This is a genomic window from Sulfitobacter indolifex, assembly GCF_022788655.1.
In the GTDB taxonomy this organism is placed as follows: Bacteria; Pseudomonadota; Alphaproteobacteria; order Rhodobacterales; family Rhodobacteraceae; genus Sulfitobacter; species Sulfitobacter indolifex.
Genome location: NZ_CP084951.1, coordinates 2,581,830 through 2,697,172, shown reverse-complemented (window position 1 = coordinate 2,697,172; position 115,343 = coordinate 2,581,830). Strand labels below are relative to the sequence as shown.

General features: G+C 60.9%; 96 protein-coding genes and 2 tRNA genes (2 of these 98 cut by a window edge). 70 read left to right on the top strand and 28 right to left on the bottom strand.

Annotated elements, in window-relative coordinates; translation table 11 throughout:
* The 5 genes from DSM14862_RS13215 to DSM14862_RS13190 all read left to right on the top strand — a co-directional run.
* Window positions 1-51 carry the 3' portion of a TetR/AcrR family transcriptional regulator gene (locus DSM14862_RS13215; RefSeq protein ID WP_007117761.1) on the top strand. Its footprint begins 633 nt before the window's first position, so only the last 51 of its 684 coding nucleotides appear in the window; its start codon lies off the left edge, out of view; it ends in the stop codon at window positions 49-51.
* Complete coding sequence (locus tag DSM14862_RS13210; RefSeq protein WP_007117760.1) at window positions 48-1,235, top strand: pyridoxal phosphate-dependent aminotransferase; 1,188 nt, start codon at window positions 48-50, stop codon at window positions 1,233-1,235. The genes DSM14862_RS13215 and DSM14862_RS13210 overlap by 4 nt, the downstream gene beginning before the upstream one ends.
* Entirely contained in the window at window positions 1,232-2,824 is a 1,593-nt protein-coding gene (locus DSM14862_RS13205) for a 5-guanidino-2-oxopentanoate decarboxylase (RefSeq protein ID WP_007117759.1), read from the top strand. The genes DSM14862_RS13210 and DSM14862_RS13205 overlap by 4 nt, the downstream gene beginning before the upstream one ends.
* Before the next feature lie 15 nt (window positions 2,825-2,839).
* Entirely contained in the window at window positions 2,840-3,622 is a 783-nt protein-coding gene (locus DSM14862_RS13200; protein WP_007117758.1) for a dimethylarginine dimethylaminohydrolase family protein, read from the top strand.
* 572 nt (window positions 3,623-4,194) lie between these two features.
* Entirely contained in the window at window positions 4,195-5,811 is a 1,617-nt protein-coding gene (locus DSM14862_RS13190) for an MFS transporter (protein WP_007117756.1), read from the top strand.
* Between the two features lie 185 nt (window positions 5,812-5,996).
* Here the strand turns inward: DSM14862_RS13190 and DSM14862_RS13185 are convergent, their stop codons facing one another.
* Entirely contained in the window at window positions 5,997-6,932 is a 936-nt protein-coding gene (locus tag DSM14862_RS13185; protein WP_007117755.1) for a DMT family transporter, read from the bottom strand.
* A 311-nt stretch (window positions 6,933-7,243) separates the two neighbouring features.
* Here DSM14862_RS13185 and DSM14862_RS13180 point away from each other — a divergent pair, with 311 nt between their 5' ends.
* From DSM14862_RS13180 to DSM14862_RS13130, 11 genes are all read left to right on the top strand, one after another.
* Window positions 7,244-8,371: an ROK family transcriptional regulator gene (locus DSM14862_RS13180; RefSeq protein ID WP_007117754.1), complete on the top strand. Its 1,128-nt coding sequence runs from the start codon at window positions 7,244-7,246 to the stop codon at window positions 8,369-8,371.
* Window positions 8,372-8,374: 3 nt separating this feature from the next.
* Entirely contained in the window at window positions 8,375-9,301 is a 927-nt protein-coding gene (locus tag DSM14862_RS13175) for a carbohydrate kinase family protein (protein ID WP_007117753.1), read from the top strand.
* Window positions 9,302-9,449: 148 nt separating this feature from the next.
* Window positions 9,450-10,913 (top strand): glucose-6-phosphate dehydrogenase, encoded by a 1,464-nt coding sequence (zwf, locus tag DSM14862_RS13170; RefSeq protein ID WP_007117752.1) that lies wholly within the window; start codon window positions 9,450-9,452, stop codon window positions 10,911-10,913.
* On the top strand, window positions 10,910-12,718 hold the full coding sequence (edd, locus tag DSM14862_RS13165) for a phosphogluconate dehydratase (protein ID WP_007117751.1): 1,809 nt from the start codon (window positions 10,910-10,912) through the stop codon (window positions 12,716-12,718). The genes zwf and edd overlap by 4 nt, the downstream gene beginning before the upstream one ends.
* A 3-nt stretch (window positions 12,719-12,721) precedes the next feature.
* On the top strand, window positions 12,722-13,375 hold the full coding sequence (eda, locus tag DSM14862_RS13160; RefSeq protein ID WP_007117750.1) for a bifunctional 4-hydroxy-2-oxoglutarate aldolase/2-dehydro-3-deoxy-phosphogluconate aldolase: 654 nt from the start codon (window positions 12,722-12,724) through the stop codon (window positions 13,373-13,375).
* 153 nt (window positions 13,376-13,528) lie between these two features.
* The gene (locus DSM14862_RS13155) at window positions 13,529-14,560 is read left to right on the top strand and encodes a LacI family DNA-binding transcriptional regulator (protein WP_007117749.1); all 1,032 of its coding nucleotides are present in this window, start codon (window positions 13,529-13,531) and stop codon (window positions 14,558-14,560) included.
* Window positions 14,561-14,675: 115 nt separating this feature from the next.
* Window positions 14,676-15,980 carry an ABC transporter substrate-binding protein gene (locus tag DSM14862_RS13150; protein ID WP_007117748.1) on the top strand — a complete coding sequence of 435 codons (1,305 nt, stop codon included), beginning with the start codon at window positions 14,676-14,678 and terminating at the stop codon, window positions 15,978-15,980.
* Between the two features lie 118 nt (window positions 15,981-16,098).
* Window positions 16,099-16,965, top strand: coding sequence for a carbohydrate ABC transporter permease (locus DSM14862_RS13145; protein ID WP_007117747.1), 867 nt, complete (start codon window positions 16,099-16,101; stop codon window positions 16,963-16,965).
* 12 nt (window positions 16,966-16,977) lie between these two features.
* Window positions 16,978-17,808, top strand: a complete 831-nt coding sequence (locus DSM14862_RS13140) for a carbohydrate ABC transporter permease (RefSeq protein ID WP_007117746.1) — start codon at window positions 16,978-16,980, stop codon at window positions 17,806-17,808.
* Between the two features lie 15 nt (window positions 17,809-17,823).
* On the top strand, window positions 17,824-18,828 hold the full coding sequence (locus DSM14862_RS13135; protein ID WP_007117745.1) for an ABC transporter ATP-binding protein: 1,005 nt from the start codon (window positions 17,824-17,826) through the stop codon (window positions 18,826-18,828).
* A 72-nt stretch (window positions 18,829-18,900) separates the two neighbouring features.
* Window positions 18,901-20,406, top strand: coding sequence for a mannitol dehydrogenase family protein (locus DSM14862_RS13130; RefSeq protein ID WP_007117744.1), 1,506 nt, complete (start codon window positions 18,901-18,903; stop codon window positions 20,404-20,406).
* 7 nt (window positions 20,407-20,413) lie between these two features.
* Here DSM14862_RS13130 and arsJ read toward each other — a convergent pair whose 3' ends face one another.
* The 3 genes from arsJ to DSM14862_RS13115 are packed head-to-tail and all read right to left on the bottom strand — an operon-like array spanning window position 20,414 to window position 23,510.
* Entirely contained in the window at window positions 20,414-21,676 is a 1,263-nt protein-coding gene (gene arsJ / locus DSM14862_RS13125) for an organoarsenical effux MFS transporter ArsJ (protein WP_007117743.1), read from the bottom strand.
* A complete protein-coding gene (locus DSM14862_RS13120) occupies window positions 21,673-22,671 on the bottom strand; it encodes an ArsJ-associated glyceraldehyde-3-phosphate dehydrogenase (protein WP_007117742.1) in 999 nt (332 codons plus the stop codon). Before DSM14862_RS13120 ends, arsJ begins: the two co-directional genes overlap by 4 nt.
* Window positions 22,668-23,510, bottom strand: coding sequence for an arsenate reductase/protein-tyrosine-phosphatase family protein (locus DSM14862_RS13115; RefSeq protein ID WP_007117741.1), 843 nt, complete (start codon window positions 23,508-23,510; stop codon window positions 22,668-22,670). The genes DSM14862_RS13120 and DSM14862_RS13115 overlap by 4 nt, the downstream gene beginning before the upstream one ends.
* A gap of 239 nt (window positions 23,511-23,749) precedes the next feature.
* Between DSM14862_RS13115 and DSM14862_RS21805 the strand changes: the two genes are divergently transcribed.
* The 3 genes from DSM14862_RS21805 (at window position 23,750) to DSM14862_RS13105 (ending at window position 25,606) form a co-directional block, all read left to right on the top strand.
* A complete protein-coding gene (locus DSM14862_RS21805; RefSeq protein WP_007117740.1) occupies window positions 23,750-23,872 on the top strand; it encodes a hypothetical protein in 123 nt (40 codons plus the stop codon).
* A gap of 246 nt (window positions 23,873-24,118) precedes the next feature.
* Complete coding sequence (locus DSM14862_RS13110) at window positions 24,119-24,838, top strand: autoinducer binding domain-containing protein (RefSeq protein ID WP_007117739.1); 720 nt, start codon at window positions 24,119-24,121, stop codon at window positions 24,836-24,838.
* A gap of 60 nt (window positions 24,839-24,898) precedes the next feature.
* On the top strand, window positions 24,899-25,606 hold the full coding sequence (locus DSM14862_RS13105) for an SDR family oxidoreductase (protein WP_007117738.1): 708 nt from the start codon (window positions 24,899-24,901) through the stop codon (window positions 25,604-25,606).
* 6 nt (window positions 25,607-25,612) lie between these two features.
* On the opposite strand, the gene DSM14862_RS13100 is transcribed toward DSM14862_RS13105, so the two are convergent.
* Window positions 25,613-27,415, bottom strand: coding sequence for a sensor histidine kinase (locus tag DSM14862_RS13100; RefSeq protein ID WP_243254268.1), 1,803 nt, complete (start codon window positions 27,413-27,415; stop codon window positions 25,613-25,615).
* 406 nt (window positions 27,416-27,821) lie between these two features.
* Here DSM14862_RS13100 and DSM14862_RS13095 point away from each other — a divergent pair, with 406 nt between their 5' ends.
* On the top strand, window positions 27,822-29,363 hold the full coding sequence (locus tag DSM14862_RS13095) for a sensor histidine kinase (RefSeq protein ID WP_040700221.1): 1,542 nt from the start codon (window positions 27,822-27,824) through the stop codon (window positions 29,361-29,363).
* A gap of 127 nt (window positions 29,364-29,490) precedes the next feature.
* On the opposite strand, the gene DSM14862_RS13090 is transcribed toward DSM14862_RS13095, so the two are convergent.
* Window positions 29,491-29,567 (bottom strand) — tRNA-Arg (locus DSM14862_RS13090).
* A 105-nt stretch (window positions 29,568-29,672) separates the two neighbouring features.
* Between DSM14862_RS13090 and DSM14862_RS13085 the strand changes: the two genes are divergently transcribed.
* Window positions 29,673-30,194 carry a superoxide dismutase family protein gene (locus tag DSM14862_RS13085; protein WP_007117735.1) on the top strand — a complete coding sequence of 174 codons (522 nt, stop codon included), beginning with the start codon at window positions 29,673-29,675 and terminating at the stop codon, window positions 30,192-30,194.
* Between the two features lie 220 nt (window positions 30,195-30,414).
* Window positions 30,415-33,234, top strand: a complete 2,820-nt coding sequence (locus DSM14862_RS13080; RefSeq protein WP_131541653.1) for a Hint domain-containing protein — start codon at window positions 30,415-30,417, stop codon at window positions 33,232-33,234.
* A gap of 545 nt (window positions 33,235-33,779) precedes the next feature.
* Here DSM14862_RS13080 and DSM14862_RS13075 read toward each other — a convergent pair.
* Window positions 33,780-33,854 (bottom strand) — tRNA-Thr (locus DSM14862_RS13075).
* Window positions 33,855-33,939: 85 nt separating this feature from the next.
* On the opposite strand from DSM14862_RS13075, the gene DSM14862_RS13070 reads away from it, so the two are divergent.
* The 7 genes from DSM14862_RS13070 (at window position 33,940) to DSM14862_RS13040 (ending at window position 38,614) form a co-directional block, all read left to right on the top strand.
* Window positions 33,940-34,116, top strand: coding sequence for a hypothetical protein (locus DSM14862_RS13070; protein ID WP_007117733.1), 177 nt, complete (start codon window positions 33,940-33,942; stop codon window positions 34,114-34,116).
* Between the two features lie 3 nt (window positions 34,117-34,119).
* Window positions 34,120-35,391, top strand: coding sequence for a UDP-N-acetylglucosamine 1-carboxyvinyltransferase (murA, locus tag DSM14862_RS13065; protein WP_007117732.1), 1,272 nt, complete (start codon window positions 34,120-34,122; stop codon window positions 35,389-35,391).
* On the top strand, window positions 35,388-35,858 hold the full coding sequence (locus tag DSM14862_RS13060; RefSeq protein ID WP_007117731.1) for a DUF2948 family protein: 471 nt from the start codon (window positions 35,388-35,390) through the stop codon (window positions 35,856-35,858). The genes murA and DSM14862_RS13060 overlap by 4 nt, the downstream gene beginning before the upstream one ends.
* A 29-nt stretch (window positions 35,859-35,887) precedes the next feature.
* Window positions 35,888-36,217 (top strand): hypothetical protein, encoded by a 330-nt coding sequence (locus tag DSM14862_RS13055; RefSeq protein WP_007117730.1) that lies wholly within the window; start codon window positions 35,888-35,890, stop codon window positions 36,215-36,217.
* Window positions 36,218-36,268: 51 nt separating this feature from the next.
* Window positions 36,269-37,570 (top strand): histidinol dehydrogenase, encoded by a 1,302-nt coding sequence (gene hisD, locus DSM14862_RS13050; RefSeq protein WP_007117729.1) that lies wholly within the window; start codon window positions 36,269-36,271, stop codon window positions 37,568-37,570.
* A 102-nt stretch (window positions 37,571-37,672) separates the two neighbouring features.
* Window positions 37,673-38,152: a UPF0262 family protein gene (locus tag DSM14862_RS13045; RefSeq protein ID WP_007117728.1), complete on the top strand. Its 480-nt coding sequence runs from the start codon at window positions 37,673-37,675 to the stop codon at window positions 38,150-38,152.
* A complete protein-coding gene (locus tag DSM14862_RS13040) occupies window positions 38,153-38,614 on the top strand; it encodes an arsenate-mycothiol transferase ArsC (protein ID WP_007117727.1) in 462 nt (153 codons plus the stop codon).
* Between the two features lie 4 nt (window positions 38,615-38,618).
* Here the strand turns inward: DSM14862_RS13040 and DSM14862_RS13035 are convergent, their stop codons facing one another.
* The gene (locus DSM14862_RS13035) at window positions 38,619-38,981 is read right to left on the bottom strand and encodes a hypothetical protein (RefSeq protein WP_243254267.1); all 363 of its coding nucleotides are present in this window, start codon (window positions 38,979-38,981) and stop codon (window positions 38,619-38,621) included.
* Between the two features lie 214 nt (window positions 38,982-39,195).
* Here DSM14862_RS13035 and lepA point away from each other — a divergent pair, with 214 nt between their 5' ends.
* Window positions 39,196-40,995, top strand: a complete 1,800-nt coding sequence (gene lepA / locus DSM14862_RS13030) for a translation elongation factor 4 (RefSeq protein WP_007117725.1) — start codon at window positions 39,196-39,198, stop codon at window positions 40,993-40,995.
* Window positions 40,996-41,105: 110 nt separating this feature from the next.
* Here the strand turns inward: lepA and DSM14862_RS13025 are convergent, their stop codons facing one another.
* Window positions 41,106-42,104 carry a P63C domain-containing protein gene (locus DSM14862_RS13025; protein WP_007117724.1) on the bottom strand — a complete coding sequence of 333 codons (999 nt, stop codon included), beginning with the start codon at window positions 42,102-42,104 and terminating at the stop codon, window positions 41,106-41,108.
* Between the two features lie 444 nt (window positions 42,105-42,548).
* On the opposite strand from DSM14862_RS13025, the gene DSM14862_RS13020 reads away from it, so the two are divergent.
* Both DSM14862_RS13020 and DSM14862_RS13015 read left to right on the top strand, forming a co-directional pair.
* A complete protein-coding gene (locus DSM14862_RS13020) occupies window positions 42,549-43,061 on the top strand; it encodes an alkylphosphonate utilization protein (RefSeq protein ID WP_007117723.1) in 513 nt (170 codons plus the stop codon).
* A 213-nt stretch (window positions 43,062-43,274) separates the two neighbouring features.
* Window positions 43,275-44,051, top strand: coding sequence for an MBL fold metallo-hydrolase (locus DSM14862_RS13015; protein WP_007117722.1), 777 nt, complete (start codon window positions 43,275-43,277; stop codon window positions 44,049-44,051).
* Between the two features lie 17 nt (window positions 44,052-44,068).
* Here DSM14862_RS13015 and DSM14862_RS13010 read toward each other — a convergent pair whose 3' ends face one another.
* Entirely contained in the window at window positions 44,069-44,713 is a 645-nt protein-coding gene (locus DSM14862_RS13010; protein WP_040700218.1) for a 5-formyltetrahydrofolate cyclo-ligase, read from the bottom strand.
* 211 nt (window positions 44,714-44,924) lie between these two features.
* On the opposite strand from DSM14862_RS13010, the gene DSM14862_RS13005 reads away from it, so the two are divergent.
* From DSM14862_RS13005 to DSM14862_RS12955, 11 genes are read left to right on the top strand one after another with little or no spacing between them, the layout of a single operon-like run.
* On the top strand, window positions 44,925-45,980 hold the full coding sequence (locus tag DSM14862_RS13005) for a C4-dicarboxylate TRAP transporter substrate-binding protein (protein ID WP_007117720.1): 1,056 nt from the start codon (window positions 44,925-44,927) through the stop codon (window positions 45,978-45,980).
* 25 nt (window positions 45,981-46,005) lie between these two features.
* Entirely contained in the window at window positions 46,006-46,539 is a 534-nt protein-coding gene (locus DSM14862_RS13000) for a TRAP transporter small permease (protein ID WP_007117719.1), read from the top strand.
* On the top strand, window positions 46,539-47,879 hold the full coding sequence (locus DSM14862_RS12995) for a TRAP transporter large permease (protein WP_007117718.1): 1,341 nt from the start codon (window positions 46,539-46,541) through the stop codon (window positions 47,877-47,879). Before DSM14862_RS13000 ends, DSM14862_RS12995 begins: the two co-directional genes overlap by 1 nt.
* Entirely contained in the window at window positions 47,876-48,664 is a 789-nt protein-coding gene (locus tag DSM14862_RS12990; RefSeq protein WP_007117717.1) for an IclR family transcriptional regulator, read from the top strand. The genes DSM14862_RS12995 and DSM14862_RS12990 overlap by 4 nt, the downstream gene beginning before the upstream one ends.
* 17 nt (window positions 48,665-48,681) lie before the next feature.
* On the top strand, window positions 48,682-50,778 hold the full coding sequence (locus DSM14862_RS12985; protein WP_007117716.1) for a 3-hydroxyacyl-CoA dehydrogenase NAD-binding domain-containing protein: 2,097 nt from the start codon (window positions 48,682-48,684) through the stop codon (window positions 50,776-50,778).
* Window positions 50,775-51,950 (top strand): acetyl-CoA C-acyltransferase, encoded by a 1,176-nt coding sequence (locus DSM14862_RS12980; protein WP_007117715.1) that lies wholly within the window; start codon window positions 50,775-50,777, stop codon window positions 51,948-51,950. The genes DSM14862_RS12985 and DSM14862_RS12980 overlap by 4 nt, the downstream gene beginning before the upstream one ends.
* 13 nt (window positions 51,951-51,963) lie before the next feature.
* On the top strand, window positions 51,964-53,163 hold the full coding sequence (locus tag DSM14862_RS12975) for an acyl-CoA dehydrogenase family protein (RefSeq protein WP_007117714.1): 1,200 nt from the start codon (window positions 51,964-51,966) through the stop codon (window positions 53,161-53,163).
* Complete coding sequence (locus DSM14862_RS12970; protein ID WP_007117713.1) at window positions 53,160-54,293, top strand: acyl-CoA dehydrogenase family protein; 1,134 nt, start codon at window positions 53,160-53,162, stop codon at window positions 54,291-54,293. Before DSM14862_RS12975 ends, DSM14862_RS12970 begins: the two co-directional genes overlap by 4 nt.
* Window positions 54,274-54,681 (top strand): PaaI family thioesterase, encoded by a 408-nt coding sequence (locus DSM14862_RS12965; protein ID WP_007117712.1) that lies wholly within the window; start codon window positions 54,274-54,276, stop codon window positions 54,679-54,681. Before DSM14862_RS12970 ends, DSM14862_RS12965 begins: the two co-directional genes overlap by 20 nt.
* Complete coding sequence (locus DSM14862_RS12960; RefSeq protein WP_007117711.1) at window positions 54,678-55,445, top strand: oxepin-CoA hydrolase, alternative type; 768 nt, start codon at window positions 54,678-54,680, stop codon at window positions 55,443-55,445. Before DSM14862_RS12965 ends, DSM14862_RS12960 begins: the two co-directional genes overlap by 4 nt.
* A gap of 54 nt (window positions 55,446-55,499) precedes the next feature.
* Complete coding sequence (locus DSM14862_RS12955; RefSeq protein WP_007117710.1) at window positions 55,500-56,999, top strand: class I adenylate-forming enzyme family protein; 1,500 nt, start codon at window positions 55,500-55,502, stop codon at window positions 56,997-56,999.
* A gap of 46 nt (window positions 57,000-57,045) precedes the next feature.
* On the opposite strand, the gene rpe is transcribed toward DSM14862_RS12955, so the two are convergent.
* Window positions 57,046-57,735, bottom strand: a complete 690-nt coding sequence (gene rpe / locus DSM14862_RS12950) for a ribulose-phosphate 3-epimerase (RefSeq protein ID WP_007117709.1) — start codon at window positions 57,733-57,735, stop codon at window positions 57,046-57,048.
* Between the two features lie 66 nt (window positions 57,736-57,801).
* On the bottom strand, window positions 57,802-61,008 hold the full coding sequence (locus DSM14862_RS12945; protein ID WP_007117708.1) for a 2Fe-2S iron-sulfur cluster-binding protein: 3,207 nt from the start codon (window positions 61,006-61,008) through the stop codon (window positions 57,802-57,804).
* 123 nt (window positions 61,009-61,131) lie between these two features.
* On the opposite strand from DSM14862_RS12945, the gene DSM14862_RS12940 reads away from it, so the two are divergent.
* The 4 genes from DSM14862_RS12940 (at window position 61,132) to DSM14862_RS12925 (ending at window position 65,234) form a co-directional block, all read left to right on the top strand.
* Window positions 61,132-62,151, top strand: a complete 1,020-nt coding sequence (locus tag DSM14862_RS12940; RefSeq protein WP_007117707.1) for an ABC transporter substrate-binding protein — start codon at window positions 61,132-61,134, stop codon at window positions 62,149-62,151.
* 175 nt (window positions 62,152-62,326) lie between these two features.
* Window positions 62,327-63,586, top strand: coding sequence for a cation:proton antiporter (locus DSM14862_RS12935; protein ID WP_007117706.1), 1,260 nt, complete (start codon window positions 62,327-62,329; stop codon window positions 63,584-63,586).
* A gap of 81 nt (window positions 63,587-63,667) precedes the next feature.
* Entirely contained in the window at window positions 63,668-64,435 is a 768-nt protein-coding gene (locus tag DSM14862_RS12930) for an ABC transporter ATP-binding protein (RefSeq protein ID WP_007117705.1), read from the top strand.
* A complete protein-coding gene (locus tag DSM14862_RS12925) occupies window positions 64,428-65,234 on the top strand; it encodes an ABC transporter permease (protein WP_007117704.1) in 807 nt (268 codons plus the stop codon). Before DSM14862_RS12930 ends, DSM14862_RS12925 begins: the two co-directional genes overlap by 8 nt.
* A gap of 217 nt (window positions 65,235-65,451) precedes the next feature.
* Here the strand turns inward: DSM14862_RS12925 and DSM14862_RS12920 are convergent, their stop codons facing one another.
* From DSM14862_RS12920 to DSM14862_RS12910, 3 genes are all read right to left on the bottom strand, one after another.
* Window positions 65,452-65,943 carry a copper chaperone PCu(A)C gene (locus tag DSM14862_RS12920; RefSeq protein WP_007117703.1) on the bottom strand — a complete coding sequence of 164 codons (492 nt, stop codon included), beginning with the start codon at window positions 65,941-65,943 and terminating at the stop codon, window positions 65,452-65,454.
* A gap of 43 nt (window positions 65,944-65,986) precedes the next feature.
* The gene (locus DSM14862_RS12915) at window positions 65,987-66,319 is read right to left on the bottom strand and encodes a hypothetical protein (RefSeq protein ID WP_131541652.1); all 333 of its coding nucleotides are present in this window, start codon (window positions 66,317-66,319) and stop codon (window positions 65,987-65,989) included.
* Window positions 66,320-66,505: 186 nt separating this feature from the next.
* A complete protein-coding gene (locus DSM14862_RS12910; protein WP_007117701.1) occupies window positions 66,506-68,323 on the bottom strand; it encodes a cation:proton antiporter in 1,818 nt (605 codons plus the stop codon).
* A gap of 786 nt (window positions 68,324-69,109) precedes the next feature.
* Here DSM14862_RS12910 and DSM14862_RS12905 point away from each other — a divergent pair.
* Window positions 69,110-69,256, top strand: coding sequence for a hypothetical protein (locus DSM14862_RS12905; protein WP_007117700.1), 147 nt, complete (start codon window positions 69,110-69,112; stop codon window positions 69,254-69,256).
* A 73-nt stretch (window positions 69,257-69,329) separates the two neighbouring features.
* Here DSM14862_RS12905 and DSM14862_RS12900 read toward each other — a convergent pair whose 3' ends face one another.
* From DSM14862_RS12900 to DSM14862_RS12875, 6 genes are all read right to left on the bottom strand, one after another.
* A complete protein-coding gene (locus tag DSM14862_RS12900; RefSeq protein WP_007117699.1) occupies window positions 69,330-70,211 on the bottom strand; it encodes a lytic transglycosylase domain-containing protein in 882 nt (293 codons plus the stop codon).
* Between the two features lie 195 nt (window positions 70,212-70,406).
* Window positions 70,407-71,738, bottom strand: coding sequence for an aspartate aminotransferase family protein (locus DSM14862_RS12895; protein ID WP_007117698.1), 1,332 nt, complete (start codon window positions 71,736-71,738; stop codon window positions 70,407-70,409).
* Between the two features lie 4 nt (window positions 71,739-71,742).
* Window positions 71,743-72,855 carry a phosphotransferase gene (locus DSM14862_RS12890; RefSeq protein WP_007117697.1) on the bottom strand — a complete coding sequence of 371 codons (1,113 nt, stop codon included), beginning with the start codon at window positions 72,853-72,855 and terminating at the stop codon, window positions 71,743-71,745.
* On the bottom strand, window positions 72,852-74,141 hold the full coding sequence (locus tag DSM14862_RS12885) for an ArgE/DapE family deacylase (protein ID WP_007117696.1): 1,290 nt from the start codon (window positions 74,139-74,141) through the stop codon (window positions 72,852-72,854). Before DSM14862_RS12885 ends, DSM14862_RS12890 begins: the two co-directional genes overlap by 4 nt.
* 18 nt (window positions 74,142-74,159) lie before the next feature.
* Window positions 74,160-75,722: an acetolactate synthase large subunit gene (locus DSM14862_RS12880; RefSeq protein WP_007117695.1), complete on the bottom strand. Its 1,563-nt coding sequence runs from the start codon at window positions 75,720-75,722 to the stop codon at window positions 74,160-74,162.
* A complete protein-coding gene (locus DSM14862_RS12875; RefSeq protein ID WP_007117694.1) occupies window positions 75,719-76,747 on the bottom strand; it encodes a histone deacetylase family protein in 1,029 nt (342 codons plus the stop codon). The genes DSM14862_RS12880 and DSM14862_RS12875 overlap by 4 nt, the downstream gene beginning before the upstream one ends.
* A 122-nt stretch (window positions 76,748-76,869) precedes the next feature.
* Between DSM14862_RS12875 and DSM14862_RS12870 the strand changes: the two genes are divergently transcribed.
* From DSM14862_RS12870 to DSM14862_RS12835, 8 genes are all read left to right on the top strand, one after another.
* The gene (locus tag DSM14862_RS12870; protein ID WP_243254265.1) at window positions 76,870-77,529 is read left to right on the top strand and encodes a GntR family transcriptional regulator; all 660 of its coding nucleotides are present in this window, start codon (window positions 76,870-76,872) and stop codon (window positions 77,527-77,529) included.
* 112 nt (window positions 77,530-77,641) lie between these two features.
* Window positions 77,642-79,204 (top strand): ABC transporter substrate-binding protein, encoded by a 1,563-nt coding sequence (locus DSM14862_RS12865; RefSeq protein ID WP_007117692.1) that lies wholly within the window; start codon window positions 77,642-77,644, stop codon window positions 79,202-79,204.
* Between the two features lie 75 nt (window positions 79,205-79,279).
* Window positions 79,280-80,251 (top strand): ABC transporter permease, encoded by a 972-nt coding sequence (locus DSM14862_RS12860; RefSeq protein WP_040700213.1) that lies wholly within the window; start codon window positions 79,280-79,282, stop codon window positions 80,249-80,251.
* The gene (locus tag DSM14862_RS12855; RefSeq protein ID WP_007117690.1) at window positions 80,248-81,087 is read left to right on the top strand and encodes an ABC transporter permease; all 840 of its coding nucleotides are present in this window, start codon (window positions 80,248-80,250) and stop codon (window positions 81,085-81,087) included. The genes DSM14862_RS12860 and DSM14862_RS12855 overlap by 4 nt, the downstream gene beginning before the upstream one ends.
* Window positions 81,084-82,706: an ABC transporter ATP-binding protein gene (locus tag DSM14862_RS12850; protein ID WP_007117689.1), complete on the top strand. Its 1,623-nt coding sequence runs from the start codon at window positions 81,084-81,086 to the stop codon at window positions 82,704-82,706. The genes DSM14862_RS12855 and DSM14862_RS12850 overlap by 4 nt, the downstream gene beginning before the upstream one ends.
* A gap of 27 nt (window positions 82,707-82,733) precedes the next feature.
* Window positions 82,734-83,492, top strand: a complete 759-nt coding sequence (locus DSM14862_RS12845; protein ID WP_007117688.1) for an SDR family NAD(P)-dependent oxidoreductase — start codon at window positions 82,734-82,736, stop codon at window positions 83,490-83,492.
* Between the two features lie 183 nt (window positions 83,493-83,675).
* Window positions 83,676-84,146, top strand: coding sequence for a (2Fe-2S)-binding protein (locus tag DSM14862_RS12840; RefSeq protein ID WP_007117687.1), 471 nt, complete (start codon window positions 83,676-83,678; stop codon window positions 84,144-84,146).
* Window positions 84,139-86,451, top strand: coding sequence for a xanthine dehydrogenase family protein molybdopterin-binding subunit (locus tag DSM14862_RS12835; RefSeq protein ID WP_113075649.1), 2,313 nt, complete (start codon window positions 84,139-84,141; stop codon window positions 86,449-86,451). Before DSM14862_RS12840 ends, DSM14862_RS12835 begins: the two co-directional genes overlap by 8 nt.
* A 122-nt stretch (window positions 86,452-86,573) precedes the next feature.
* Here DSM14862_RS12835 and DSM14862_RS12830 read toward each other — a convergent pair whose 3' ends face one another.
* The 5 genes from DSM14862_RS12830 to DSM14862_RS12810 all read right to left on the bottom strand — a co-directional run bounded on the left by DSM14862_RS12830 (window position 86,574) and on the right by DSM14862_RS12810 (window position 92,149).
* Entirely contained in the window at window positions 86,574-88,250 is a 1,677-nt protein-coding gene (locus DSM14862_RS12830; RefSeq protein WP_007117685.1) for an amidohydrolase, read from the bottom strand.
* A 74-nt stretch (window positions 88,251-88,324) separates the two neighbouring features.
* Window positions 88,325-89,344, bottom strand: a complete 1,020-nt coding sequence (locus tag DSM14862_RS12825) for an ABC transporter substrate-binding protein (RefSeq protein WP_007117684.1) — start codon at window positions 89,342-89,344, stop codon at window positions 88,325-88,327.
* A 20-nt stretch (window positions 89,345-89,364) separates the two neighbouring features.
* Window positions 89,365-90,168 (bottom strand): ABC transporter permease, encoded by an 804-nt coding sequence (locus DSM14862_RS12820; RefSeq protein ID WP_007117683.1) that lies wholly within the window; start codon window positions 90,166-90,168, stop codon window positions 89,365-89,367.
* A complete protein-coding gene (locus DSM14862_RS12815; protein ID WP_007117682.1) occupies window positions 90,161-91,072 on the bottom strand; it encodes an ABC transporter permease in 912 nt (303 codons plus the stop codon). The genes DSM14862_RS12820 and DSM14862_RS12815 overlap by 8 nt, the downstream gene beginning before the upstream one ends.
* A 3-nt stretch (window positions 91,073-91,075) precedes the next feature.
* Window positions 91,076-92,149, bottom strand: coding sequence for an ABC transporter ATP-binding protein (locus DSM14862_RS12810; protein ID WP_007117681.1), 1,074 nt, complete (start codon window positions 92,147-92,149; stop codon window positions 91,076-91,078).
* Window positions 92,150-92,285: 136 nt separating this feature from the next.
* Between DSM14862_RS12810 and DSM14862_RS12805 the strand changes: the two genes are divergently transcribed.
* The 14 genes from DSM14862_RS12805 to DSM14862_RS12740 all read left to right on the top strand — a co-directional run bounded on the left by DSM14862_RS12805 (window position 92,286) and on the right by DSM14862_RS12740 (window position 113,391).
* Complete coding sequence (locus DSM14862_RS12805; RefSeq protein ID WP_007117680.1) at window positions 92,286-93,083, top strand: helix-turn-helix transcriptional regulator; 798 nt, start codon at window positions 92,286-92,288, stop codon at window positions 93,081-93,083.
* A 269-nt stretch (window positions 93,084-93,352) separates the two neighbouring features.
* The gene (locus DSM14862_RS12800) at window positions 93,353-95,341 is read left to right on the top strand and encodes a sensor histidine kinase (protein WP_243254264.1); all 1,989 of its coding nucleotides are present in this window, start codon (window positions 93,353-93,355) and stop codon (window positions 95,339-95,341) included.
* A gap of 325 nt (window positions 95,342-95,666) precedes the next feature.
* Window positions 95,667-96,848: an efflux RND transporter periplasmic adaptor subunit gene (locus DSM14862_RS12795; RefSeq protein WP_165481265.1), complete on the top strand. Its 1,182-nt coding sequence runs from the start codon at window positions 95,667-95,669 to the stop codon at window positions 96,846-96,848.
* The gene (locus DSM14862_RS12790; RefSeq protein WP_007117676.1) at window positions 96,841-99,924 is read left to right on the top strand and encodes an efflux RND transporter permease subunit; all 3,084 of its coding nucleotides are present in this window, start codon (window positions 96,841-96,843) and stop codon (window positions 99,922-99,924) included. The genes DSM14862_RS12795 and DSM14862_RS12790 overlap by 8 nt, the downstream gene beginning before the upstream one ends.
* A 316-nt stretch (window positions 99,925-100,240) precedes the next feature.
* On the top strand, window positions 100,241-101,221 hold the full coding sequence (locus DSM14862_RS12785) for a TAXI family TRAP transporter solute-binding subunit (RefSeq protein WP_007117675.1): 981 nt from the start codon (window positions 100,241-100,243) through the stop codon (window positions 101,219-101,221).
* 111 nt (window positions 101,222-101,332) lie between these two features.
* Window positions 101,333-103,573 carry a TRAP transporter permease gene (locus DSM14862_RS12780; RefSeq protein WP_007117674.1) on the top strand — a complete coding sequence of 747 codons (2,241 nt, stop codon included), beginning with the start codon at window positions 101,333-101,335 and terminating at the stop codon, window positions 103,571-103,573.
* 110 nt (window positions 103,574-103,683) lie between these two features.
* Complete coding sequence (locus DSM14862_RS12775; protein WP_007117673.1) at window positions 103,684-104,595, top strand: AEC family transporter; 912 nt, start codon at window positions 103,684-103,686, stop codon at window positions 104,593-104,595.
* Between the two features lie 120 nt (window positions 104,596-104,715).
* Window positions 104,716-105,306, top strand: a complete 591-nt coding sequence (locus tag DSM14862_RS12770) for a TetR/AcrR family transcriptional regulator (protein WP_007117672.1) — start codon at window positions 104,716-104,718, stop codon at window positions 105,304-105,306.
* A gap of 2 nt (window positions 105,307-105,308) precedes the next feature.
* A complete protein-coding gene (locus tag DSM14862_RS12765) occupies window positions 105,309-106,385 on the top strand; it encodes an efflux RND transporter periplasmic adaptor subunit (RefSeq protein WP_007117671.1) in 1,077 nt (358 codons plus the stop codon).
* Window positions 106,386-106,389: 4 nt separating this feature from the next.
* Window positions 106,390-109,440 carry an efflux RND transporter permease subunit gene (locus DSM14862_RS12760; protein ID WP_007117670.1) on the top strand — a complete coding sequence of 1,017 codons (3,051 nt, stop codon included), beginning with the start codon at window positions 106,390-106,392 and terminating at the stop codon, window positions 109,438-109,440.
* 189 nt (window positions 109,441-109,629) lie between these two features.
* A complete protein-coding gene (gene osmF, locus DSM14862_RS12755; protein ID WP_243254263.1) occupies window positions 109,630-110,544 on the top strand; it encodes a glycine betaine ABC transporter substrate-binding protein OsmF in 915 nt (304 codons plus the stop codon).
* 17 nt (window positions 110,545-110,561) lie between these two features.
* Window positions 110,562-111,728: an ABC transporter permease gene (locus tag DSM14862_RS12750; RefSeq protein WP_243254262.1), complete on the top strand. Its 1,167-nt coding sequence runs from the start codon at window positions 110,562-110,564 to the stop codon at window positions 111,726-111,728.
* A complete protein-coding gene (locus tag DSM14862_RS12745; protein ID WP_007117667.1) occupies window positions 111,725-112,660 on the top strand; it encodes an ABC transporter ATP-binding protein in 936 nt (311 codons plus the stop codon). Before DSM14862_RS12750 ends, DSM14862_RS12745 begins: the two co-directional genes overlap by 4 nt.
* Window positions 112,657-113,391, top strand: coding sequence for an ABC transporter permease (locus DSM14862_RS12740; RefSeq protein WP_007117666.1), 735 nt, complete (start codon window positions 112,657-112,659; stop codon window positions 113,389-113,391). Before DSM14862_RS12745 ends, DSM14862_RS12740 begins: the two co-directional genes overlap by 4 nt.
* 3 nt (window positions 113,392-113,394) lie before the next feature.
* On the opposite strand, the gene DSM14862_RS12735 is transcribed toward DSM14862_RS12740, so the two are convergent.
* A complete protein-coding gene (locus DSM14862_RS12735) occupies window positions 113,395-114,102 on the bottom strand; it encodes a haloacid dehalogenase type II (RefSeq protein ID WP_007117665.1) in 708 nt (235 codons plus the stop codon).
* 74 nt (window positions 114,103-114,176) lie between these two features.
* Window positions 114,177-115,343: the 3' portion of an NAD(P)/FAD-dependent oxidoreductase gene (locus tag DSM14862_RS12730; RefSeq protein ID WP_007117664.1), read on the bottom strand. The gene runs 144 nt beyond the window's last position; only the last 1,167 of its 1,311 coding nucleotides appear in the window; the start codon falls outside the window, past its right edge; its stop codon occupies window positions 114,177-114,179.

Sequence of the window (115,343 nt, the reverse complement as noted above, 5' to 3'; positions counted from 1 at the left end):
GTCGGCGCAATCCTCGGAATAGACCTTACAAAGGCAGGGCAGCAGATATGAAACAGACAGATATAACCAAACGCCTTGCAGGGCTTGGCGGCGCGAAATGGGAAGTTCATCTAAAGGCCCGCGCGCTTGCCGCACAGGGCCGCGACATCATCGAGCTGACCATTGGCGAACCGGACGTGCCGACACCCGATGCGCTTGTGGACGTTGCCGCAGATGCGATGCGCCGCGGTCGTACTGGCTATTCCGACGGCCGGGGGGAGATGGGGCTACGCGCCGCACTGGCCGAGCGCTATTCGCGCACCGCGGGCCGCCGCATCACGCCGGATCAGGCTATGTGCTTTCCCGGCACGCAGACGGCCCTTTATGCGGTGCTGCTGGGTGTGGCCGAAGCCGGTCAGCAGGTTCTGGTCGGTGACCCGATGTACGCCACTTACGAAGGGGTGATCCGCTCCAGCGGTGCTGAGATGGTTCCGGTCCCGCTGCGCCCGGAAAACGGCTTTCGCATTCATGCTGATGACATCGCGGCGCGGATCACCCCGCAGACTGCGGCAATCCTGTTGACCACGCCGCATAACCCCACGGGATCGGTGCTGACCCGCGCGGATATAGACGCGCTTGGTGAACTGGCAATCGCCCATGACCTCTGGATCATTTCTGACGAGGTCTACGAAGACCTGATCTTTGACACCTCCGACTTCTGCTCTCCCTTGTGGCGCCCGCAGTTGGCTGACCGCGTTATCGTTGTGTCCTCAATCTCAAAATCCCACGCAGCGCCGGGTTTTCGCAGCGGTTGGTGCATCGGGCCGGAAGCCTTCACCGAGGCACTTTTGCCGCTGTCGGAAACCATGCTCTTTGGCAACCAGCCCTTTATCGCGGATATGACCGAAAAGGCAGTGCGCGAAGGGTCACCTGTGGCCGATGGGATGAAGCACCGTTTCGCCGCGCGGGCTGCGCGGCTGCACAGCCGCCTATCTGACGAGAGCCAGTTGAAGGTGCACCGCCCAGAAGCTGGCATGTTTGCAATGATCGACGTTTCAGCCACGGGCATGAGCGGCACAGACTATGCCCTTCACCTGCTTGAGCATGGTGGCGTCGCGGTCATGCCCGGTGCCTCCTTTGGCGAGACGCTTGATGCTTGGGTGCGGGTGGCGCTGACCACCGGCGATGCGGCATTCGACACGGCCTGTGACCGGATCATCCACCATGCCGCACAGCTGCAACTGGAATCCGCATGACCAGCGTCGGAGAGGCACTGGTCGCCCAACTTTCAGCGCGCGGTGTCGACTGTGTTTTCGGCATTCCGGGCGTCCATACGATTGAGCTTTACCGGGGTTTGGCTGCCTCAGGCATTCGCCATGTGACACCCCGCCACGAACAGGGCGCGGGGTTCATGGCGGATGGCTACGCACGGGTATCTGGCAAACCCGGTGTTGCCTTTGTCATAACCGGGCCGGGCCTGACCAATACGCTGACGGCAATGGGGCAGGCGCGGGCCGATTCAGTGCCGATGCTGGTGATTTCCGGCGTCAACACGCTGCCCAGCCTCGGGCAGGGCAGGGGCCACCTGCACGAATTACCGGATCAACGGGCTATGGCGCGGACCGTTGCGCTGATGTCGGAGCGTGTCGAAAGCGGTGATGAGCTGACGCCGATGCTCGCGCGGGTGTTCGAGCCGTTTAACAGTGGTCGACCCGGCCCCACCCATCTTGAAATCCCGCTCGACGTTGCCGGTACGCCCTATACCACAGAGGCGCAGGCCCGTTCTGAGACGGCTCCGCCTTCTCCGTCTGCCGAACAGATCGCAAAAGCCGCCGCGCTATTGGCGCAGAGCAAGGCACCAGTGATCCTCGCCGGGGGAGGGGCCCGTCGCGCGGGGGCGGCCCTGCGCGCACTTGCCGAAAAGCTAGGCGCGCCAGTCGTGCAGACGGTGAATGCGCGCGGCTTAATGTTTGAGCATCCTTTAGGTGTTCCGGCCAGCCCCAGCCTGCAGGCCGTGCGTAGGCTCATTGCCCAGGCCGACGTCGTACTGGCTTTGGGTACTGAATTGGGCCCGACCGATTATGATATGTATGCCACCGGCACGATGCCGGAGATGCAAAGGCTCATCCGTATTGATGTATGCGCTGAACAGCTTGCCCGCCATGCCGCCGAGATGTCGATTCTCGGAGACGCGACTACCGCAATTGATGCGCTGAATGCGGCTATAGACCGAGAGGCTGCTTCAGATGGCGCGGAACGGACCGCGAAGGCTCGCCGCGAGGCTTTCGAGGAAATCGGTCCGGAAATGCGCGCGCTTTGCAATGTCCTTGCCAAACTGCGCGCGACAGTTCCGGGGGCGATCATGGTCGGCGATTCCGCGCAGCCGATATACGCGGGCAACCTCTATTACGATCACGACCGGCCCGGTGGCTGGTTTAACGCCGCCACCGGATTCGGCGCGCTTGGCTATGGCATCCCCGCCGCGATTGGTGCCGCAGTGGCAGCGCCAGACACGCCGGTGATCTGCATCGCAGGTGATGGCGGCGCGCAGTTCAGCCTGCCGGAGCTGATGTGCGCCGTTCAGGAAAACCTGTCGATCTGCTTCATGATCTGGAACAACCACGGCTATCAGGAAATCGCCACCTCCATGCAGAACGCAGGGGTGAACGTTGTTGGCTGTGACCCGACCCCACCAGATTTCGCCGCAGTTGCCCAATCCTGTGGCTTGCCGTTCTGGCGCTGCGGGCCAAAGCCAGAGGCCGTCGCAGACGCGCTCCGCGCGGCCACGGGCAAAGGCGGGCCAACCCTAATTGAAATTCAGGCCCAGCCATTCCTGCGCCCGTGAACGAGAGAGCATGACATGACAGACCCCACCTATGAATTCACCCGCGCCGTCACCCGCCGCCCCGCTGCCAGCATCGTCAACGGTCTGCGCGCCGAAGACATCGGCACGCCCGATCTTGCCCGAATGGAAGAAGCTCACACGCATTACGTTGCGACGCTGAAAGAGACGGGCGCTGAGGTGATCGAACTGCCCGCACTAGAAGCGTTTCCGGATTCCGTCTTTGTCGAGGATACCGCGCTTTGTTTGCCTAAGGGTGCGGTTTTGATGCGCCCCGGCGCACCAAGCCGCATGGGGGAGGTCGCTGAAATGGCGCCGACACTGCGCGCCCTCTACGACGAACTGCGCCAGATCGAAGGCCCCGGCCACGTCGAAGGAGGTGACATTCTGGTCACTGGGCGCGAGATCTTGGTGGGCCGGTCAGATCGTACCGATGCCGAGGGCGTGGCCGAGCTGACGCGGATCGTTTCGGACTGGAGCTATAGCCTGCGCGAGGTCTTTACCCCGCCCGGTGTGCTGCATTTCAAGACCGATTGCTCGCTGCTCGACGGTGACACCATCCTCAGCACCAAACGGCTCGACGCTTCGGGCTGCTTCGAAGGTTACCGCGTGCTGCACACCGCAGAGGGCGAAGAGGCCGCGGCCAATAGCATTCGGTTCAACCAGTTTGTGCTGTGCCCCGCGGGCTTTCCCCGCACCGCCGAAATGCTGACAAATGAGGGCTATAAAGTCGTTGAAATCAGCAATTCCGAGTGCGCCAAACTGGACGGCGGCATGTCGTGTTTGTCTTTAAGGTTTTGATCTGAAGGTCGCTTGGTTCAGGGATGGGTCCGCTCTCGCGTGATGGCTGTTTCTCGCAGCGTCAACGGATCAATCTCTGCTTTGCTCGGTGGCAACTGGCCAACGCCATAGGTCAATAACTGCAGCGCCATCCCCGGCAGGAACGAGGCTGAAGGTCACCTATTTGTAGGCATAGAACGCGGCAAACTGACCATCGAAGACCACGGTCACGCCGAGGCTGACCAATACCAACGGCAGAATGCAGCTAAGATGTCTTTGCCAAGGCGCCAAACACGCTGGCACCGGTGGCGGGCCAGCCGGAGCGATCCTCATGCTCGATCGGGGTCGCTGTAGTGGGATTTGTCATTGCGGTGCGCACGGTTGCTTTCTTCATGATCGGCACTGCAGGGTCTGTAAACGCTCCGCCGGGTCACGGGCTAACTGTTGTCGCCGGGTCGACTGGCAAACGCCTGCTGACACAAACCTAGTTGCCCGTACTCTCTATTGCGCTGCCGCGACGCGGGTCGCTTCTGGGTGGAAATTAATAATCAAACCACATATCGATTAAGGACAGTTACACGAGGCCTTCAGCTTTGCCCGACCGTATTTCGCCCCTGATCCTTTTCCGCAACCAGACCTTCCGCTCTTTGTGGATCGCCGCGCTGGCGTCGAACTTTGGTGGGCTGGTGCAGGCGGTGGGTGCCGCGTGGCTTATGACCTCGCTGTCGGACTCGCAAAATATGGTGGCGCTGGTGCAAGGCTCTGTCGCGCTTCCGATCATGATCTTCTCGTTGCTGGCGGGTGTCTTTGCCGATAATTTCGATCGCCGCCGGGTCATGTTGATCGCGCAGAGCTTTATGTTCGGCGTCTCGATCCTACTGACTTTCATGGCATTTGAGGGCTGGCTTACGCCTTGGCTACTTTTGGCGTTTACATTCTCTATCGGCTGCGGGACGGCGCTGCATAATCCGTCTTGGCAAGCGACCATGGGCGATATCGTCAGCCGAGAAGAGCTGCCCTCGGCGGTGTCGCTTAATTCCATGGGGTTCAACCTGATGCGCAGCGTCGGGCCGGCGGCAGGCGGGGCGATTGTTGCGATTGCGGGCGCAGCGGCGGCCTTTGCCGTCAATGCGCTGAGCTATGTGGCGATCATCCTTGCTCTGCTGCGCTGGAAAGCACCGCTGCGCGATACGCATTTGCCGCGTGAGCCGATGGGCAGCGCCTTTTCCGCCGGGCTGCGCTATGTCGCGATGTCGCCCAATCTGATGCGGGTTATCCTGCGCGGATTTTGGTTCGGACTGTCGGCCATTGCCCTGCTGGCGCTGCTGCCGGTTGTGGTGCGTGAGACGCTTCAGGCGACAGCTTTTGTCTATGGCATCATGCTGGGGTGTTTCGGCATGGGGGCGGTGTTTGGCGCTTTGGCAAACGCGGGGCTGCGGGCGCGGTTCCGGAATGAGATGATCGCGCGTGGCGGTTTCGTTGGGTTCGCCCTCAGCTGCGCCGTGCTGGCGGTCAGCGCGCAGCCTGTTTTGTCGGGTGCCGCGCTGATGCTCGCTGGGGCGTGTTGGGTGCTGTCGCTGTCGATGTTCAACGTGACGATCCAGCTTTCAACGCCGCGATGGGTCGTGGGCCGGGTGATCGCGCTTTACCAGACCGGCACTTTCGGGGGCATGGCGGCAGGCAGTTTGATCTGGGGGATCGTCGCCGACCGGGGTGGGCCGGAAACCGCGCTCGCCGAGGCCAGTGTGATGCTGCTGATCGGTGCGCTGATCGGCCTGCGGCTGCCACTGCCAGAGTTCAGCGGGCTCGATCTTGACCCGCTCAACCGTTTCAAAGAACCCGACACGCGGTTTGATCTTAGCTATCGCAGCGGGCCGGTGATGGTCATGGTCGATTATGAGATTGCGCAGTCGGATGTGCCGGAATTTCTTGCGGCGATGAGCCTGCGACGTCGGGTCCGCATCCGCGATGGGGCGCAGCAATGGGCGCTGCTGCGCGATCTGCACCGACCGGAACATTGGAGCGAGAGCTATCATGTGCCCACGTGGGGTGAATACGTCCGTCACAACGAGCGGCGGACCAATGCAGATGCAGAGCTATCGGATCAGATCAGGCGGCTCCACCGCGGCGAGGCACCGCCCGAAGTGCATCGGATGATTGAGCGCCAAACCGTGCCACTGCGTGACGATATGTTGCAAAAAGGGACTTAAACGGCGCGCCTTCATAAGGCAGTCAGCGTTCATGGCCCGCCCAGTCGCAGATCCGAAAAATTCCAAACGGGTGTGAGATCGCAGGCGTGTGGTTGTTTGCCCTAAGGTCCCAGAGCCAAATGAAACTGGCAATGACCATCGAAACCGCTATCGGCACAAATAAACCAAAGACGCGTTCTTAGCCCTCAAACCACGCCCGGCGGCTGAGCACGCGCACCGCGACGAAGCCTTGCAGGCAGGGGGAGGGTGATGATTGCGAGGCAGCCGATGACCAGTGCCACCCCGACCCAGCCAAGCGGGGGCAGGCGCTCTGCGACAATTAGCACGGCCAGTACCGCTGCCACCACAGGCTCAAAAAGGGTTATGACGGTTGCCGTGCTTGCCTCTACCCGGGCAAGGCCGTAGCCAAAACTGATGTAGCCCAGAAACATCGGAACAGCGGCCATGTAGAGACCCACGGCAGCGTTGCTCCAGGAGGCAAGAAACGCGTTACCTGAAACAAGCAGAACCGGCATGAGCATCAGCCCACCCAGCCCAAAAGTGGCCCCCATGGCCACCGAGGATCTTGTTCCTTGCAGCATCATCTTCCGCGCGCTCCACGAATACAGCGCGTAGGTAAACCCCCCGATCAGACCCAAAAGAACGCCCAGTGGGACGGATGTGGCGTCCGCCCCTCTATCATGCGCGACCCCTTCAGCGAGGCAGATCAGCCCCATGCCAATCAACCCCACGACCGCACCGAGGGACCACCGTAGGGTCAGGCGACGACCATCAAGCACGTATTCGATCAGAGCCGACAGCAGCGGTGCGGAACCGATGGTGATAACCGTGCCCACCGTCACCCCCGCCAACCGCATCGCGCCGTAGAAGGCCAGAGGATAGACCGCAACAGCAAGTGCGCCGATCACCAGCAAGCGGCGTTGATCCCAAAGCCGCGCGCGTTGCTGCAAAATGCCCCGCCCGGCCCAAAGCGCCTGTGCAATCCCGCCCAGCCCCATGGCCGCCGCCCCGATGGCGGCAGCGCTGACATCGGGTGCGAAGGTAGCAGCGGTGCCGGTTGTGCCCCAGACCACAGCGGCGAAAAGAATGGCGATCACGCCCCAGCGGTTGCCTTGCATCATTCTTACGCCCTGTTTCTCTTTAGAGGTGCCAAACGGGTACCCTTAGTCAGTAGGCCGTTCAAGGCTTCGCTATGCCCCCCCCCAGTGTACACCGAGAAGCGGTCAGGTCTGCTATCGCCGTTAAGCGCCCATATGTAGCGCCCGCGGCGTTAATCTTCCGATAACTAAATAAGAATGATTTAATTATTGACTCAGCTAAGCGCATTTGGGATTTGTGCGGGTGAAGCAGCGCAGAAACCGGAGGGGAGGCCAGTTTGCAGCACATCCAAACATTCGCCGACCGAGCCGCACGCGGCTCAAACCAAAGCGGGATGCGGGCGCATAACGAACGGCTTGTTCTGTCGTTTGTCCGCCGTAGTGGCCCGACCTCCAAGGCTGAGATCGCCCGTCTGACGGGCCTATCTGCGCAAACCGTTTCCGTCATCATGCGGGCGCTTGAGGCGGATGGACTTCTGAAAAAAGGCGCGCGGGTGCGGGGCCGGGTGGGGCAGCCTTCGGTGCCGATTAGCCTCAATCCAGGGGGGGCTTTCTTTCTGGGGTTAAAGATCGGGCGGCGCAGTGTGGAGCTGATCCTGACCGACTTCGAAGGGCAAGTGACGCACCACAGCCGCGAGGTTTATCAGCATCCAACCCCTGCCGCCGTCATGGGGTTCGCAACCCTTGCCCTGCAAAACTCGCTTGCCTCGTTGACCGCCGATCAACAGGCGCGCGTCGCGGGTCTGGGCATCGCGCTGCCCTTTGGTATGTGGGAATGGGAGGTGGCCAGCGGCGATCTGAGCGCATGGCGTGATTTTGATATCGCGGCGGCCTTAGCCGAGGTTGTCGATCTGCCGATCTACATCTGCAATGACGCTTCCGCCGCCTGCGGGGCAGAGCTGGTCTTTGGCACGCAGGATAAACCACGCGATTTTCTATATTTCTACATCGGCTATTTCGTCGGCGGCGGCCTGGTGCTGGATAGCAAGCTCTACACTGGCAAAACCGGCAATGCGGGGGCGCTGGGCTCCATGCCGCTGGCCGGAGACGCACCGCGTCAATTGGTCGATGTCGCCTCATTGGCGACATTAGAGGCGGCGTTGCAACAGGCCGGAGAGACCCGCCGCGCCAGTTGGAGCGACCCGGCAGCTTGGGTCATGTCGGAACACATACTGGAACGGTGGCTCGACAGTGCAGCCGATGCGCTGGCACAGGCGATCCGCATGACCGCCTGCCTGATCGATTTCGACACAGTGATGATCGACGGCTCCCTCCCCGTGAAGGTGCGCGCGGACATTGTCGCGCGCTGCCGTCGCCACCTTGCAGCACAGCCCCTCCCGGGCGTGACCCTTCCTGAGCTGCGCGAAGGCACCGTTGGCAGCGACGCCCGCGCGCTTGGTGCGGCGAGCCTGCCGCTTTCTGATCGTTTCCTCGTCGACCGCGACGCATTTTTGAAAGGCTAATAGATGATCCTTTGCAGCGGAGAAGCCCTGATCGATATGATCCCAACCCCCACCACCACAGGGCCAGAGGGGTTTGTGCCCCATGCGGGCGGGGCGGTTTTCAACACGGCGATCGCTTTGGGGCGGTTGGGGTCACAGGTCGGGATGCTCTCGGGTCTGTCGTCGGACATGTTTGGGCGGCAGTTGGTTGATGGACTGAAGGCAAGCCATGTCGACGTGTCGCATCTTGTCCTATCCGACCGCCCGACGACCCTCGCTTTTGTTCGGCTGGTGGGTGGCCATGCAACCTATGATTTCTATGACGAAAACTCCGCAGGCCGCATGATCACGCCGGGGGATATGCCCACGCTCTCGGGCGAGGTTTCGGCGCTTTATTTCGGCGGGATCAGCTTGGCCTGCGAGCCGGGGGCGGATGCCTATGCCGATCTGCTGGCGCGCAACGCCGAAGGGCGCGCGGTGATGATCGACCCCAACATTCGCCCCGGTTTCATCAAAGATATCGAACGCTACCGCCAAAGGCTCGACCGAATGCTGGCCTTGTCGGACATCGTGAAGGTGTCGGATGAGGATCTGAATTGGATCAACCCCGCGCCCCTGTCGCTGCGCGACAAGGTGGCAGAGTTGTTGGCCAAGGGGCCATCGGTGGTCATCCTGACCCGCGGGGGCGAGGGGGCAACGGGCTATCTGGCAAATGGCGAAGAGGTGCAAGTCCCTGCCGTAAAAACGGAAATCGTCGATACGGTGGGGGCAGGCGATACGTTCAACGCAGGCGTGTTGGCGAAGATGTCAGAGCTTGGGCAGTTGCATAAATCCGCTCTGGCCAATCTCTCACCTGAGGTGCTGGCAGAGGCATTGGCCTATGGTGCACGGGTCGCTGCTGTGACCGTTTCGCGCGCCGGTGCGAACCCGCCTTGGGTTGAGGAAATATGATATGTTGATGAAGCACCTATCTTTTTCGCTCAAATATGTTAGCGCTACCAGTGCCCGCTCGGAGGAGGGGTTTGGGAGAATGGCGATGGCTTTCGATAATCCAAAAAACGGTGCCTCAGCGCATCTTTTCAGACCGGAAGGCTGACCAATGGTTTCACGCGTTATCCCCGTCGATCCTTTCGACCTCGTTATCTTTGGCGCCACGGGTGACCTTGCCCGGCGCAAGATTCTGCCCGGTCTTTTCCATCGTTTTACCGTGGGTCAGATGCCCGATGCCGCTCGGATCGTTGGCGCGGCCCGCTCTGAGTTTGATGCCGAAGCTTTTCGCAGCATGATCCGTGATAGCCTGCTGGAGTTTGCCCCCGCACTGGCCAAAGAAACCACGCTGCTGGAGCAGTTCCTCGGTATGGTGCAATACGTTCGCGTTGATGCTGCGGGCGATGCGGGCTGGGCGGACCTGAAAGACCTGATGCGTGATGATGTCGTGCGGGCCTTTTACCTCTCGGTCTCGCCATCTCTTTTTGGCACGATCGGCGGCAAGCTGCACGATCATGGGATCGCTACCCGCGCAAGCCGTATCGTTGTCGAAAAGCCCTTTGGTCATGATCTGGAGACCGCGCAGGCGCTGAACGCCGATCTGCGGGCGAATTTTGACGAAAGCCAGATTTACCGGATCGACCACTATCTTGGCAAAGAGACGGTGCAGAACCTCATGGCGTTGCGCTTTGCCAATGCGCTGTGGGAACCGCTGTGGAATTCCACCCATATCGACCATGTGCAGATCACGGTGTCCGAGAGCCTCGGTGTTGAGGGGCGGGGCGAGTATTACGACCGCTCGGGCGCGATGCGCGATATGGTACAAAACCACCTGATGCAGCTCTTGTGCCTCACCGCGATGGAGCCGCCTTCGCGTTTTGACCCGAATGCGGTGCGCGATGAGAAGGTGAAGGTGATCGAGGCGTTGGAGCCGGTGGCGCAAAAAGACCTCGCCCGCGGCCAGTACCGTGCGGCGAATGGCGAGGGCGGCTACCGCGACCATGCCGGCGACCCCGACAGCCGCACTGAAAGCTTCATCGCGATGAAGGTGAAAATCGCCAACTGGCGGTGGGCGGGCACGCCATTCTACCTGCGCACGGGCAAGAAGTTGCGCGGGCGTAGCTCTGAGATTGCGGTCATCTTCCGCGACCCGCCGCATATGATCTTCCCCGCGATGGAGGGGCATAAGGGCAATGCCCTGATCATCCGCCTGCAACCGGACGAAGGCATCACCCTGCGCAACACGATCAAAGATCCCGGCCCCGGCGGCATGCGTCTGGCCGAAGTGTCGCTGGATATGACCTTTGCCGATGCCTTGGGCGAAGAGGCCACGCCACAAGACGCCTATGAGCGGCTGATCATGGATGTGATCCGTGGCGATCAGACGCTGTTCATGCGTGGTGACGAGGTCGAGGCCGCTTGGGCTTGGGCCGATCCGATCATTCACGGCTGGGAAGAGACCCGGCAACCTCCGTACCCCTATGACCCTGCCAGTTCCGGCCCCGAAGAAGCGCTGATGCTGATGCACCGCGACGGCCGTCGCTGGCGCGAGATCACAAGAAAGGACGACCAATGACCCTGCATTCAACGATTGACCGTGTAACCGACCGTATCATCGCCCGCAGTGAGGCGACCCGCCGCCCCTACCTCGACCGGATGGAAGCCGCCCGCGCCAAAGGTCCGGCCCGTGCGCATTTGTCCTGTAGCGGGCAGGCCCATGCCTATGCCGCCTCTGGCGAAGACAAGGACCGTCTGGCGACCACCAGTGCGGGCAATTTGGGGATCGTGACCACCTACAACGACATGCTCTCGGCGCATCAGCCATTCGAGCGTTACCCTGATCTGATCCGTGAGGCCGTGCGGGCCGCGGGCGGAACGGCGCAGGTGGCGGGCGGGGTGCCGGCCATGTGCGACGGGGTAACCCAAGGCGAGGCGGGGATGGAGCTGTCGCTTTTCTCACGCGATGTGATTGCCTTGGCGGCGTCGGTGGCACTCAGCCACAACACCTTTGACGCTGCCGTCTACCTTGGGGTCTGCGACAAGATCGTGCCGGGGCTGGTGATCGCGGCTCAGGCCTTTGGGCATCTGCCTGCCGTCTTCCTCCCCGCCGGGCCGATGGAGAGCGGGCTGTCGAATGACGAAAAAGCCAAGGTGCGCCAGCAGTTTGCCGCAGGCGAGGTGGGACGGGACGCGCTGATGGCCGCCGAAATGGCCGCTTATCACGGGCCGGGCACCTGCACGTTCTACGGCACGGCCAACACCAATCAAATGCTAATGGAGTTCATGGGGCTGCACCTGCCGGGGGCGAGTTTCGTGCCGCCGAACGGAATGCTGCGTGATGCGCTGACCCAAGAGGGGGCGAAACGGGCACTGGCGCTCAGCGCTTTGGGCAATGACTACACGCCCGTGGCTTCGATCCTTGATGAAAAAGCGTTCGTGAATGGGATCGTCGGGCTCAATGCGACGGGCGGGTCGACCAATCTGCTGATCCACCTCATCGCCATGGCGCGGGCCGGGGGGATCATCCTTGATTGGGAGGATTTCTCGGACATCTCCGACATCACGCCGCTGCTGGCACGGGTGTATCCCAACGGTCTGGCAGACGTGAACCACTTTCACGCGGCAGGCGGCTTGGGCTATATGATCGGCGAATTGCTGAAGTCCGGTCACCTGCACCCCGACACCCATACCGTCGCCGGGCAGGGGTTGGAGCACTACACCTCCGAGCCGAAGCTGAAGGCCGATGGTCTGGTCTGGGAGCCGGGCGCAGGCGAAAGCCTGAACGAGAAGATCCTGCGTCCTGCGAGTGATCCCTTCCAGTCGACGGGCGGGCTGCGGCGCATGGCTGGGTCATTGGGCACGGCCTGTATGAAAGTCTCTGCCGTCGCACCCGAGCATCATATCATCGAAGCCCCGGCGCGGGTCTTTGCCGATCAGAACGAGGTGAAGGCCGCTTTTAAGGCAGGCGAGCTTACCGACGACGTGATCGTCGTGGTGCGCTTTCAGGGGCCAAAGGCCAATGGCATGCCTGAGTTGCACAGCCTGACGCCGCTTCTGTCGATCCTTCAAGGGCGCGGGCAGAAAGTGGCGCTGGTCACTGATGGGCGCATGTCGGGCGCGTCGGGCAAGGTGCCTGCGGCGATCCATGTCTGCCCCGAGGCGGTCGACGGCGGCCCCATCGCGCGGGTGCGGGACGGTGATCTGCTGCGCGTTGACGCGGTGGCGGGCACGCTCGACGTGCTGGCCGATGGGTTCGAGGACCGTCCCAACGTCACGGCGGACCTTTCGGCCTATCACGCAGGGACGGGGCGCGAGTTGTTCGAAATGTTCCGCAACACTGTCGGTTCCGCCACCACCGGCGCAACCATTTTTGGAGGTTGATCGATGACCCTTACTGCAAAAGACGCCAGCCGTCGCACCCGTGAAATCTGCGCGCTCGCCCCGATCGTGCCCGTTTTGGTGATCGAAGACGCGGTCCACGCCCGCGCATTGGCCGAGGCGCTGGTTGCCGGGGGGCTGCCTGCGTTGGAAGTCACCCTGCGCACGCCTGCCGCCCTCGACGCGATTGCGGCCATGGCTGAGGTCGCGGGCGGGCATGTGGGGGCGGGGACGCTGATCACTCCTGAAGATGTGCGCGCGGCGAAACGGGCAGGGGCGACCTTTGGCGTTTCACCCGGTGCCACCGACGCGCTGATCGCGGCCTGTGAGGAAGAAGACCTGCCACTGCTGCCCGGAGCCGCCACGGCGAGCGAGGCGATGCGGCTACTGGAGCGCGGCTATGACATGCTGAAGTTCTTTCCCGCCGAAGCCTCTGGCGGGGCACCAGCAGTCAAGGCCATTGGCGCGCCGCTTCCGCAGATCACTTTCTGCCCGACCGGCGGGGTCAGTCCCGAGAACGTAGAAAGCTACCTGAGCTTGCCAAATGTGCTCTGCGCCGGGGGCAGTTGGGTGGCCCCGAAAAACCTGATCGACGCCCAGGATTGGGCCGGGATCGAAGCGCTTGCGCGGGCAGCGGCACAGTCTGGCAAGTCTGGCTAAATCCGTCGGGGGCAGGGGCAAGCGGCGGTTTTTCACAGGTGATGCCTGAGCTGTGAAAGGCCTGCCGCAATCAACGCTCTTGCTGGCTAAGCAAACTTATCCCTATATTGACTTTAGTTTACGCGCGCAGCGTTTCGTCAAGGGAGGGTTAAGATGGGCCAGCAGAAGATCCGCAATATGGAGGAATTTGCCGCAGTAAGTGGCATTTCCCGGCCCACGCTGTCGAAATACTTTAACGATCCCGACAGCGTGCGCCGTTCTACCCGAGAGCGGATCGAGACGGCGCTGAGCCAGCATGACTATCGCCCCAACGTCTATGCCGTGAACCAGAACCGCCGCAAAACCCGCAACATCGGCGTTGTCGTGCCCAACCTCGCGGACCCGTTCTTTTCCGAGATTGGCCGCGAGGTGGAGCTGGCCTGTCTGGCTGCAGGGTATAGCCCGATCTTGCTCAGTTCGCACGGCAACCCGGCGCAGGAACGGGCCAATCTGGACTCGCTTCGGGCGCTGAAACCTGCGGGCGTGCTGTTGGCGCCGTTCGGCAAGGCCTCAGACCGAGGGGCGATTGAGCGCTTCTGTAAGGACGTGCCCGTGGTCACATTTGACGCGACTGTCGAAGGGGCTTGCGAGGCTTTCGTCGGGACTGATAACTTTCAAAGTGTCGAATTGATCGTCGAATATCTGTGCCGCAGCGGAGAGCCGCCCTGCTTTTTCGAGATGAGAACCCCCAGCAACCCCAATGCCAATAAGCGCCGTCAGGCTTATCTTGAGGCGATGGAGCGGCACGGTTTTGCACCGCATATCCATCAAGTGCCGGGCGAGGGATGGAATTTCGAAGAGATTGGCGCGACCGAGGGCGGGAAGCTGATTTCAGCAGGGGCGTTTGAGACGGATACAGTGCTGTGCTCGAACGACCGGTTGGCCATCGGGATGCTATCGGCGGCGTATGAGCTGGGTCTGCGGGTTGGCCACGGCAAGGATTGCACCATGCGGATCGCGGGGCAGGATGACCACCCGTTCTCGCGCTACACCTGCCCGCCGCTGACCACCATCGCACAGGATTATGGCGCCATCGCGAATCGTGCGGCCAGCACCTTGTTCCGGATTATCGAAAGCGAAACGCGACTGTCTGAACGAGAAGAGACGTTATTTGAGGGCAAGCTGGTGATGCGGGCCTCTGCGTAACCCCTTGAGTTCGCAAGTTGCCTCAAAATTAATTAACGCGCGTAAAATTTAAGTTGACTGCGCGTTATGTGGATCGCTAGTCTTGCTTCATCATCTATAGAGGGAGGAACTATCGATGTTCTCGAATAAATCATTGCAAGCCGCGACGGCCATGTCCTTGATCATGGGCGGCGGCGCTTTTGCCGAAACGATCACCATCGCCACCGTGAACAACGGCGATATGATCCGCATGCAAGGCTACACCGACAAATTCACCGAAGAGACCGGCCACGAAGTGGAGTGGGTCACGTTGGAAGAAAACGTGCTGCGCCAGCGCGTCACCACCGACATCTCGACCAAGGGCGGCTCTTTCGACATCATGACCATCGGCATGTATGAAACGCCGATCTGGGGGGCGAACGGCTGGCTGGTGCCGCTGGACGACCTCAGCGAGGACTATGACGCAGACGATATCCTGCCCGCCATGGCCGGTGGTCTGAGCCACGAAGGCACGCTTTACGCCGCACCTTTCTATGGCGAAAGCTCCATGATCATGTACCGCACGGACCTGATGGAGAAAGCCGGCATGGAAATGCCGAAAGACCCGACATGGGAATTCATCCGCGAAGCCGCGGCTGCCATGACCGACCGTGAAAACGACATCAACGGCATCTGCCTGCGCGGCAAGGCCGGTTGGGGCGAGGGCGGCGCGTTGATCACGGCGATGTCCAACTCCTTCGGTGCGCGCTGGTTCGACGAAGACTGGAACGCCCAGTTCGACACCGAGGCTTGGGCCAACACGATTAACTTTTACAAAGACTTGATGGATGAAAGCGGCCCGGCGGGCTACGCCTCCAACGGCTTCAACGAGAACCTCTCGATGTTCCAGCAGGGCAAATGCGGCATGTGGATCGACGCCACAGTGGCAGCGTCCTTCGTGACCAACGGTGAAGATTCCACCGTGGCCGACAAGGTTGGTTTTGCGCTGGCACCGGACACAGGTCTTGGCAAACGTTCCAACTGGCTCTGGGCATGGGCGCTGGCGATCCCGGCGGGCACTCAGAAAGAAGATGCCGCGAAAGAGTTCATCGAATGGGCCACCTCGAAAGACTATATCGAATTGGTTGCCGAGAACGAAGGTTGGGCAAACGTCCCTCCCGGCGCGCGCAAGTCGCTTTATGAGAACCCCGAGTACCAGAAAGTGCCCTTCGCACAGATGACGCTCGACTCGATCCTTTCGGCTGATCCTGAGAACTCCACCGTTGATCCGACGCCTTATGTCGGTGTTCAGTTCGCGGCGATCCCTGAGTTTGCGGGCATCGCGACAGACGTGAGCCAAGAGTTCTCTGCCGCCTATGCCGGTCAACAGACCGTCGAAGAGGCGCTTGAGAAGGCACAAGCCCTGACCAATGACGCAATGGAAGCCGCCGGCTACCGCTAAGCCGCCGCTTCATCGGCACAAAGGGCGGCGGATACCGCCGCCCTTTTCCGCCCCACCACCTGATATGATACCCTTCACCTAAACGCGGCATCCGCCGCCTGCAGAGGAGATGTGCCCGATGGCTACCCAACATTCCCGATCAGCGGCACGCCTGATGATGGCCCCTGCGGTGGTCTTGCTCCTTGGATGGATGCTCATCCCGCTGACCATGACGCTCTATTTCTCGTTCAAGAAATACCTGCCGATGCGCGGCGGTGATCTGGGCTGGGTGGGGTTCGACAACTACGTGCGTTTCGTCACCTCGAGCGCCTTCTGGCCCTCGGTGATGACCACCCTCATTATCGTCGGCGGTGTGCTGGCGATTACTGTTTGCCTTGGCATTGTGCTTGCCATTCTCCTGAACCAGCCGATGTGGGGGCAGGGCTTTGTCCGCATCCTCGTGATCGCGCCCTTCTTTGTCATGCCCACCGTCTCGGCGCTGGTGTGGAAGAACATGTTCATGGACCCGAACTACGGGCTTTTTGCCTACCTTTGGGAATTCTTCGGGGCGACCCCGGTGCAATGGATGAGCCAAGCCTCGCTGACCTCGATCACTATCATCGTGTCATGGCAGTGGCTGCCCTTTGCGACGCTGATCCTGCTTACCGCGATCCAGTCGCTTGACCGCGAGCAGTTGGACGCTGCTGAGATGGACGGCGCCCCCGCGAGCAAACGTTTCGCCTATATCACCCTGCCGCATCTGGGCCGCGCGATCACCGTGGTGATCTTGATCCAGACGATCTTCCTCTTGTCGATCTTTGCGGAGATTTTCGTGACCACAGGCGGTGCCTTTGGGACCAAAACACTGACCTATCTCATCTTCCAGCGCGTGCTGGAAAGCCAGAACATCGGCCTCGGATCGGCAGGCGGTGTCTATGCAATCATTCTCGCCAATATCGTTGCCATCTTCTTGATGCGCATCGTCGGCAAGAACCTGGACGCCTGAGGAGGAGACATCATGGCACGCGCAGTCACAAAGCAACGCAAGATCGTCAACACGGCCATCGCATGGGGCATCGGTTTCCTGATCTTCTTCCCCATCCTTTGGACCATCCTCACCAGCTTCAAGACCGAGGCGCAGGCCATCGCCGATCCGCCAATCTTCCTCGGCTTTGATTGGACGCTGGCCAACTACGAGGCGGTTCTTGAGCGGTCCAACTACGGTCGCTTCTTGTGGAACTCGATCATCATCGCCGGGGGCTCGACTGTTCTTGGCATCTTGATCGCGGTGCCTGCCGCATGGTCGATGGCCTTTGTGCCTGGCAAGCGGACCAAGGACATCCTGCTTTGGATGCTCTCGACCAAGATGCTGCCAGCGGTTGGCGTGCTCTACCCGATTTACCTGCTCTGCATCCAGTTTGGCGTGCTCGACAGCAAGATCGCTTTGGTCATCATCTTGATGCTGATCAACCTGCCGATCATCGTCTGGATGCTCTACACCTACTTCCGCGAAATCCCCGGTGAAATCTTGGAAGCGGCACGGATGGATGGGGCGGGCCTGCGTGAAGAGGTGCTCTATGTCCTCACGCCGATGGCGATCCCCGGCATTGCCTCCACGCTCTTGCTGAACTTCATCCTCGCATGGAACGAAGCCTTCTGGACGCTCAACCTCACCGCGGCCAAGGCCGCACCGCTCACCGCCTTTATCGCGAGCTATTCCAGCCCCGAAGGCCTTTTCTACGCGAAACTCAGCGCGGCCTCCACCATGGCCATCGCGCCAATCCTCATCCTCGGCTGGTTCAGCCAGAAGCAGCTTGTCAGCGGCCTGACATTCGGCGCAGTCAAGTAAGTAAGGGACAGTCACATGGGACAAATCAAACTCAATCAGGTTTCCAAAAGCTTCGGCGACGTGCAGGTCATTCCGCCCCTTGACCTGACCATCGAAGACGGCGAATTCACCGTCTTCGTCGGCCCCTCGGGTTGCGGGAAATCCACATTGCTGCGGCTGATCGCGGGGTTGGAGGATATCACCTCGGGCCACATCGACATCGACGGCACGGATGCGACCCATGTGCCGCCCGCGAAACGCGGACTGGCTATGGTGTTCCAATCCTACGCGCTTTACCCGCATATGTCGGTGCGCAAAAACATCGCCTTTCCAATGAAGATGGCTGGGCTGCCTGCGGATGAACAGAACCGTCGGATCGAAGCGGCTGCCAAAGCGCTGAACTTGACCGACTACCTTGACCGTCGTCCGGGCCAACTGTCAGGCGGCCAGCGCCAGCGTGTGGCCATTGGCCGTGCCATCGTGCGGGAGCCGTCGGCGTTCCTGTTCGACGAGCCACTGTCGAACCTCGACGCCGCGCTGCGGGTGGGGATGCGTCTGGAAATCAGCGAGCTGCACAAGCGGCTGGCCACGACGATGATCTACGTCACCCACGATCAGGTCGAAGCGATGACCATGGCCGATAAGATCGTCGTGCTGCGCGCAGGCTATATCGAACAGGTCGGCACCCCGCTGGAGCTTTACTACAAGCCGCGCAATGAATTCGTCGCGGGTTTCATCGGCTCGCCCAAGATGAACCTCATCAAAGGTGCCGAAGCCGAAGCGCGCGGCGCGCCAACCATCGGCATCCGGCCCGAGCATTTTGACGTCTCCACGACCGAGGGCGCGTGGGAGGGCACCATCGGCGTGGCCGAGCATCTGGGTTCTGACACCTTCTTGCACATCCACGGTGTCGCGGGCTGTGACGCGATGACCGTGCGCGTGGATGGGGAGCTGCCGGTGAAACATGGCGACCGGATTTTCCTCACCCCGCAGGCGGACAAGCTGCACCGTTTCGATTCGCAAGGCCTTCGGGTCGAGTAATGCAAGCGGCAGGAACGACAGGCCGACCCCCGCACCCTTTCCCCGGTGCGCGGCCCTACAAGGATGTGGATCATGGATAAATTGGTAGACCTCTCAAACGCGACGCTCGGCGATCTCGACATCGCACGCCCCACCTATGATCGCAGCGCCCTGACGCCCGGCATCGTGCATATCGGCGTGGGCAATTTCCACCGTGCGCATCAGGCGTGGTATCTGCACCGTTTGATGCAGAACGGGCAGGCACATGATTGGGCGATCCTTGGCGCTGGCGTGCGCCCCTATGATGCGGCGATGCGCGAGAAGCTTTTGGCGCAGGATTGCCTGACAACGCTGATTGAACTCGACCCGGCGCAAACCTCGGCTGAGGTCGTGGGCTCCATGATCGACTACCTCCCCATCGAAGAGGGTAACGGCGCGTTGATCCGTGCCATGGCTGATCCGGCCATTCGCATCGTCGGGCTGACGGTGACCGAAAGCGGCTATTACATTGATCCGGTGAGCAAAGGCTTTGATGCGGGCCACGCTGATATCGTCCATGACGCAGCGAACCCTGAAACCCCGCGCACGGCCTTTGGGGCCATTGTCGCCGCACTCCGTCTGCGGCGCGATGCCGGGCAGGGGCCGTTCACCGGGCTGAGCTGCGACAACCTGCAAGGCAATGGTGATATCCTGCGCCAAGCGATCGTTTTCCTCGCGCGGCTGTCCGACCCGGCGCTGGCCGATTGGATCGAAGCGAACGCCAGTTTCCCCAACTCCATGGTCGATTGCATCGCTCCGGCCACCGGCCCTGCCGAGATTGCGCAGGCGCGGGAGTTTGGCGTGAACGACGCGGCTCCGGTGACGCATGAAGCCTTCCGCCAATGGGTGATCGAAGACGATTTCTGCGCAGGCCGCCCCAATTGGGATCAGGTGGGGGCCACCTTCTCGGACGATGTGCATGCCTATGAGAAGATGAAAATTCGCATCCTCAACGCGGGCCATCAGGTTTTGGCCAATGTCGGTGAGGTGCTGGGGATCGAGACGATTTCGGCCACTATGGCGCATCCGGCGATCCGCGCGATGTTCCACCGCGTGCAGGCCGAAGAGATCACCCAGACAGTCGCCCCGGTGCCCGGCATGACGCCACTGGCATACCTTGAGTTGATCGAGCAGCGGTTCTCGAACCCGCGCATCGTCGACACGACGCGCCGCGTCGCATTTGATGGTTCTGCACGGCACACGGGGTTTGTTCTGCCGATCTTGCGGGATCAACTGGCGGCGGGGCGTTCAGTCACCGGCTTGGCCTTGGTCGAAGCACTCTGGGCGCGGATGTGTGCCGGCACGCGCGAAAACGGCAGCGAGATCGTGGCGAATGACCCGATATGGGATGAGTTGCAATCCGTGGCGCAGGCCGCGCGAGAACGGCCCGAAGCGTGGCTAGAGCAGGACCGCCTTTACGGTGATCTGGCGCAGGCCGAAGCCTTCCGTGATGCTTTTGTTGCTTGGCTCACGCTGATCTGGGACGCGGGCGCAGTTGCGGCGATGAACGCCTATGCGCAGGTCGATCAAAGCAACGGTCGCGCCAGCAAAGCAGGGTGACCCTCAATTAGTTCTGGTCGGGTTTCAAGAATCCGACCAACAGCGCCGACAGGGCCACCATGATCGCCGCCGCCCCCAGCATCAGGGGCAGCCCACCGATTTGATAGCTCAGCCCCGACATCAACGTGCCCAACAGCCGCCCGGCGGCATTGGCCATGTAGTAGAACCCCACATCCATCGTCACCCGCTCGGCCTTGGTGAAGGACAGGATGAGGTAGGAGTGCAGGGAAGAGTTCACCGCAAAGACCGCGCCAAAGGCCAGCAGGCCGATGACCAGTGTGGCGGTCAGCCAGTCCTGCGGTCCGTCGCTAAACAGCGCGGCGAGTGTCAGCGCCGCAGGCACGGCGACCAATGCCCACGCCCAGCCCTTCGCGGCTAAGACCAACTCACCCGCAGGTCGGGATTTGGCGCGTAACAAGCGCGGCGCATAGATCTGCACCAAGCCATAAAGGATCACCCAGACCGCCATGAAGGTGCCGATCATGAAGAACGCCGCGCGGTTGCTTTCTTCCGTGCCGTCCGACAGGATCGCGTAAAAGTAGATGGGGATGCCCACCACGAACCAAACATCCCGCGCGCCAAACAGAAACACCCTTGCCGCGCTCAGCCAGTTCACATTGGCGGATTTGGAGAAGACTTCGGAGAACTTCGCGCCCTTGCGGCCCTTGGGCAGACCGGGCGGCATGGCGGTCAGTACGGCGATCAGGATCAGCGCAAGGATTGCCGCCATGCCCAGCACGGCCCAGACAAAGCCGAGCGTGGCCAGCAACGCGGCCCCCAACAGGAAGCCCAGACCCTTAACCATGTTCTTGGACCCGGTCAGCAGCGCCACCCAGCGGAACAACCCGCCACCCTCAGCCGGGGCAAGCAGCTTGACGGCGGATTTAGAAGACATTTTGGCCAAATCCTTGGCCACCCCGCTCGCCCCTTGCACCAACATGACGAACACCACCGAGGCACCGACCGCCCAAGACGGATCAAGCTGCGCCAGCGCCAGCAGCGCCACGATCTGCAAGCCCAGCCCCGCATAAAGCGTCGAGGCCAGCCCGAACCGCGCCGCGATCCAGCCCGCGCAAAGGTTGGTAACAACGCCCGCGATCTCATAAAGCACAAAGAGATAGGCCAGTTGCACGGGCGAAAAGCCAAGCCGGTGAAAGTGCAGCAGCACCAACATGCGCAACGCGCCGTCGGTCAGCATAAAGGCCCAATAGGCCGCCGTGACCGCGATATAGGCCGAAAGCCCCTCGGGGCGGGTCGCGCTCTGGCTCACAGACTTGCCCCGACCATCAGCGCTACGTCAACCAAACGGTGCGCATAGCCCATTTCATTGTCGTACCATGCGTAGATTTTCACCTGCGTGCCATTCACCACCACGGTAGAGGGCGCGTCGATGATGCTTGAGCGCGTGTCGTTGGTATAATCAGCTGAGACGAGCGGGCGCTCCTCATAGCCAAGGATGTCCTTCAACTCCCCTTCGGCTGCGGCTTTGAACAGGGCGTTTACCTCTTTCACCGTCGTTTCACGCTCTACCTCGAACACGCAATCGGTCAATGAGGCGTTGAGCAACGGCACCCGCACCGCATGGCCGTTCAAACGGCCTTTGAGTTCGGGGTAGATCAGCGTAATCGCTGTGGCGCTGCCGGTGGTCGTGGGGATCAGCGAGTTCAGGGCCGAGCGTGCGCGGCGCAGATCTTTGGCTGGGCGGTCAACGATGGTTTGCGTGTTGGTCACATCGTGGATCGTAGTGATGGAGCCGTGCTTGATCCGCAGCGCTTCGTGGATCACCTTCACCACCGGGGCGAGGCAGTTGGTCGTGCAGCTTGCCGCCGTGACGATCCGGTGGCGCGCGGGATCATAGATGTCATCATTGACGCCATAGACGATATTGGCCGCATCGCCGTCTTTCACCGGGGCCGAAACCACGACCTTTTTCACGCCAGCATCGAAATAGGGGGCGAGCATGGCCTCGGTCTTGAAGACCCCAGTGCAGTCGATCACCACATCCACCCCGTCGAGCGGCAGCGCGCTCAGGTCGCGCGTGCCGATGAAGGGCAGGCGGGTGCCGTTGATGCTCACGCTGTCAGCGTCATGGGCGAAATCAGCCTGCCAGCGGCCATGTACCGTGTCGAACTCCAGCAGATGCGCGTGCATCTCTGGGTCGCCGACGGCGTCGTTGATCCATGCGATTTGCGCCCCTTGGTCCAGCAGCGGTTTCAGGGCGAGCTTGCCGATGCGGCCAAGGCCGTTGATGGCGTAGGTGGTCATGCGGGGGTTCCTTCTTTGTTGGTTTGGCCAGCGTCATCGAGCGCTTTTTGCAGCGAGATACGGTCGAGCGAGGTAAGCGGTAGGCTGGTAAAGCCCAGCATGCGATTGCGCAGGGTGCCATAGGCTTGCTGGAACGCGAGGCTCTTTTCGGCGTCGGACCCGTCGACCTTCACCGGGTCGGGCAGGCCCCAATGCGCGGTGATCGGCTGGCCGGGCCATGTGGGGCATTCTTCGTTCGCCGCCTGATTGCAGACGGTGAAGACAAAGTCGAAGGCTTGAGCATCTTCGGCCTGAAACTCGGATATATGTTTCGACCGCAGCTGCGCCACGTCATGACCCTTTTGCCTAAGCACCTCCACAGCGAAGGGGTTCAATTCGGATTGTGGCCGGGTGCCTGCGGAATAGACGTTAAATCGGTCCCCCGCGAGGTTACGCAGGATGCTTTCCGCAAAGATCGACCGCGCTGAATTGCCGGTGCAGATGAACAGCACATTGAACTTGTCATCAGGCACGGGAAGGTTTTCATCAGGGGAGGTGAGGGGCACACAAATCTCCGGCCGGCCGCGGCAGCAATCGTTCAGCAGATAGCCGATGGTGTCGCGGGCCACCTCTAGATCAATCGCATAGCGCAGGGACGTGCCCTGCCGTTCTTGAGTGACCAAGCCGGACTGCATCAGCGCGCCGATATAGGTCGAAAGCGTGTTGGGTTTTAGACCAAGCGCCAGTGCCAGTTCGGTTGCGGGCACGCGATCGGGGTAGCGCCGCATCAGCAGCCGAAACAGGGCGAGGCGCTGCGGATGGCCAAGGGTGGCAAGGCGGTTAGGTATTGTTGCTTCCATAATTCGTGAATTAGGGAATTAGGTAGATTTGGGCAAGTGAAGTTTTTGTAACAGAGACGCGGGTGATAGGATCATACGGCCCCGCATCACGATGATTCACCAACCCTGTAAATTCTACCAGCTTTACACAGGCCAGCCGTGGAAATCAGCCAAAGTATGCTGAAAATTTAACCAAATCATAACAAATGCTTAAGGATCGAGAGGGCGAATCTTGTTATTCGTGTTTGCGGCTGCACTGAATGAAAGCCAGACAAGAGTTGCGTGCTACGGCTGACGCAACCTTTCAGCAGGGCCTGCCATTTGGCCCTGCCGCGGTCCTCGCCATGGAAATCGCGCCCCTGTCCGGTGTTTTGGACAACTGAGTTTTTGTAAGGGGTGCCACGGTTTTCAGGCGGGGGCCGTCATATACTGCTTCGCGCCTAACACCCCTCCATTGGCTGGGGTGATCCGTCCCTTTTACCTTAGGTAATGGGGGTAATTATGCAACGCTTAAGCCTGTTTCGCGTATTCCGAGAAGCCATTCAGCCCACCGCATATTCCCTCACGGGTTGTGTCGCCCTATGATGAATGCTCAATTTAATATCGTTTGAGTATTTGAGCGCCGCCCCATGGTGACCCCCCTTTCCGACCGCTATCTCGACTTGAAAGAGCAGCAGCCAGATCTCAAAACTTCTGAGATCCTCAATGTTCTGGCGCAGGACATGGGGCTTAACAATCTATCTTATCTTGGGTTTCACAAGGACCCCTGCGGCGGCAGTGACCCCGTCATCCATACAACCTATGACCCCGCTTGGTTGGCCCGTTACCAAGAGGAAAATTATCATCTGATTGATCCCGTTGTGGACAGTGCGCTTGAAGGCACCTTGCCCGTAGACTGGAGCGAATTGCCCAAAGTCGACCGGGTGACACGGGACTTTTTTGGGGAGGCGATGGAGTTTGGCGTGCGTCAAAACGGCGTGTCGATCCCCATTCGGGATCATGTGCATGGCAAGGCGGTGCTGACCCTGAACTCTGATCTGCGCATTCACGAATGGCGCAAATACAAGCGCGGGATCATTGCCGATGCGATCTATCTGGGCTGCCTGCTTCAAAGCGATTTGGTGGCTGGGATCGCCGGGGGAGAACCGGGGCCAAGGTTAAGCCGCCGTGAAAAGGAAGTGCTGAAATGGGCCGCCGTGGGCAAAACGGCTTGGGAGACGGCGCAGATCATGACTGTGTCCAACAGCACCGTGAACCACCATCTATATAACGCCTGCGCTAAGCTGGACGTGGCCAACAAGACCCATGCGGTGGCCAAGGCAATCCGGGCGCAGCTTATCACGATCTGACACGGGTCTTTGCAAAACGCGGCGCGTCGCGTTAAGCGGCTGCCAGCATAGGAGAGCGATATGGAACTGCGCGACAAACGTATCTTGGTCACCGGCGGCAGCGACGGGATAGGGCGGCACATCTGTCTGAAGCTCGCAGAGACTGGCGCACGGCTGGCCATTCTGGGCCGGGATGGAACGCGCCTTCAGGCGGTGGCCGAAGCCTGCAAAGCCGCAGGCGCGTCCGAGGCCATCGGGCTGACCTGCGACCTTCAAGACCCCTTGGCGATTGATCAGACCGCCGCGCAGGTGGTGGAACGTTTTGGTGGGCTTGATATTCTTATTAACAACGCGGGCATCTGGCATAAGGCCGGGCCACTCGACACCATTGCACCCGAGATGTTGCAGGCCACCGTGCAGACCAATTTGACCGGGTTAATGCAGATGACACAGGCGACGCTGCCTGCGCTGCGCGACAATGACGAGGCGATCATTCTCAATGTCGTTTCCAAATCCGGTGTCGTGGCGCAGGCCGGGCAGTCGGTTTATACGGCCACGAAATACGGTGTGCGTGGCTTTACCGAAGTGTTGAAGGCGGATGAGGAAAACACCGGCGTGCGGGTCGGCGGGCTTTACCAGTCGGGCACCAATACCGGCATGTTTGCCAAGGCCGGAGAAGACGTGCCGAACCACATTTTCACTGAACCGGATGATCTGGCCGATGTGGTGGTCTTTGTCCTCTCACGCCCGCCAAAGCTGTGGATTCACGACATCCGGATCGAGCTGTAAGGGCGGTCAGGTGGTAATCTGTAGCGTGCTATCATCTTGGGGCGTGGGGGTTTCTTCCGCCCCAATGCCGAACTCAACATGGAAGGTTGAGCCGATTTCGACTTCGCTTTCGTAAAACAAATCTCCCCCCATCTGCCGCGCCAGTTGGCGGGAGATATGCAGGCCAAGGCCGGAACCTTGAGTTGATTTCTGGCCGTCGTCATCAAGCTGCCCAAAGCGACCAAAGACCCGTTCTTCCATTCCGTCAGGAATACCGCGCCCGTGATCGCGGATAGAGATCCGCACGCGGCCTTGGTTGGTCGTCAGCGTACCCTCCACGGTGTTGCCCACATGGGAGAATTTGACCGCGTTGGAGATCAGATTGTCGACCACTTGCCGGATGGCAAAGGCATCGCCCAAGACGACGGCAGCTTGATCGATTTTGCCAATATCGAGCCGCACGCCACGCTCATGGGCATACATCCGGTTTTCCTCAATGCTGTCGCGCAGCAGGGTCGGCAGATCAACAGGCAGCCACTCAAGCGAAAGTGCCTGAACCTCAAGCTTTTGCACCAAAAGTATATTATCGACCAACCGTGACAGGCGAACGCCGTTGCGGTGGGCGATGTCGAGCGAGGACCGCAATGGTCCTCTGACCTCGCCGAGCTTGCCGCTCAGCGCCAAGGCTAACCCCCCCTTTAATGAGGTGAGTGGCGTGCGCAATTCATGGCTCACAACAGAGATAAATTCATCCTTGGCGCGGTTGGCTTCATCGGCCTCTCTCAGCGCCTGCTCAAGGGCTGTCGTGGTGGCGATCCGCTTGGTCACATCGACAAAGGTAACGCTCCAGCCGATGGCGGGGCCAGCGGGGGCAAGCGGGTTTTCGATGGGGTGAACGCGCGGCTCGTACAGACGCTCATTGTAGGTGATATGCGAAGTGGTGCCCTTGGCAGTCTGTGCTTCGATCCCGGCAATTAGATCAGTGCCCCAGTTCGGATCAGAGAGAATGCCGCTGCGCTTTGCCGCCGCGTTTGAACGGACTACGCGGCGCCGCGCGTCAAGCAGGACCAGCGGCTCGCTCATTGTGTGAAATAGGGTCGATTGCCCGACCGAGGGCATGTCCATCGTCTTGTTCGTCACCAGCAACCAAGAAAAGGCGAGAATACCCAAGGTGAACATGAAGGCCGTCGGATCGAGCCCCAAGACCGTAAATCCAAAGAACGCATAGGCTGCATTCGCCCCCAGCGGGGTCAACGTAATGACAACCAGCATCGTCAACAACGGCCAAGCGGACCGCCTAGCCCGGAAAAACGCGCGGGCAAGCCAAGTGAGCGTTGCCATCACGAATGTATAAAGGACGGCAAGCACAAGGAAATACCCCGCCCCGTGCACAAACGTGATCCGGTCTGAGCCCGGCAAGATCGCCGTTTCCGTAGTATAGATCAGTTGGTGCGAGCCGTTAGTCGCGGCCAAGGCAAATGCCCCCAGCGGTACAGCTACAAGCGCCAAAAGGCTGATCCGCCGGTGCGCTTTGTTTGGGGGGCCGACATAGTCGAAAATAAAGAATGCCCATGCGACGGGCACCAGACCATGACCCAACCAAGCCAGTTGCGCCTGTTGCATCTGGCAGTCAAAGGCGACTGTTGCAGCTTCGGACCCGACCATTATCAGGGTCCAGATCATTCCGACGAATGTCAGTGCATAGTAAACCTTGCCTTGAAACTGCTGAAATCTGAGCGTCCACAGCGCGACCGCTGCGGCGATCGTACTGACGGCAAGCACGGCCCAATAGACCGGGTCCAGCATCAGTCCTTGAAGACAGGTTAGCATGGCAGATTTACCTATGAGCCAAATACAATGTGCGCAGATAAGCATTAAAATGCGGCGCAAATTAGACCGGGTAGTGGCGCATTGAGGCAGGTAAGCGCAACCCTTGGATGTGAAGGGGGCTATTTTGCACAGGTGTTTAAGGGCAGGGGGCGGCGATTGGGCTGGCATTTGGCCCTCTATGCCCGTCGGGTCCAGCATCTTGTGACAATTTGTTCGGGGCTGCGTATGGCCACGGCAATGAAGCCGCCGGGCGTGGCATGGCGGGAAATCACGCTGCTTTTTGTCGCTCGCACTAGGGCTGGTGCATTTGACTGCGCAGTGTCGAATTAACGTTAAAAAGAACGCACTCGAACAAGGTTTCGCCGCATTCCTTGCGCAAGGTAGTTTGATTATCTTGAGGTTAAAAATGCTTTCAGTTGCTCATTCTATGCACTCCGACCACGATACGACTTTGGTCTTGCTTGCAGCGCTTTTGTGCACATTCGGCAGTTGGGTGATTACAAATCTTTACCGGCACGCGCTCAAGCAAACGCCGCGTCAGGCATTGTTGTGGTATTTAATGACTGCCGTCACCTCGGGCATTGCGATTTGGTGTACGCATTTCATCGCCATTCTCGCGTACCAACCCGATGCCCCGGTAAGCTTTGATCTGGGCCTCACCTTCACATCGCTCGTGATTGCAATTCTTGGGTGCACCATCGGCATTTTGATTGCAGGAATGTTCCGCCTGTGGGTCACGACCGTCCTCGGAGGGGTGATCTTGGGGCTGTCGATCTCGGCCATGCATTACACCGGGATGGTCGCCTATCGTGTCGAAGGCATTATCCATTGGGATAAAAATTACCTTATCGCGTCTGTCTTGCTCGCGATGGTCTTTTCCACTGTCGCCCTGTTCTTTGGCGCGCAGAACCATCGGTATTCCACGCTCAAGATGACACTGGCCTTCGCACTGGCGATTGTTGGTCTTCATTTCACCGGCATGGTCGCGTTTCAGGTGACACCGACGACTTTGATGGGGGGCTACAGCAACCCTGATGAGTTCAAGTTGCTGGCGCTGGTGATCGCAGGAACTGCGGCGATGATCGTGCTGGGCGGGCTGTTCACTTATTTCATCGAAAATCGCACACGGATGGAAAACATCGTCGAGCTGCGTGAGGCACGCGATGAGGCGCGCAATGCCAGCCGCGCCAAGTCAGAATTTATGAGCGTTCTGAGCCATGAGCTTCGCACGCCGCTGACCATTATCAACGGCTACGCCAGCTTTCTTACGAACCTCAAAGGTCATACGATTGCCAAGCTGAAACCAAACGAGCCGATCTCTAAGGTCCACTTTGATGACCTGGGCGACCAGACCGAGCGTTACGGGGGCCGCATCAAATCGGCAGGCGATCACCTGCTGACGATCATCAATGAAATTCTCGACTACACCAGCATCGAGTTGAACTCGATCAAACTTAACAAAACCTCGTTCCAAGCCGGTGATTTGCTGGCCGAGTTAGAAGAGCAGTTTCAGGGCTTGGCGAAAGAAAAGCAGTCGCTAATAGAGATTGAGTTTGATGCGTTCAACGTGTTGGCTGACCGTGGGCGCTGCAAGCAGATCCTGATCAACCTCCTTGGCAACGCGCTGAAATTCTCCTCGGCCTCTAACATCCGCATGCGTGCCAAAATGATCGGAGAGACGTGCCGCCTTGAGATTGAAGACAACGGATGCGGTATGCCGAAAGAAGACCTGGAGCGAATTTTTCAAGCCTTCATCCAAGCCGAATCTGCAACAAAAAGTGCGGACGGTGGCACCGGTCTGGGTCTCGCGATCAGCAAAAAGCTTGCCGCGGCGCATGATGGGGACATTCATGTAGAAAGCACTATCGGGTCCGGGACAAAATTCACCGTGGATTTGCCAAATTGTGCCTTCATCGTAGAGGTGGAGAAGGCGCGTGTCGCGGCTTAGTTGACCAAAGCGGCGGTGTCCTGCGTGATAGGCTCGACGCCAAAGCTGCCTTTCGGCCAAATCGGAACCGGTCTATCTGGTGGCCTCGCAAATTTTGCTGACGGCCTGTTGTTCGGCCTTGCGAAAATGGCGCTCCCTGAAGGATTCGAACCCTCGACCTGCCGATTAGAAGTCGGCTGCTCTATCCAGCTGAGCTAAGGGAGCACTCGGCCGCTTATAGGGCCAAGCTTTGGGTCGCATCAAGAGGAACCCGACCTGGGCCGGAGGGGTTGTGGTTTCATCTGACATAGAACCCAACGGAGGAACGCCATGTATCTGTGCAATATCCTACTCGGGGCCGCATTGGTCACAACTGGCGCCGTAGCGGCGCAGGCCGAAGGCCACATGCAAACGGCGGCGACCGCTCAGGTGGCTGGCAAATCCGATGATATCACTGGGAGCGTTACATTGAACACGACGGCCTCAGGCCGGATGCTGGTCAAGATTGATGTAACAGGCGTGCCAACAGGGACGCATGGCGTGCACCTCCATGAAACCGGCGACTGCTCTGCAGATGATTTCACCTCGGCTGGTGGTCATATCGCGGGCGACCATCAACATGGCGTGCTTGTCGAAGGCGGGCCGCATCCGGGTGACATGCCCAACATGGTTGTTGGTGATGACGGCGTGCTTCAGGCCGAAGTGTTCCTTGATCTGCTCGACATCGACGGCATGATCAAAGACGATGACGGCGCTGCTTTTGTCATCCACGACGGCGCAGACGATTACACGTCGCAACCCGCTGGTGATGCCGGCTCACGCATTGCCTGCGGTGTGTTTGAGGCGTCCTAAAACGCCCGATTACGAAAAGTTAAGCACCCTTGTCCGTTACCTCGGGCGGGGGTGTTTTGCGGTCACATATTTGCAACGCTGCTCACGCCCTCCTAATTCCTGTCTCATCTTCGCCATATTTCCAGGCGACATCGGGCTCTTACGAAAACGAAGGTCTTAAGGCCTCGGCATCTATAGGGCGCGCGCAGTGGGTTATCAGTTTACCGTCTATGATTGGTCTATGTTTAAGACCCCATCGGATTTGTCAGAAGCCAATCTGACCGGCGATGTGCAGGCCAATGACAGCGCGGCGCGGCACTATGATGCGTCAAAGCCCAGCTGGGTGAACCAGGATTTCAAATTTGAAGGCGGTGACGGCACAAATATCGTCATCAACGACGATGACAGCCATTTCGAAGACGGCTATGTCGAAGAGGGCGGCGCACAGACCCTTGCACAGCCAGCGACGATCAATGGGGTCACCTATCCGGCTGGGGCGGTTCTTGAGAATGAATTCTCCCTGATTGATGCATCCGGTAAAGAGGTCTACGTCCTGCGCATCGATGGGCAGAATGTAGGTTTTGTCTACCCGGCTGAGGAGCAACCCAAGGCTGGCGAAAGCTTTTCAGCCACATCCTCTCGCAACGGCGACGCGATGGACAGCGCCGATGGGGAAAGCTCTTCGGTTCGCTATGCCGAAACCGACACGCGGCCCGGTGTTGTTGATGGCACCTCGGGCAATGACAGCATGGATGCGCACTACACCGACGCCGATGGCGACAGCATCGATGACGGGCGTGGTGGCGGCGCTGAGGGCAATGACGACGTGGTCTATGGCGGCGACGGTACAGACAAGATTGATGCGGGCGCGGGCAATGATACCGTCTTTGGCGAGGAAGGCCGTGATTACATTCGAGGTGGGGCAGGTGACGACTCACTTCAAGGGGGCGGGGGCAGTGACACCTTGGTCGGGGGCGATGGGGCAGACACGCTTGAAGGCGGCGCATGCAACGACGTGCTCAACGGCGGGGCGGGTAACGATGTTCTCGACGGCGGCAGCGGCGACGACCACCTTTGGGACGGCGCGGGCGACGACTATGCTGACGGCGGCGCGGGCGATGATATCTTCTATATGGGCGCAGGCAGTGACACGCTCCATGGCGGCACAGGCAGGGACAGTTTCGTGGCCAGTGACGGTTTTGGCAGCGATACGGTCGATGGCGGCAGCGGTGATGGCGACCACGACTACATCGATTTTCGCGGCCACGGCCAAAGCGTCGAAGTCACCTTCACAGGGTTCGAACAAGGCACCGCAAGCGCGGGCCGCGATCAAATCACCTTCACCGACATCGAAGCCTTCTTTTTGTCCGGGCAGTCTGACCAGCTCGACGGCTCTGCCAACAGCGGAGACTTAGGCGTCAGTGCCGGCGACGGGGACGATACTGTGCTTGGCGGCTCTGGTGATGACTATCTTCTGGGTGAGGGTGGCAACGACCAGCTTGCGGGCGGTGAGGGGAACGACACGATCTATGGCGGCCTCGGGGACGATACGATTGACGGCGGGGCCGGGAATGACTTGCTTGATGGTGAGGAAGGTCACGACAGCATCAGCGGCGGCGACGGGGCAGACCTGATCTACGGCGGTGCGGGGGATGACACACTGCAAGGCGGTGCAGACGGCGACACGCTTTATGGCGGTGACGGTGCGGATGTCATCGACGGTGGGACGGGCAATGACCTGATCTACGGTGACGCGGGCGACGATTCTCTAGAGGGCGGCGCGGGGGACGACACGGTCTACGGCGGCATCGGGAATGATACGATTGACGGCGGGGCTGAGAATGACTTGCTTGACGGCGGGGCGGGCAATGACCTGCTCTACGGCGGTGCAGGTGACGACCAGCTTGAGGGCGGCGGGGGGGACGATATCGTCCATGGCGGCGCTGGAGCGGATGTGATCTCAGGCGGCGCTGGCAACGACAAGCTCTTTGGCGACGCAGGCTCGGATCGCATCAGTGGCGGCGAGGGAAATGATTATGTCGATGGGGGCTACGGCGACGATTACCTTTCGGGCGATGGCAGGGGTGCGGGCGGTGGCCACGACACCCTTGTAGGCGGGGCCGGAAACGACACGTTGGATGGTGGCGCGGGCAACGATCAACTGATCGGCGGGGACGGCAATGACCTTTTCCGCGTCAGCGAGGGCCATGATACTGTCAGCGATTTTGGTTTCGGAAATACCGGACGCACCGGCGATGGTGATTCCAGCAACAACGATGTTCTCGATCTGGGGGCCTATTACGACAGCCTTGATGAACTGCGCGCTGACCAAGCCGACGACGGCATACTGAACCAGTCCAACACCCACGACGATGAGGGCAATGCTGTCGATTACACCGACAACACGCGGTTTCAGGACAGCTCACTCACTGTGAAGAATGCTACGGGTGACAGCTACACCTATGACAACACCGGAATTGTCTGTTTCGCTGCCGGTACCGAGGTGATGACCCCGCAGGGTCCAGTGGCGATCGAGACGCTCAAACCCGGCGATCTGGTTGAGACCTTGGACCACGGGCCGCAGCCGCTTTTGTGGATCGGTCAACGTCATGTCAACGATGGCGAACTCACCGCCAACGAAGAGTTGCGCCCGATCCGAATTGCCAAGGGTGCCTTGGGCAACCACCGCGCGATGTTCGTGTCGCGCCAGCATGGAATGATGATCGGGAGTGACCACCTCGTGCGCGCGATCCATCTGGCCCGCGATATGCCCGGCGTGCGTATCGCCCACGGCAAACGCGAGGTCACCTATGTGCATCTGTTCTTTGCCCAGCATGAGATCATCTTTGCCGAAGGCATCCCGAGCGAGAGCTTCTACCCCGGTCGCACCGCATTGCGGATGCTGTCGCCCGAAGCGCGGGCCACGTTCGACCGCCTGATGCCCGCTTTGGCCAACGCGGAGACGGCAGGGCAGGGTGACCCGGCTGAAACTGCCTATGGTCCCACCGCACGTCCCTTTGCTAAACTATGTGACGTGCCGCTCCCGACGCTCGCTGCATGAAACTTTCGTAGGCTCCGCGCTACTGCGCAGGCGTCTATGGCCCGTGCGTGATGCAGCGTATCTGGTTGCCTGAGAGGTACATGGCGCTGCTGGAGAGGATTGACCTCTCGCACTCAGACTGACGCGCAGCGGCGGGCGTAAGTCGAGAGACCGTCAACCGTGCGAGGGGCTGCGTATCTGACGAAGGGAAGGGTTCATGGTGCTGCTGGAGAGGATTGACCTCTCGCACTCAGACTGACGCGCAGCGGCGGGCGTAAGTCGAGAGCCCGTCAGCGGTGCGAGGGGCTGCGTATCTGACGAAGGGGAGGGTTCATGGTGCTGCTGGAGAGAATTGAACTCTCGCACTCAGACTGACGCGCAGCGGCGGGCGTAAGTCGAGAGACCATCAGAGGTGCTAGGGGCTGCGTATCTGACGAAGAGAAGGGTTCATGGCGCTGCCATAGAGGATTGATCTCTCGCACTCAGACTGACGCGCAGCGGCGGGCGTAAGTCGAGAGACCGTCAGCCGTGCTAGGGGCTGCGTATCTAACGAAGGGGAGGGTTCATGGTGCTGCTGGAGAGAATTGAACTCTCGACCTCTCCCTTACCAAGGGAGTGCTCTACCTCTGAGCTACAGCAGCGCCGTGGGCGGGTGATTAGCCGCAATCGAAAAGGGGCGCAACCCCTGATCTGGACGCTTCGTGCACCCTGCGCTAGATAGGCGGCATGGCAAAGCAAAACGCCCCAGAAAAGACCGTAAAAACGCCGAGCGCTCGTGAGGCGCGGTTGAAGGCTGCGCTTAAGGCCAATATGGGCCGGCGCAAGGCTCAGGCGCGTGCGCGGGCCGAGGATGTGGCGCAGGATACAGGCAATGACCCCGAAGGGTCGGAAAAGGACAGCTGAACGATGGATTCGATTCTGGTCAGAGGCGGCGGCGAGCTGAACGGGCAAATTCCCATTGCGGGGGCCAAGAACGCCTGTCTGGCGCTGATGCCGGCTACATTGCTGAGCGAGGAGCCGCTGACGCTGACCAATGCGCCACGTCTGAGCGACATTCGCACCATGACCGAACTGCTGCGCTCTCTGGGTGCCGAAGTGGCCTCCATGCAAGACGGCAAAGTCATCACGATGGCCAGCCATGGGCCGATCAACACCCGTGCGGAATATGACATTGTGCGCAAGATGCGCGCGTCGAACCTTGTGCTTGGGCCGCTGCTGGCGCGCGAAGGCCATGCCGAAGTTTCGCTGCCCGGTGGCTGTGCAATTGGCGCGCGGCCAATGGATATTCACACTGACGGTCTGGCCAAAATGGGCGCCGAGATTGATCTGCGTGACGGGTATCTTTACGCCAAAGCCGACGGCGGCAAGCTCAAGGGGGCGGTGATCGACTTCCCCTTCGCCTCGGTTGGTGCGACCGAGAACATCCTGATGGCCGCGACGCTTGCCAAGGGCACAACCGTCATCAACAATGCCGCACGCGAGCCCGAGATCGTCGATCTGGCGGACTGCCTGCGCGCCATGGGGGCACAGATTGAGGGCGATGGCACGTCGAGCATCACAATTCAGGGCGTCGATAGCCTGCATGGCGCGACCCACAAGGTAGTGACCGACCGAATCGAGCTTGGCACCTATATGCTGGCGCCCGCCTTCTGCGGCGGCGAAGTCGAACTGCTGGGCGGGCGGATCGACCTGTTGCAGGCGTTCTGCGAAAAGCTCGACGCGGCGGGCATTGAAGTGACCGAGACTGAAGCGGGCCTGAAAGTAGCGCGCCGCAACGGGCGCATCTCGGCGGTCGACGTGACCACCGAACCATTCCCCGGCTTCCCGACCGACCTGCAGGCGCAGATGATGGCGCTGCTTTGCACGGCGGAAGGCACCTCGGTGCTGGAAGAGAAGATCTTCGAAAACCGCTTTATGCACGCGCCAGAGCTGATCCGCATGGGCGCACGGATTGACGTGCATGGCGGCACGGCCAAGGTCACTGGAGTTGAAAAGCTCAAAGGTGCGCCGGTCATGGCGACCGATCTGCGGGCTTCGATTTCGCTCATTCTTGCAGGGCTGGCGGCAACCGGAGAGACAACGGTAAGCCGCGTCTACCACCTTGATCGCGGCTATGAGCATGTGGTGTCCAAGTTGCGCGGTGTGGGTGCGGATATCGAAAGGATCAGCAGCAAATGACCGAAGATGCACGTTTCGAAGATGGCCGCGAAGCGCCGTTGAACCTCGGCGCATTCGATGTCGAGGATCTGACGGTGATCGCGTCGCTGACCCAAGACGCGGTCTTTCCTGCCTCGGAAATGCGCTGGCACCGCACCGGCGCGCGTTTTGCGCTGCTGCTGAACCGGTTGCGGCATGAGGATACGGGCGCTGCACGGCACGCGCCCGAACGTGTGCAATCGATACTGATGTTCAATAATGTGCAGCGTGTGGCCAGCCAAGGCGTGCCCAAAGGTGACGCCGACACGATCCTGTCGCTGCTCGACATCACCTTCGAGGAGAGCGATGCGCCTTCGGGCCAAGTCACGCTTACCCTTGCCGGCGACGGCGCGATCCGGCTGGAGGTCGAAGCGTTAGAAGTGACCCTCAAGGACGTAACGCGCCCCTATGTTGCCCCGTCCAAGAAACGGCCCGTTCACCCCGAGTGACATCGCGTCACGGTGCCAAGGATCGCGAGATGCCTGAACTTAAACAGAATAGATTTACCCGTGGTCGCGTGGCGGCCCTGATGACCGAAGCGACCGGCTGGGCGCTTTTGTTGCTTGGGGTGGCGTTGGCGGTGCGGCACCTCTTGGGCACCGTCACATTGCCGGGCTTGTTGGCGCCTGCGGCAGCGATTGCAGGCGGGCTCTTTGCCATTCTTGCGGCCCATGTTGCGCGGGCCGTTTTCGACAACGCTCAAGACACCCGCGCCATGCGCCTCGCGCAGCGGTCCGCCCCCAGTGCCGCCGCCAAAACCTCGGGCCTGCGTGCTGAGCCCAGCCTGCGCCGACCATCCGCGCCTTGATACCTTTGGGCAGCCCGTTGCGGTTGCCCCCTTTTTCGAAAGCCTGAACCCATGCCTGTCACGCTCGATGCCTCCGCTGCCGATTTCGAAGCTGCGTTCGATAAACTTCTGAACGCCAAACGCGAAGACAGCCCCGATGTCGACGCCGTGGTGGCCGATATCATCGCCGATGTCCGCGCACGGGGCGACGCCGCTGTGATCGACCTGTCGCAGAAATTCGACCGCGTGACCCTGACGCCAGACACGTTACGCATCAGCGCGGCAGAGGTCGACGCAGCCGTCGCCGAAGTCTCCCCCGAAGATCGCAAAGCCCTAGAGCTCGCCGCCGACCGCATTCGCGCCTACCACGCGCGGCAATTGCCCGAGGACGCCGAGTGGACCGATCCAGATGGCGCGACCTTGGGCTGGCGCTGGACGCCTGTCTCGGCGGCGGGGCTTTATGTACCGGGCGGATTGGCGAGCTACCCTTCGTCGGTCTTGATGAATGCGGTCCCGGCCAAGGTGGCGGGGGTGGAGCGTCTGGCCATGGTCGTGCCGACGCCCGATGGCGTGTTGAACCCGCTGGTGCTGCTGGCGGCCCGCATTGCTGGGGTGGATGAGATTTACCGCATTGGTGGCGCGCAGGCTGTGGCCGCGCTGGCCTATGGCACCGAAACGATTCCGCCGGTGGACAAGATCACCGGGCCGGGCAACGCCTTCGTCGCCGCCGCCAAACGGCGTGTTTTTGGCAAGGTGGGCATCGACATGATCGCAGGGCCGTCGGAGATCCTTGTGATTGCGGATGGCGACAACGACCCGGATTTCATCGCGCTTGATTTGCTCAGCCAAGCCGAACACGACGAAAGCGCACAAAGCATTCTGATCACCACCGATCCCGCCTTCGCCCGCGCGGTGGAGGAAGCGGTGGAGAAGCGCCTGCTGACCCTTGAACGCCGTGCGATTGCGGGGGCCAGCTGGCGCGACAATGGGGCGATCATCACCGTGGCCGATCTGGACGTCGCTGCCGCGCTCAGCAACCGCATCGCACCAGAACACCTTGAGTTGTGCGTCGCCGACCCGAAAGCGCTGTCAGAAAAGATCACCCATGCGGGGGCGATTTTCCTTGGCCAGTGGACGCCTGAAGCGATTGGCGACTACGTCGGCGGGCCGAACCACGTGCTGCCGACGGCGCGCTCGGCGCGGTTCTCATCGGGCCTGTCGGTGCTCGATTTCATGAAGCGGACCACGCTCGCGCAAATGACCCCTGCGGCGCTCAGGGCCATCGGCCCCGCGGCAGAGCGGCTGGCCCAATCGGAGAGCCTTGAAGCGCATGGGTTGTCGGTGACCGCGCGCCTGCGCAAGTTGAACGACTAGGGTCGTGGGCGTGCATATGTACTGCCTTTCCCATCTCGCATTGCCCCGCCCTCGGGGCTGCGCTATCCAAGACGACGTATCGCCAGCAAAAAGGATGCGTCGATGACCCGCATCACCCATATCGCGCTTGATGACGCGAACATGCCGCCCCCCACGCCCGAAATCGATCAAGAGCGTAAGGTGGCGATGTTCGACCTGCTGGAAGAGAACAGCTTTGTTCTGCCAGAGCGCGAAAAAGGCCCGGTGCCATCGGGCCCTTACCACTTGTCCCTGTCGATCCGCGACAAGCGGCTGGTATTTGATGTGGAGACTGAAGCCGCTGAAAAAGCGGCGGAATTTCACCTGTCCCTCGGGCCGTTTCGGCAGGTGGTGAAGGATTACTTCCAAATCTGCGAAAGCTATTTTGAGGCGGTCAAGAAACTGCCCCCCAGCCAGATCGAGACGATCGACATGGCCCGGCGCGGCATCCACAACGAAGGCTCCCGCGTGCTGCAAGAACGCCTCTCTGGCAAAGCCGAGATCGACACCGACACCGCACGGCGGCTTTTTACCCTGATCTGCGTTTTGCATTTCGGCGGATAAATGACGCAGCAGCTGCCTCAATCCGTTCTCTTTTGCTGCGACCATAACGCCGTCCGCTCGCCCATGGCCGAGGGGTTGATGAAGAAATTCTACGGCACCGGCACCTATGTGCAATCCGTGGGTGTCAAGAATGACATGGAGATTGACGGCTTTTCCATCGCCGTCTGCGCCGAATTGGACGTGGAACTGGCCCGCCACCGCAGCCGCAGCTTTGACGAGATGGAGGAATGGGGCGACGATCTGGGGTCATTCGATCTGGTAATCGCGCTTAGCCCCGCCAGCCAACGCCGGGCGCTGGAGCTGACGCGGTTTTATCATCTCGACGTGGAATATTGGCCGATCCTAGATCCCACGGGGCTGGGCGAGGGGCGGGAGGCGAAGCTCACGCAGTTCCGCGCCGCCCGCGATCAGATCGTCGGGCGGCTGATTGACCGTTTTGGCGCGCCGTTAGAAGAAAACTAAGCGATTAGGTGTTGGAGCAGGCCGCCGCGGCGCTTTGGCCGAAGGCCTTCCACGTGCTCCAGAAAGCGTTGTGGCTTTTGTTGTCGGATTGGCGCATTTCCTGCAACTGATGCGGATCGCGGAAGATTTTGGCCCCTTGGCGCTGATCTGAGCGGGACAAGGTCTGATCCGCCACAGCCTGCACGCAGCCACAGCGCGTATGGCTCGATTCCCGCCGCCCATCGGCCAAACATGCCTTTTGGATTGGTCCGGTCGCGAAAAGCACCGGAGAGGGCGAAAAACGCCCCACGGCCGCATCGCTGGAATACCGCGACCCGCCACAGCCCGCCAAGACGACGAGCGCCATCAAACTTACAACTGTCCGCATTGATTTGCCCTATTGTTTTGGACCATGGGGTTTTCCCCTTGTCGGCCCGGTCTGCTCTGCCTGCCTTTATGCCGCAAAAGGGGCCGTCGCGCAATTCTCCTTTGGGGTCGAACGCGCAGGACGTTGCGATAAAGCGCCATGTGGGGCGGGTAGGGGCGTCTGACACGCTCAAGGCCAATTGACGCAGGCGCGGCTCTGCGCCATATCCCCCTGCATGACACCGCTTGAAAACATCCGCAATTTCTCCATCGTCGCGCATATCGACCACGGGAAATCCACGCTCGCCGACCGGCTGATCCAATCCACCAAAACGGTGGCCGACCGGGATATGAAAGAACAGATGCTTGACAGCATGGATATCGAGCGCGAGCGCGGTATCACGATCAAGGCCCAGACCGTCCGGATCAACTACACCGCTGACGACGGGCAGGACTATGTCCTCAACCTGATCGACACCCCCGGCCACGTCGATTTCGCCTACGAAGTCTCCCGCTCCATGCGGGCGGTCGAAGGCTCGTTGCTTGTCGTCGACAGCACCCAGGGCGTTGAGGCCCAGACGTTGGCCAACGTCTATCACGCCATCGACGCTGATCACGAGATTGTCCCCGTCCTCAACAAGATCGACCTGCCTGCCGCCGATTGCGACCGCGTGGCCGAGCAGATCGAAGACGTCATCGGCATCGACGCCTCCGAGGCGATCCGCGTCTCCGCCAAAACCGGCATCGGCATCAAAGAAACACTCGAAGCCATCGTCACCCGTCTCCCCGCGCCCAAAGGCTCGCTCGACGCGCCGCTCAAGGCCATGCTGGTGGATTCGTGGTACGACAGCTACCTCGGCGTCATCGTCCTTGTCCGCATCATGGACGGGCAGCTGAAAAAGGGCGACCGCGTCCGCATGATGCAAAACGGCTCCGTCCACCACGTCGACCGCATCGGCGTCTTCCGCCCCGCGATGACAGAGATCGACGTGCTCGGCCCCGGCGAGATCGGCTTCCTGACCGCCTCGATCAAACAGGTCCGCGACACCCGCGTGGGTGACACCATCACGCATGAGAAAAAAGGCACCGACAAAGCGCTGCCGGGCTTCAAACCCGCGCAACCCGTGGTCTTCTGTGGCCTCTTCCCCGTCGACGCGGCCGAGTTCGAAGACCTGCGCGACAGCATCGAGAAACTCGCCCTTAACGACGCCAGCTTCTCTTTTGAGATGGAAACCTCCGCCGCCCTCGGCTTCGGCTTCCGCTGCGGTTTTCTGGGCCTGCTGCACCTCGAAGTGATCCGCGACCGGATTGAGCGCGAATATGACATCGACCTGATCACCACCGCGCCGAGCGTTATCTACGATATCCATATGAAAGACGGCACCGTCGAGCAGCTGCACAACCCCGCCGACATGCCCGACCTCACCTATGTCGACCACATCGAAGAGCCGCGCATCAAGGCGACGATCCTCGTGCCTGACGAATACCTCGGTGATGTGTTGAAGCTCTGCCAAGACCGCCGCGGTATGCAGTTGGACCTCACCTACGCCGGCTCCCGCGCGATGGTGGTTTACGATCTGCCGCTCAACGAGGTGGTGTTCGACTTCTACGACCGCCTGAAATCGGTCACCAAGGGCTACGCCAGCTTTGACTACGCGATGATCGGCTACCGCACCGACGCGCTGGTGAAAATGTCGATCCTCGTGAACGATGAGCCGGTCGACGCGCTGTCGACCATGGTCCACCGCGACCGGGCCGAGACGCGGGGCCGTGCGATGGTCGAAAAGCTCAAAGACCTGATCCCCCGCCACATGTTCAAGATCCCGATCCAAGCGGCCATCGGCGGCAAAGTGATTGCGCGCGAGACGCTGTCTGCGATGCGCAAAGACGTGACCGCGAAGTGCTACGGCGGGGATGCGACGCGGAAGAAGAAGCTGCTGGAGAAGCAGAAGGCTGGTAAGAAGAAAATGCGCCAGTTCGGGAAGGTGGACATTCCGCAGGAGGCTTTCATCTCGGCCTTGAAGATGGACGGCTAAAAGCTGGCCATCTTCAGGGCTGTTGAAAGACTGTCGGCGAAAGCGATTTGGGGCACCCAATTCCAACGCACTTAGGAATTAAGCCTCTGGCATGAAAAATTGAGCTCCCTTCAATCGGAATCCCAATCATTAAGGTTCATCGGAATAGTTTCTCCAAATCGAGGATGAATTTGATCTAGCTTGCGAATGAAATCTCCGTATCCATTGCTCAATTTCATAATGGTCGTCACCGACGCTAAATGCTCTCGCAATTTCGGATGCCCCAGCTCCGGTGTCAAATTTCGATGAAGATGATGTTTTCGTCGTCCAGACGGTAGCTTTGGCGTCGTTCTCGAGAGTTCATCTTTCACACCAGGTGCCAACCGACTGTAAATTACGTCATTGGTCAAATGTCCAAAGTATTGGGGTTTTTTGAAGGTTGTCCCCGGATTCTTGATCCCGCGAAGTCTAAACAGTTCCCTATAAAAATCTTCGGGGAAAGTTTTTACCCACGGTTGAAGCTCCTTAGCAATAAACTTTTCCAGCACGCGAGCGAGCGCATTTGCTGCCCTGTAGTTTTGGTATCCTGTGGCCTCATCAATGAGGCCGATGATTCCAACTCGCGTTAGACCCCGGCTTAGAATTCGGCAGGCTTCAGCAATATGTTTTTGATTGGATCTTAATTCCCCAGCTCGTTCCGCATCCGCAAAAATATCACAGACATCAGGTAAGAGTTCGGCTCGGTACCCAATCATTTCTGAAGCGCCGTCAGAAAAAAATATAGGCTTTGAATTATCCTCTATGTCAGATGGGAAGAACGGCCGCAAATTCTCCGCAGACAAGAATACGGGCGTTTGAAATTCATCGTCAAACTTGCGTCCGCCTTTGACTTTCCCGGTCCGTCCTATAGCGCGAACGAAGCTGGCGCGCGATAACACACGCGTCTCATCATCTAACACATAACAAGCTAGCTCCGCGTTTCCGATTTTTAATGAACCTTCGTGGCCAATCGCTTCACGAAGGTTTCCCCAGCGGCTCGCCGCTGCTTTCCGCGCAATATCAGAACGCCGTTCCGCTGATAGTTTCTCTGCGCGCGAATGACCGCCCTTTGAGTGATGATCTTCAGCCATACGAATCTTCCTTTGCTTGCACACCCGTAATGCAAGCATATGCTTGCAGTGCGGCGAGTGCAAGCATGGCTGCTAAACCCCAAGGGTTTGGGCTGCGCCCGAACCGCCCCCACGGGGCGGGCGCTTCGCTTAATCCCCGCCCCTCGGTTCGGGCGCGGCAGTCCCAATCAAACACACCCAATGTATCCCCGGCCCAATTCTCGCGAATTGTGCGTTCGGCACTTTGAACAGTCCCCCGGACTGTTCAATCCGGCTGCGCCGGACCATGTCTCACCCCCACACGGGGCGGGCGCTTCGCTTTTCCTCGCCCCTCGGTTCGGGCGCGGCGGTCCCAATCAACCACACCCAATATATCCCCGGCCCAATTCTCGCGAATTACGCGTTCAGCATTTTAAACAGCCCCCCGGACTGTTCAATCCGGTCGCACCACCCTAAACCACCCCCATGACATGCCCCCTCTGCGCCACAGCCAACGCCCCGCTCACCCAAACCCCGGTCCCCGGTGGCCCCGCTGACGCCAGCGCCGAGATCTGCGCCACCTGTGCCGAGCAGACCGCCAGCGACACGCCAGACCCTGCCCACTTCCGCGCCTTGGCCTCCACCATGTGGTCCGAAGACCCCGCCATTCAGGTGCTCGCCGCCCGCACCCTCGCCAAAATCCCCGAGCCTTGGGCCCGCGACCTAGCCGAGCAGCTCTACCTCGACGACGAGACGAGAGCTTGGGCCGAGAACGTCCCCCAGCCCTCCGCCCACCGCGACAGCAACGGCGTGCCGCTGGCCTCAGGCGATACCGTGGTGCTGATCAAGGATCTCACCGTCAAAGGCGCGGGCTTCACCGCCAAACGCGGCACCGCCGTGCACCGCATCTCGCTGGTCGCCGACAACCCCGCCCATATTGAGGGCCGGGTCGAGGGCCAGCGCATCGTGATCCTGACCGAGTTTGTGAAAAAGCGCTAAGCCGACACCCGCGGGCCGTGTGTGCTGCCGGGGGAGCATTATGGGGCGTTCCGCGCCAAACCCTCCCACGCGCCGCCGCGCCGCCGCGCCACTCGCACAACCGCGTGAGGTCCTCAATCTCCGCCCGGCATAAGCTTGCCGCACCATCAACGCTGCGTTGAAATGCAGGTCGGGGCAGCTATGTCCCGTATCAGCAACCAACAGGAGCCTGAAATGTCCCACACCCGCCGCCATTTCCTTGCAACCTCCGCTGCCGCTGCCGGCATCGTGACGCTGTTGCCCTTTGCCGCCCACGCCGCCGCGCACAGCGGTGATACATTCGACACGGATGCCGGCCCGATCACGGTACACCCCGTCGATCACGCCTCCATCGTGTTGGAGACACCGGCGGGCGTGATCTATGTCGATCCGGTGGGCGAGCCCGCACAATACAGCGAATTCCCCGCTGCCGATCTGATCCTCATCACCCATGAGCATGGCGACCACTACAACGCCGACACGCTTGCCGCATTGGCCGGGGATGACGTGCAGATCATCACCAACCCCGCCGTTTTCGACATGCTGCCCGAAGCGCTTGCCGCCAAGGCCAGCAAGATCGCCAATGGTGAGAATACTGAGTTCAACGGCCTGCCGATCAACGCGATCCCGGCCTATAACACGACCGAAGAGCGCAAGAAGTTCCACCCCGTGGGGCGCGACAACGGCTATATCCTCGGCTTCGACGGCTTCCGCGTGTATATCTCGGGCGACACCGAAGACACGCCAGAGATGCGCGAGCTGACCAACATCTCGCTGGCCTTTGTCTGCATGAACCTGCCGTTTACCATGGATTCCAACGCGGCGGCCTCTGCTGTGTCTGAGTTCAAGCCGACCTACGTCTACCCCTATCACTTCCGGGGCAAAGATGGCGGCACGCAGGATCCAGAGGCGTTCGCCAAACGGGTCGGCACCGATGTCGAGGTCAAATTCGGCGACTGGTACGGCAGCTAAGCCCTCTCGGCCACGTCTTAACGGGCGTGGTCGATCACAGTGCCATCCCCAAGCGCCGACTGTTGCATAGGTATGTCCCACGGCATGGGGAAGATCGTCTCCATGCGGCAGAAGTCGTGGCCCACCCCAATGAAGCGCGGCATTTGGGGTAGGGCGGCAAGCGTGCGATCATAATACCCGCCGCCGTTGCCAAGCCGGTAGCCTGCGGCATCAAGGCCCAAAAGCGGCGTTATCACCACATCGGGAACAACTGGGCTGGCGGTCCTAGGCACCGGAATATTCCACACCCCACGTGTCATCTCACCCGCTGGCGTCCAGCGGTGAAACACTACTGGCGCGTCTTTGACTTCTACAACAGGCAGCGCGATCTGTGCACCGTGATCGTGCATCTCTGTCATCCAGCCGCGCAGGTCCAACTCCCCCCGGATTGGCCAATAGGCGGCGATGGTCAGGGGCGGGTCGATTGCGATCAACTGCCCTAACGTCTGCGCCACCCGTCCCGACTGCGCGATCAGGTCGTTCGTCGACAGCGCCCGCCGCGCGGCCATCAATCGCGCACGTTCCGCACGGCGAAAGCGGGCCACGTCGCGCCGAGTTTGCGGGTCGACAGGTTGGCCGTTCACCATAAGGTGGGCAAAGCAGGGGGCGCTCTCTTGAGTCATATAGACAGCCTGCCGTGCTGCAGCGTTCCGCGCAAGCGGTGCTATTTCTCCCTGCTAGATCTTTTCATACAGCGTTTTCAGGCGCCTATGGCTTATGGCCCGGTGTGTACGAAGTTTTGCTTGATTGGTTCGGACCTGCAGACTAGCGTGACCTGCGACATATGTGAAACAATGGTTCACATTGCGAAACAAGTCTCTGGGAGGAGCCTACATGACAATTTTCAAACACCTGAGCTGCGCCGCAGCTCTGGCGCTGGCTGGTGGCGCGTTGAGCGCTGAAACCGTATTGATTCATGGTGAAGCCGGGCCAAACCGTGGCGCACGCGCCGACGCTTTGCAGTGGTTCGCCGATCAGGTTGCCGAACGCTCGGACGGCGACATACGATTCGATATCCAGTGGGGTGGGGCGCTGTTCAAGTCCAACGCCGCCGTGCAATCCATCGCCGATGGCGTGGCAGACACCGGGTCGGTCATCGCCGTTTATTATCCGCAGGAAATGGCTGGCTACGGCATCGCCGATCTGCCCGTAAACAACCCCGATGCGTGGGTCGGCATGCGCGCTACGGATGAGCTGATGCGCTCTAGCCAAGCAATCCAAGACGATCTGGCCGACAAAAACCTCGTCTATATTGGCACTTGGACGACCTCTCAGGTAAACATCGGCTGCAAGGGCGGCGCGATCAAATCTGTGGGCGACATTTCGGGCAAGAAAGTCCGCGGCGTGGGCGCATATGGCAAGGTCTTCGGTGAGCAGGGCGCGAACATGGTCAACATGTCGATCTATGACGCCTACCAAGGGCTCGACACCGGATTGATCGACTGTTCGCAGGGCTACAGCTATGCCGTTGCCGCGCTCAAGCAGGCCGAAGTGATGGACAGCTACACGATCCTTGATTGGGGTCAGGTCGGCGGCCTTGGCATCTTTATGAACAAGGATATGCACGACAGCCTGACATCCGAGCAGCAGGAGACGCTGGCATCTGTTGGTTCAGACATGGCTGATGAGTTCGGTCGTCTGATTACTGAAGCCAACGAAAAGGCCATCGCTTCGATGAAAGAGCAGGGCGTCGAAATCATCACGCTGCCGGAAGAAGATCGTGCCACGCTGGTCGATGCGGGCAAAAAGTTCCTCGACGAATGGGTGCAAACCGCCGATTCCACCGGCCTGCCAGGCGCGCAACTGCTTGAGGAGTATCAGGGGCTGATCACCAAATACACCGAAGCGCGCGATGCGAACGGCTACCCTTGGGAAGCTAAAAGCAACTGATCGCTAACTTGGGGAGGGGCAGCATATGTTGGTAAATCTGGAAAAAATCCTGTTGGGACTGGGGGCTTTGGCGGTGATCGCCTTGGGGGTGTTGATCACCTCCAACGTGATCGCCCGCGCGCTCTTTGCCAGTCAGGTGCCCGATAGTGTGACCATGGTGCGAGAGCTCATGGTCGCCGCCATCCTGCTGCCCCTCGCCGCCGCCACAGCCGCACGCGCGCATGTTTCCGTGGCCTTCGTGACGGACCGGTTTCCGGACCGCGCCCGCTCGGTGCTGATCGTTGCAGGCTCTGCCATCGGTATGCTGGCACTGGCCCCGCTGATCTATTCCGGCGGACGCGAATTCTTTGCCGTGGTCGAGAAAGGCAGCTTTTTCTACGGCGACCTGAACCTGCCGAAATGGCCCGGACGGCTGCTGTTCCTTGTCGGGATGATCGCCACTTTCCTGCGGCTGGCTGAGCTTACGTGGCGCGACGGACGTACTGTTCTTTCGGGTGGGGTCGTCTCAGACGAACAACAACATGCTGCTGACCTGATGGTCGAAAAGGACGTGCTGTAATGGATGCCTCGACCATCGGAATGATCGCCTTTGCTGCGGTCCTGATCCTGCTTGCCCTGCGCGTGCCAATCGCCTTTACGCTGGCCGCCGTCGCGACAGTCGCCACCTTCTTTATCTTCGCCTTCCGCACCGGCACTTTCATGCCCGAACGTGCGATCCGGGCGACCACCTCGATGGTGTTCTCCAACTCCTTCGACCTCATTCACTCTTACGATCTGTCGATGATCCCGCTTTTTGTGGCGCTAGGTCACATCGCGTATCGGGCTGATATCACGACGAAAATCTACCACGCGGCCAAGGTCTGGCTGACGCGCCTACCGGGCGGCGTTGCCATGGCCAGCGTCATGGGCTGCGGTGGCTTCTCCGCGATCACCGGCTCCTCCATTGCCTGCGCCTCGACCATGGGGAAAATCTGCACGCCTGAGATGCTGCGCATGGGCTACGACCCGCGACTGGCCACCGCCAGCGTCGCAGCGGGCGGCACGCTTGGCTCGCTGATCCCGCCCTCGGTGCTGTTCATCATCTACGGTATTTTTACCGAGACTTCGATCTCGTCGCTGTTCCTTGCAGGTATCCTGCCGGGCTTACTGACGCTGGCGGGCTTTGTGCTGGTCATCGCCGTCTGGGTCTGGCGTGATCCGGCAATCGCACCCTCGACCGACCAACGCTACAGTGTGGCGGAACGCTGGCGCGCGGCCTTAGACAGCTGGCCCGCGATCCTGCTTTTCGTGCTGATCATCGGCGGTATCTACGGCGGTATCTTCACCGCAACCGAAGCCGCCGCCGTCTGCGTCGTCTCGGCCACGCTGATTGGGTTCGTGCAGGGCAAGCTGGATTGGGCGGGTCTATGGGAGGCGGTCAAAGAGACTTGCGTACAGACTTCCGCGATCTTCCTCATCGCTGCCGCCGCTAAGATCTTCGTGGCTTTTGTGGCGCTGACTGGCGTAGCGGGCACTATCGTTGGTTTCGTGTCGGATGCGCAGATGTCGCTTGTCGTGCTGATGATCTGTATCGCGTTGATCTATCTGCTGCTGGGCATGTTCCTTGACCCTATCGGCATCATGGTTCTGACCCTGCCGCTGATGATCCCACTGGTGGAAAGCTATGACCTCAACCTGATCTGGTTCGGCGTGGTGGTCATCAAACTGCTGGAGATTGGGCTGATCACACCGCCTGTCGGCTTGAATGTCTTTGTCATCGCCAATGTGGTGGGCCGCGAGGCACCGATTGATAAGATCTTCGCCGGGATCACGCGGTTCCTTAGCGTCGACTTCATCGTGCTGATCCTCATCATGTCCTTCCCGATGATCTCGCTCCTGATCCCGATGGCCGCGCGATGATTCAGACGGCGTCAGATACTGTCACCGACCGCAAGTTCGCCAACACACTGGCGCGGGGCCTCGGGATTCTGCGGGCCTTTCGCGCAAGTGACAGCGGGCTGAGCCACGCGCAGATTGCCGAGCGGACAGGGCTGCCGAAACCCACGGTATCACGGCTGACCTATACGCTGTGTGAATTGGGCTATCTGGCCCACGGCGGGCGCAACGACAAGTTTCGCCTTGGCCCTGCGGCGATTGCGCTCGGCTCGGTCGCCTCGGTCGCGGTTAGTTTCGTCGACATGGCCTCAGACGCGATGCAGCAGTTGGCGGATGAGACCCGCACGCTGGCACTCATCGCCGTGCGTGACGGCGACCGAATGATGCTGGTGCGCACATGGCGACCGCATACCGCCTCGACCATCTGGCTAGAGCCGGGGCACCGCATTCCCGTCTATGGCTCGTCCTCGGGCCTTGCCACATTGGCCAGCCTTGACGAAGACCGTTTCGGCGCGCTCGACCCCGACGACCAACTGCGCGATTTCCGCCGCGATGGCTATGAACAACTGCTGGCGCAGGGCTTTGTCCTCGCCCCGCCTGAAACCCGCTATGCCCGCAGCATCAACGCCGTGAGCGTGCCCTATTACGCAGGGGAATTCGGCGAACCTGTGGCCTTTACCTGCGGCGCTTTGCCGGGCGACTTGCCCGACAGCCGCATTCTGTCACAAGTGGGGCCAGCGCTGCGTGACGTGGTCAGCGGCATCGAACAACGCACCGGACGGGCACCGGCCCTGTCCCGGCGCGGATAGAACAAGGAGTTACTAAAATGACCGACAAGATTGCCTATTCCCGCCATGACGACATCGTCGTGCTGCGCATCGAAAACCCGCCCGTCAACGCGCTGAGCCAAGCCGTGCGGCAAGGTCTAGCCGAGGGAATGGACCGCGCCGAGGCCGAAGAGGGCGTGCGCGCCGTGATGATCGTGGGCGAGGGCCGTGCCTTTATCGCGGGCGCTGACATCACCGAATTCGGCAAGCCCCCGATGGAGCCGCATCTGCCGAACCTCTGCAACCGCATCGAAGCCTCGCCGCTTCTGGTCGTCGCCTCCATGCATGGCGTCAGCCTCGGCGGCGGTCTCGAAGTCGCACTCTCGGCGCATTACCGCATCGCTCAGCCAACGGCCCGCGTGGGCCTGCCCGAAGTGCACCTTGGCCTGATCCCCGGTGCAGGCGGCACCCAGCGTTTGCCGCGTCTCATCGGCGTTGAGCCCGCGCTGGATGCCATCACAACGGGCCGCCACATCAAGGCACCGCAGGCGCTTGAGATGGGCATCGTCGACCGTGTGGAAGAGGGCGATCCGCAAGAAGTCGGTCTGGCCTATGTGCGCGAGTTGCTCGACAGCGGTGCCGAGCGCCGCCCGATCTGCGACATGCCTGCGCCTGCGCCCATCGACTGGGACGCTGCCTATGAGGCGACGCTGAAAAAAGGCCGCGGCCAAATTTCCCCTGCCGAGGCCGTGCGTGCCGTGCAGGCTGGCGTAGAAAAACCCTTCGAAGAGGGCATGAAAGCCGAGCGCCGCATCTTCTCGGAACTGATGAACACCGACCAGCGCCAAGGCATGATCCACGCGTTCTTCTCTGAGCGTGCCGTTAGCAATCTGCCCGAACTCAAAGGCGTCGAGCCGCGTACGCTGAAAGCCATCGGCGTAATCGGCGGCGGGACGATGGGTGCGGGGATCGCCACGGCGGCGCTGCTGTCGGGCTTCAACGTTGTGCTGATTGAGATGAAGGACGAGGCCGCTAAGGCCGCGCACGACCGCATTTCGGGCAATCTGCAAGGCGCGCTGAAGCGCGGCAAGATTGACCAAGCCAAGTTTGACACGCTGACCGGCGAGGCGCTGACAGTTTCCACCGATTACGCCAGCCTGTCGGACGTCGATCTCGTTGTCGAAGCCGTGTTCGAGGACATGGACGTCAAAAAGCAGGTCTTCGGCAAGCTTGACGCCGTCTGCAAACCGGGCTGCGTGCTGGCCTCTAACACCTCCTATCTGGACGTTGACGAAATCGCCGACAGCACCTCGCGCCCCGCGGATGTGATCGGGCTGCACTTCTTCTCACCTGCCCATGTGATGAAACTGCTTGAAGTCGTCGTCGCCGACAAAACCGCACCAGATGTTGTCGCCACCGGCTTTGCGCTCGGCAAGGCTCTGGGCAAGATCAGCGTCCGCGCGGGCGTCTGCGACGGCTTCATCGGCAACCGCATCCTCGCCACATACCGCACGGCCGCGGACCACATGGTGCTCGACGGCGCCAGCCCCTATAAGATCGACGCGGCGCTTGAGAAATTCGGCTTTGCCATGGGTCCCTTCGCGGTGGCCGACCTTGCCGGGCTCGACATCGGCTGGGCCACGCGCAAGCGCAAGGCCGCCACGCGCCACCCCGAAGAGCGGGTGCCGACCTATATCGACCGTCTGTGTGAGCAGGGACACTTTGGCCAGAAGACCGGCCAAGGCTATTACATCTACGAAAAAGGCAAACGCGGCGGCACGCCGAACCCTGAAATCACCCGCCTGATCGAAGAAGAGCAGAAAGAGCGCGGCATCACCCCGCGTGAATTTACCGATGCAGAGATCGTGCGCCGCTACATGTCCGCTATGGTCAACGAGGCCGCCAAGGTGCTCGAAGAGGGCATCGCCAAACGCCCGCTCGACATCGATATGACGCTGCTCTTTGGCTACGGTTTCCCGCGCTACTGGGGCGGCCCGATGAAATGGGCCGACATTCAGGGCCTGCCCAATGTCCTCGCCGCGATCGAAGGCTTTGCCGAGAAAGACCCGTGGTTCTGGAAACCAGCGCCGCTGCTGGTCGATTTGGTCAAGACCAACCGCACATTTGATGATCTGAACAAGGAAGCTGCCAAATGAAACAGGCTGTCATCGTCTCTGCCGTCCGCACCGGGCTGGCCAAATCCTTCCGCGGGTCATTCAACATGACCCACGGCGCCACCATGGGCGGCCATGTCGTTGCCGAAGCGGTCAAACGCTCGGGCGTCGATCCGTCGGCCATCGAAGATGTGATGATCGGCTGTGGCTACCCCGAAGGGGCTACGGGCTCGAACATCGCGCGGCAGATCGCCCTGCGTGCGGGCCTGCCGGTCACCGCGTCTGGTGTGACCGTGAACCGCTTCTGTTCGTCCGGCCTGCAAACCGTCGCCATGGCCGCCAACGCCATCTGCCAAGAGGGCGCAGGCCCGATGGTTGCAGGCGGGGTCGAAAGCATCTCGATGGTGCAGCCCGACGCCAAATCGGTGAAAGAGGCGTGGCTGATGGAGCATAAGCCCGACGTCTATATGGCGATGATCGACACCGCCGACATCGTGGCGAAACGCTATGGCATCTCCCGAGAGGACCAAGACGCTTACGGGTTGCGCAGCCAACAGCTGATCGCCGCCGCGCAGGAAGCCGGCCTCTTCGACGATGAGATCGCGCCGATGCAAACCACAATGGGCGTGCAGGACAAGGAAACCAAAGAGATTTCCACCCGCGAAGTCACCGTGGACCGCGACGAATGCAACCGCCCCACAACCACGCTGGAAGGTCTCGCAGGCCTGACGCCCGTGCGCGGCGATGGTGCTTTCATCACCGCAGGCAACGCCAGCCAGCTTTCTGATGGGGCCGCCGCATTGGTCTTGATGGACAGCAAAGAGGCTGAGCAGAAAGGTCTGCAAGCCATGGGCGCGTTCAAAGGCTTCGCCGTCGCAGGTTGCGAGCCGGACGAGATGGGCATCGGCCCGGTCTTTGCCGTGCCGCGTCTGCTGGAGCGCCATGGCCTGACCGTCAATGACATCGACCTGTGGGAATTGAACGAAGCTTTCGCCAGCCAAGCGCTTTACTGTCGCGACAAGCTGGGGATCGACCCCGACAAATGCAACGTCAACGGCGGCTCCATCGCCATCGGTCACCCCTTCGGCATGACCGGCGCGCGGATGACGGGCCACCTCCTGCGCGAAGGCAACCGCCGGGGCGCAAAGCTGGGTGTCGTGACGATGTGTATCGGCGGCGGCATGGGGGCGGCTGGCCTCTTTGAAATCTACTGAAAAGGGGGCCGACATGGACCTGAGCTATTCTGACGAAGAACGCGCCTTTCGCGAAGACGTGCGGGCCTTTCTGGCCGAGAAACTGCCCAAAGACCTGTCTGACAAGGTCAAGCGCGGCGAAGAACTGGGCAAGGAAGGCCACGAGCGCTGGCACGCGATCCTGAACGATCAGAGCTGGCTGGCAACGAACTGGCCCAAGGAGTTCGGCGGGGCCGCGTGGAACGCCGTGCAGCGCCATATCTTCGAAGAAGAGGCCGCCGCCCATCACGCGCCGCGCATCGTGCCTTTTGGCCTGTCGATGCTGGCGCCGGTGCTGCAAAAATTCGGCTCGAAAGAGCAGCAGGACTACTGGCTGCCGCGCATTCTGTCGGGCGAAGACTGGTGGTGTCAGGGCTATTCCGAGCCGGGCGCCGGGTCGGACCTCGCCTCGCTGAAATGCGCGGCGGTCAAGGACGGCGACCACTACATCGTCAATGGTCAGAAGACGTGGACCACCCTCGGCCAGCACGCCAACATGATCTTCTGCCTCGTGCGCACCGACAAGGACGTGAAGCAGCAGGAAGGGATTTCCTTCCTCTTGATCGACATGGACACCCCCGGCATCACCGTGCGCCCGATCATCCTTTTGGATGGCGGCGCTGAGGTGAACGAGGTGTTCTTTGACGATGTGAAGGTGCCTGCCGAGAACCTTGTTGGCGAAGAGAACAAGGGCTGGACCTACGCCAAGTACCTGCTGACCCATGAGCGCACCAACATCGCGGGTGTTGGGTTCTCTCAGGCTGGTCTTTCGGCGGTTAAACGCATCGCCAAATCCGAAATGGCTGGGGGCCGCCCGCTGATCGAGAACCCGCATTTCGCCGCACGCGTTGCTCAGGCCGAGATCGACCTGATGGCGATGGCGACAACCAATTTGCGCATCATCTCCAAGGCCGCCGCAGGGCAGGCACCGGGGGTGGAAAGCTCCATGCTCAAGGTCAAGGGCACAATCATCCGGCAAGAGATCAATGACCTCGCGCGCCGTGCGGCGGGTGTCTATGCGATGCCCTTCGCCTCGGAAGCGGTCGCGGGCAGCAACGACGCGCTGCCTGACCCGAATGAAGCGGGGCCAGTGGCCGCGCAGTATTTCAACAACCGCAAACTGTCGATCTTTGGCGGCTCGAATGAGATCCAGCGACAGATCATTGCCAAGACCATGCTGGGAGGTGCAAAATGAACTTCGACCTGACCGAAGAACGCCAGATGCTGCAAGACAGCCTGCGCCGTTTCCTGCGCGACAAATACGATACCGCCACGCGCAATGGCATCTTGGAAAGCGATGCAGGCTTCTCTGCTGACATCTGGAACGGCTTGGCCGAACTGGGCGTGATCGGCGCGCTCTTCACCGAAGAGCAGGGCGGCTTTGGCGGCGCTGGCTTTGACGTGACCACCGTGTTCGAAGAACTGGGCCGCGCTGGCGTGGTCGAGCCGCTGCTCGATTCCGCTGTGCTGGCGGGCGGTTTGATCGCTGACCTCGGCAATGAGACGCAGCAAGAGCATGTCGAAGCGCTGATCGGCGGCGCGTTGCAACTGGCTTTTGCGCATGGCGAGCCGGGCAGCCGTTATGACCTCAATCGCGTCACCACCACCGCCGCGCAGAATGGCAGCGACATCGTGCTGAATGGCCGCAAGGCCGTGGTGGCGAATGCTGAGGCTGCCGACATGATCGTCGTCTCTGCCCGCGAAAGCGGGGAGGCCGGTGACGAGGCAGGCATCTCTCTGTTCCTCGTGCCCGCCGACGCCAAAGGGCTGACCGTCACGGGCTACGCGCTGTTGGCCGGGGGCCGTGCCGCCGAAGTGACGCTGGACGATGTGACCCTGCCCGAAAGTGCCCGTCTGGGTGCCGCGGGCAAGGCTTTCGACGCCATTGAAGCCCGCACCGCAGTCGCGACCACCGCGCTCTGCGCGGAGACGCTCGGTGCCATGGAAACCGCCTGCACGCTGACCCGCGAGTACCTTGGAACGCGCAAGCAGTTTGGCCGCCCCATCGGCAGCTTCCAAGCCTTGGCGCACCGCATGTCGGACCTGCTCATCGACCTCGAACAGGCCCGCTCTGCCGTCATCAACGCCGCAGGGCATCTGGCCGACGACCGCGCCAGCCGCGAGCGCCATGTCTCTGCCGCCAAGAACCTGATGGGTCGCGTAGGCCGCCTGGTCTCCGAGGACACGATCCAGATGCATGGCGGGATTGCCATGACGCAGGAATATGAGCTGGCCCATATCGCCAAACGCATCACCATGGCGGACCACCGCTTTGGCGACGTTGATCATCATTTGGAGCGGTTCATTGCACTATCCGCCGCATGAGGCACCGACCAGCGGGGTTCAGCAGCTCATCGGGTTTCATCCCGATCTGTCGAACCCCGATGGCAGCACCCGCGTAACCCTCGACCTTGGTCCGCAGCACCTGAACGTCTCAGGTGTGCTGCACGGTGGTTTGCATACGCTGCTCTTGGATGTGGCCACAGGCTTTGCCTGCGCGCGGCACTGCGCGATGAGCGGGCCCTTCGTGCCAATGCTGACCCTGTCGCTGACCACCGATTACATTTTGGCGGTGCGCGATGGGCAGGTTGTCGCGACAGGGCGCGTGACAGGTGGGGGGTATAAAATCCTCTATGCCGAGGCGCAGTTGCACGACGCCGAAGGCAAGCTGCTGTCGCGGGCCACGGGCGTTTTCAAAAGGGCGAAAACATGAGTGCGCGGATCGAAGACCGGGGCGACCGGCTGATCGTCTGGAACGGCAACGCCGAGAAACGCGGCGCGCTGACGCCTGCGCTTTACGAGGCAATCGCCGAAGCCATGACCCTTGCCGAGGAGCCGCGCATTCGTGCGGTGATCCTGACGTCTGAGGGGCGGTTCTTTTGCGCGGGGGGCGACCTCAACGTGCTGATCGAGCGGCGCAAGCTCACCGAGGAGGTGCGCCGCGAACGGGTCGATGCGCTACATGATCTGGTCCGCGCCATGCGCGCCTGCCCGGTGCCCATCATCGCGGCCATTGAAGGGGGCGCTGCCGGGGCGGGGCTCTCGTTGGCGCTGGCTTGCGATATGATCGTGGCCTGCGAAGAGGCGCAGTTTACCGCCGCCTATGTCAAAGCTGGCTTGGTGCCGGATGCGGGGCTTACCGCGTCGCTCGCCCGGCTTTTGCCGCGCCCGCTAGCGGCAGAGATGTGCCTTTTGGGCCGCCCCGTCATGGCCATGCGCTTTGCTGAACTGGGCGCGGTGAACCGCATCTGCGCCAATGGCAAAGCCTTGGACGAAGCGATGATGCTGGCCGATACGTTGGCCGCTGGCCCGCGTGCGGCGCAGGGTGTGATCCGGCAGTTGGTGGCGCAAGCCTATGAAACCAACGAGGCCGATCAGCTTGACGCCGAACGCGACGCTATGGCGCGTGCTGCTGGCGGAGATGAGGCCGCCGAAGGGATCGCGGCCTTTTTGGAAAAACGTAAGCCCCGGTTTTAGACCGGGCAGCGCCACCCGGGGAGGGGTAGCGCTTTTAGGCAGGAGGAGACACCCATGAACGCCAGGGTACAGGATTTTCTAGCGGAGCAATTGGCGACCCGCCCAGACGCGCCTGCGCTGAGTGACGCCAGCGGTGCCGATTGGAACTACGCCGATCTGGACCGCGCGCGGGTGGCTTTGGCCGCTGAGCTGCGCAGCGCGGGTGTGCAGGCGGGCGACCGCGTGCTTTTGATGGTGGAAAACTGTGTCGCGGCGGTTGCCTCGCTCTATGCCTGTTGGGAGTTGGACGCGGTGGCGATCCCCGTGAACGCCCGGCAGACCGAAGCCGAAGTCACCCGCATCATCGACCATGCCACCCCCGCAGCGGTGCTGCTGACCTGTGATGTCTCCCCCGACGCGGCGGCTCATGCGGCGCGGCTGAACGCGCGTGAGGTCTCCGGCGCTTTTGGCAGCTTGCACCTTGCCACGCCGCTGCCCAGCAGCCCGGACGCTGATCTGCATGACGTGGCTGTACTGCTCTATACCACCGGCACCACGGGCGACCCCAAGGGCGTGATGCTGACCCATCAGAACCTGCGCTTCGGCGCGCGGGCCTCGGCGGACCTGCGGCACATGGTGCCGGGCGATGTGGTCTACGGCGTCTTGCCGATGACCCATGTTTTCGGGCTGGTTTCTGTGTTGATGGCGGCAGTGAGCGCGGGTGCGAAAGTGCGGCAGGAGTCGCGTTTCTCCGCAGCCAAGCTTCATGCCGCGACCCACGAAGATGTCACGATCCTGCCGGCGGTGCCGCAGATGCATGCGCTGGTAATGCAGTATTCCCGCGAAGGCGGCATGGCGAAGCTTGCGAGCCCGACCTTGCGCTATGTTTCTTCGGGAGGTGCGCCGCTGGATCCTGCGTGGAAGCGCAAAGCGGAAGGATTCTATGAACTGCCCCTGCAAAACGGCTTTGGCATGACCGAAACCTGTTCCGGCGCGTCGGCGACCAGCAACGCGCTCGGTTCGCCCGACACCTCTGTCGGGCCGGTCACACCCGGCACCGAATGCAAGATCGACGACCAAGCCCCCGGCGGCAATGGCGCGGGCGAAGGTGAGGTGCTGGTGCGCGGCCCGCATGTGATGAAGGGCTACTACCGCAACCCGACAGAGACCGACAAAACGATCGACGCCGAAGGGTGGCTGCACACCGGCGATCTGGGCAAGCTTGATGAGGATGGGCGGCTGCATATTCTAGGGCGCAGCAAAGAGCTGATCATCCACGGCGGCTTTAACGTCTATCCGCCCGAAGTCGAGGCCGCGCTGAATGATCACCCGCGTGTGGTGCAATCGGCGGTGGTCGGACGGCAGCGGGACGGGGATGAGGAAGTGCTGGCCTTTGTGCAGGTAGCCCCCGGCGACGACGTGACGGTTGAAGAGTTGCGCAGCTTTGTCAAAGAACGGCTGACCGGCTACAAGCGCCCCGCGCAGATCATCATCGCGACGGACTTGCCCGCAGCGCCCACGGGCAAGATCCTCAAGCATCGTCTCCTGACGGCCTTCGCCGATCAACTGACGTAAAAAGGGGGGGGGGAGGGCGCGGTTTGCTCCGCGCCCCGAGGTGCTTTTAAGCGTAGGTGCCTTCGGCAGCGGCGCGGATCGCGCGGATGTTCTCGCCGTAAGGCGCGGGATTGCTGACCGAACCACCCTTAAAGGCCGCCGAGCCTGCCACCAGCACATCGGCCCCGGCCTGCGCCACCAGCGGCGCGGTCTTGGGGTCAACGCCGCCGTCGATTTCGATGTGGATTGGGCGGTCGCCGATCATCTCGCGCAGGGTGCGGATCTTGGCAGTCATATCGATGAACTTTTGCCCGCCGAAGCCGGGGTTCACGGTCATGACACAGATCAGATCGGTCATGTCGAGGATGTCTGCCACGGCGCTCGCTGGCGTGCCGGGATTCAGCGCCACGCCCGCTTTTACGCCTGCGCCACGGATCGCTTGCAGGGTGCGGTGGATGTGGGGGCCAGCCTCAACATGGGCGGTGATCACATCGGCACCGGCCTTGGCGAAAGCGTCGATATAGGGATCGACGGGCGAGATCATCAGATGCACGTCCATCACGCCCTTGATATGGGGCCGGATCGCCGCGCACATGGCAGGGCCGAAGGTGATATTGGGCACAAAATGCCCGTCCATCACGTCCACATGCACCCAGTCCGCGCCTTGGGCCTCAATGGCTTCGCATTCGGCACCAAAATTGGCGAAATCAGCGGCGAGGATGGAGGGGGCGATCTTGATCGAACGGTCGAAGGTCATGGGGCAGGGCCTTTGTTGCAGGGGTTGGCCCCTCTTAACCCTTGACTGCGCTCGGGGAAAGAGGGGCTAGAGATCGACCTCCAGCACGCCATCCGGCTTGGCCGCGCGGGATTGGCACAGGATGATTGCGCCCTCGCGCTGCTTGGCCGAGAGCACGAAGTCGCGGTGTTCGACTTCGCCACCGCGCAGTCCGCATTTGCAGACGCCGCAGATGCCATCGCTGCATTTTAGGTCCACTGCCACGCCTGCCGCAATGAGGGCGTCGGCGGCGGTCTCGTCCTTCGAGACGGGAATTTCGCGGCCCGAGGTGAGTTTCAGCGTGAAGGGGTGATTGACGTAATCCGGCACTTCGGGGGTCGAAAAATACTCCAGATGCCGGGCGTCCTCGGGGATGCCCGCAGCCTCGGCAGCGGCCATGACCGCTTGCATGTAAGCATCCGCCCCGCAGGTGTAGACATGGGTGCCCGGTGCTGCGCGTTCCATGATTGCAGATAGGTCGGCGCGGGTGTTCTCGGACGAGATATGCAGGTGTACCCGGTCGGCCCAAGGCGCTTGCGCAAGTTCCTCGGCAAAGGCCGCGGCTTCGCGGGTAGAGGCGGAATAATGCAGGTCAAAGGGTCGCCCAAGGGCGTGCAATCGATAGGCAAAGGCGATCATTGGCGTGATGCCGATGCCGCCGCCCATGAGCAGGCTATGCGGCGCGTCCTCGACCAGTTCAAAGTGGTTCACCGGCTTGCCAACAAAGATCCGCCGCCCTTTGGTAAAGACCCGGTGCAGCAACGCCGAGCCGCCCCGGCCCGCGTCTTCGCGCAATACCGCGATGCGGTAGCGTTTGCGGTCACTCGGGTCGCCCAGCAGCGAATAGGGGCGCAGGAATTCGGGCGCGACGACCAGATCGAGATGCGCGCCTGCGGTCCATTCGGGCAGGTCGTGGCCTTCGGGGTGGGCAATGTCATAAAGGGCGGTGGTCGCGTTCAGCCGGGTCACCTCGGTGATCCGCAGGTCGAGCACGGGGGTGTCGCTGCCGACCTTGTAGAGATGGAGGTGATCGGTGTCGCCAGCGGCCGTTTTGCGGCGGTGTTCATCGGCGCTCAGCAGCGCGGCATGGGCGGCAATCCCGGCTTCGCGGTTCATCGGATCGGGGTAGGGCCAAGGGTGCGGGGCCAGCGGAGCGGGGTAAACGGCGAGCGTTTGGTCTTTGAACTTGAGGTCAAGATCGGGCTGTAGGTCACGGGCGTTAACGGGCTGGGCAGGGGTGTCGAATTGGCCCGAGGGCTTGCGCTCGATGTCCCACCACCATTTTTTCACCGGGTTAAGGCGGCCCTTGCCGACCTTGTCGTCCAGCTTGGCCAGCAGCGGTGCGGCGGCGGGGATGTTGGACGCGGCCCAACGGAAGGGCGCTTCGGCGAACAGCCCTTCGAGGTTCCACGGGCAGGTCTTCATGCAGCGTCCGCACATCGCGCCGCCTTGATTGGTGATCCTGTAGGTGGCGCATTTCTGGCTGTCGGATTTCCAGATTTCATAGCCATTGAACATGCGTTTTGGCCCAGCGGTGATCGCGCCCGAGGGGCATTCGCGGGCGCATTTGTTGCAGGCTTCGCAGAATTTTTGCAGGCCGAAGTCGATGGGTCTGTCGTGGGTCACAGGCAGTGTCGTGCTGACCACGCCAGATTTCAGGCGCGGGCCGAGGAAGGGATTGAGGATCACTTCGCCGATGCGAGAGACTTCGCCCAAGCCCGCGAGCAACAGCAGCGGCGGTTGCAGCACATCGCCGTCCATCACCGTATGCGCTTTGGCGGAATGGCCGAGGTTGCGCAGATGCTGGGCCATCACGCCACCCAACATGGAAAACCGCAGATAGGCGCGCATGGATTGCGAGACGGCAATCCAGTCGTCGCCCGAAGACCCCTCCATCGTGTCGAACCCTTGGTCAATGATTAGGCTCAGCGCTTGGTCATGCGGCGGGGTGATCGGGGTGCCGGTGGCGTCATGGCTGTACCATGTCCAATCGGGGCAGGCCGAGAGGCCCGCGGCATCGGCGCCGAGGAAATAGCTTGCCGCCTTGAGGTTCGCGGCATTGCGGGCGCTGTCCGTCATTGCGGGCGCGGCGTCGTTCACCGGGCCATCTTGCAGCAAGATCAGCGCGCCCAGCAAGCGGCGCTGCGCGGCGGAGGGGGCGGATTTCACCACATGGTGGCCGCCTTTCATCGCGTTCTGCACCTTTGGCCCCATGTCGCCGAACTGCCCGCGTGCGAAAAGATCGCCGCGCTTTGGCACGCGCGGCACATTCGGCGCGTCGATATAGGTGGTCGGCTCTTCTACCCGTTTAAGCGTCTCGAATGGGTGCGGGCCTGCGGCATAGTCGCGCCGTGCATAAGGATCGACATCGCGGGCGCTGACGCCGCCGTGGGTGCCAAGCTGCCAGTGCGGACCTTTGATCACCGACCACGGTTGTTCGGAGAGCGGGGCGAGCGGCATATCGGGCGCAAGCTCCATGTCAGTCGTCACCACAGCAAGCCCGAAGCGCGGCCCGATCCACGGCGCTTGCAGTGTGCCGTCTTCCCAAACCGCCAGCCCCGCCGCCACGGCCAATTGGCCGAGGTTCACATCAGAGGTGGTGCCTGAATGCACCTTGGCCGCGAAGCCCAACTGGCGGATATATTCGGCCAGCACGGTGGCATTTTCAGTCCCGCGCAGGCAGGCGCGCTCGGCTTGGGCGTCCATGATCCAATCGCTGCCCGGCTCATCTTCGCGCGGGTCGCGGGGGTGGGCGGTGAGAAGCACCAGCGCGTGGCTGTGAGCGTCGATCGAGGTCTCGGGCGCGTCCACCGCATCGCGCAGGTTCGCCATGATGACATCCACCCCAGCGGCGAGCGTCTTGGTCTGACGGCTGCGAAGAAATTCGGCCAGTTGCGCGGTGCCTTCGCTGCGCCGGGGCGTGGCAAGATGCGCCTTCTGCGGTAGGGCGCAGACGCCCATCATCGAAGCGTCGTTGTAATAACCAAATGATTTAAGGTGATTGGCCCGTTCCACCGGGCTTTCGGGGATCACCGCGCCCGCCGTGTTGACCGGCCCGTCGCGCAGCACGTCCATCATCGCTTGGAAGGGGGCCATGGCGTTGCAGATGCTTTGGGGCGTCTCGGGCCGCTCAAAACGCAGTACCGGCATGGGCGCATCCGGCAGTTGGTCATGGGGTGCATGCAACCGGCGCAGCCGCTCCAAAGGAAAGGGGCCGAGGTGCATGGGGCGGGTCTTGGATGAGAAGAGCTTCATGGCAAATCGATGCCACGCTTTGAATTGATATACCAGCCCCCGCCCGCAGCCACAAAAGGCGCTCTCGCTTGACTTTCGGCATAGCCGCCGACCATGCTGCGGCAAAATTGGAGGAGTGAAATCATGACCCTATTCAACCGCCGTCAGGCCATCGCAACTTTGGGCGCTGCAACGGCCGTGGGGCTGGCTGCTCCGGCACTGGCGCAGAACCGCAAGATCACCGTGGGCGCGCTGCGTTTCACCAGCCACGCGGGCAGCTTTGTCGCTTTTGAGCGGGACTATTTCAAAGAGGCCGGGCTCGACGTTGAGCTGCGGTTCTTTGAGGCGGCGCAACCGATGGCCGTGGCGATTGCCAGCGGAGATGTGGACTATGCTGTAACGGCGATCTCCGGCGGTCTGGTGTCCTTGGCACAAAAGGGCGCGGTCAAGGTTATCGGTGGCGCGTTGCAAGAAGAGCAGGGCATCGACGGGCAGAAGTTTCTTGTCTCCGACGCCGCCTATCAGGCGGGGATTACCGAACCGGGCATGCTGGATGGCAAAAGCTTTGGCATGACGCAGGCCGGGTCGTCCTTCCACTATATGGGCGCCAAAATGGCCGCGGCCGAGGGGATCAGCCTCAAATTCAAACCGCTGCAAAAGGTCGGCGCAGTCATTGGCGCGCTGAAGACGGGGCAGATTGATGCCTGGTCCATCGTGCCGCATATCGCCAAGCCGCTGGCAGGCTCAGGTGCCGTGCATATCATCGGCGATGTGGCGACTTATCTGCCGGATTATCAGGTCACCACGGTCTTTACCTCGACCAAGAACGCCAGTGATGAGCAGGAAATGACCAAGAATTTCCTCGCCGGGTATTCCAAGGGCGTGGCCGATTATAACGCCGCGATGATCGCCAAGGACGGCGGTGATGCGGGCGTGGATGAAATGGTCGATCTGATCCATAAATACGTCTACACCGACCGCCCGCGCGACAAGGCAGCGCCGTCGATCATCAATGGCACCATGCGCCTGAACGAAGGTGCGATGCTCAATGTTGCTTCGGTGCGGGATCAGTTGGAGTGGTTCCAGTCCGAAGGGCTGGTTGATGCCGACATCACGCTAGAGACGCTGATCGACACTTCTTATGTTGAGACGATGGGCAGCTAAACGCCGCCTTAGGCATAACAGATCGCTTTGCAGGGCGCGTCCAATACGGGCGCGCCTTTGTCTTTGGCCGGGCGCGGGGCGATTTCCGGCAGCTATGACTGGCAATGCCGTCGGGCCAAGATACCTTTGATGCTAATGCGGGGTCAAAGCCCTGACCAGAAAACGGGAATTTGCAGTGAGCGACGGCAGCTTTTTCGCCCTAGACGGCTATCATATCGCTTTGGGAGCCGTCGGGATGGTCGTGATCCTCGCCCATTGGCTGCCGCGCTTCGTCAGCCGACGTGAGCCCGCGGCATCGGGGCTTTTGATCCTTTTAGGCATGGGGATCTTTGCGCTTGTCCCCGGCATGCCAGCTTTTCCTGACCCACGCGCGTATCCTTTCCCTTGGGAGATCGTATCGGAGCTTTGCGTGATCGTTGCTCTGTTTGCGACGGGGCTGCGGATTGACAAGCTTTCGGACTGGTCCCGCTGGGGGCCTACGGCGCGGCTTTTGGCCCTGACGATGCCGCTGACGATCCTATCGGTCGCGGTGATGGGCTGGGCGTTTGCCGGGATGACCGCTGCCGGGGCCATTTTGCTGGGCGCAGTGATGGCCCCGACCGATCCCGTGCTGGCCGCGGACGTGCAGGTTGGCCCGCCGCAAGAGGGGGGCGAGCATCCTGTGCGCTTTGCCCTGACGACCGAGGCGGCGCTGAACGACGGTTTGGCGTTCCCCTTTGTCTACCTTGGGATATTGGTCGCGGCAGAAGGGCTGGCCCCGGCGTCTTGGGGCGTCGAGTGGTTGGCGCGCGATGTCTTTTGGCGCATCGCTGTCGGCACCGCGATGGGTGCGGCGGGCGGTTGGGCCTTGGGGCAGGTCTTGTTCGTCGTGCCGCGTAAGGCGGTTTTGGCCGAGACTTCCTCGGGCGTGGTGGCCTTGGCGGGCGTGCTTTTGTGCTATGGCACCACGGAACTGGTCGAAGGCTATGGCTTTATCGCCGTGGCAGTGGCCGGTCTGGTGATCCGGCGGGTTGAGGCAGACCACGAATTCCACCGCCGTTTGCATGACTTTACCGCTGCCGTTGAACACGCGCTGACGGCGCTGCTGCTGGTGGCAATCGGCGCGGTGCTGCCCACCTTGCTGGCCGATCTGACCCTCGCCGGCGCGGTGATCGTGCTGGCATTGATCTTTGTCGTGCGCCCCTTGGCGGGGTGGGTGGCGCTTTTGGGATCGCCCCTTGAGACGCGCCCCCGCTGGGTCGTGGCACTTTATGGCATCCGCGGGATCGGTTCGATCTACTATCTGGCCTATGCGGCGGGGAAGGTGGAGTTTCTGGATGAAGAGCCGCTTTGGGCAATGGTGGGGTTTGCGATCCTCGTCTCGACCTTGGTGCATGGCTTTACCGCCGGAATCGCGGTGGATGGGCTAAGCAGTAAAGAGGGTGAGCAGCCTTAAGCGCGCCACTGGCGGAGGGCGACTGCCCCGGCGCGCGGATCGCACATTGCGCGTGGGGCGATTTTGCCGGAAAAGGGCGGCATGGACCTCAAGCTTTCCTCCGTCAGCCATTACTATGGCGACAGCCAAGTGCTGCGTGACATCACGCTCGACATTCCCTCTGGTCAGATCGTTTGCATCGTCGGTCCCTCGGGCTGTGGCAAATCCACCCTACTGCGCATGCTCGGCGGGTTGGAACGGCCCAGCGAAGGCCGCGTGCTGCAAATGGGCGATGCGCCTGAGGGCTGTCTGAACCCGCTCACTTACATCTTTCAGGATTTTGCCCTGCTGCCGTGGCGCACGGTGCGCGGCAATGTGGCGCTGGTGCTAGAGGATCATGGGCTGGGCAAGGCGCAGCGCGAGGCGATCATCGCCGACGTGCTGGCGCGGACCAAGCTCACCGATTTTGCCGATGCCCTGCCCAAGCAACTCTCGGGCGGGATGAAGCAGCGTGTGGCGATTGCCCGTGCACTGGCGGTCAACCCGGCGGTGATGCTGATGGACGAGCCGTTGAGCGCGCTCGACAGTCAGACCCGCGAGCTCTTGATGGATGACCTCGTGGCACTCTGGACGCGGCAGCCTTTCACGGCGGTTTATGTGACCCACAACCTCGCCGAAGCGGTGCGGCTGGGGCATAAGATCGTCGTGCTCTCGCGCCGTCCGGGAGAGATTCGCGAAGTGGTGGAGTTAGACATGCCTCTGGCCGAGCGCCGCCATGGCGACCCGGTGTTGGAGGCACAGCAACAGCACCTTTGGGGGCTGATGCGCGATGAGGCCGCGGCGGCGGATGCGGAGTTGATTGATGGTTGAGATGACAGATGCAAACGCCCGCGAAGTCACGTTTCGCGGCGGTGGTTTCCAGCCCGGCACGCGGCGCGGCGTAGGGCTTGCGGTTTTTGTCGTGCTGATCCTGCTGGCAGAATGGGGCACGCGTAGTGACTTTATCTCGGCCCTGACACTGCCCCGGCCCAGCGATGTGTTGCTGACGTTTCAGGAGCTTTACCAGTCAGGGATGCTGTTCAAACATCTCGGCCCCTCGCTGTCTCGTTTGGCCATAGGCGCGCTGATCGGTGCTTCGTTGGGGATCGGGATCGGCGTGCTGATCGGGCTGTTTTCCTTGGCCCGCGCGGGGCTGGTGCCCTTGGTGGCGGCAATCTTTCCCATTCCCAAGATCGCGCTGCTGCCGCTGTTTGTCATCTGGTTTGGCATTGATGAAATGAGCAAATATGCCCTCATCGCCTTTGGCACTTTCACGCCCACGGTGGTCGCCACCTATGCGGCGGTCGACAATGTGGACCGGGTGCTGATCCGTATGGGGCAAAGCTTTGGCCTTGGCTGGTGGTCGATCGTGTCGAAGATCGTGGTGCCCGGCGCGATGCCGGGGATCCTTTCGGGGCTGCGGATTTCGCTGACGATTGCAATCATTCTGCTGGTCGCGGCAGAGATGCTGGGCGCGGAATATGGCATCGGGGCGTATATCCTGCAGGCCGGGAGCCTTTATGATCTGGAGCGTTTGTTTGCGGGTGTGGTGATCCTGTCGCTGCTCGGCGTCGCGGTGTCTTCGGTCGTTGCCGCGATTGAGCGGCGGGTGTTGAGCTGGCGGGTCTAGCACGCGGGCCAGCGCCCGCCCGCAGGGACACCAAAGCACCGCCACGACCTGCGCCATTAGGCGCTCTATAAAAGCCCGAACAAACACGTGGAGTCATGGTCTGCTCGCCCCGCGTATGGGCCGCGAGCGCCACCGACAACAGCGCCACTGCCCGAGAGGCAGAGGCGCTGAAGCGGGCCGATCCACGCCTTGCGGCACCTCATTAGGATCGACGGACTTAGTGGTTCATCTCATGGTTTGAGTGTTCCATCTCATCCGCATTATGGCCCCGGCGGCTTTCAACGTTGAAGGTAACGTCGAGCGTGCCAGCCTTCTCAAAGGTCAGGGTCGCAGGGATTTTCTCACCGACCTCAAACGGATCACCGTCAAGGCCCATAAACATGATGTGGAGCCCGCCGGGCACCAGCGTAACCGTCTCACCCGCGAGCAGTTCGACGCCATCAACATGCGACATGCGCGCCACGCCCATGTCGTCGGTTGTGGTCTCATGGATCGACACTTCGTCAAAGCCTTCGGCGGTGATGCTGACCAGACGGTCGGCGGTGTCTCCGCCATTGGTAATCGTCAAGTAGCCGCCACCGACGCGGGCGGTTTTTGGGGTTTCAAATGCCATCGGGTGATCGACGACAATGTCCCCTGCGGTATATTCATGCGCGGCGGCGGGCAGCGCGAGGAGAGCAGCCAAAACTGCGGTGTAGAAAGTTTTCATGTGAGTTTCCAATGTCTGATTAAGTGCTTGTGAGGGCGACAGATCAGATCATCGGCGGACCCCGAAGGGGTGGGGGCGCTCCGGCTGGGCTGCGCGGAATCCAACGCGGGCGCACAGCCTGCGGCGCTGCAAAGCCTGCCTGCTCTGAGGGCAGCAAAACATCTGCCCGCGCGGGCAGGATCAACGCATTGACGATCCGGCAGGTTTCGCAATCTAATGCGGCATGGCTTTGACCGTCGAGCGGGCCATCGCAAAGGTCACTCAGCGTGCCGCCAGCTTGGATAAAGGCGATGAATGCCGGGTCTTGTTGTGTCTGCGCGGTCGCGCGGTGCGCGAAAGGCAGGCTGGCAAGGGCCAGAACCAGCAATAGGGTCATAGAAACCCACAGCGAAGATATGCGCGAAGCGACGGTCATAGAGGGGTGATATCGCCGCGGATGCTGCAACGCCAGTGCGCGCGGCGATCTGCGACGTGATGTCATAGGGCGGGGGGGGGAAGTGTTGGCTGAGATGGGTGCGCGTCTACGAAACGTTCTGATAACGCTCTTATATAAAGCGTCGGGTCAGCTGTCACGCTGCACCGGCTTGGGTGGCGATAGGGATAGAAGCTCCACATCAGTGGTGTTTCTCGGCGCGGAGTCCGGCCGTAAGAAACGTGGTTCGCCGCCTTTTTCAAGCTCGGCAATTGGGATCGCTTCGGGGTTCTTCACGCGCCATTGTTCTAGGGTGAACTCTTCCGATAATCCGGTCACACGAAATTCCCATCCATCGGAAATAAGCGCATTGGCTTCGAAATAGGTCTTGTCGCCGCCAATCGCTTGACCGCCCAATGTGGCTGGCAAGGCGTGGCGCGCGCTGGACTCTCGAACACGTTTTAACTGAAACACGTTCTCCCGACCGAATTCTGGTGCCAAATCAGTGGCGACGAGTGTGTTATAGGCGTCGTTGTCGGTGGCACAGATGATCTTGTCATAGGCCACCAGGTCGAGCCGTTCTTCGGCTTCTTTAGACAGAATATCGCCAAAGTACGTCTGCACTCCGGCATCTCGCGCACTGCGCAGATGGGCATGGTTTGGATCAGCAATGATCACCTGCAAATCCATTTTCTTGAGCGCTTCGGCCAAGGCGACAGACCAGCGCGATCCGCCCAAGATGATAACGCCCGGACTTGCGGACGCGGTAAGCCCAAGCAGCCGGGCCAAAGGTGTCAGTGTAAAACCGTGCAGAACGACCGTGGCCGCAACAAGCGCAAAGGCGAGGGGGGCAATGCTGGCAGCATCGGTGATGCCGATCTCGACCAGCCGTTCGCCGAACAGCCCCGCGACCGCAACCAACACCACCCCGCGGGGGCCGGTAAACGCGACCAAAAGGCGCTCGCGCCACGGCACGTCAGAAAATGCTAAGGCGATAAGCACCGGCAAAGGCCGGGCGATCAAAATTACCGCAAGCACAAATAGAAGAGCGGTCATATCCAACGACCGCAGCGCGGCCCAACTCATATTGGCGGCCAGAAGGATGAAGACACCCGAGACGAGCAGGACAGTCGCCTGTTCCTTGAAACGCCGCAACTCTGTGTAGCTGGGCAGGTGGGCATTGGCGATCCAAATGCCCATAATCGTGACCGCGAGCAGACCAGATTCGTGCAACACGAAGTCCGCCAGGGCAAAGACCGCGAGCAGGACGACGAAAAGCACCGGAACCTTCATATATTCAGGCACATAGGCCAGACGGAAGGCGCGGGCGATGCCCCAGCCGCCCGCAATGCCAAGCAGCGTTGCCACAGCAATGCCAATGGCCAATTCCTGCGCCGCCCCGCCCGCGGAACTGGCGGTTTCAAGCACCATTACCACTTGGAACGCCAGCACGGCCGCTAATGCGCCAACCGGATCGTTGACGATAGCCTCCCATTGCAGCAGGGCAGCGGGGCGTTTTTGTAATTTGGCTTGTCGCAACAAGGGCGCGATGACCGTTGGGCCGGTGACGATCATGATCCCGCCAAACACGGCTGACGTGGCCCAACTTAACCCGGCGACGAAGTGCAGCGTCAAGGCGGAGGCGAGCCAGCCCAGCGGCGCCCCTAACACCACCAGCCGTTTGACGCCGGTCGCAGCGTCGCGCAGCGTGTGGAAATTCAGGGTAATCCCGCCTTCGAAAAGGATGATGGCCACCGCAATGGCAATCACCGGCCCCAACATATCCCCGAATTGTTCCGCCGGGTTGAGAATGCCCAACACCGGGCCAACAATCAGCCCGGCAAGCAACATCAGCACGATCGATGGCATCCGCAGCCGCCACGCCAGCCATTGGCTCCCCACACCCAGAGCGCCCACAAGCGCAAATGCCAAGACGGGGGCCAACCCTGCTGTTTCTGCTAGTGCCATATAGTCTTCACCGTTCTTTTCTAAGCGCTACGCTACTCGGTCGCGCGGGTGCCCGCTACCCTCTTAGGGGAACGTTCTGCGACTGCTATGGTCTGTATCTGTTCAATCTTTGGTTGCAATGAACGCAGTTGAGCAGACAGTGCAGAAGGTAAGCTGATCATCCAATAGTCAACCAAATCGTGTAAAGATCGAGCACGGAAACCCGAGATAGGTGCAGTTCGGTGGGGTCCGAGCACGCCAACATGTCGGCGGCACGGTCTCGGCTGATCCAGAAACCCCGGGCAATCTGGGACCCGTTTAACCCAACCTCAAATTGCGCGTGCCCAATCTTCAAATACAATTCCACCCTCGCCGGGATATTGCGCTCAGTGGCAGAAAGGCTGGACGACCTTGGGAGACATCGGCAGGGTCGAGACTCAGGGCTATCTTTATCTAACCGACAGAAAATCATTCATGATTATCTCCGGTGGCGTAAACATTTATCCGCAAGAAGCCGAAGACGCTTTATCGAACCACCCAGCCGTCTTGGTGCGGAATGCCTGCCTTCAAATGAGATGCGTGTGTGGCGACGGAAGGTTCTGACGCGCGGATCATCGCATATGGATTAAGGACTGGAGATGCGAAAAGTACCGCAGACTAAGCGCTTGCCACATCATACGCTGCTGAGCCTGCAGATGTACCAGCCGACGTATGATCCAAAGCCAACAAAAACGGATGCTGCAGCCTCGCCCCAAAGCCGCTATGCTGAAACTGCGACCATAAAAAGAACGATTTTGGGACCAACCGTTGCACAGGACTGAGCGCTTTGCCCTATATGTCGCGCTGACGGTGATGACCGCCTTGGCCATCGACGGGGTGCTGCCCGCGATGCCGCTGATCGAAGCCGATTTCGCCGGAGGTCCTAAAGGCTTCAAAGGGCGGCGTGCCCCCTGATCTCTACATCTGCATGCCCGGCATCAAAGCGTGGCGTCGTCCAGTCAGCGCACAGCGCAAACTGCGGGCATTTCTAATTATTGGCGTAGACGGCGCATGGGCAGCCCGAAGCCCGCACTGTTTTGCAAAGCTTATCCGCCGCTGTGCGGCTGTTGCGCCCGACACGGGCCATAACGAAACCCTTTTGTCCGCTGGCGCGGTGTTTGACCTTGATGTAATCAGCCCTCTCGCCCGCGAGGGTAGAGGGGCATAGGGCCACGCGCCGCGCATAGGCGGCCTGCGCCAGCGTCTTTGATTTGCCGAAGGCGATCTGCACGCCCCAAGATTTCAGCGGCGGTTCCGGCAGTTTGAGCGGGGTCAGGCGGCGGCCCTTTCCCATGGCGTAGCAGGCGGGCAGAAAGTCTTCGGTTTTGGACAGGCGGAAGTCTGGGTTCTTTGGCGGTGCATCGCGCCATATTTCGGCGTCCGACCCTGTGATGATGGGGACGTAAGCGATTGTCTCACCAGCCAAGCCGCCCCCTTGCAAAAAGCCTTCGACCCGACGCTCGCCGCCGTTGTAGCCGATTGCAGCCAGCCCTTCGTTGCCATAACGGCGCGACATTTCGGCCAGATACTGCGCGGAATGTTCCAGCGCATCAGCGGCGTTATAGGGATCATTGAGACCGCGCAGAGCGGCAGTTGACGGGATGAACTGTGCGATACCACGGGCATTCGCGTGGCTTAGTGCATTGGGATCAAACCGGCTTTCCTGCCAGATCAGGCGCGCGAAAAAGTCGGTGTTCAGTCCGTGGCGTTCGGAGAACACAGCGATGGCATTGCAAGTGTCGTAAACGAAATGGGCGCTGCGGATACAATGAGATTGCCCCCACTTGGTGCTGGAACACTGACGGTCCGGCGGCTCGGACCATGCCGCCTGCGCCCAGACCAGCGCGGTAATGATGAACCAAACTCTCATACACAGGTGGTGCGGTTTGCAGCTGGGCGTGTCAATCACTTGCTGTTGTAGGCGCGTGCTAAACCGAAGGGGAATGAACGGGCCACCGCTTGTCAAACAGCTTGGCTTCCTTGCCGCAGATGGGCCCCGAATTGCTCACCAATGCCCGAGAGCGGGAATTACGCGAGAGGCGGTGAGGGAGCAGGCAGTTTGGCGCTAACTGCCTTCGGCCCCAGCCGCGGCAAGGGCGACCTCTACCGCATCAAGAAACACTTGCGCCTCTGCCTGCTGCAACACAAGCGGCGGGCGGATTTTCAAGATATTCGCGCCCGGTCCCGTGGCGCTGATCAAAACGCCATTCTCGCGCAGATGATTGACGACAAACTTTGCCCGAGCAGCGTCAGGCGCGTTGGTCTCGCGCGAGGTGACGCATTCGACCGCTAGAAACAGCCCCGCGCCGCGTACATGACCGATCTCGGGATAGCGCGTGGCGATCTCTTGCAATCCGTCTTTCAGGAACCCGCCGACCTTTGCGGAATTGTTCTGCAATCCCTCATCCGCGATTACGTCGAGCACCGCCATGCCTGCCGCAGCGGCCACCGGGTTGCCACCGAAGGTGTTGAAATAGCGGGCCTTCTCACCAAATTCTTTCACCAGTTCCGGCCGCATCGCGGTGCCGGAGAGAGGGAAGCCATTGCCCATCGGTTTGCCCATGGTGACCAAATCGGGCACCAACCCATGCCGCTGAAATCCCCAGAAGGCATCCCCTGTGCGGGCAAAACCGGCTTGCACCTCGTCCGCGATGAAAAGCCCACCTTCGGCGCGGATCAGTTCGACCGCCGGTTGCAAGAATCCCGCCGGATCAGGGTGTAGCCCATCGCTGGAAAAGACTGTGTCGACGATGAAGGCTGCAGGCTCGATCCCATCGGCGCGCATTTCGGCAATCGCTTGGGCCAGATCAGCGGCGAGTTTTGCGCCTTGTTCTGCAGCCGGGATGCGCAGCGTGTCGGGCGCGTCAATCAGCCGGATCCGCGGGCTGCGCGGGGTGAAGTCGCCCAAGGAAGGGGACAGTTCCGCCACCGCCTCGGTCAGCCCGTGATAGGCAAGCCGGGTGACGATCACGCCCTCGCGCCGGGTATAGCTGCGGGCCATGCGCAGGGCGATGTCATTCGCCTCTGACCCGGTGCAGGTGAACATCACATGGCCAAGCGCGTCGGGCATGGTGGCCAGCAGCCGTTCTGCATAAGCCACAACGTTTTCATGTAGATAGCGGGTATGGGTGTTCAGCACGCCCAACTGCTGTGTGATCGCCTCGACAACGCGGGGGTGGCAATGGCCGACCGAGGCGACGTTGTTATAGGCATCAAGGTATTTGCGCCCGTCCTTGTCCCAGAGCCAAACGCCTTCGCTGCGCTGGATGTGCAGCGGCTGGTCATAGAATAGCCGGTAAGCGGGGCCGAGCGCCTTGGCGCGGCGGTCGATCAGGGCGCGGTCGGCTGGGCTGAGGGCATCCGCCTGAGCGCTGTCGTAGGCGTTGATCATGGTCATGGGGTCACTCCGTTCCCGCAGCGCGGTGCAGTGTTTCGATCGCGGCGGCGTCGCCGACATGGTCCAATGCGGCCAGCCCACGTTGAGAGGCGGCGGCGTTGCGCAGGATATAGGGGGCGTTGTCGGGATAGCGCCGCGCGCGGGACGCGCCGATGGCCAATGTGGTGGCGTGGCGCAGACGGATCAGGCTGGGCAGCAGCGCGATCTCATCCGGCTCCAGCGGCAAGCGTCTGGCAAATCCCGCGACCATCTCGCAGACATCTTGCAGCGGCTCACCGCCTTGGCCGAGTTGATAGGAGCATGCCACCGCCAGATCGCAGGCCAGCGGGGTATGCACCATGTCGCCGAAATCAATCAGGCCGACGGGATGCTGCGCCTGTGGGCCATCGACCAGAATATTGTGCGGATTGAAGTCGTTATGCACGACCTGTGCCCGTAGATGCGGCAATTGCGGCGCGACTTCTGCATCGAAGTGATCAAGGGTGCGCCCCAGTTGGGCGCGCAATGCGGCGTCCTGCACATCCGCCAGCAGAGGGCGCAAATGGCCCGCCTGTTTGATGTCCCACTGCAGAAAATGCCCGCCCGCGGGATGGAAAAATCCGCGCAAACCCAGTGCCACCCGCGCGTGGAAATCCCCCAAAGCGCGGTGAAGGCCGGGCTGGGGCGCGGCATTGCTGAGGACAGTGCCGCCAAGGAAGGTCATCAAACGCACGACATGCGACTGACCATCGGCGGCGGTGGCGATCTCAGCGGCCTTGCCGCTAAGGCTGGCGCAGATACGCTGCACGGGCAGGTCGGGATCAGCGGCGGCCAAATGCATCAAAGCGGCGGTCTGCATATCGGTCACGGTACGCTCTTCGGCGGCATTGGTGATCTTCAGCAGCGCCTCTTCGCCGCTTGGCAGGGTGATTAGGAAGTTCGCGTCCTTCTCTGCCGCCAGTGGCTTGATCTCACCCGAGATACCATAGCGCTGCAAGGCAACCTCTGCCGCGAGTGCCGCGTCAAAGGCGGGCGGGTCTTGCGCCAGAAGATCGGTCTTGTTGCCGCTCTCTTCGACCCGCACGCCGCTGAGGAAGGGGGGCAAGCCGCCCTGTGGCGTGATCCCGACCTCGGTCATGGGGTGATGTCCTCGGTCCCGCACCATTCGGCGATGAACAGCGCCATGGCTTGGGTAATTTTTTTGACCGAACTGAGACTGACGGACTCGTTGATCCCATGGATGTTGCGCGATTTTGGCCCGTAGCAGAGTGCGGGGATCTTGTTGTAAAGCGCATAGACCCGCGTATCGAGATAGCCCGCTGTCATAAACGACTGCAACGGCGCGCCGATGGCACTTTCATGGGCGCGTTCCAGCACGGCTTCGGCATCGCTGCCGGGCTCCAGCACATAGCCTTCAGCGTGAAAGCCGTTAAAGACCACTTCGGGCGGGTTGTTGGACAGGAAGCTGTCGGTCTGGGCAAAGGCTTTGACCCGCTCGGTGATCTCGCGTGCGGCGTCCTCCGCGCTGCGGCCCGGATAGATGGAAACGCGGCAGTCGATGTTGCACCATGACGGCACGGAGGACGCCCAATCGCCGCCTTCGATCTTACCGATGTTGAGGTTGATCGGATGCGCTTCGTCTTCGAAATGCGGGTGCTCGCCTTTCTCGGCGTTCCAGTCTTCCTCCATCTCGCGCAGGGCGGTCATAACCCGGGTGGCCGCATCAATCGCATTGGCCCCTTCGCCCATTTCGCGCACATGGACGGGTACGCCACGCACCTGCACCTGAAACCAGATGACGCCGGTGTTGGTGCGCACCAGCATCTCTTCCTCCGGCTCGGGGATAAAAACCGCATCGGCGGTGTAGCCTTGTAGGAAGGTCTGCAACGCGCCGTTGCCAGTGGATTCCTCCTCCACCACGGATTGCACATAGACGGTCGCCGCTGGTTGCAGCCCAATGCGGCGCAGCGCGTCTAGGGCAAAGATATTCGCCGCAGCACCCGCCTTCATGTCGCCTGCGCCGCGGCCATACATCCAATCGCCGTCGATCTTGGCCGACAGGGGCGGGTCATCCCACATGTCGTGCAGCCCTTCGGGGACCACATCGAGATGCGATTGCAGGATCAGCGAGCGGCCCGTCTCATCGCGCGGGCGGTGGATGCCGACAACGATGGGCGCGTCGGAGTGATCGTCGGAATATTTCGAGCCGCCGGGGTGCGCCTCAATCGCGGCGCGGTCCATTTTGAAGCGATCCATCGCATAGCCACGGCTCTGCAAGCCGCGAAACAGCAGGTCTTGGATCGCATGTTCTTGGCCGCGCTGGGAAGGGGTCTGCACCAGCTGCTGGGTAAAGCTCACTTGCTCGGCAAACCCATCTTCAACAGCCTGAAGGATGCGGGATTTCAGATCAGGATCGAGGGTCATGTCGTGTCCTTTCGGGGGTTAGAGCATCGCTTCGATGAGGAAGGGGCCGGGCTCTTTCGCCGCGTCTTCGATGGCACGCATCAGCTCGGTGATGTCTTCGACACGTTTGCCCGGCACGCCCATGCCCTTGGCCATTGCGACGAAATCCAACTGCGGGCGATCAAGGTTCAACATGCTCAGCGCGTCAGGGCCGGGCTGCGCGCCGACGTTGTGCAGCTCGCCTTTGAGGATCTCATAGGATTGGTTGGCAAGGATGATGGTGGTGACGTTGGAGTTCTCCCGCGCTTGGGTCCAAAGCCCCTGAATGGTGTACATCGCCGACCCATCAGCTTGCAGGGTGATCACCGGGCGGTCGGGGCAGGCAATGGCGGCCCCGGCGGAGAGGGGGATTCCGATACCAATCGACCCGCCGGTCAGCGCGAGCCAGGTGTTCGGCGCAGCACTATCGCCCGCGGGGAAGGTGGCCCCGCCCGAGGAGACGGCTTCATCCACCACAATCGCATCCTCCGGCAGCGCATTGGCCAAAGCCGCGCCGAGGTTTTGCAGGGTGATGCCGCCTGCCTGCGGTGCGGCGGGCCGTTCGTGATCTTGGGGCGTGGCTGGTTTCGCACCAATACGGTCGGCAAGTGCGGCCAGCGCGGTCGGGCCATCCGCATCAACGGCGGCCAATGTGACGGTGTGACAATCGACTGGCAGCAGCAGGCTCGGCTTGCCGGGATAGGCAAAGAAGGCCACGGGGGGTGGCGTCTCGATCAGGATCGCACGGCTGTAGGGGGCAAGACATTCAAGGGCCGCGTTGATCGGGTAGGGGACTTTGTTGATCGCAAAACGGCCCTGCCCACGCTCCATCCGGCGGTTCGAGGTTGGGGCGAGGATGTCGGCCCCAGTCTTTGCTGCGATGCCATGCAGCAGCGCCATCGCTTCTTGGCTTTCCAGCACCGCGCTGCCGATCAGCAAAACGGTTTTCTCATCGCTCTCCAAAGCGTTGATTGCCGCATCTAGGGCGCGTTCATCTAACGGGGCAGGGGCGGCGGGGGCCACGGTCTCGGCCATTTTGCCGCCCGCGTCCCAGCCGATATCGGCTGGTGCGATCAGCGTTGCAACCTTGCCCGGCTTGCTTTGCGCCACGGCCAATGCTGTCATCGCGTCCGCGGCAAAACTGCCCGCATCGCGGCCAGAGCGCACCCAATCGCTAAACGGCGCACAGGCGCCTTCGACATCTGCCGACAGGGGGGCGTCGTATTTCTGGTGCCGCAGGGCATGATCGCCCACAAGATTGACTATCGGCACCCGCGCCTTGCGGGCGTTGTGCAGATTGGCGGCGGCATTGGCAAAGCCGGGCGCGAGGTGCAGCAGGGTCACCGCCGGTTTCCCGGCCATGCGCGCATAGCCATCGGCGGCGCCGGTCACCACGCCTTCGAACAGGCCCAAGACGCAGCGCATCAACTTGGTGCGGTCCAGCGCATCGACAAACTGCATCTCTGACGTGCCGGGATTGGCAAAACAAACGTCGACCCCGCCCGCGTGCAGACTGCGGACAACGCTTTCTGCGCCGTTCATCTCTTTGGGTGTCTTGCTCATGCTGTGGCCTCGCGGAATGTCGTGAGAAAGGATTTTGCGTTATCGGCCAGCGATGGGCCAAGATAGCCGCCCTCTTGAACCAATGCCGTGGGAAGGTTCATCGCCGCCAAGCGCCGCGCCATTTCGGCAAAGCCATCGGGGTAAACGTTCACCGCCGCCAGCGGATCATCGGCCGCCATGTCAAAGCCCAGTGAGATCACCAGCGCCTCGGCTCCGAAATCGCGGATCGCGGCGATGCCTTTATCCAGCAACGCCAGCACATCATCTTGGCTCGCGCCCTGTTCCAGCAGCAGGTTCAGCGATTTGCCCGCCCCGTCGCCTTCGCCCGTTTCATCGGCATGGCCGAGATAGAAGGTGGGGTAGGTCGCGGGGTCAGGGTGGAGCGAGCAAAAGAAGATGTCGCCGCGTTCATAGAGGATGTCGAGCGAGCCATTGCCCGTATGCACATCCACGTCGATCAGCGCGACCTTCTTGTAGGTCTGGGTTAGATGATGGGCGGCGATGCAGGCGTTGTTGAAAAAGCAAAACCCGTTTGAGCAATCGCGCATCGCGTGGTGGCCGGGCGGACGGCAAAGCGCATAGGCGGCGCGGGCACCTGCTGCTACGGTCTCAGCGGCCTCCACGGCGGTTTGGGCAGACCAATAGGCCGCGTCCCATGATCCTTCGGTCAACGGGGTCGAGGTGTCGGTCATCCACCAACCCAATTGGCCGTGAATGTCCTTGGGTTCCTTTCCGCGCCGCACGCCGGGGTGCATGGTTGGGATGGCCAGCGCCTCTGGGCCTGCGCTTTTGACAAAACGGGCGTGGGCGTCGGGCAGGAAGTCGACGTAATCTGGGTTGTGCACGGCCTTGATCGGGGCCAGCCCGTGATCTTGGGGTTTGGTAATCTCAAACCCTTCGCTGATTAACATATCGCGTAAAATTTCAGCACGTTGGGGCTGTTCTTGATGCGGCATCGCTGCGCCGCGCCGAAAGTAATGGGTCGGCGCATGGCCAAGCTGGCGTTCGTCGAAAAAGACTTTCATCACATTCCCTGTGGTCTGATGTCATTGCGGCGGAGCATTGCAGTTTTAATTTGCAGGCTCAATAGAAATGATGCATCATGCATCAAATCTGGTCGAAATTAACTGGCAAGAATGAGGGCGCAATGGCCGAAATTAGTCAAGTTTCATTGGGCGATGCTATCTATGAGCGGCTTTGCCAAGACTTGGTTAGTGGCAAGCTGCGACCGAATGAAAAGGTCACCATTCGGGGGTTGGCAGAGCGGCTGGGCACCAGTTCGACCCCTGTGCGGGATGCGGTGCAGCGGCTGCTGCGCGAGGAAGCGCTGGAGCAGCGCAGCATCCGCGATGTGCGGGTGCCCGTGCTGACCGAGGCGCAGTATCTTGAGATCGCCAGCATCCGGCGCGAGTTGGAAGGTTTCGCCGCAGGCCGTGCGGCCGAGAGGGTGGGCCCAAAAGAAATCCGCCGTCTGGAAAAGATCGTGGAGCGCAACGGGGTCGCAGCACAGGCCGGACGCTGGCCGCAGGCGGTTAAATACAATCAAGAGTTCCATTTCGCGCTGGTCGAAGCGGCTGAAATGCCAATCCTGTTGGCTATTCTCAGCGGGCTATGGCTGCGTATGGGGCCGCTGATTGCCGGGTATTACGCGCGCGAGCAGGTCGGGCTGGTTAGACACCACCAGACGATTATTGCAGCCTGCGAGAACCGCGACCCTGCTGCGGCAGCCGCGGGAATGCGCGCTGACATTGATGACGCAAAGGAGGGGATCATCAGATACATCGCATCATTCACCACCAACGAATGAGAGAGCAAAGTCCCGTGCGTCGCGCGGGCCTCGTACCAGTCGAATGCATTAGCCGGCAAAAGATCGGACGCTTTGAAGGGGCGGGATTCATTGAAAACCAATGGGGATTTAAATGCTAAACACCACTAAATTAACGGCAGCCGTTTTGGCGCTGGCGATGGCCGGACCACTCGCGGCGCAAGACGGCGCACCCAAATCCGGCGGCACGCTGAACGTTGTGATCCAGCCAGAACCGCCCAGCTTGATGCTCGGCCTCGTGCAGAACGGCCCAACGCAGATGGTCGGCGGCGATATCTATGAAAGCCTGCTGCGTTATGATTTCGATCTGAAGCCCGAAGGCCAATTGGCTGAATCTTGGGAGATTTCAGAAGACGGCAAGACCTATACCTTCAAACTCCGCGAAGGCGTGGTTTTCCATGACGGAGAGCCGTTTACCTCGGCGGATGTTGAATTCTCCATGGATAAGTTCCTGCGCGAAAGCCACTCGCGGATGCGCACCTATATGGAGCATGTCGAGAGCATCGAGACGCCTGATGACCACACGGTCGTGTTCAACCTAAAGCAGCCCTTCGGCCCCTTCATCGGTATCTTTGAGCCCGGCACCGCGCCGATGATCCCAAAACACATCTATGAGGGCACGGATTTCGCCAACAATGAGGCGAACAACACGCCTATCGGCACCGGCCCCTTCAAGTTCGACAAATGGGAAAAGGGCAGCTTCATCCATCTGGTCAAGAACGACGACTACTACATGGAGGGCAAACCCTATGTGGACGAAGTCTATTACCACGTGATCCCCGACGCGGCGTCGCGCGCCGTGGCTTATGAGACCGGCAAAGTTGATGTGCTGCCCGGCGGCTCGGTCGAAAACTTCGATGTGGCGCGTATTCAGGCGATGGACAACACCTGCATCACCGACAAAGGCTGGGAATACTTTGGCCCGCTGTCTTGGATGTGGGTGAACAACGACAACAAGCCGCTCGACGATGTGAAGGTGCGCAAGGCGATCATGCATGGCATCGACCGTCAGTTCGCCAAGGACGCGCTTTGGAATGGGTTGGGCAAGGTCTCGACCGGGCCGCTGTCGTCCTCCACCAGGTTCTATGACGGTGAGACACCGGACATCACCTTTGACCCAGAGAAAGCCAAAACCCTGCTGGAAGAAAGCAGCTATGACGGCGAAACCATCCGCATTCTTGGTCTGCCCTACGGTGAGACTTGGCAGCGCTGGGCCGAAGCGGTCAAACAAAACCTGAGCGAGATCGGCATGACGACCGAGATCGTGCCCTCGGACGTGGCGGGTTGGAACCAGAAGGTCGCGGACCGCGACTTTGATCTCGCCTTTACCTACCTCTACCAATACGGCGACCCGGCACTTGGTGTTTCGCGGACCTATATGGGCGACAATGCCGCTCCCGGTTCGCCTTGGAACAACGTGGCGAATTATCAAAACGCTGAGACGGACAAGCTGTTCGCCGAAGCGGCGCTGATGGCCAGCCCCGAAGAGCGCAAGGCGGCATACAAGGAAATCCAAGACAAAATCGTCGAGGACGTGCCGAACATCTGGCTCTTGGAACTGGGCTTCCCCACGATCTACCGCTGTGACGTCAAAAACCCCGTCAACACCGCCTTTGGGGTGAACGACGGGTTCCGCGACGTTTGGATCGACAAATAAGCAGGGCGACAACGCTCAAGGCCCGGGCCGTTTCGGCGGCTCGGGCGCGATTTAGAACAACACGGGGCGGATAGCGTGATACGTTTCATATTGGGCAGGTTGGTCAAGGCGGTGTTTATCCTGCTGGCGATCCTTGTCTTCAATTTCCTGCTGATCCATGCGGCACCGGGTGACCCTGCGGCGGTCATGGCGGGCGAAGCCGGAGCGGCAGACGAGAAATTCCTTGCGGACCTGCGCGCCCGTTTCGGGCTGGATCAACCGCTGTATATGCAGCTGTGGCTCTACATCAAAGGCGCGGTTCAGCTTGATCTGGGCTATTCCTTCCGCCAGCAAATGCCGGTGGCAGAGATGATCGGCGACCGCCTACCTGCGACGCTGTTGCTGACCGGGGTGGCCTTTGTGCTGTCGCTGGTGCTGGGCGTAACGGCGGGTGTGGCGGCCTCGGCCCGGCAGGGGCGGTGGGGTGACACGCTTATCTCTACATTCGCGCTGCTGTTTTATGCCACGCCGCTTTTCTGGGTGGCGCTGATGGCAACGCTGGTGTTTTCCGTCTGGCTCGAATGGTTGCCGGGCTTTGGCTATTCGACCATTGGCGCGGGCTATACCGGCATGGCCCACGTGCTTGATGTGGCGAAACACCTTGTGCTCCCGGCCTCGACGTTGGGGCTGTTCTTCATGGCGATCTACATGCGTATGACGCGGGCCTCGATGCTCGAAGTCTCGCGGCTCGATTTCGTCAAAACCGCCCGCGCCAAGGGGCTGACCCGCGGTGTGATCCAGCGGCGGCACATCCTGCGCAACGCGCTGCTGCCCGTCATCACGCTGGCCGGGCTTCAGGCGGGGCAAATCTTTGGCGGGGCGATCCTGACCGAGACGGTATTCGCGTGGCCGGGCATCGGGCGGCTGATGTTTGAGGCGATCAACCAGCGGGATTACAACGTTATCCTTGGGGTCTTTTACATCTCGGCGGCCATGGTGCTGCTGTTCAACCTGATCACGGATGTCATCTATGTCATTGTTGATCCGCGGATAAGGCTGACAACATGATGAGCTTTTGGAAACGTTTCAGCTATAATCGTGGCGCGGTGATTGGTCTGGTCATCCTGACCTTCGTCATCGCCGCTGCCATCCTTGCGCCCATCCTGTTCCCGCAAAGCCCGTGGAAGATGGTGCAGCGCCCCTTTCTGCCGCCCTTTACCCAAGAGGGGCTGATGCTGGGCACCGATGCGCTTGGCCGCAACGTGCTGGCGGGGCTGGCGCATGGGGCTTATGTGAGCCTGCTGGTCGGGCTAGTCTCAACCATCGTGGCGCTGGCGATTGGCGTGCCGGTGGGTGCAGCCGCTGGGTATTTCGCAGGTAGGATTGACGACGCGCTCATGCGCTTTACCGAGTTCTTTCAGACCATCCCCAGCTTTGCGCTGGCGATCGTGCTCTTGGCGATCTTCCAGCCCAGCCTGACCTTCGTCATCATCGCGATCTCCATCGTGTCATGGCCCCCGGTGGCGCGTCTGGTACGCGGCGAAGTGCTGTCGCTCAGAACCCGTGAGTTTGTCGAAGCGGCGAGCCTGTCGGGTTTGGGCAACTTCCAGATCATCACCCGCCACATTCTGCCCAATGCGCTGCCGCCGATTATCGTGCTGGCCTCGCTCATGGTGGCGCAGGCGATCTTGCTCGAAAGCTCGCTGTCCTTTCTGGGGCTGGGCGATCCGAACATCATGTCTTGGGGCTATATGATCGGGGCCGCGCGGACTGTGATCCGCACCGCATGGTGGCTGTCGTTCCTGCCGGGGATGGCGATCCTATTGACCGTGCTGGCGCTGAACCTGATCGGCGAAGGCCTGAACGACGCGCTGAACCCGCGATTGACGAGGAAATCCGAATGACCCTGCTTCGCATCCGTGACCTGTCTATCGCCCTGCCGGTGGGCGCCGACCGGCTCTATGCCGCCAAAGACATCAACTTTGACCTCGCCCCGGGGGAGATCCTGTGCATCGTGGGCGAAAGCGGGTCGGGCAAATCCATGTCGGCCAATGCGGTGATGGGGCTGTTGCCGCAGGGGGTTGTGCCTGACAAGGGCAGCATCACCTTTGACGGCCAATCGATCCTTGGCCTGTCTGAAAAAGAGATGCTGAGCCTGCGTGGCAGCCGCATTTCGATGATCTTTCAAGAGCCGCTCAGCGCGCTGAACCCGCTGATGCGTATCGGCGCGCAGATCGCTGAGGTGTTTGAGGCACATGGCGCGCTTGCCAAGGCCGAACGCCGCGCCCGCGCGCTGAAGCTGCTGGAAGAGGTGGGTATTCCCGACCCCGAAGCGGCGATCCGGGCCTATCCTTTCCAACTGTCGGGCGGGCAGCGACAAAGGGTCATGATCGCGATGGCCTTGGCGCTGGAGCCAGACATCCTCATTGCGGATGAGCCGACCACCGCGCTTGATGTGACCACCCAAGCGCAGATCCTCAAGCTGATCGAAGACCTGCGCCGCAAGCGTGGCATGGCAGTGATCTTTATCACCCATGACTTTGGCGTGGTGGCCGATATCGCCGACCGGGTGATCGTCATGAAAAAGGGTGAGATCGTTGAGGCGGGCCCCGCGCAGGATGTGCTGCTAAAACCTCAGCACCCCTATACCCGCGCCCTGATCGACGCGATCCCCCGGCTGACCCAGACCGATGCGCCCAAGCAGGTCGAGCGCACAGCGCTGCTGAAAGTTGAAGGGTTGCAAAAGACATTTTCGACCGGCTCCGGCACGCTCTTTGGCAAGCGCCGCGTGGTGAAGGCTGTGCAAGACGTGAGCTTTGAGCTTTATGCAGGTGAGACGATTGGCATCGTCGGAGAGTCCGGTTCGGGCAAATCCACCGTCGGGCGTTGTCTGGTGCGCCTGCTCGATCCTGATGGGGGCAGGGTGCTGATGGATGACGTCGATATTGCGCATATGTCCGGCGCGGAACTGCGCGCGCAGCGGCGCAAGTTGCAGATGATCTTCCAAGACCCGTTTTCTTCGCTCAACCCCCGCGCCCGGGTGTCGCGCATCCTCACCGAGGGGCTGATCGCCTATGGCACCCCGGACAAAGAGGCCAAGGCCAAGGCGCGCGAATTGCTCGAACTGGTAGGGCTGGACGAAAGCGCGATGAAACGTTTCCCGCATGAGTTCTCAGGCGGACAGCGGCAGCGGATCGGCATTGCCCGTGCGCTGGCGCTAGAGCCGTCGATCATCATCGCGGATGAGGCCGTCTCGGCGCTCGATGTGTCCATTCAGGCGCAGGTGCTTGATCTGCTGGCCGAGTTGAAAACACGGCTGAACCTGTCGATGCTGTTCATCACCCACGACCTGCGCGTCGCGGCGCGGATTTGCGACCGGATCATCGTCATGCAAAAGGGCCAGATCGTCGAAGCCGGGCCGGTCAGCAAAGTGTTGCACGATCCCGATACCGCCTATACGCGCAGCCTGCTCGACGCTATTCCCGGGCAGGAGTACGAACGCGCTCTGGCGGCTGCCGACTAGAGCGCTTTTCAGGGCGTTGTGCCAGATATGGATCAAGCGATGGATACTGCGGCTCAAGACCAAAAGACGCTCCTTCTGACCGGGGCGAGCCGGGGCATCGGCCATGCCACGGCCAAGGCTTTCGCCAACAAGGGATGGCGGGTGATTGGCTGCTCGCGGCAGGCGTTCTCGCCCGAATGCCCTTGGCCGGGCGGGGCGCAGGATCATGTTCAGGTCGATCTAAGCGACCCGAACCAGACGATTGAGGCCGTGGCACAGGTCAAAAGGCTGCTGAACGGCAACCCGCTGCATGCGCTGGTCAACAACGCAGGTATTTCGCCAAAGGGCGAAGACGGCGCAAGACTTAGCACGCTCGACACCGATCTGCGGACGTGGGGGCAGGTGTTTCATGTGAATTTCTTTGCCTCCGTGGTGCTGGCGCGCGGGCTTCAGGATGAGCTGTCAGCCGGGCGCGGGTCGGTGGTGAATGTGACGTCAATTGCCGGGTACCGGGTGCATCCATTCGCCGGGGCGGCCTATGCCACGTCAAAGGCGGCGCTTGCCGCGCTGACCCGTGAGATGGCCCATGATTTCGGCCCGCTTGGCGTTCGGGTCAATGCAATCGCACCGGGTGAGGTGGAAACCGCAATCCTGAGCGAAGGCACCGATAAGATCGTGCGCAGCATTCCCATGCGCCGCCTTGGCCAACCCGAAGAAGTCGCGCGGGCGATCTATTTTCTATGCAGCGAAGAAAGCTCTTATGTCTCGGGGACCGAGATTGAGATCAATGGCGGGCAGCACGTCTAAGACGCGCGCAGGAGCTACCCTAAGGCCGGGAACTGCGCGCGGTTGCCCGGTCTGACAATTCCGTGATCGGGGCAGTCTGCGGCTGTCATTGCCGGGCATTGGACTTATGTACAGCCCCTCACGTCAGGGCAGCTATACGCGCGCTCCCCTCAGGCAAAGCATACCCCAAGGGACAACCACTTCATGATAAAATTCGAATTGAACGGGCGGCAAATCTCTGTCGACGCTGACCCGGATATGCCCCTGTTGTGGGCGATCCGCGATGAAATCGGTCTTACCGGCACCAAGTTCGGCTGCGGCATCGGTGCCTGTGGCGCTTGCACCGTGCACATCGACGGCACCGCCACACGGTCCTGCATCACCTATCTCGCGGATGTAGAGGGCCAGTCGGTCACCACCATCGAAGGGCTGGACGAGAAGGGCAATCACCCCGTTCAAGAAGCATGGCGCAACCTGCGCGTGCCGCAATGCGGCTACTGCCAGTCGGGCCAGATCATGCAGGCAGCGTCGCTGTTGCAAGACACGCCGAACCCCAGCGACGAAGACATCGACGCGGTGATGACCGGCAACCTTTGCCGCTGCATGACCTATCCCCGTATCCGTCAAGCCGTGCGCGATGCCGCCACCGCTATGGGAGGCTCCGACAATGGCTAATCTTATGTCCCGCCTGAAAGGCTCCGACACTCAATCGCAAATGACCCGCCGTGGGTTTCTGGTGTCGATGACCGCCGCTGGCGTTGCCTTTGGCTTCCCACAGGCGTCAAATGCCGCGATGAACCCCGCCGTGCCAGATGGCACACCGATCACGCCCAACGGCCAGACGTTTGAGCCGTCGATGTGGTACTGGATCGACGCCGACGGACAGGTCAACGTCAACATCATTCGTGCCGAGATGGGCCAACACGTCGGCACCGCCATCGCGCGTATTCTGGCGGATGAGCTGGAAGTCGCCTGGGAAGATGTTCACATCACCCACGTTGATACGGCTGAGAAATGGGGCCTGATGGTCACCGGCGGCAGCTGGTCGATCTGGCAAAGCTGGCCGGTCTACCGTCAGGCAGGCGCTGCCGGGCGCACAGCCTTGATCGAAGCGGCAGCGACCAAATGGGGCGTTGATGCCTCTGGCCTCACCGCCCGCGACGGTGCTGTGACCGATGGCACGCAAAGCATCAGCTATGGCGATCTGGTGGCCGAAGGGCTCGACCGGAGCTTTACCGAAGACGAGTTGGCAGCCCTGCCGTTGAAACCCCACGCAGATCTGCGTCTTGTGGGTCAGGATGTGCATCCGCTTGATCTGGATACAAAAACCACCGGTCAGGCGATCTATGGTCTGGATGCCAAGGTTGACGGCATGGTCTACGGCGTGCCGATGCTGCCGCCGACGCGCTATGGCTCCAAGGTCAATTCAGTCGATGACAGCGCCGCGAAAGAGGTCAAAGGCTACCTTGAGACCGTGGTGCTGGATGATCCGTCGGGTACCGTGCCGGGCTGGGTCGTGGTGTTGGGCAAAACGCTCCACGCCGCGCGGATGGCTACCTATGAGATCAGCGTTGATTGGACCGCAGGCGAGACGGCAGATGTGTCAGAGGATGACATCCAAGCCCGCTCGCGCGAATTGATCGGCAGCGATGCCGGGTCGATCCTGCATACCGAACAGCCCGAGACCAGCGCCGTTTTCGACGCCGCTGCCGAGACGCTGGAGGCCGAGTACACCACGCAATCCGTGCTGCACTTCCAGATGGAGCCGGTGAACGCGACCGTCTTCCAAAACGCCGATGGCATCTGGGAAACCCATGCGGGCAACCAGTGGCAATCGCTGATCCTGCCCACACTGTCCACGGCACTTGAAGTGCCTGCCGACAAGATCGTCATGCGCAGCTATATGCTGGGCGGTGGCTTTGGCCGTCGTTTGAATGGCGACTACATCCTGCCTGCAGCACTTGCGTCCAAAGCTGTGGGCAAGCCCGTCAAGCTGGTCTTCTCCCGCGAGGAAGATGCCCAGTTCGACAGCATCCGGTCGCCTTCAGTACAGAAGCTACGCATGGCGTTTGACGATGCCAAGGCCGTCACAGGGATGGAACACCACGCCGCCGCCGGTTGGCCGACGCAGGTGATGGCACCGGGCTTCATGCCCAAAGGTGTCAACGAAGAGCCTTACGATCCCTTTGCAATCGACGGTGCCGATCACTGGTACACCGTCGGCGCACACCGTGTGCGGGCGATCTCGAACGATCTGGCGAACGCGACCTTCCGCCCCGGCTGGCTGCGTTCGGTCGGGCCGGGCTGGACCAACTTTGCCGTCGAAAGCTTCATGGACGAGGCCGCGCATAAGGTCGGTGCCGATCCGTTGCAGTTCCGTTTGGATCACCTGAAGGCTGAAGGCATCAACGCAGGCTCTGCGCCCAACGCGGTCGGTGGCGCATCGCGCCAAGCGACCGTTCTGCAGCGCGTGGCAGAGATGTCGGGCTATGGCACAAACGACCTGCCGGAGGGCACGGCAATCGGCATTGCCACGACCTTTGGCCAATCGCGCAGCATGCCGACGTGGACCGCTGCCGCTGTCAAGCTGGCGGTGGATGCCGAGACGGGTGAAGTGGCTGTGCAGAAGATGTGGCTCGCGTTCGATTGCGGTACGGTTGTCGACCCCGACGGGGCGCACGCGCAATGCGTTGGCGCGGCACTTTGGGGTCTGTCCATGGCGCTGCACGAAGGCACGCGGATCGAAAGCGGCAATGTTGTTGACCTCAACCTCGGCTCCTACACGCCACTGCGGATGGTCGATGTGCCGGATGTCGAAGTCGCATTCGTGGAAAGCACGGAAGCGCCTGTTGGTCTTGGCGAGCCCGGCACCACGGTCATCGCGCCTGCCATCGCCAACGCGATCTTCAACGCGACGGGCGCGCGGGTACGGCATCTGCCGATCACCTCTGATGCGATCCTCGCGGCAAAAGAAAGCTAAGCATTTGACGGGCGCGAAATCTCGCGCCCGTCTATTCCTTCTCAGCCGGTCATAAGATCGTTGAGAGTTGGCCTACTTCAGACGTCTTTCCACAGACTTCTGAACCTAGGTATCACTTACACTCACCTCTGAAACGTCAGCTCACCGCCCATGATGGTCGCGCGGGCGTTGGCATCGGTGATCTGCGCGGGGGGCAACTGGGTCAAGTCATGGCTCAGCACGGCCACATCGGCATCCATGCCGGGTTTGAGCCTGCCACGAGTGTCTTCGGCAAACTCAACCCACGCGTTATCGCGGGTATAGCTTGCCAGCGTGTCTTCCAAGCTTTGGCTCTGATCCGCCCATTCTTTGCCAAGGTCCAGCGGCGCAATCGCGGCCTTGATGGTGCGCATGACATCCACGGGGATCACCGGCCAATCGGTTGAAAAGACGACCTTAGCGCCGCTTTCACGGATAGTTTGCCATGCATAGGCGCCCGCGATCTGATCGGGGTGCAGATAGTTGGTGACGCCTTCGGGCGGGAAGATATGGCCAAGCGGGGCGTGACCCGGTTGCAGCGACGCGACGATGCCCAACTCAGATAAGCGGGGCAGGTCATCAAGATGCATCACCTCGATATGTTCAATCCGGTGGCGGCTGTCGCGTGTGCCATTGGCCTTTTGTGCAGCTTCAAAAGCATCAATCGTGCGCCGTACGGCAGCGTCACCGATCGCATGGACCGCGATCTGAAAGCCGAGCCGATCCGCTTCCACACATGCGGCGATAAAATGCTCTTGGGTAAAGACTTCATCGCCGGTGTTGCCATCCGCACCAAGATCGCCGGGGTAGGGGCGCAGCATCAGCGCGGTGCCGCTTTCGATCACGCCGTCGATGAACATTTTTACATGGATGCAGCGCAGTTTGTCGCCTTGGTAATCGGCGCGCATGGCGGGGGCTTCTTCGGTCAGCCGCGTGACGGGATCGGTGCCTTTAAGGTGAAAGGGCACGGTGCAGCGGCAGATCAGACGTCCTTCGGCCTCAAGCTCGGACAGCAGCTCAAGCTGGTAGCGGTTGCCGTCCATCAGGTGCAAGCCGGTGATGCCTTGCGCGGCGCAATGGGCCAGGCCGCGGGCAATGACATCTTTGTCCATCTCGCGCTGCTGGGCGCTTGGGGCGGGGACCGGGTCTTTGCCGCTGGTCAGCCCCAGCATATCGCGGCCGCCGTGGCGGGTAAGTTCGAGGACCGGACTATAGGCGCCGGGTTCCAGCAGTTCACCACTTGCCAGTCCATCCGCGCCCATGACGATTTCCGAGCCCGCATCGACAGTGCCGCCTTCCAGCAGCCCGGCGGCTTTCAGCGCGGCGGTATTGGCCCAGACGGTGTGATGGTCAGGCGCAAACATGGCAAGGGGACGGTCAGGCAGGATGGTGTCCAGATCCTGTCGGGTCAGCGTGCTGCCGGTGCCAAGAATACCGTAGTCGGCCATCACGCAGAACAGCAGCGCGTCGTTCGGGTTCGCGTCGGAATAGGGTAGGATCAGACGGCGCATTTCGTCCAAACCTTTGACGCCATAAAGGTTGAGGTATTCCAATTCGACCGAGCCGCCAAAGAGATGCACATGGCTGTCGATGAACCCTGGCAACACGGTGCCGCCCTGCGCGTCGATAACGCGGGTATCAGGGCCGATCTGCGCCATCACCTCGGCGTCCGTTCCGACATGGGTGATTTTACCGCCACTGATGGCCAGCGCTGCCGCATTGGGCTGGGCGTCATCAAAGGTCATCAAAGCCCCGTTGTGGATGACGATATCTGCCGACATGGAGATGTTCCTTTGTCTTGTCTGGGGTCGTTGAGGTGCAGGCGGATCAAAGCCCGCCTGCACTGGTGTTGCGCTTACTTCTGAAGGTCAGTCCAGATCGCGGTGTAGAGCTTTTGCGCCTCGGGCGGGCATACCTTGGCGACATAGGCCGCCGATTTCAGCTCTTCCGGAACCACAACTTCGGGCGCGCTTTTCATGTCTTCGGGCATGAACTCTTCCGAGCCTTTGATGCCGTTCGCATAGCGCGCGAACTCAGACAGCATCGCAGCATTTTCCGGGTCCATCACGAAGTTGAGAAAGGTCTTCGCTTCTTCCACATTGGTCGCATCGGCGAGGATCGCGGCGTTGTCCATCCAGACCGGGTAGCCTTCTTGTGGGTAGCCAAAGGCGATGTCTTCGTTCTGGTTGCGCGCACGGAAGGACGCGCCGTTCCAGTTCACCCCAGCGGCAAGGTCACCCTTGGCGTATTTCTCGATGTTGCCATAGTCCATCGACAACCAGTTCGGCTTGGCGGCACGCAGGATGTCGCGGACCTTTTTCAAGACCTCTTTGTCTGCCGTACATTGCTCGCCACCCGCATAATGTATCGCCATGCCCATGACGTCGTTCATTTCCGGCACGACGTTGATCTTGCCTTTCAACTCTTCCGGTGGATCAAAGATCACGGCGGCGGTGTTGATGTCGCCGCTATAGACTGACGTGTTGACCGTCACACCAACGGTGCCCCACTGCCATGGCACGGTGTAGTTGCGGCCGGGATCGAATTCGACATCGACCCACTGCGGGTCCATATGTTTAAAATTCTCCATCTCGTTGGGTTTGCTTTCCATCAGCAACCCTTCACCGACGAAGATCGGCACATAGGTCCCCGACGGCACGACGATGTCAAAGCCATGCCCGCCCGCTTTGATCTTGGCCAGCGCGGTGTCGTTGCTGTCATAGTCCGTGATGGTGACCTTGATGCCGGTCTCTTTCTCGAACTTCTCGATCATCTCGGGGCTGGTGTAATTGCCCCAGTTGTAGAGGTTCAGCTCCCCTTCGGCCAAGGCTGGTCCGGCAAGGACGAGGCCGATCGCTGTCAGTGTCTTTTTCATCTTAAGCTCCCTTTGGTTGATTATTTTTTGGTTCTGCTGAGCAGAGTGTAGGCGATCACCATCAAGACCGAGATCATCAACAACACGGTCGAAATTGCGTTGATCTCTGGCGTCACCACCCGCCGTAATTGACCCAGCATGTAGGTCGGCAGCGTATCCTGCCCGGCTGATTTCACAAACTCTGTAATCACCACATCGTCGAGGCTGATCACAAAGGCCAGCATCGCACCGGCAAGGATGCCGGGCCAAAGCTGGGGCAGTGTCACCCGGCGGAAAACCTGAAACGGTGTGGCGTAAAGATCGGCTGCTGCTTGCTCTAGGCTCAGGTCCATCCCCTGCAGTCGTGCGCGGATCGGTAGGTAGGCGAAGGGGATGCAAAAGGCCGAATGCGCGATAATCAGATACATCAGCCCCGTGTAGCCAGTGGCGACCTTGATCGTGGCAAAGAAGATCAGCAGCGCCACGGCTGTCACAATCTCGGGCACCATGAGCGGCTGGTGGATCAGCGCAAAAATCGCGGTTTGCCCACGGAATTTGCGGTTGCGGGTGGTGGCGAGGGCCGCAAGAACCGCCGCCGTCGTGGCGATGGCGGCAGCAGACAGCGCGATAATCAGGCTGCGCATCGTCGCCTCTTGTACCATCTCGTTGTCCCACGCCGAGACATACCAGCGCCATGAAAACCCCTCCCAAATCGCGATAGAGGTGCCTGCGTTGAAGGAATAGACCACCAAGAGGACGATGGGCATGTAAAGCATGACAAAGCAGGTCATGGCGATGCCGGAAAAGCCCCTGAGCTTGCGAATGTCGAAACCGCGCTTAGCCATGTTTCACCTCTTCATTCCCCGCCGCGCGGACATAGGCCAGAAGCGCCACCATCACGATCGCCAGCAGCGTAATCGACAGCGCCGCGCCCAAGGGCCAGTTGCGCCCCTGTCCGAACTGCAGCTCGATCAGATTGCCCAGCATCAACTGGTTGCCGCCCCCCATGACGCGCGGTGTTACATAGGCACCCAGCGACGGCACCAGCACCAAGATCGACCCCGCGATGACCCCCGGTTTGACCAGTGGCAGGATCACCCGGCGCAACACGTTGAACCGGGTCGCATAAAGGTCATACCCCGCCTCCACGAGCCGGAAGTCCAACCGCTCAAGTGAAGCGTAGATCGGCAAGACCATCAGCGGCAGATAGACATAGACCATGCCAAGGATGATCGAGAACTCAGTGAATAGCATCTGGATCGGCTCATCAATGATGCCCAGACCCATCAGAACGCTGTTGATCGTGCCTTCGTTGCGGATCAACTCCAGAATGGCAAAGGTGCGGATTAGCAGGTTTGTCCAGAACGGGATGATGATCAGCAGCATCCAAAATTCGCGCTGTTTCTTGGGCCGGGTGGCGATGAAATAGGCCGTCGGAAAGCCAAAGAAGAGACAGGCGATCGTGGTCAGGACCGACAGTTTGACCGACCGCCACAGGATGCTGAGATGTGCGTCAGACCAGCCGAGCGTGTCGTCAAAGATGTCGCGCTGCATCAAGACGCCAAACCAAGCATCGGTCGAAAACTCCCACTCCACGCCGCCGTAATCGCCGGGGGTGAGGAAGGAATAAAACAGCGTGATCAGGAGCGGACCGCTCGCGGCAAAGATTAGGATGATAAGTGCCGGGGTCAGCAGCAGCCAGCGGTTGCGCGCAGCGCGTTGAGAAACGGTGTTGGAAAGCTCTGCCATGGCTTAGTCCTTCAACACTTGCGCGGCTCCGGCGGGGAAAGTCAGCCCAACCCGGTCACCGGTTGCAAAGCTGATGTCCTCGGTCGGAGAGTTCTGCCGACGCAGCACGAAATCGCTGCCGTCGTCGAGGGTAACATGAAAATGCGTATCGGTGCCGAAATAGACCACCTCGCGGAGCGTGCCTGCAAGCAGCCCCGCTCCGTCGTGGGTAAGCTCGGCGTGCTCGGGCCGAAGCGCCAGCGTGACCTTGCTCTGCGCGCCACCATTGGCATGGGCATCTACTTCTTTACCCGAGGCGAGGCGCAGACGGGCGGTTTCTCCGGTGATTGAAATAACCTCGGCGGGGAGGAAGTTCGTATCCCCAATGAAATCGGCAACGAAACGGTCGGCGGGCCTGTCATAGATCTCGCGCGGGCGGCCAATCTGTCGAATGGCGCCGTTTGACATAACCGCGATCCGGTCTGACATGGTTAGCGCTTCTTCTTGGTCGTGGGTCACAAAGATAAAGGTGATGCCGGTTTCGGTTTGCAGTCGTTTCAACTCCAACTGCATCTGTTTGCGCAGTTTGAAATCGAGCGCGCTGAGCGGCTCATCCAGCAAAAGGATCTTGGGGCGGGGGGCCAAGGCACGGGCAAGAGCCACGCGCTGCTGCTGCCCACCAGAAATTTGCCCGGTCTGACGGTCGGCGAGATGCGACATCTGCACCAGTTCCATCATCTCGCCCACTGTCGCTTTGACGGACGCTTTGGGCGTGCCAAGCATTTGCAGCCCGAAGGCAATGTTTTCGGACACCGTCATATGCGGGAAAAGCGCGTAGTTCTGAAAAACCGTATTGATCGGGCGTTTATAAGGGGGCGCGTCGAGCAGGCTTTCCCCGAACATATCCAGCTTGCCGGAGGTCGGATGTTCAAATCCCGCAATCAGTCTGAGTAGGGTCGTCTTGCCGCAACCAGACGGCCCAAGCAGCGTGAAAAATTCGTTGTCATGGATCTCAACATCAATGCTTGCCAGTGCTTCTACCGGAGGATTGCCCGGATATACCTTGCGCAGCGATTGCGCGGTGATTGCCTTGGTCATTGAACCCCCTGTCTGTTTGGCCTGCGTTATTTGATCAAACAAGCTCACACCCGCATGATTGCGGCAATGGGCCTGACAATATATACCCCCACTGGGGTAGTAAATTTGACCATATTGCCCGAAAGGTGAGTATTTTTTGAGCGATAATCTATCTGCGAGCGAAGTTTCCCTGCTCCGCGACGCCATGCGCGCGGTCGGCACCCCGGGCTTTTTCGAGACCTATCAAGCACTTTTTCGCGCGCGGGTTGCCTTTAGCACCTTTCTTATGATGCGTTTCGATCCCGGCCAGCCGCCCAGCCTTTTGGACAATTGGATCGAGCCGGGCCGCCTGCGTCCCACGGCGCTGAACGAATATCTTGATAGCACCTATGCGTTTGACCCGTTCTTTCAGTATCGAGATCGCGCGGAGGGGGGCGGCGTTTTTCGCCTGGCAGAGGTGGCGCCCGATCGGTTCTTCTCCAGCGAATATTACCTGCAATATTACCGCGGGTCGGGCCTGTGTGACGAAGTCGGGCTGCTGGCACCATTGGCGCAGGGTGGGGTGGCGCATTTGTCGATGAGCAGGCGTGATGCCCAAGGGCCGTTTCGCCGGGCCGAGCTGCGATATCTGCGTAAATATGCGCCGATCTTGATCGAATTGCTGACGCAACACTGCAGTTTGTTAGTGCCGCCGCAACAGGCTGGGACGGTTACCACGCGCCCGCCGTTGACAGACCTGATCCGCAATCATGCAAAGGACGTGTTGCACCTTGCCCTGACCGCACGCGAGGCGCAGATTGCGGGGCTGGTTTTGCAGGGCCACTCCAACGGTTCAGCCGCCAAAACGCTGGAGATCGCCACCGAGACTTGCAAGGTTCACCGCCGCAATCTCTACCGCAAGCTGAACATTTCCTCGCAGCGTGATCTGTTCGGTCTGTTCAAGCATTTGCTGTAAGCCGCAACGGTATTGAGATTGCCCATGTGCCGGGACGGCTGCGTTTAACAAGGGGTTACGCGTCATCGTACCTTAGGGTCCCGACAGGGTAGGCATGCGGGTTAGGTCATGCGCTGCGTGGCTTCAAAACGCGCGCTGTTCTATGCTGCTGTTGCCACATCGCTTGCGCGGGTCATTAAGAGTAAAGTGTGCGATAATGTCGGGCGCGCGGGGATCGGTTTCCTGCGCTTCACCTAAGATAGGACACCCACAAAAGAATGGTCAGCACTGTGCCAACCAGCAAAGGCGCGGCGGAAACGCCATCGCGCGCGCAAGCTCTATTCCGGGGTCTGATCACTGCCGTTGTTCTTACGTATTTCGCAGGTCTCGCCCTGCTAACTTGGGCCGACTACAACCGCGCCACGACCCGCGCTGAGATCGAGCTTGAGCATTTTGCCGAACTCTATGAACGGGCGGTCGATGCCACCCTGTCGGTTGCGAACGTGCGGATGCGGGGGCTGATCGACGAATTGGCGACGGCACTTTTGGACAACCCAGATCGGTTTGAGGCGCAATATGGCGATGTAATGGCGGCAGCCGTGAACTCGATTGAACAGGTCGATTCATTGGGGCTTATCGGTGCCGATGGCGTTGTGCTTTGGGCCACGGCAAAGCCATTGATGGGGCGCTATCTAGGTGATCGCGCCTACTTTCAGGCTGCGATCGGCCTTGGCGTTGATGAATACACTGTTGGGGTGCCGATCAAGTCTCGCGCGACCGGGCGCCGTTTTACGCCAATTGCTTGGCCGCTGATTGGCATAGATGGCCGGGTGCGCGGCGTTTTAGCTTCTTCTCTGGGCGAGGATTATTACGCGCAACTGCTCGCGGCGGATGGGCTTGAACCGGACATGCATGTCGAGGTTGTGACCGCCAAGGGTGAACGCGCCTTTGTCGCGGGGCAGGCGTCACGCGACCCCGATACGCCGGTGTTTCGCGCGCGCAAAGCGATCCCGGCGCTTGATCTTTATGTGGACGTGACCCGCAGCAAAGCGGCGGTCATGCGCAGCTATTGGCAGCGTACTTTGGTTTTCGGAGGCCTTGCGACGATCCTATTTCTGACAGTGATCAACGCGGCAATCCGCGCCCGACGGCAATCGACCCAGTTGGCCCAAGCCTTGCGCAATTCAGAGCGGGACCGCGAGCGGATCCGGGCAGCGCAGAGCGGATTTGACGCCATTTTTGAAAATGTCGGCGATGGGATTATCGTCTACAATGGCAACAACACGCTCTACCGTTCCAACCGTAGGGCGCGGGCGCTTATGGGGGTGTCCTCGGACATTGAAGCCGTTGATCAGCTGCGCAAATTGGTCCCGCCCTTCGCGGAAATGGACGAAGATGCTGCTGTGCACCGCATCCATATCCGCAATGCCGCGCATGAAAACATGGCTGTCCAATGCCGGGTTATGAAAATGCACCTGCAGGGGGATTGCATCTCTTACAACGTGCTTCAAGATATCTCTGCCGAAGAGCGTTTGGCGGCGGCGCGTACGGCCTTTGTAATGTCGGTGAACCACGAGCTGAGCACCCCGCTTAGATCTTTGGCCGGATCGCTTGAAATCCTCCATGAACGGTTTGGCGACACCATACCGAAAAGCGCGGGCGAATTGTTGACGATGGCGACCCGCAATGCGGAACGTTTGTTGGTGCTGGTCAATGATATCCAGACCCTTCAAGCGATTGATCAGCAACAGCTTAGCATCCAGTTTGAGCGTGTCGCTGTGTCAGACCTGTTGTCCGAGGCCATTGCGACAAATTCCGGGTATGGGGCGAACCGTGATGTTCGGCTTAAGATGCGCACCGCGCCCGACGCACCGCAGGATGCCTATATTCGGGTCGATCCGGTCCGGATGCAGCAGATTTTGTCGAACCTGATCTCCAACGCAATCAAATACACGCCCCGCGGTGGGACAGTGAAAATTGGCGCTGATGTGGATCAAGAGAAGGTCACGTTCTATGTCTGCGACGCGGGTCCGGGCATTCCTCGATCCGCGCATGATCGAATGTTCAAAAGGTTCGCCGACCCTGTTCATTCTCGTGACACCCAAGCGTATGGGACCGGGCTGGGGCTAGCCATCACTGAAGAATTGGTAACGCGGCAAGGCGGCGACATAAGCTTTGAGACGCAGTCCGTGGAAGACGGGTCCGAAAATCCCGGCACGACATTCTTTGTGCGGTTTGCCCGTGATGATACCGGGCCTCTGCAAAAGGCCTCGGGGTGAGAGGGCCAGTCGTAGATACCGGCCAAGCCACGAGCGCGCCCGTCTGCAGATAGGGGGGTGCCGCGATGGCAACGATGAAACGCTGCTCATTTGCGATCTTGTCGGGGGTGAAGTTGGCACCAAGCGGGCAGGCCAGCGGTAAGGGGGTGCTGGTTGCTCAACAATGTGGGGCTTGAGATTTCGCTTGCCCCCGCTGCAGGTTTCATGCGGCGCGGTCGGCCCGTTTTGCCGCTAGATGGTAAAAACAGAAAAAATCGCACTTTCGAGCGACGGAAATTTTCCCGTCCCACGTTTTACCTGCAAGTCGGTTAACCTGAAAGACATTATGATGAAGCGAATTGCGGAGTTATTGCTCGGCCTGATGGCCGTGGCTGCTGTTACCTATTGGCTCTTTGGTGACAGGCTGATGCCCTCGGACGGGGCGGCGGCGACTGAAGAAACCGGCGCAGGCACCGCACCGGGTGGGCGTCAAGGTGGGGGCCGAGCGGGCGGAAGCCGCGCCGCTATGGTGACCATGCAGCCTGTCGACCTCAGCCCCTATGCGTTGGAGTATCAGGCCGTCGGCACGATTGAATCCACAGCGCGTGTGGCGGTGGTGGCAGAGGCCAGCGGCCAAGTCGAAGAATTGCTGGTCGCGCCGGGTGACAGGGTGGCCGCAGACGCGCCGCTGCTGCGGTTGGAGCAGCGGACTCAAACGCTGGATTTGGCCAGTGCAAAAGCGTCGCTCACCGAGGCGCAAAATGCGCTAGAGCGTGTGCAGCGGTTGAGTTCGACAGGGTCCGTGGCCGTGACCTCGGTACAGGTGCAAGAGGCGCAGACAGCGGCGAACATCGCGCAGGTGGCGGTCGACCGTGCAGAGCTGGAGCTTGATCGCCGCATCGTCCGCGCCCCGATCGAAGGGGTGGTTGGGCTGATGGACGCGCGCTTGGGTGACTACTTGAACGCCAATGCGCAGATCACCACGGTCAGCGTGCCCGAGCAGTTGAAGGTTGGCTTCTCGCTGCCTGAAAGCGCCGTTGCTGTGCTGGAGCCGGGCCTGATGGTCGATGTGCTGCTGCCCTCTCGAATTGGGCGGGTATTCAAAGGCCAGATCACCGCCATCGATACCGAAATTGATACGACAACCCGCCTGATCGATGTTGAGGCGCAGCTTCAGGGGGATGTCGCCGGGCTGCGGCATGGGATGATCGCCAATGTGGTGCTGATCGAAGAGCAAGCGGCGATGCCTGCGATTTCGGCGCTGTCGATCTCGTGGAGCCGTGAGGGTGCGTCTGTTTTCGTGGCTGAGGAAGGCACTGTGCGCCGCGTGCCCGTCACCATTCGGCACCGTTTGGATGATCGCGTCTGGGTCGATGGTGCGCTTGCCGTGGGCGATCAGATCGTCGTCGAAGGGGTGCAAAAGCTGCGCGAAGGCGGGCAGGTGCAGACGTTGCAATTGGCACGGGCAGATACCGAAGGTCGTGCAGCGGCCCGGCAAAACGCGCAGGAGCCCACAATAAATGAGTAGTCCCGCGCCCAAAGCAGGCTTTTCCAGCCTGTTCGTTAAGCGGCCTGTCTTGGCGGTTGTGCTGAACCTGTTGATCATCATCGCGGGCGCTGCCGCCTACCTTGGCGTCGATATTCGTGAGATGCCCAATGTCGACCAGCCCGTGCTGTCGGTGCGCACCACCTATGAGAATGCCGCGCCTGAAACGGTCGATACCGAAGTCACCGCGGTGCTTGAGGATGCGTTAAGCGCGCTAGAAGGGGTTGAGGCGATCTCTTCTCAGTCCAGCTTTGGCAGCTCGCGGATTACGCTGGAACTGTCGTCATCCGTGGATATCAACACAGCCTCGAATGAGGCGCGCGAGATCGTGGCAGGGCTTAGCCGGCAATTGCCTGAGGATCTGGAGCCGGCGGTTAGCAAAAACGATGCAGACGCCGATCCGATCATTCGTGTTGCCCTTTATGGCACGGCCAGCCTTGAAGACCTGTCTCGGCTGGCCGAAGACCGCGTTGCCACCGAATTGGGTGGCATTGACGGGATCGCCACGGTCGAGGTCGCGGGCACGCAGGAGTATGAGTATCTCGTGCGGTTGAACATGACCGCACTGACGGGGCGCGGGCTCACGGTTGAGGATGTCTCCACCGCTTTGGCACAGCTTGATAACAGCGCGGCCCTTGGCTCGCTGGAAAGTGCAGATCAGAAACTGACTTTAAAACTCGCTTCCGAAGATGTGTTGGTCGAAGACATCGCCAGCCTGCGGATCGACAAGAATACCCGGTTGAGCGACGTGGCGTTGGTGCAGTTGACTGCCGTGGACCGTACGGTTTTCTCGCGGGTGAATGGCCAAGCTGCGGTGGCGATCAACGTCTATCGCCAGTCGGTCGCAAATACGCTGACCATCAGCCAGGACGTTGCTGCCGCCTTGGCAGATTTGCAGTTGGACATGCCCGATGGGGTGCAGATGGTCACGACGGCCGATGACGGCATCTATGTCGAACAGGCGCTGAATGAGGTGGTCAGTTCAATCCTGCTGGCCGTGGTGATCGTGGTGCTGGTGCTTTACGCATTCCTACGCTCGTGGCGGGCGGTGCTAATCCCGGCGCTGACCATTCCGGTGGCGCTGATCGGGACATTGGCGGCGATTTGGATGGCGGGATTTTCGGTTAACACAATCACGCTGTTGGCCTTGGTCTTGGCCACCGGCATGGTCGTTGATGACGCCATTGTCGTAGTCGAAAACGTTGTGCGCAAACGGCAAGAAGGGTTGGGGCGGTACGCGGCGGCAGCCGAGGGGGCGAATGAAGTCTTCTTCGCCGTCATCTCAACCACGGCCACATTGGCGGCGGTCTTTATCCCGATCTCGTTCCTGCCGGGGCAGGCGGGGGGCATTTTCCTTGAGTTCGGCTTTGTACTGGCTTTCTGCGTGACGATCTCGTCTTTCGTGGCGTTGACGCTGGTCCCTATGCTGGCCGCCGTATTGGACCCGGGCCGCACCGGGGAACCCGTGAAGGAGGGCTCTGAGGGCGATGCCAGCCTGCTGGGTCGTGGCTTGCTTTGGCTGGTGGACCGCGCGCTCGCGTTGCCGATCTTGGTCGTTGCGCTGGCGCTGTGCTTTGGGGTCTTTTCAATCTCACTCTATGGCACGCTCAACAGTGCGTTGACCCCAACCGAAGACCGGGGTGCCTTCATGGTTCGGGCCCGTGCGCCTTCGGGTGTGTCATCCAGCTTTACCGATCAGCAGGTGCAGCAGATCGAAAGCATGGTGGCCCCCTATGTCGAAAGCGGTGAGGCTGCGGCGGTACAATCTATCGTCGGGCTTGGCGGGGGGACATCGGCCTTTGTTATCGTGAAGCTTTCCGATTGGTCAGAGCGGGACCGCTCGCAAGAAGAGATCATGGCCGAACTCAACCGCGAGTTTCAGGCGATCACCGGCCTCACCGTTTCTGCACGCTCGCCCAACAGTCTTGGCATTCGGGGCGGGGGCTCGGGGTTGACCGCGGCGGTAACGGGCACAGACCCTGCGCTGCTGACCGCGCAGGCAGAAAAGCTGGTTACCGCCATGCAGGCGCAGCCCGCGCTGTTTTCAAGCGCGCAGCTTAGCGAAGAAGCCTATGTCCCTGAGATTGAGGTAACGATCAATGCCGATCTTGCGCGCGAGTATGGGCTGACCCCCTCTGAGATCGACGCCACGATCAGCGCCATGACCGCCGGGGTAGAGGCCGCAGAGGTGTTTCTCAACGGCGAAGAGATCACCGTGCAGGTTGAACCGGGTGGCCGCCCGATCAACGATCCTGCCGACCTCAACACCGTATCTCTGCGTGGCGATACGGGCAGTTTCCTGCCCCTGTCCAGCGTGGCGCAGTTTGAACAGGTGGCGGGCCTGTCGCGGGTCAGTCGCGAAGCAGGCAACCGCGCCGTCGCCGTCCAAGCGGCCCTGCCCAGCGGGGTCGATATGGGCGAGGCAGCAGCGGCGCTGGAGGAACTGGCCCGCGAAGTGTTAGATGAGGGGGTGACCCTTGTGTTCACCGGCGAAGCGGCCAGCCTAGAGACGGCAGAGAACGGCATCTATATGGTCTTCGGCATTGCGTTCCTCATCGTGCTCTTGGTGCTGTCAGCGCAGTTCGAAAGCCTGATCTCTGCTGCCGTTATCATGCTCGCCGTGCCCTTCGGGCTGGGCGCTGCGGTGGTGGCAATCGCCGTGACGGGCGGCAGCCTGAACTACTACAGCCAGATCGGTCTGGTGCTGTTGATCGGTATCATGGCCAAGAACGGCATCCTGATCGTGGAATTCGCCAACCAATTGCGCGAGGCGGGGGCCACGGTTGATGCGGCCATCCGCAGTGCCATGCGGCTGCGTTTGCGGCCTGTGATGATGACGATGGTCTCGACTGTTTTGGGCGGTGTGCCTCTGATCGCGGCCACGGGTGCCGGCGCAGAAGCGCGAATTGCCGTGGGATGGGTGATGGTGGGCGGGCTTGGATTTGCCACCGTTTTCACCCTCTTTCTGACGCCGGTGCTTTACCGAGTTTTGGCGCCGCTTTCGCCTGTACCGGGTGCCGCGTCGCGGCAGTTGGATCAAGAACTGGCTGCGGCGTAATGCAGGCAAACAGGCGGGGGCGGCTTAATGCTGTGATAAGCGGCGCAGCGTTAAGCCGCCCCTGATGTGAGATAGAACACCTGCCGGGAAATGCGGCTCACCTTGTATCTCCAAACTGCTCAGTCAGAGAGGCGCGGGACATTTTGACCCAATCGCTCTGCTAAGCGCTTGTTTATTCCCCAACTTTGGACCCGTGGCATTTTCGGACTTGCCACTGAGGGTTAGAGTACTCTTAATTGGCGCGGCAAGCTGAACACAGCAGCTGAGCGCGGAATCTTGTGCCGACACTCAGTAAGATCAACCAAGGGAGAGAGACATGAAATTCACCGCAATCCTCGCCGCCAGCACTATTTTGGCAGGCGCTGCCGTCGCACAGGACGTTGATAAATCCGACTGGCCCAGCAGCTTTACTGTCGGCACAGCCAGCCAAGGCGGCACCTATTTCGCATATGGCTCCGGCTGGGCGAACCTTGTGGCGAAAGAACTGGGCCTGACAGGCGGCGGCGAAGTCACCGGCGGCCCGATGCAGAACATGGCGCTGGTCCACACGGGCGAGGCGGCCTTCGGCATGACCACAATGGGCCCCGCCGCGGAATCGCTGGCAGGCACCAACCCCATCGCACCCGGTCTGGAAATGACCCAAGCCTGCGCGATGTTCCCGATGTACCAGACACCGTTCTCGGTGACCGCACTGGCGTCCTCGGGCATCGAAAAGGTCAGCGACATTCCGGCAGGTGCCAAGATCGGCTTTGGTCCGGCGGGCTCCACTTCTGACACCTATTTCCCGCGCATGATGGACACGCTCGGCGTCGAGTATGAGCGCCGCAACGGCGGTTGGACCGATCTGGGTGGCCAGTTGCAGGATGGTCTGCTGGACGTGATCGCATTCGCCGCAGGCGTGCCTGTGCCAGCGGTCAGCCAGTTGGAAGTGCAGACGGATGTGAACATCATCGAGTTCACCGAAGAAGAGCAGGCCAAACTGCTTGAGGAATTCCCGGTATCTGACTTCTCAATCAAAGCCAGCACCTATACCACGCTCGAAGCAGACGCGCGGTCGGTCTCCATGTGGAACTTCGCGATTGCCAACTGCGATCTGCCGGAATCCTTCGTGAAGGCGGCTGTCGACGTGGTAATGTCTGACAACGAGCGTATGACCGGCATCCACAAAGCGGCGGCGTCGACCCTGCCTGAGAACTGGGACAAGAACAAAGTCCTGAAATGGCACCCCGGTGCAGCGGCATGGTTCAAAGAGAACGCGAATGCCGACATTTCCGACGACATGATCTACGGCAACTAAGCTAACGCCTAGACAAACTTGCATGCCGTCCCTAATCGGGGCGGCATCTTGCCATCATCCCGCATGATCGTCGGGAAACATCCCGCATGAGTGTCGGGAAAGGGAGCTTCCATGACAGACCCGCATAGCGCCGACCCCCAAGGCCCGATTGTCGCCGAAGGGGTTGATGACGAACCCGTAGAGGGCAATCGTCGCATATTCACCGGGCGCACCTATCTGGTCGTCGCGGCCATGTCGGCCATCTATGCGTTCTTCCACATGGCCGCGCTGAACGGCATGTCGATTGGCGAGTTGACCGGCATCCGCATCCCGCTTTTGCCGACCTTCCCGATGGAGACATGGAACTTCCGCATCGTGCACATCGCGGGCGCGCTGATCCTTGGCTTTACGCTCTATTCCGCCCGCGGTTTTGTCGATGAGGGCACGGGGCAGGGCCGTCATCCACTGGATTTCGTGGCATGGGCAGCGATGATCCCGGCGCTTTATGCCATCTGGACCGCATGGGGTATCGCCAGCCAGATCGCCTCTGGGGTGCAGTGGAACGGTATGAGCCCCGAGTTCAAGAACCTTGAAATTTACCACTACGGTCTGCCGCTGGTGGCCGCGACCGCCATCGGCATTGTTGTCGGCTGGCTACGGGGCCGTGAGCGGGGGCAAGTCTCCCCTGCGGACCTGCTTTTGTCTGTCTGTGGCGTCGCCGTGGCGATCTATCTGATCACCATGTACAGCACCTTGATGCGCAACTCGACGGGCACACCCTTTGCGCCCATCGGCATTTCCATCGCCGCTGTTGCGGGTACCGCGTTGATCATGGAGCTGACGCGCCGCGTGGCCGGGCTTGCGTTGATCGTGATCTCGGGCATCTTCCTAATCTACGTCTTTGTCGGGGACATGTTGCCGGGCTTCCTAAATGCGCCCAACATCCAGTGGACGCGGTTCTTTAGCCAAGTCTACACCGACGCTGGTATCCTTGGACCGACCACGGCAGTATCCTCGACCTATATCATCTTGTTCATCATCTTTGCCGCCTTCCTTCAGGCGTCGAAAGTGGGAGACTACTTCGTCAATTTCGCCTTTGCCGTGGCGGGCCGTTCGCGCGGTGGTCCGGCAAAGGTCGCGATCTTTGCCTCGGGCCTCATGGGCATGATCAACGGCACCTCGGCGGGCAATGTGGTGGCGACAGGGTCGTTAACCATTCCGCTGATGAAAAAAGTCGGCTACCCGGCGCGCACCGCAGGCGCGGTTGAGGCTGCGGCGTCTACCGGTGGGCAAATCATGCCGCCGATCATGGGGGCGGGTGCCTTCATCATGGCCGAGATCACGGGCATTCCCTATACGGATATCGCCGTGGCGGCGATCATCCCGGCGGTGCTCTACTTCGTGTCGATCTACTTTATGGTGGATTTCGAGGCGGCCAAACTGGGCATGCGCGGCATGCGTTCTGAAGAACTGCCCAAGCTGCGCGATATGATGCGCCGAGTGTTCCTGTTCATCCCAATTATCATTCTGATCTATGCGCTGTTCATGGGCTATTCGATCATCCGTGCGGGCACGCTGGCGACGGCGGCGGCGGCGGTTGTCTCGTGGTTCACACCCTTCCGCATGGGGCTGCGCAGCATTGTCAAAGCCTTTGACCTTGCCGGGATCATGTCGATCCAGATCATCGCGGTCTGTGCCTGTGCCGGTATCATCGTTGGCGTCATCAGCCTGACCGGCGTTGGCGCGCGTTTCTCATCAGTGCTGCTGGGATTGGCCGAGGCGAGCCAGTTCCTCGCCTTGTTCTTTGCCATGTGTATCGCGATCCTGCTGGGGATGGGCATGCCCACCACGGCGGCCTATGCGGTGGCGGCGTCGGTTGTGGCACCGGGCTTGGTACAACTGGGCATTCCGCTGCTGACGGCGCACTTCTTTGTCTTCTACTTCGCCGTGGTCTCGGCCATCACGCCCCCGGTGGCGCTGGCCAGTTATGCGGCGGCGGGGATATCGGGGGCCAACCCGATGGAGACTTCGGTGGCGTCCTTCAAGATCGGCATCTCGGCCTTCATCGTGCCCTTCATGTTCTTCTACAACGGCGCGATCTTGATGGACGGCACATGGTTCGAGGTGATCCGTGCAGGCGTCACGGCGGTCTTTGGGGTCTATCTGCTGTCCTCGGGGATGCAGGGGTGGTTCGCGGGCAGCTTGGCCGCGTGGTTCATCCGGTTAGGTCTGGTTCTCGCGGCGCTGTGCATGATCGCAGGCGGTTTGGTTACCGACCTGATCGGCATCGCGATTGCGGCGTTGATCTTTGTCATCCAGCTGAAGTTCCGCCCCGCTGCAGACGCCCAAATCGCCGTGCGCGGCAGCGATTGATCCAAGCCCCGGCCCTTCGGGGCCGGGGTGCCTTTAATTGAGGCAGCGGCCTCTGTTGCATCCGCTCCAAGCGCCGCCTAGGGTCCGAGCGATCCTTCCGGGCGGTTAATATGTTCACTATCTTTCTGGCGATCGCGCCGGTCTTTGCGCTGATCCTGATGGGCTACGGCCTGCGACGGGGCGGCATCCCGTCGACCAAATTCTGGAACCTGAATGACCGGTTGGTCTACTGGGTGCTGATGCCGGCGCTGTTCTTCGCCAAAATCTCGGCGGCGGACCTCAGCGGTGGCTTGGGCGATTATGCCCTTCTGCTCTATGCGGGCTTCTTTGCGGCGATCTTCTGCGGCTGGCTTTTTGGCCGACGGTATGCCGCGCCGCAGGGCAGTTCGCTGATGCAGGGCAGCGCGCGGTTTAACACATTCATTGGCCTTGCGATTGCCGAAGCTGTCTTTGGCACGGCAGGGCTACAGATCGCGGTGCTGGGCTCCGCGTTGCTGGTGCCGGTGGTGAATGTGACGGTGGTGACGCTGATGACCCGGCAGTTGGGCGGGGGTGGGAAATCTATCCTTAAAGGGTTGGTTAAGAACCCTTTGATCCTTGGCATCCTCGCTGGCGTGCTTTTCAACTTCGCAGGCTTGCACGAAGTGCCCGTCTTGCACGAAAGCGCGCGTATCTTGGGCGATGCGGCCCTGCCGATCATGTTGCTTTGCGTTGGGGCTAATCTCCGGCTGCGTGGGCTCTCGGGGTCTGTATCGGTCATCGCCCTGTCGATCGTTGGTAAGCATCTGGTGAACCCGCTGGCGGTCTTACTGGCGGCGCTGGCCCTGAACCCCGCGCCGCTGACCCTGCAAATCGCGTTGATCTTTGCGGCGCTGCCAACTGGGGTGGCCAGCTATACGCTGGCGCGGGAAATGCGCGGCGATGCGCCCTTGATGGCGGCGATTATCACCACCCAGACGTTGCTGAGCTTCTTTACTCTGCCACTCACGCTCTATCTTGGAAGCCTCATTTCGACGCCCTGATCGTGTGCCTATCTGCAAAACGGAATTGTGATCTGCGTGGGTCGCATGGCTTGGCGTTTACAGGTTGACATATTGGGTCAAAATGTCCAATTGCAGCTCGAACAGTGCCAAGGATTCCCCATGACCGAACTTGAGAAGACCGTGCTCGACGCTGCGTTGCATGTCTTTTCCCGCTATGGGGTCAAGCGCACCAGCATGGTTGACCTCTGCGAAGAGGCCGGTGTCTCGCGCCAAACCCTCTACAATCGGTTTCGCAACAAGGACGACATCCTGCGTGGGCTGATCGGGCGCTATACCGAACTGGCGCTCGAAAAGATCGCCGAAGAGTTGCCCAATGCGCCCGACCTGGCGGCCCAGCTTGATCTGATCTTTGATCGGATGGTGGTGCGGGGCTACGACACGATGCAGGCGATGCCCAATGCGCAGGATTTTATCGCCGGGGTCAATGCAGTCAGCCAAGAGGCGCTGCAATGTTCCGCGGGGCGTTTCCGCGCCGTCATTGCTGAGGTGCTGACCCCCTATGAGACCCCCATTAACCGCGCTGGCATGACTGTTGATGCCCTTGCCGATTGCCTTCAACGTGCCGCCAAGGCCGCCGGAATGCACGCGCAGGACCGCGCACATTTTATCGCGCAGTTGCGCACCCTCAAACAACTTTGTCTGACCGCCGCCCTTGGGCCTGTGCCGGATGCTACACATAAGGAAGACTGACCATGGCCAAGTGGCTTGTTGAGACGACGCGCGGCGCAGGCGCGGGGCGGCTATTGGGGTTTGCACTCACCTTGGCAGCCGGGGTGGCCGGGTCAATCGCCGCCGCCGAAGTGCCAGTGGTAAAGCTGGAAACGGTAAAGGTCAGCAATGCCGAGATGGAGCGCGTGTTCTTTGGCAAGGTGGTTGCACGTGAAACCGTGGATCTTGCCTTCCAAGTCGGCGGACAGATCGAGGAGTTCTCTCTAGAAGAGGGGACCACGGTCAGCGAGGACACAGTCGTGGCCCGGATGGACCTAGAGCCGTTTGAGCTGGCGTTAGAACAAGCGCAGGCGAATGACGCGCAGGCCCGCCGCACGATGGAGCGTTACCAAAAACTTGCCGGGTCTTCGGTGGCGGAGGTTAATCTGCAAGACGCCGAAACCGCCGTGACCGTGAATGACATCGCCGTGCGCAACGCCGAGCGCGATCTTGAAAGCGCCACCCTGCATGCGCCCTTTGACGCCATCGTGGCTTCGCGGTTGGTGCCCAATTACTCAACTGTCAGCGCCGGCACGCCAGTGGTGCGCCTGCATGATATGTCTGAACTAAGGGTTGAGATTGACGTACCAGAAACGCTGTTTCTGCGCGCGGGGCGGGATCCCAACGTGCGGTTCGTGGCAAAATTCCCGGCCAATTCGGAAAGCTACCCGATGGCGATCCGTGAGTATAACGCCGAAACCGCGGATATTGGGCAGACCTATAACATCACCCTTGGCGCGGATTTGCCGCAAGACTTCGTTCCCCTGCCCGGTGCCTCGGTTGAGGTCCGCGCGACACTGAACATCGGCGGGCAAAGCATCATTGTCCCGGATTCCGCCATCGTCGTGGGCAATGATCGCGGCACCTATGTCATGGTCTTTGATCCCACCGGCGCGCGTGAGGGGACGGTCACCCGCACCGAGGTTGAAATCACCCCCACTGCGCGGGGCGATGTCACGGTCAATGCGGGCCTGTCGGACGGGCAAGAGATCGTGGTGAGTGGCGCGAGCCAGCTTGAAGATGGTGCCGCTGTGCGCCGCTTCGTTGGCTTCGGAGACTAAGCCCATGGATATCGCACGCCTGTCCATCAACCGCCCCGTCTATACTTGGATCATCATGCTGATCTGTCTTTTGGGCGGTATCTGGGGTTTCGCGACCCTTGGCCGACTAGAAGATCCGGCCTTCACCATCAAAACAGCGGTGGTCGTCACCCAATACCCCGGCGCCTCTGCCGAAGAGGTGGCGCTAGAGGTCACTGAACCGCTGGAATCGCAAATCCAAAAGATGTCCGAGATTAAGGACATCGAATCCATGAACCAGCCCGGTCTGTCGTGGATCACCGTCAACATGCAGGACACGTTCGACGGGTCCGAACTGCCGGAAATCTGGACCAAATTGCGCAACCGCGTGAACGAGGCCGCCATGCCCAGCGGGGCGTCGCGGCCCTATGTGAACGACGGTTTCGGTGATGTTTACGGGATTTACTATGCCGTGACGGCCAAGGGCTATTCGGACGCAGAGGTGAATGAGCTGTCCAGCTACCTGCGGCGTGAACTGCTGCTGGTTGATGGCGTGTCGGATGTGGCGCTTTCGGGCGTGCCGAACGAGGTGATCTATGTAGAGCCTCAGCTCGCGCTTAGCACCACGCTCGGCATTCCGCCCACGGCGATTGTCGGTGCGGTGTCCAGCGCCAACGAGATTGTCGATGGAGGTGTCATTCAGGGCGACGAGGGGCGCAGGCTGATCCAGCGGCCCGAAGGGTCTGACAGCGTATCTGAGATTGCCGCGCTGTCGGTCGGTGTCAGTGGGCAGGTGATTAACCTTGCCGATGTGACCAATATTTACCGCACCCGCGAAGCCGACCCTGACCTTGTGATCCGCCACAATGGCCAAGACGCCTTTACCCTCGGCGTCGCCGGGATCGCGACCGAGAATATCGTCGATATCGGTAAACGCGTTGATGACAAGCTCGCGCAGCTGCGTAAAACACTGCCTTTGGGTATCTCGATTGAATCCATCTACCGCCAGCACACGGTGGTCGAAGAGGCGTCGAACGCCTTTTTGGTGAACCTTGCCATGTCGGTTGCGATCGTGGTCGCTGTGCTGGCCGTCTTTATGGGCTGGCGCGCGGCGGTTGTTGTGGGTTCTACACTGTTGCTGACGGTGGTGGGCACGCTATTTTTTATGGCACTTGGCGCGATTGAGATGGAGCGTATCTCGCTCGGGGCGCTGATCATCGCGATGGGGATGCTGGTCGATAACGCGATCGTTGTGGCTGAGGGGATGCAGATCTCCATGCAGCAGGGCAAAAGCTCTCGCGATGCGGCGACGGAGGCGGCAAGCAAGACACAAATCCCGCTTCTAGGGGCAACGGTCATCGGGATCATGGCCTTTGCCGGGATCGGGCTAAGCCCTGACGCGACGGGCGAATTCCTCTTCTCGCTTTTTGCGGTGATCGGGATTTCCTTGCTGCTGTCTTGGGTGCTGGCGATTACCGCGACGCCGCTTTTGGGGCACTACTTCTTTAAACGCGGGGCCGAGGGCGGTGTTGGCGGCTATGACGGGGCGATCTTTAAAGGGTATGCCGCCGTGCTGCGCGCGTCGCTCAAGCTGCGTTGGTTGGTGGTTGCGGCGCTTATCGCGGGCACGGTTGTTTGCTATGCGCTGTTTGGGCAGATCAAGCAGCAGTTTTTTCCTGACAGCAACACGCCGCTCTATTTCGTGCACTACAAGCTGCCGCAAGGCTCTTCGATCCACCAGACCTCCAACGATCTGGCCGTGCTCGAAGATTGGCTGGTGGCGCGTGACAATGTTGAGAACGTGACATCCTACGCAGGGCAGGGGGCGGCGCGCTTCATGCTGACCTATCAGGCCGAAGACCCCAACCCCAGCTATGGCCATCTGATCGTCCGTGTCTCTGCGCTGGAGGTGATCCAAGACGAGATGAACGCGCTGGAAGAATTCGCAGTTGATGCGGTCCCCCAAGGGGAGTTCCGGGCCAAACGTCTCGCCTTTGGGCCGGGGGGCGGCGCACCGATTGAGGTGCGCTTCTCGGGCCGGGATCCGAATGTGCTGCGTGATCTGGCCGATGAGGCCATGTCGCGGATGCAGGCGGCGTCGGACAATATCATCACGCCGCGCCAGGATTGGCGTGAGCGTGAATTGGTGCTGCGACCGATCTATGCCGAGGAGCGCGCGCAGGACGCGGGCATTTCAAGGACCGAGATTACGGAGACGTTGCAGTTTGCCACCGAAGGCACCAGCGGCGGGACATTCCGCGAGCGGGACCGCCAGATCCCCATCGTGATCCGCGCCCCGCAGGATGCCGATTTGGCGCTGACCGATCATGTGATCTATGCGCAAAACACCAATGCGCTGATCCCGATGGAGCAGGTGATCGACGGTTTCAGGTTCGAGCCGCAGGACACGCTGCTTTACCGCCGCGACCGAGCCGATGTGATCACCGTGGGGGCCGATATCCCACGCGGTGTGACGGCGGCGCAGGTGCAGGCCGAGGTGCAGGAAACCATTGAAGCGATGGAGATCCCCGAAGGCTATGCCATGGAATGGGGCGGCGAGTTGGAAAGCGCGGGCGAGGCGCAGGCCGCTTTGGGTAAGCAGCTGCCTCTCAGTCTCATCATCATGGTGCTGATTTCGGTCCTTTTGTTCAACGCGCTGAAACAGCCGATCATCATCTGGCTCTTGGTGCCGATGGCGGTTAACGGGGTCAGTCTGGCGCTTTTGGGGGCGGGGTTGCCCTTCACCTTCACAGCGCTTTTGGGGCTGTTGTCGCTGTCGGGGATGTTGATCAAGAACGGCATCGTGTTGGTCGAAGAGATCGACCTTACCCGCGCTGCGGACCCGACGCTGGACTTAAAAGAGGCCATCATCACCGCATCGACCTCGCGTTTGCGTCCGGTTTTCTTGGCTGCGGCGACGACCATTCTGGGGATGCTGCCGCTCTTGTCTGATGCGTTCTTTCAGTCGATGGCGGCGACGATCATGGGTGGGCTGGCTTTTGCCTCAGTGCTGACCCTGATCGCAGCGCCGGTGCTCTACTTCATCTTCTTCAAGCGCAGCGCTGCGCGCGAAGCAGAGGCTGCGCGCACCGTCTAGGCAGCGCAATTTCGACTAAAGGGGCGCTTCCGGTCTGCCGGGGCGCCCTTCGTCGTGGCGCTAAGATGATCGTAAAAACGCACACCGTCCTGCAATCCATCCTTGGTTTCCCAGATTTGCCCGCTACCTTACGGTTTTCAAACGGCGCGTTGTTGTGTCTGGTCATTGCTTTCAAGGAGTCCACTTCCCATGGGTACCCGTATTTTCTCTACCGCCGCCGCTACTGGCATCGCCGCAGCCTTGGCTTCTGCCGCTTCGGCCGAGATCACCGTTTCCTCCAAAATCGACACCGAGGGCGGCCTGTTGGGCAACGTCATCGCACTGGCGCTTGAAGATGCCGGCCTTCCCGTCGAGCGCCGCTTGCAATTGGGCGGCACGCAGGTCGTGCGCGAGGCGATCCTGTCGGATCAGATCGATATTTACCCCGAATACACCGGCAACGCGGCCTTCTTCTTTAACGAAGCGGAAAGCGATGTGTGGAAAGATGCCGCCAAAGCGCACGCCCGCGCCAAGGAATTGGATGGCGGTGAGAACAAGATCACATGGCTCGATTCCGCGCCTGCCAACAATACTTGGGCGATTGCCGTGACCGGCCCACTGGCCGAGGAAAATAACCTTACCACCATGTCCGATTTCGGCGCGTGGGTGGCCGAGGGTGGTGCGGTGAAACTCGCCGCCTCGACCGAATTTGTCTCTTCTCCCGCCGTGCTGCCCGCGATGCAGGAGACCTATGGCTTTGAGCTTTCGCAAGATCAGACCGTAATCCTGTCGGGCGGTGATACGGCGGCGACCATTCAAGCCGCAGCGCGCGGCACGTCCGGGGTCAATGCGGCGATGGTCTATGGCACCGACGGCGGCGTTGGTGCCACGGGCCTTGTGGTGATGGAGGACGACAAAGGCGTGCAGCCGGTCTATGAACCCGCGCCCATCGTGCGCGCCGAGGTGTTGGAGGAATACCCCCAGATCGCCGAGGTGCTGAACCCGATTTTTGCCGGGCTTGATATGGCAACGCTGCAAAAGCTGAACGGTCGCATTCAGGTTGGTGGTGAACCGGCTGAGGCCGTGGCACGTGATTATCTGACCGAAGCCGGGGTGCTGGACTGATCTCCGCCACGCGGACATTGACCGGCCCCGGCGCAAGCTTTTCTGCGCCGGGGCTTTTGTTCGCCGTGCTGGGCGCGGCGGCGCTGTTAACCCCTTTCATGACGCTGGCCGCCAACCGCATCGTTGCGGGCGAGGGGGTGATGGCATGGCGCGTGGCCAGCTTGCCGGTGGTGCTGCCCGGCCTTGCCGCGATTGGTGCAGGGCTTGTCATGGGTCTGCCTGCGGGCCGAAACGGGCTGCGTATTGGCGGTGCGATTTTGGGTTTGGGCGGGCTGCTTTGGCTGCTCACCCAAGGCGCGTCTGGTCTGCTGGTTGAGGCTGGTGAATACGCGCGTGTGTCGCCCTCCGTTGGGTTTTGGTGCCTGCTCATTGTCTTCATGCTGCTCATAGCCGATGCGCTGGCCGCGATGGCACCAGGGCCGCTGATGCGTGGCGGCGTGCTGGCGGCGGTGCTTGCGGTGTTGGGGGTGATACTGTGGTCGGGGGCGCTGTCGGACCTGTCGGTCATGCAGGAATACGCCAGCCGCGCGGATGCCTTCGGGCGGGAGTTCATCCGCCATCTCGGCTTGGCCTTCGGCTCGCTCGCGGCTGCGGCGGTGATCGGCTTTCCGCTGGGCGTACTTTGCCACCGCCTCGCCAGCCTGCGCGGCGCCACGCTGCCAGTGCTGAGCTTTCTGCAAACCATTCCGTCGCTCGCGATGTTCGGTATGATGATCCCGATCCTTGGCTGGGTGGGGGCCAACCTGCCGGGCGCGCGGGCGCTTGGCATTGCCGGCATCGGCTTTGCCCCGGCGTTTTTGGCGCTGGTGCTCTATTCGCTGCTGCCCGTGGTCGGCAACACGGTCGCGGGCCTCGCCTCCGCCCCGCCCGCCGCACTTGAGGCCGCGCGGGGCATGGGGATGACGCCACTGCAACGCTTGTGGCGGGTGGAACTGCCGCTGGGCCTGCCGATCATCCTGACCGGACTGCGCATCGTTTTGGTGCAGAACATCGGTCTGGCCGTGATCGCCGGGCTGATCGGCGGCGGCGGTTTCGGGACGTTCGTCTTTCAGGGGCTGAACCAAACCGCGACTGACCTGATCTTGTTGGGCGCACTGCCGACCGTGGTGCTGGCGCTTTCAGCAGCAATCGTGATGGACATATTGGTCGAGCTGACCCGCAAGACCCCAAAGGACAGCGCATGATCGAGATTGACCGCATCACCAAGACCTACGCGGGTATCCGCGCTGTGGATTCCGTTTCAATGACTGTAGAGACGGGGACGATCACGGTGATCGTCGGCACCTCCGGCTCAGGCAAGACGACACTGCTGCGAATGATCAACCGGCTGGAAGAGCCGACTTCGGGCGAGGTGCGGATCAACGGCGAGTCTACGCTATCGGTCAAGCCGCATATCCTGCGGCGGCGCATTGGCTATGCCATTCAAGGGCATGGGCTTTTCCCGCATCACACGGTGGGGCGTAACATCGGCGCGGTGCCGCAACTGCTGGGGTGGCCGCGCGACAAGATCAACGCGCGGGTGGATGAACTGCTTGAGCTTTTCTCCATGGACCCTGCGCAGTTCCGCGACCGCTATCCGGCAGAGCTTTCGGGCGGGCAGCAGCAGCGGGTTGGCGTGGCGCGGGCCTTGGCCTCACGGCCCGATCTGCTGTTGATGGACGAACCCTTCGGCGCGCTTGATCCGATCATCCGCACCCGCGCGCAGGAAGACCTGCGGCGTATCCAGCAGCGGCTGGGTTCGACCATCATGTTGGTTACCCATGACATGGAAGAGGCGATCCGGCTGGGCGACCGCGTGGCGGTGATGGACGGCGGCAAGTTGGTGCAGCACGCCACACCGGCGGAAATTATCGCTAAACCCGCGACCGAGTTTGTGGCGAATATGGTGGGCGATGTAGAGCGGCCCTTGCGGCTGTTATCGCTGATCTCGGTACGGGAGTTGGTAGAGGACGGCACGGCGGAGGGCGATCCACTGCCCGCAGGTGCCAGCCTGCGCGATGCGCTTTCGGCTTGTCTCTGGACCGGACGCACATCGGTGCCGGTGGAGGAAGATGGCACCCCGCTGGGCCGCGTCACCCTTGATGCGATCCGTGCGCGGGCAGGGCAGCACGCATGAGGATCGGGCTGATCCTTCGGCCCTTGCTGGTCGTGATCCTACTGGCCTTGGTCCTTCGGCCTGAATGGTTCACGCCGCTTCTGGCTCCCTTGGCGCCGACGGGTGGCCCGGTGATCTATGAACGCGCGTCGCTACTCTCTTTGTCACTCAGCCATCTGGCGCTGGTAGCATTGGCCTCGGCTGCGGCGACCGTGGTGGCCGTGACGCTGGCGATCCTTGTGACCCGCCCGGCGGGTGCGGCCTTTCGCCCGCTGTCGCGCACCATCACCAACATGGGCCAGACCTTTCCCCCCGTCGCCGTGCTGGCGCTGGCCGTGCCCGCTTTGGGCTTTGGCGCTGGGCCGACGCTGGTGGCGCTGTTCCTTTATGGCTTGCTGCCGATATTCGAGAATGCGGTGACGGGGCTGACCAATCTGCCCCCCGCCACGATGGAGGCCGCGCGGGGCATTGGGCTGAGCCGTTGGCAGCGGCTATGGCGGGTGGAGTTGCCATTAGCCCTGCCGATCACGCTGACGGGCATTCGGCTGTCGGTGGTCATCGCCCTGGGCACAGCGACCATCGGCTCGACCGTGGCCGCGCGAACCTTGGGCGAGGTGATCATCGCCGGGCTGCTGACCAATAACACCGCCTTTGTGGTGCAAGGGGGGCTGGCGGTCGGGCTTTTTGCGGTACTGATCTATGACGCGATGGTGCAGCTCGAAAAGCGGTTGGCCCGGCGCATGGGCGGCTGAAGTCTAGCTGCCGTTCCCGGCGATGATCTGCTCGGACAGGTCGACCAGATCGTCTGATCGGAAATGCGGCTGCGGCACGCCCTCGGCCTCAAGCAGATTGTTGTTGGGGCGGGTCAGAAAGGCCCCTTGGCACCCCGCTGCCTGCGCCCCGATGGTATCCCACAGATGGCAGGCAACCATGCATAGGTCATCGGTTTGTAGGTCCAACGTCTCGGCCACCATCTGATAGGTCGCGGGGTGGGGTTTGAATTTCTCTACATCATCAATGCTAAAGCTGCGTTCAAAGAAATCGGCGAGGCCGGCTTTTTCCAGCGGTGATGGCGCGGGGGAGGGTGGGGAGTTGGTCAGCGTCACCAGTTGAAATCCCGCGTCTCGCAGTTTGCGCAGGGCCGGTGCGACATCCGCGTGGGCGGGCATTGAGCCGATGAGGGACTTCAGCTCGGCCACATCATCATCCGTAATCGGAACGTCTTTGTTCGCCCCGACCATCTGCAACACACCGCCTGCCAAAGCGCCAAAAGGCGTATAGCGGCCCGACAGGGTCATCGTTTGAGAATAGAGGATCAGCTCGGCAAACCATTCGCGCATCACCGACGGATCGCCGAAAACACGCTGGAACAAAGGCTCAAGCGTGGTGATGTCGAGCAGGGTCTCATTCACGTCAAAAACGATCGTAGAGACGGGCTTTAGGCCGGGCTTTTGGTCGGGCATGGGGGATCCTTTCAGTCACGAAGTGCGGGCGCACCCGGTCACTGTGAAGAAACCCCCAGCCCTGTCAAAAGGTTTCAGACCCCCAAGCGGTCGCGCAGCCCGTACCACCAAGAGCCCATCACCGAATAGGGCACTCGAAGCATGCGCCCACCGGGGAAGGGGAACCACGGCACAGTGGCGAAGACGTCAAAGCGGGTGAGGTCGCCGTCGATGGCCTCGGAAAGGATACGCCCGAAAGTATGCGAGCCGGTCACGCCATGGCCGCTGTAGCCATGGGCGAAATAGGTGCTGTCGCCGATCCGGCCCATCTGCGGCACACGGCTGAACGACAGGGCAAAATTGCCGCTCCACGCATAGTCGATCTTCACGTCTTTAAGCTGAGGGAAGACTTTGTCCATATTGCGCTTCAGCTTGGCTTTGATGTCGCTCGGATCGGCACCGCCGTAGACGGTACCGCCGCCAAAGAGCATGCGTTTGTCACCCGACAGGCGGTAGTAATCGAGGATATAGCGGATGTCTTCGACACAGGCATCCGTGGGCAACAGCGCGTGCGCCTGCGCCTCGCTAAGCGGCTCTGTCGCCATGACTTGGGTCGAGACGGGCATGACGCGCGGGGTCAGCGTGGGCACCACATGGCCAAGATAGGCGTTGCCGCAAAGCACCAGCGTTTTGCAGGTCATCGTGCCCTTGGCCGTTCTGACAACGGGGCGTGCGGCAGTGTGATCTACATCCGTGACCGGGGACATCTCGTAGATCGTGCCGCCGTTCTTCTCAAATGCCGCAGCCTCGCCAAGTGCGAGGTTCAGCGGGTGCATGTGACCGCCTGAATGGTCGATCAGCCCGCCTTCATAGAGGTCAGAATTGACGTGGGCGCGGAGTTGATCTTTGTCCAGCATCTCTTGGTTGTCGATGCCATACCCCTGCCAGAGCTTCTGACGCTCTTCCAACTCGCGCATATGTGCGGCGGTGAGGCCGGTGAAGATGTTCTTTTCTTTAAGGTCGCATTTGATGTCATAGGTGCGGATCCGCTCGCGGATGATCTCGCCACCTTCTTGCACGATGCCAGCGACGAAGGTCGCCGTGTCTTGACCATAGCGGCGCTTGATCGTTTGCAGGCTGGCGTTCAGCCCGTTGACGATCTGACCGCCATTGCGCCCCGAAGCCCCCCAGCCCACGCGCGCCCCTTCGATGATGGCGACCTTGTAGCCTTTTTCGGCAAGATGCAGGCCCGTCGACAGCCC

Bases quoted from the DNA above. Each gene is read 5' to 3' on its own strand.
- DSM14862_RS13210 (WP_007117760.1), top strand. From the start codon at position 48: ATGAAACAGACAGATATAACCAAACGCCTTGCAGGGCTTGGCGGCGCG.
- DSM14862_RS13205 (WP_007117759.1), top strand. From the start codon at position 1,232: ATGACCAGCGTCGGAGAGGCACTGGTCGCCCAACTTTCAGCGCGCGGT.
- DSM14862_RS13200 (WP_007117758.1), top strand. From the start codon at position 2,840: ATGACAGACCCCACCTATGAATTCACCCGCGCCGTCACCCGCCGCCCC.
- DSM14862_RS13185 (WP_007117755.1), bottom strand. From the start codon at position 6,932: ATGATGCAAGGCAACCGCTGGGGCGTGATCGCCATTCTTTTCGCCGCT.
- DSM14862_RS13180 (WP_007117754.1), top strand. From the start codon at position 7,244: ATGCGGGCGCATAACGAACGGCTTGTTCTGTCGTTTGTCCGCCGTAGT.
- DSM14862_RS13175 (WP_007117753.1), top strand. From the start codon at position 8,375: ATGATCCTTTGCAGCGGAGAAGCCCTGATCGATATGATCCCAACCCCC.
- zwf (WP_007117752.1), top strand. From the start codon at position 9,450: ATGGTTTCACGCGTTATCCCCGTCGATCCTTTCGACCTCGTTATCTTT.
- edd (WP_007117751.1), top strand. From the start codon at position 10,910: ATGACCCTGCATTCAACGATTGACCGTGTAACCGACCGTATCATCGCC.
- eda (WP_007117750.1), top strand. From the start codon at position 12,722: ATGACCCTTACTGCAAAAGACGCCAGCCGTCGCACCCGTGAAATCTGC.
- DSM14862_RS13155 (WP_007117749.1), top strand. From the start codon at position 13,529: ATGGGCCAGCAGAAGATCCGCAATATGGAGGAATTTGCCGCAGTAAGT.
- DSM14862_RS13150 (WP_007117748.1), top strand. From the start codon at position 14,676: ATGTTCTCGAATAAATCATTGCAAGCCGCGACGGCCATGTCCTTGATC.
- DSM14862_RS13145 (WP_007117747.1), top strand. From the start codon at position 16,099: ATGGCTACCCAACATTCCCGATCAGCGGCACGCCTGATGATGGCCCCT.
- DSM14862_RS13140 (WP_007117746.1), top strand. From the start codon at position 16,978: ATGGCACGCGCAGTCACAAAGCAACGCAAGATCGTCAACACGGCCATC.
- DSM14862_RS13135 (WP_007117745.1), top strand. From the start codon at position 17,824: ATGGGACAAATCAAACTCAATCAGGTTTCCAAAAGCTTCGGCGACGTG.
- DSM14862_RS13130 (WP_007117744.1), top strand. From the start codon at position 18,901: ATGGATAAATTGGTAGACCTCTCAAACGCGACGCTCGGCGATCTCGAC.
- DSM14862_RS13120 (WP_007117742.1), bottom strand. From the start codon at position 22,671: ATGACCACCTACGCCATCAACGGCCTTGGCCGCATCGGCAAGCTCGCC.
- DSM14862_RS13115 (WP_007117741.1), bottom strand. From the start codon at position 23,510: ATGGAAGCAACAATACCTAACCGCCTTGCCACCCTTGGCCATCCGCAG.
- DSM14862_RS21805 (WP_007117740.1), top strand. From the start codon at position 23,750: ATGAAAGCCAGACAAGAGTTGCGTGCTACGGCTGACGCAACCTTTCAG.
- DSM14862_RS13110 (WP_007117739.1), top strand. From the start codon at position 24,119: ATGGTGACCCCCCTTTCCGACCGCTATCTCGACTTGAAAGAGCAGCAG.
- DSM14862_RS13105 (WP_007117738.1), top strand. From the start codon at position 24,899: ATGGAACTGCGCGACAAACGTATCTTGGTCACCGGCGGCAGCGACGGG.
- DSM14862_RS13100 (WP_243254268.1), bottom strand. From the start codon at position 27,415: ATGCTAACCTGTCTTCAAGGACTGATGCTGGACCCGGTCTATTGGGCC.
- DSM14862_RS13095 (WP_040700221.1), top strand. From the start codon at position 27,822: ATGCTTTCAGTTGCTCATTCTATGCACTCCGACCACGATACGACTTTG.
- DSM14862_RS13085 (WP_007117735.1), top strand. From the start codon at position 29,673: ATGTATCTGTGCAATATCCTACTCGGGGCCGCATTGGTCACAACTGGC.
- DSM14862_RS13080 (WP_131541653.1), top strand. From the start codon at position 30,415: ATGTTTAAGACCCCATCGGATTTGTCAGAAGCCAATCTGACCGGCGAT.
- DSM14862_RS13070 (WP_007117733.1), top strand. From the start codon at position 33,940: ATGGCAAAGCAAAACGCCCCAGAAAAGACCGTAAAAACGCCGAGCGCT.
- murA (WP_007117732.1), top strand. From the start codon at position 34,120: ATGGATTCGATTCTGGTCAGAGGCGGCGGCGAGCTGAACGGGCAAATT.
- DSM14862_RS13060 (WP_007117731.1), top strand. From the start codon at position 35,388: ATGACCGAAGATGCACGTTTCGAAGATGGCCGCGAAGCGCCGTTGAAC.
- DSM14862_RS13055 (WP_007117730.1), top strand. From the start codon at position 35,888: ATGCCTGAACTTAAACAGAATAGATTTACCCGTGGTCGCGTGGCGGCC.
- hisD (WP_007117729.1), top strand. From the start codon at position 36,269: ATGCCTGTCACGCTCGATGCCTCCGCTGCCGATTTCGAAGCTGCGTTC.
- DSM14862_RS13045 (WP_007117728.1), top strand. From the start codon at position 37,673: ATGACCCGCATCACCCATATCGCGCTTGATGACGCGAACATGCCGCCC.
- DSM14862_RS13040 (WP_007117727.1), top strand. From the start codon at position 38,153: ATGACGCAGCAGCTGCCTCAATCCGTTCTCTTTTGCTGCGACCATAAC.
- DSM14862_RS13035 (WP_243254267.1), bottom strand. From the start codon at position 38,981: ATGCGGACAGTTGTAAGTTTGATGGCGCTCGTCGTCTTGGCGGGCTGT.
- lepA (WP_007117725.1), top strand. From the start codon at position 39,196: ATGACACCGCTTGAAAACATCCGCAATTTCTCCATCGTCGCGCATATC.
- DSM14862_RS13025 (WP_007117724.1), bottom strand. From the start codon at position 42,104: ATGGCTGAAGATCATCACTCAAAGGGCGGTCATTCGCGCGCAGAGAAA.
- DSM14862_RS13020 (WP_007117723.1), top strand. From the start codon at position 42,549: ATGACATGCCCCCTCTGCGCCACAGCCAACGCCCCGCTCACCCAAACC.
- DSM14862_RS13015 (WP_007117722.1), top strand. From the start codon at position 43,275: ATGTCCCACACCCGCCGCCATTTCCTTGCAACCTCCGCTGCCGCTGCC.
- DSM14862_RS13010 (WP_040700218.1), bottom strand. From the start codon at position 44,713: ATGACTCAAGAGAGCGCCCCCTGCTTTGCCCACCTTATGGTGAACGGC.
- DSM14862_RS13005 (WP_007117720.1), top strand. From the start codon at position 44,925: ATGACAATTTTCAAACACCTGAGCTGCGCCGCAGCTCTGGCGCTGGCT.
- DSM14862_RS13000 (WP_007117719.1), top strand. From the start codon at position 46,006: ATGTTGGTAAATCTGGAAAAAATCCTGTTGGGACTGGGGGCTTTGGCG.
- DSM14862_RS12995 (WP_007117718.1), top strand. From the start codon at position 46,539: ATGGATGCCTCGACCATCGGAATGATCGCCTTTGCTGCGGTCCTGATC.
- DSM14862_RS12990 (WP_007117717.1), top strand. From the start codon at position 47,876: ATGATTCAGACGGCGTCAGATACTGTCACCGACCGCAAGTTCGCCAAC.
- DSM14862_RS12985 (WP_007117716.1), top strand. From the start codon at position 48,682: ATGACCGACAAGATTGCCTATTCCCGCCATGACGACATCGTCGTGCTG.
- DSM14862_RS12980 (WP_007117715.1), top strand. From the start codon at position 50,775: ATGAAACAGGCTGTCATCGTCTCTGCCGTCCGCACCGGGCTGGCCAAA.
- DSM14862_RS12975 (WP_007117714.1), top strand. From the start codon at position 51,964: ATGGACCTGAGCTATTCTGACGAAGAACGCGCCTTTCGCGAAGACGTG.
- DSM14862_RS12970 (WP_007117713.1), top strand. From the start codon at position 53,160: ATGAACTTCGACCTGACCGAAGAACGCCAGATGCTGCAAGACAGCCTG.
- DSM14862_RS12960 (WP_007117711.1), top strand. From the start codon at position 54,678: ATGAGTGCGCGGATCGAAGACCGGGGCGACCGGCTGATCGTCTGGAAC.
- DSM14862_RS12955 (WP_007117710.1), top strand. From the start codon at position 55,500: ATGAACGCCAGGGTACAGGATTTTCTAGCGGAGCAATTGGCGACCCGC.
- rpe (WP_007117709.1), bottom strand. From the start codon at position 57,735: ATGACCTTCGACCGTTCGATCAAGATCGCCCCCTCCATCCTCGCCGCT.
- DSM14862_RS12945 (WP_007117708.1), bottom strand. From the start codon at position 61,008: ATGAAGCTCTTCTCATCCAAGACCCGCCCCATGCACCTCGGCCCCTTT.
- DSM14862_RS12940 (WP_007117707.1), top strand. From the start codon at position 61,132: ATGACCCTATTCAACCGCCGTCAGGCCATCGCAACTTTGGGCGCTGCA.
- DSM14862_RS12930 (WP_007117705.1), top strand. From the start codon at position 63,668: ATGGACCTCAAGCTTTCCTCCGTCAGCCATTACTATGGCGACAGCCAA.
- DSM14862_RS12925 (WP_007117704.1), top strand. From the start codon at position 64,428: ATGGTTGAGATGACAGATGCAAACGCCCGCGAAGTCACGTTTCGCGGC.
- DSM14862_RS12920 (WP_007117703.1), bottom strand. From the start codon at position 65,943: ATGAAAACTTTCTACACCGCAGTTTTGGCTGCTCTCCTCGCGCTGCCC.
- DSM14862_RS12915 (WP_131541652.1), bottom strand. From the start codon at position 66,319: ATGACCCTATTGCTGGTTCTGGCCCTTGCCAGCCTGCCTTTCGCGCAC.
- DSM14862_RS12910 (WP_007117701.1), bottom strand. From the start codon at position 68,323: ATGGCACTAGCAGAAACAGCAGGGTTGGCCCCCGTCTTGGCATTTGCG.
- DSM14862_RS12900 (WP_007117699.1), bottom strand. From the start codon at position 70,211: ATGAGAGTTTGGTTCATCATTACCGCGCTGGTCTGGGCGCAGGCGGCA.
- DSM14862_RS12895 (WP_007117698.1), bottom strand. From the start codon at position 71,738: ATGACCATGATCAACGCCTACGACAGCGCTCAGGCGGATGCCCTCAGC.
- DSM14862_RS12890 (WP_007117697.1), bottom strand. From the start codon at position 72,855: ATGACCGAGGTCGGGATCACGCCACAGGGCGGCTTGCCCCCCTTCCTC.
- DSM14862_RS12885 (WP_007117696.1), bottom strand. From the start codon at position 74,141: ATGACCCTCGATCCTGATCTGAAATCCCGCATCCTTCAGGCTGTTGAA.
- DSM14862_RS12880 (WP_007117695.1), bottom strand. From the start codon at position 75,722: ATGAGCAAGACACCCAAAGAGATGAACGGCGCAGAAAGCGTTGTCCGC.
- DSM14862_RS12875 (WP_007117694.1), bottom strand. From the start codon at position 76,747: ATGAAAGTCTTTTTCGACGAACGCCAGCTTGGCCATGCGCCGACCCAT.
- DSM14862_RS12870 (WP_243254265.1), top strand. From the start codon at position 76,870: ATGGCCGAAATTAGTCAAGTTTCATTGGGCGATGCTATCTATGAGCGG.
- DSM14862_RS12865 (WP_007117692.1), top strand. From the start codon at position 77,642: ATGCTAAACACCACTAAATTAACGGCAGCCGTTTTGGCGCTGGCGATG.
- DSM14862_RS12855 (WP_007117690.1), top strand. From the start codon at position 80,248: ATGATGAGCTTTTGGAAACGTTTCAGCTATAATCGTGGCGCGGTGATT.
- DSM14862_RS12850 (WP_007117689.1), top strand. From the start codon at position 81,084: ATGACCCTGCTTCGCATCCGTGACCTGTCTATCGCCCTGCCGGTGGGC.
- DSM14862_RS12845 (WP_007117688.1), top strand. From the start codon at position 82,734: ATGGATCAAGCGATGGATACTGCGGCTCAAGACCAAAAGACGCTCCTT.
- DSM14862_RS12840 (WP_007117687.1), top strand. From the start codon at position 83,676: ATGATAAAATTCGAATTGAACGGGCGGCAAATCTCTGTCGACGCTGAC.
- DSM14862_RS12835 (WP_113075649.1), top strand. From the start codon at position 84,139: ATGGCTAATCTTATGTCCCGCCTGAAAGGCTCCGACACTCAATCGCAA.
- DSM14862_RS12830 (WP_007117685.1), bottom strand. From the start codon at position 88,250: ATGTCGGCAGATATCGTCATCCACAACGGGGCTTTGATGACCTTTGAT.
- DSM14862_RS12825 (WP_007117684.1), bottom strand. From the start codon at position 89,344: ATGAAAAAGACACTGACAGCGATCGGCCTCGTCCTTGCCGGACCAGCC.
- DSM14862_RS12820 (WP_007117683.1), bottom strand. From the start codon at position 90,168: ATGGCTAAGCGCGGTTTCGACATTCGCAAGCTCAGGGGCTTTTCCGGC.
- DSM14862_RS12815 (WP_007117682.1), bottom strand. From the start codon at position 91,072: ATGGCAGAGCTTTCCAACACCGTTTCTCAACGCGCTGCGCGCAACCGC.
- DSM14862_RS12810 (WP_007117681.1), bottom strand. From the start codon at position 92,149: ATGACCAAGGCAATCACCGCGCAATCGCTGCGCAAGGTATATCCGGGC.
- DSM14862_RS12795 (WP_165481265.1), top strand. From the start codon at position 95,667: ATGATGAAGCGAATTGCGGAGTTATTGCTCGGCCTGATGGCCGTGGCT.
- DSM14862_RS12790 (WP_007117676.1), top strand. From the start codon at position 96,841: ATGAGTAGTCCCGCGCCCAAAGCAGGCTTTTCCAGCCTGTTCGTTAAG.
- DSM14862_RS12785 (WP_007117675.1), top strand. From the start codon at position 100,241: ATGAAATTCACCGCAATCCTCGCCGCCAGCACTATTTTGGCAGGCGCT.
- DSM14862_RS12780 (WP_007117674.1), top strand. From the start codon at position 101,333: ATGACAGACCCGCATAGCGCCGACCCCCAAGGCCCGATTGTCGCCGAA.
- DSM14862_RS12775 (WP_007117673.1), top strand. From the start codon at position 103,684: ATGTTCACTATCTTTCTGGCGATCGCGCCGGTCTTTGCGCTGATCCTG.
- DSM14862_RS12770 (WP_007117672.1), top strand. From the start codon at position 104,716: ATGACCGAACTTGAGAAGACCGTGCTCGACGCTGCGTTGCATGTCTTT.
- DSM14862_RS12765 (WP_007117671.1), top strand. From the start codon at position 105,309: ATGGCCAAGTGGCTTGTTGAGACGACGCGCGGCGCAGGCGCGGGGCGG.
- DSM14862_RS12760 (WP_007117670.1), top strand. From the start codon at position 106,390: ATGGATATCGCACGCCTGTCCATCAACCGCCCCGTCTATACTTGGATC.
- osmF (WP_243254263.1), top strand. From the start codon at position 109,630: ATGGGTACCCGTATTTTCTCTACCGCCGCCGCTACTGGCATCGCCGCA.
- DSM14862_RS12745 (WP_007117667.1), top strand. From the start codon at position 111,725: ATGATCGAGATTGACCGCATCACCAAGACCTACGCGGGTATCCGCGCT.
- DSM14862_RS12740 (WP_007117666.1), top strand. From the start codon at position 112,657: ATGAGGATCGGGCTGATCCTTCGGCCCTTGCTGGTCGTGATCCTACTG.
- DSM14862_RS12735 (WP_007117665.1), bottom strand. From the start codon at position 114,102: ATGCCCGACCAAAAGCCCGGCCTAAAGCCCGTCTCTACGATCGTTTTT.